Raw genomic sequence first — 115,343 nt, forward strand, 5'->3', positions numbered from 1 at the left:
TCCGCGCTTGGATGGCTCCTCAAGATCAACCCCACGAACAATTTGTATTCCCTGAGGAGGTATTACCACGTGGTAACGCTCTCTAATAGACCAAATATCTTAGGCGGCGCTGGACGCGACCAAGAATCCACTGGGTTTGCTTGGTGGTCTGGTAACGCACGTTTAATCAACTTATCTGGTAAACTGCTGGGTGCTCACGTTGCCCACGCTGGTTTGATTGTATTCTGGGCTGGAGCGATGACTTTGTTTGAAGTCGCTCACTTCATTCCTGAAAAGCCCATGTACGAGCAGGGCTTGATCTTGTTACCTCACCTCGCCACTCAGGGCTGGGGTGTTGGTGCTGGTGGTGAAGTCATCGATACCTTCCCCTACTTTGTTGTCGGTGTACTCCACCTAATTTCCTCAGCCGTCCTTGGCTTTGGCGGTATCTATCATGCCGTTCGTGGCCCAGAAACCTTAGAAGAATATTCTTCTTTCTTTGGTTACGACTGGAAAGACAAGAACAAGATGACCAACATCATCGGGTTCCATCTGATTATTTTGGGATTCGGTGCATTGCTGTTGGTAGCAAAGGCAATGTTCTTTGGTGGGTTGTATGACACCTGGGCACCAGGCGGTGGTGATGTTCGGATTATTACCAATCCGACATTAAATCCAGCAGTTATCTTCGGTTATGTAATCAAGTCTCCCTTCGGTGGCGAAGGTTGGATTGTCAGCGTCGATAACTTAGAAGATGTGGTCGGTGGTCACATCTGGATTGCCTTTATCTTAATTTCTGGCGGTATTTTCCACATTCTTACCAAGCCTTTTGCTTGGTCGCGTCGTGCATCCATCTGGTCAGGTGAGGCTTACCTTTCCTACAGCTTGGGCGCTCTCTCTCTGATGGGCTTCATTGCCTCAATCTTTGTTTGGTTTAACAACACGGTTTACCCCAGCGAATTCTTTGGCCCTACCGGTCCAGAAGCTTCTCAAGCTCAGGCTTTGACCTTCTTGATTCGTGACCAACGCTTGGGTGCTAACGTCGGTTCTGCCCAAGGCCCTACAGGTCTAGGTAAATACCTGATGCGCTCTCCAACTGGTGAAATCATCTTTGGTGGTGAAACCATGCGCTTCTGGGATTTCCGTGGCCCTTGGTTGGAGCCTCTACGTGGTCCCAATGGTCTTGACCTGGAAAAAATCAAGAATGATATTCAGCCTTGGCAAGCTCGTCGCGCTGCTGAATACATGACACACGCTCCTCTGGGTTCTTTGAACTCCGTGGGTGGTGTGGCTACCGAAATTAACTCTTTCAACTACGTATCTCCTCGCGCTTGGTTGTCGACTTCTCACTTCGTACTAGGATTCTTCTTCCTAGTTGGTCACTTGTGGCACGCTGGTCGCGCACGGGCTGCTGCTGGTGGTTTTGAGAAAGGAATTAACCGTGATACTGAGCCAGTGATGTTCATGGACGACCTTGACTAGGTTGTAAAGTTTATTTCATCACTGACAACTAAATAATTTAGAGGCTCTTGCATAAAAGCAAGGGCTTTTTTTATAGGAAAATTAGTAATCTATTAATTAAAGTGAGCGACTTGCCAAGGTAACTAATCTATGAACGACTCCAATTTTATTGATGCTTTGCGATGGACATCTGAAGCTAAGGAAAAGTTACAAAATATTCCCTTTTTTGTCCGCTCTCAAGCTAAAGCCAGAATTGAACAGCTAGCTCGTGAAGCAGGCCAAGAGGCTGTGACTGCTGATTTGGTAGAACAAGCTAGGCTTGAGTTTGGACAATAAATCAGGAGTCAGGAGTCAGAATCCAGAATTCAGAATTCAGAATTGGTAAATCCTCTACCAATTAAGGGATAGAGTTTTAAGGCGAGAATATTCCAGTCAATTTAATTCATAATTACGAATTAGTATCAACTTCCTCATACATTCATTGCTGCTAAAACAGCCTTCTGGCTTACATCTCTGTAAACGGTATTTAAATACTTCATTACCACATCACTCGAAGTTGAATTTACTGCATTTTCCTCTTCTTTCGCTAGGGGAATCGCTCCCAATACATCTAATATCGTCTCACTAGTAGATGGTGCAATCACTACCAATGATGACTCTAGTGGCTCATTGTATTGCCAGAAAGAATTAATTTTTACTGAGTATTTGTTATTAGGAATTGACTGTTGAACATCAGGCGTTTCTGTAGTACTGTATCCATTCTTGGTACTACGTAACTTACGCAAATCGCTGATAATTTGCTCTTTAGAACGTCCGCGCAATTGAAATAGTACAAAGGGGTCTTCACTGAAGCGATCGCCTAACTGATAGTATATCGCACCAATGTGTTTACAAGGATTTGCTTTATCAGGACAAGAGCATTTACTGTGAACATCACCAAGGGTAAATGGAAATATCGAAAGACCATTAGCCGTGAAGACTTCTTCTATATTTTGTGGCATTTCTCCTGCTAGTAGCTTGGCAGCAAAAATTGCTCTTTGGGACATGGTTTCAATTACATAACCCCACTGTTCATCGGTAAATGGTTCAAGGGAAAGGGAAACTTTATAGGGTTCCACTTCGCTACCTTGAACCCTAGCTAATACTTTTGCACCTTTAAATTCGATGCTGAGAACATTTCCTTGACGAGCATAGTTTCTCGCACGTTCTAAGCGTTTTTTAAAGCGATAGGAATCTAGCAAATCTAGCCATTGTTGTGACCACCATTCTCGACTTGCTTGTAATGTGTAATTAGTCATAAGTCACGTCGCTTCGCTCCGAATTCAAAATTCAAAATTTAAAATTATGGAATGGATGGGTTGATCTCGTTTTGTGACAGTTATCTCAGACTATAACGTTTATGGTTGAGAGCATATCAGTTTTGCAAATATACGCCTACAGATTGGAAGTTTGTGACAAGACAGGGACGTAAAACCTTGAATTAATTACGAATTACGAATTACGAATTATTCCATTCCCGCCTTGCGCCGCAATCGCTCAACTAATTGGCGCGAAAAATCCAAGTTTTGATCGCGTAGGCGCTCTTGGATTTCCAGGGCAGCCAGTGCCAAGGGTAGCGCCTCTGGGTAGCGCCCCTCCTTCTCCAAAACTCGCGCCAGCCCCGCTTGAGCATTAGCCACTAAGTCTTGCCGCCCCACTTCCTGCGCCAGGGCTAACTCACGCTTGTACCAGGGGCGGGCTTCTGAAGGGTGATTGCGGTTAAGGGCGAGAAGTCCCAAGCTGGCGCAATAAGTTGCTTGTCTTTCTTTATTTCCTAATTTTTCTTCTATCGCCAATGCTTGCTGATTATATGATTCGGCGCGATCGTATTGTCCCTGCAATAGCGCAACTGCTCCCAGATCGTTGAGGGCGATCGCCTCACGTTCTTCCTCTCCAAACTCTCGGTAAATTGCTAATCTCTCCTGGTACAGTCGCTCCGCCTCCGCCCATTCCCGGCGTTGGCTTGCAATGGTTCCTTGCAGACCGATTGCAACAGCCTTCTCCAGACGACTACCGCCCTGCTCCATTGCCTCCGCCATCTGAGCCGCCCAACTTGCTGCTCTATCAGTCTCCGCGCGATTATAGTAAATCCAGGCAACATTATAGGCACCCCAACCAGCATCGCTCCACTGACCGAGCGCCTTTCCCGCCTGATATACCCACTCACCCAAGCGCACCCGCTCATCCCAGTAGCCGCGAAAGAAGAGGAAGTTATACAAAGCGGTTTCCAAATCGATGAGCATCTGGGCAGCCTGTCGGTCTTTCAACGCACCGGGAATACCTGCCATCTCCCGCAGGGTTGTCGCCACGCCCTCTAGATTCTGCCACTCGGCTTCCAGCTTGTCATGTGTCTGATAGGCATCTTTGCCCTGACCCCCGTACTTCTGGGCAAAGTCCACCCAGTAGCGCAGAACTTTGCCTTGGGCAGCAGAGTCAAACCGAATTCCACTTAGGGGTGCAGTTACAACGGTATCCGTTCCGCCCACAACTGCCCGAATATATGTGCGGATGAGGGGGTGCAGGCCAAACCGTTCTTCATCCAAGTCATTTACCAAAGATAGAGTGACTAACCGCTCTAAAGAAACTTCGATCTCGGTAATGGCTAAATCCGTAGCATCTGCCAGTGCTGCGGTTTTTGCTGGTGTCAGGAATACAACTAGGGCAGACAACACTGTGCGGTCATTTTCAAAGAGAGTTTTGGCAGCATCGGCAAACAGAAACCCGTAGAGATCCTCAGATTTGGCGGCATTCCGCAATCGCTCTAGGGCAACACTGATAGAGTAACCTTTGTCTGCCACCTGTCCCAATGTCCAATCCAGCGCTAGGGGATTGCCACCAGAGGCTTCATATAAAGCGGTCAATATCTCTGGCTTCGTGGCGTTTAGTTCCTGGGCTAGACGGGGGTGCGATCTTCCCTTCTCTCTCATTAATTCCAAAGCTTCTGTCTCTAAGAGACGATCTAAGCGGATGGTGACGGCGCTTTCCCCAGTGCGGCGGCGGCTGGTGATGATGGCTTTGTTGGGGGTGGGCAGTTTCCGCACAAACTCGGCAATCATATCGCGTTCTTCTGCATTCAGCGTTTCCAAGTTATCCCAAATCAACAGGGTGCGCCGTCCCCGCAGGGCATCAAGAAGGGCGCGGCGGCGTTCTGTGGCATCAGTCATTTTCACAATATTTGTCTGTCCTAACCCCTTGGCAAATTCCCGGCAGAAGCTATCAAGAGAAGACAAGGCGAGGGTTTCTTCTCGCACTCCCTCAGCTGAGAGCCAGGTAGTCTTGGCAGAAACAAACAGATAGGCATCAAATAAGGCTTGCTCACGGGCAAGGTGTGCTACCTCCAGCGCTAACGCCGTTTTGCCCATACCACCAATACCATCGATCGCCACACCCCAACCGCGTTCCTCTGGTGAAAGTGCCTCCAAACAACGCGCAATTTCTTGTTTGCGTCCCACAAACACATCGTTATAGCGGGGCAGGTTATCGGGCAAACTTTCTGAGCGCTTTCCCTCTAACTGGCTTAATCGCACCTCTAAGCTAGTGACTTCTTTTTGTTTTTCCTCCAGATCGATCTGCAAATCCACTGGAACTCGAATCCCATAACCAGCTTTTTCCTCCTCTAATATCTGGAGGGCGCGACGAGCGCGGTTGAGAGTTCGCTGTAGTGCTTCTTGATTATCCATAGAATTTGATAAAAAGAAATCTCAGGATTTGCAGTTGAAAAAAGGCAAAGGGTAGGAGGAGCAACAAGATATCCACTTTTCCCGAATCATTGAGGGCGATCGCTTTTGGCAGACGCTCCGTACATTCGCTCTTAGCTTACTCATCTAAACTTTCTGCGATCGCTTTGAGCAGTGCCTCAAAATCTGATTGTATATGAATCTCTTCCGTCAGAGCATTCATATCCTTCAGCAGGTTTATAAGATTAGCAAACATATTACGAATTTCAGTATATAGGTCAATTTCTTCTCTAAATCCCTGTAAATTAGCGGCGCTAACTGTTTTCATAGCGTCATTTAAATCTTGAATTTGCTTTTCCCAATACTCAACATATTTAATTCTTTCAATAGGCTTATAAATTTGGGCATCTGCTAAAACTATGGGAAAAATTCGATGATAAAGTTTTCCATTTTTGGCAATTTCAACTAGTTCATACATGCAATTTTCAGACTTCAAATATTGGTCGCTGATTACCACAATCACACATTTGCCACGACTCAATCGCTGCATGAATTCTTGAAATCGTTCTTTGTAGCCAATTGCATTTTTATCCCGAATGATTGTAATACCTTTTGCCTGAAATACTTTCTCTAGTTGTTGTACAAATGTTTCGCTGTGATTATCTCGCCAGGTATAGGAGATAAAAACTTCCTTTTGGTTGCTTTTTGCCTCTACTTTATCGATGCTGTTTTGAAAATGACTCAATCGCGCCTCTAAGCTAGCTACTTCTTTTTCTTTTTCCTCCAGTTCGATTTGCAAATCTACTGGAACTCGAATTCCAAAACCAGCTTTTTGTTCTTCTAATATCTGGAGAGCACGGTGGGCGCGGTTGAGAGTTCTCTGTAATGCTTCTCGATCGTCCATAGAGTTATATCAAAATAAGATACTTTTCAATATAAACATTCAATAGACTCCTTGCAAAAGTCTCGATTTTTAACTATTTATTTGCGCGTTTACGTGAAGTCGAGAAGTATTTATGCAAGAAGCTAATGCATACGAACAAATATAATTTTGTAGAATTATACTACATGCAAAAAAGTTAAATTTACACCACAAACTTATTCTGCATCATCGTCAATTACTGCACTGCGGTCAAGTATTAATAAGTTACGAAGTTGGTCTGTATCCAGTTCAGTTAACCATTCTTCACCAGCACCTACAACTTGTTCAGCTAGTTGTTTTTTACTTTCAATCATGTCATGAATTTTTTCTTCTAAAGTGCCAGTACAAACAAATTTATGTACTTGCACATTCCGGGTTTGTCCAATGCGAAATACTCGGTCTGTGGCTTGATTTTCCACTGCTGGATTCCACCATCTATCAAAGTGGAATACATGATTTGCGCGTGTTAAATTCAGTCCGACACCACCCGCTTTTAGAGAAAGAATCATAATCGGGGGGCCTTGAGGATCGTGTTGGAAACGGTCGATCATTTCCTCGCGTTGTTTTTTGCTGGTGCTGCCATATAAAAAGAATATTTCTCGCCCTAACTGTTTTTCTAAATAGGGTTTAAGTAATTTACCCCACTCAGCAAACTGTGTAAAGATTAAAGCGCGATCGCTTTCTGCTAAAACTTCTTCTAACATTTCTTCTAGGCGCAGAAGTTTGGCTGAATTATGTTGCTCTAATGTCGCTTCTTTCAAATATTGGGCTGGGTGATTGCAGATTTGTTTGAGTTTGATTAGTAAAGCCAAAATCATCCCCCGACGTTGCAATCCTTCAGCAGATTCTATCTCGACTAAAGATTGTTCTACAATTTGTTGATAAAGTGCAGCTTGTTCACCAGTTAGACCGCAAAATACGGTCATTTCTTGCTTATCTGGCAAGTCTTGAATGATGTCGCGATCGCTTTTCAATCGCCGCAGTATAAATGGTTGTACTAATGAACGTAACTGAGTCAAAGAAGCCGTATCACCATACTTTTCTATTGGCATGGCAAACCGACGCTGGAAAAATTGTTTATTGCCTAAATATCCAGGATTCAGAAAATCCAAAATAGACCATAGTTCTTGCAATCTATTTTCTACTGGTGTCCCCGTCAACGCAATCCGAAATGTAGCTTCTAATTGGCGTACTGCTTTTGACTGCTTCGCCTCTGGATTTTTCACATTCTGGGCTTCATCTAAAACAATTATCTGCCAAGAGACACTTTGCAATGACTTGATATCTCGATGAAGCAGTGAGTAGCTGGTAACAATTAAATCGTGATTTTTCACGGCTTCTAAAAACGCTTTCCCTTTTGGGCGTTTGTCACCGTGATATTGCAAAATTTTCAGGCTTGGTGCAAATTTGTTGACTTCCCTTTCCCAGTTGCCTAAAACCGAAGTTGGACAAACTAGCAGTGTTGAATTTTCTAGCGCATCTTGTTCTTTTAAATGTAACAAAAAAGCAATGAACTGGATAGTTTTACCGAGTCCCATATCGTCGGCGAGACACGCGCCCAAACCCCAACGTTCCAGGAAGGATAACCAAGCAGCACCACGTTCTTGATAAGGTCGTAACTGTCCTTTAAAGCCTGCTGGTGTGGGTAAAGGTGCGATCGCTTGATTATTGGTTAACGCCCCAATCAACTCTTGCAATGCCCCAGATGCATCAAAGCTGACCACTGGTAACTTTTCAATTGCCTGAGTATCCCCAGTACTCAGACGCAAAGCATCTTCCAGGGAAAGCGCCATTTGGTCTTTGCGAGTGGTAAAAAAAGTTTGGGCTGTCTTGATATCTTGGGGTCGCAATTCTACCCACTCGCCGTTAATTTCCACTAGCGGACTATTTAAAGCCACAAGTTTATCAAACTCAGCTTTGGAAATAGTCTGTCCACCAATTGCCAATTGCCATTGGAAATTTAGTAGACTCTGCAACCCTAAACGTCCTTGCTTTCCTTTTGGGGTTTCGGCAGTAATTTTCAAACCCAAACGATTTGCCCATCCTTCACGGTTCGCTAAACTGGGAGGCAAAATTACTCCTAAACCACTGTCTTCCAACCTCCAGGCTACAGCTTTGATAAACTCATAAGCTTGAATGGGGGTGAGACGAGAAGATTGAGGATATTCGGTTTCTAAACTGGGTGCGTAGGCGCTTTGCGCCTTGTCGCCAGACATCGCTGGATATAATCGGGAAGCTACCCCTAAACCTCGCAAAAATGTTTCTTGTGGTTGCTCAATTGTCCGATTTTCATAAACCAATCGTTCAACTGGATTGTTCCAAATAGTTGCCGCATCCACCAAAAACTCAGGATCGTCAGCCGCTTGCAGGAAATACACCAATGTCCAATCTGTTTCGCCAGACTGTGGAGAACGCAGTTGAAAACAGGTACGAAATAGAGTTTTAAGAGTTAACTGGTATTGTAGCGGCATAGTCCAAGCCTTCAGTGCCGCTTCCAGTCGTTCCACTTCAATTGCATCTGCATTAACTGTACCAGATGCACTAGTTAAGGCTTGCAACCACTGTCGCACCCCAGCTGGTAAAGATGCGTAGGCGTTGCCCGTCGTAGACATCGCCTTAGCTTCAATTGGAGGTTGAGAACCTACCATTTCTCGCACTTGGGCATCTATCGTACTGTTGAGAAATCCCAAAAGTAATTCTTGAGGTTCTGTGGGAAAGTCTACATAAAGTAGGGATTGGGAAAAATCCTCCCCAGTCCCCAATACCTCCTGATAAGTACGACAAACCAACGGCATATTCGCAGAAAATTTTTCTAGGCGGGTTCCATCTACAGCACTGTCTAGAAGTACTTGCCATTTGGCAGCAAATGCACCATCTGATTCTCGGTCAATTGTTGGTAAAAACTTACAACGAGAGATTAAATCTAAACTCCATCGCGCAACCTGCGACCAAAAGCGTAAATCTCCACCCAAAAAAGCATCTTCCCCTTTCGCAGCATTTAGGGGAATAGCAGCGAGAAATTTTACTGCTTCGCTGGGGTTGAGACAAAAACCCTCAACTAGCCACGGTTGCAAATATTGTGGTGAATCTGTATTTTCCCCCAAGCTGGCAGAATGTACAGGAAAAATCGCTACTGTTCCTTGATCACTGCCTTCTGGGATATAAGTTGGTAAGGCTATGATTTGAGAGTGCGTTGGCAAACTGATCTCAGTGGCACTGGCGGCTTTGCGCGTTAGCGTAGCTCCTCCTTTGGAGGCTCGCCCAGTAGTTCCGATCGCTCCGCCCGCCGCAGGCATAGCAACTTGGGGTTTTTGGATGAAGTTGGTAATTGCCATATTTTGAGAACGCAACCACTCACTCAACTCAACTGATGTCATTGCCAATGGATGTAGTGCTATATCTCCAGATGCATTAGACTCAAAATTCACTCGTGGCGATCGCCAAGTTTCCCCCCAAATAAATAAACTACTATTTTGATTTTTTAGTAACCAATTACAGTGTAAAATCGCCATTTGCTAACTACTCAGATTTTCCCAAAACTCCAGAATTAAAATCGCAATTATTCTAATTTTTGCCTCTTCTCAAGAACATTTATTAACCAATTTCCTCATATAATTAATTATCTAATACCATTTATTTGTGAGGCGGCGCCAAACCCTTTTAACTTTTTCTTTCTTTGTGTCCTTTGCCTCCTTTGCGGTTCGTTTTTATTTCTCATTATTAAACATGGTTTAGCGCATCTTCATACAGAATTGGTATAAGTAATGATTCCACATAAACATTGTTAATAATGAATTTTCCCCTAATTAAAGTCTTAAAAAACGGCATATTAGTGGAACTGGATTATATGCATTCTCAAGAACAAGAGGTTGTAAGAGCATTACTCAATGTTGTAATTGTTGAAGGTAAAACCTATCCCCAAAAGCAACCTCTCTCTCCTACAGAATTTTCAGCTTACTGGTTAAGCAAGGATGCCTTTGTTGTCAGGACATCTGTTGTAGATCCTACACACAAGCCAAAAGAAATATTAGGGGCGTTTTATTTAAAGCCAAACTTTCCCGGTCGGTGTAGCCATATTTGCAACGCTGGTTTTATTGTACAACCTGGATTACGCGGTCAGGGTTTAGGACGGTTCATGGGAGAGGCTATGCTTTCGATAGCAGCAAACCTGGGCTACGAAGCAGTAATGTTTAATTTGGTCTTTGAGACTAATATACCTTCAATTACACTTTGGCAGTCGTTAGGATTTGAGATTATTGGGTGAATTCCAGGCGCGGCGAAGTTAGAGGATAGGCAGCTGGTAGACGCGCTAATCTTGTATCACACTTTGCGTTAAACGACTTGTCTATCTTTGTATGTACTAGAAGTCAGCCATAGGGCATAAATGTTAGGATTGCCACAGAAAGAGAATAGCGAAAGAGAAGGAAAAAAAACTGAATGGCAGAAGTTGATAAGTCAATATCCTTCGATGGAAGGGATATTCGACTGAAAGTAGGCCTATTAGCTCCCCAGGCAGGTGGGTCGGTTTTGATAGAATCAGGGGACACATCCGTTTTAGTGACGGCTACGCGATCGCAAGCCAGAGAAGGCATTGATTTTCTTCCCCTTACTGTAGATTATGAAGAAAGGCTATATGCCGCTGGTAGGATTCCCGGCGGGATCATGCGGCGCGAAGGTCGTCCACCAGAAAAAACAATTCTCACCAGCCGTCTTATAGACCGTCCCATGCGTCCTTTGTTCCCCTCATGGTTGCGGGATGACTTGCAAATTATTGCCTTAACGCTGTCGATGGACGAGTTAGTTCCACCCGATGTGTTAGCAGTTACGGGCGCTTCCATTGCTACCCTAATTGCCCAGATTCCTTTTAATGGGCCAATGGCAGCAGTGCGGGTTGGTTTAGTGGGAGATGATTTCATTATTAATCCCACATACGCAGAAACTGAAGCTGGAGATTTGGATCTGGTAGTAGCAGGTTCACCACATGGCGTGATCATGGTGGAAGCGGGAGCCAATCAGTTGCCAGAGCGAGATATTCTCGAGGCGATTGACTTTGGTTATGAAGCAGTGCGGGACTTAATCAAAGCGCAGCAAGATTTAATCGCCGAACTTGGTCTAGTAATAGTGCAAGAAGCACCACCAGAAGTAGACCAAACCCTAGAAAATTATATCCGCGATCGCGCCAACGGTCAGATTAAGAAAATCCTGTCTCAATTTAGTTTGACCAAACCCGAACGCGATGCAGCTTTAGATGTCGTCAAGGATGAAATTGCCGCGACGATTACCGAACTGCCAGAAGAAGACCCCATTCGAGTTGCGGCAACTGCAAATAAGAAGGCACTTGGTAACACTTTTAAAGATATTACCAAATACTTCATGCGGCGACAAATCATCGAAGATAACGTCCGCGTTGATGGTCGTAAACTCGATCAAGTGCGTCCGGTTTCTTGTTTAGTTGATGTCTTACCAAAGCGAGTCCACGGCAGCGGTTTATTTAACCGGGAACTAACTCAGGTATTATCCACTTGTACTCTGGGTACACCTGGGGATGCTCAAAACCTCAACGATGACATGCAGCTAGATCAGCACAAGCGTTATCTGCATCATTACAACTTCCCGCCGTTCTCAGTCGGTGAAACCAAGCCAATGCGGGCCCCAGGAAGGCGTGAAATTGGTCACGGGGCATTGGCAGAACGAGCGCTAATCCCTGTGCTACCGTCAAAAGAACAATTTCCCTACGTGATTCGCATCGTATCGGAAGTACTTTCCTCCAACGGTTCCACCTCAATGGGTTCAGTCTGCGGTTCCACCCTCGCCCTGATGGATGCTGGTGTACCAATTCTCAAACCCGTCAGTGGCGCGGCAATGGGTCTGATTAAGGAAGGGGACGAAGTGCGAGTCCTAACCGACATCCAAGGCATTGAAGACTTTTTGGGCGACATGGACTTCAAAGTTGCCGGGACGGATACCGGGATTACCGCCTTGCAAATGGATATGAAAATCTCCGGTTTGTCGTTGGAGGTTATTGCCCAAGCTGTCCACCAAGCGAAAGCAGCCCGGTTGCACATTCTGGAGAAAATGCTCGCCTGCATTGACACACCACGAACTGAAACCTCACCTTATGCTCCACGTCTGTTAACAATCAAGATTGATTCAGACATGATTGGTTTGGTCATCGGGCCTGGAGGTAAGACTATTAAGGGCATCACAGAGGAAACTGGTGCAAAAATTGACATCGAAGATGATGGCACCGTGACAATTTCCGCTGTGGATGAGAACAAGGCCAAGAGAGCCAGAAATATCATCCAAGGCATGACCCGCAAGCTGCATGAAGGGGATGTCTATGCAGGACGCATTACTCGGATTATACCGATAGGTGCATTTGTGGAATTCTTGCCAGGAAAAGAAGGCATGATTCACATTTCTCAACTAGCTGACTACCGCGTTGGTAAAGTTGAGGATGAAGTAGCGGTGGGCGATGAAGTGATTATCAAAGTGCGCGAAATTGATAACAAAGGTCGGATTAATCTCACCCGCTTGGGTATTCACCCAGATCAAGCAACAGCAGCAAGAGAAGCTGCGGCGGTGAATCGGTAACTCGATTTGGGATTTTAGATTAGATTAAATCTAAAATCCGCGATGCCTATCGTGAAGGCATCGCCGTATGCTTCTCTAATTTGACAAATTACGAATTACAAATTATTTTAACGACTTTTCTAGTGTTTTTGGCTCTGGTAAAGGTTGACCGTCTGCTAAAGATGATTCAATCAGCATTTCTAAAACTTCTTGAGCATTTTTGAAAGCTTCTTCGTAAGTATCTCCGTGAGTATGACAAAATCCCCATTCAGGAAGACTCACAACAAAACACTCATCTTCATCAGATCACTGAATAACGATTATATATTTCATTCTTCTGAAACATAATTACGAATTACGAATTACGAATTACGAATTTTTAATGACGAACTTCTGTGTTGTTCATATTTTTGAAACTCTTTTACTTCTCTAATTCTGCCAACTTCTGTTGAGCAAAGTTTCGCACCTGCTCATCTGGGTCATTCTCTGCCTTGTCGCGCAACAGTGGTAAAGTCTGGGGATGCTGAGGAAATTGCTTGATAATTATCTCCAGTACAACCCGTCGAGGGTTGTATTTATACGGAGGATTATGGCTACCCTCAAAGGAGTCATTGACAGCGCAGTTATAGTAAATTTCAAACAAATCAGGCCGATTTCTGAAGTGTTTGGCTAATACTTGGATGGCTGAATATCGTACATACTCATCATCATCAAAAGTAGCGCGGTCTTTGAGAATCGAGCAGGTGTCGGGGTCATCTTTGAAATTGCTGGCTAATGCTTCGATGGCTGAACGTCGCACATCCCATGCATTATCAGCAGTGGCCCGGTGTTTGAGAAACGAGCGGGTGTCCTGGTCATCTTTGAAATTACTGGCCAATGCTTTGATGGCTGCACCTCGCACATTCCTTGATTCATCAGCATTGGCGCGGTCTTTGAGAATTGAGTGAGTGTCAGGGTCATCTTTGAAATTGCTGGCTAATGCTTTGATGGCTGCACCTCGCACATCCTCTTGATCATCAGTAGTGGCGCGATGTTTGAGAATCGAAAGGGTGTCAGGGTCATCTTTGAAATTACTGGCTAATGCTTCAATGGCTGCACCTCGCACATACTTTTGATTATCAGCAGTGGCGCGGTGTTTGAGAATTGAGCGGGTGTCTGGGTGATCCTTGAAATTGCTTACTAATGCTTCAATGGCTGCACATCGTACATCCCTATCATTATCAACAGTGACGCGATGTTTGAGAATCGAAAGGGTGTCAGGGTCATCTTTGAAATTGCTGGCTAATGCTTCAATGGCTGCATTTCGCACATCCCATTGATTATCAGCAGTGGCGTGGTCTTTGAGAAACGAGCGGGTGTCGGGGTGATCTTTGAAATTGCTGGCTAATGCTTTGATGGCTGCACATCGCACATTTCTTGATTCATCAGCAGTGGCGCGGTGTTTGAGAATTGAGTGAGTGTCGGGGTGATCTTTGAAATTGCTGGCTAATGCTTTGATGGCTGAACGTCGCACATCGTCTTCACCATCAGCAGTGGCGCGGTGTTTGAGAATTGAGTGAGTGTCGGGGTGATCTTTGAAATTGCTGGCTAATGTTTCGATGGCTGCACGTCGCACAACCCATTGATTATCAGCAGTGGCGCGGTATTTGAGAAACGAGCGCGTGTTCGGGTCATCTTTAAAGTTGCTGGCTAATGCTTCGATAGCTATACGTCGCACATCGTCTTCACCATCAGCAGTGGCGCGGTGTTTGAGAAACGAGCAGGTGTCCGGGTGATCTTTGAAATTGCTGGCTAATGCTTCGATGGCTACACCTCGCACATTCCCTTGATTATCAGCAGTGGCGCGGTCTTTGAGAATCGAGCGTGTGTCGGGGTGATCTTTGAAATTGCTGGCTAATGCTTCGATGACTGCACCTCGCACATTCCCTTGATTATCAGCAGTGGCGCGGTCTTTAAGCCAGTGTAAGGTATTGCTGTTATCTTTCCAAATTGCGGCGATTGTTGCAACTGCTTGAGTGCGAACTTCCTGAACTAGCTTAGTTTCTTCGTTATCACGGAGGGAGTAATAGTACCATAGATCATATTTAGTTAAGTCTTGTAGCTCATTAAGCAATTTATTAGCCACTGACACAATCACCGAGCGATTTCTCACTTCTGCAAGACACTTAGCCGCTAAAAACAGGTTGATAAACTTTTCCTCTTCGCCATCTTGCACCATCAAGTATTCCAGAATTTCACCAACAAATTTCGCCTCAATCATTCCCGCAACTAACAGTAACACCTCATGCCAAGTTTCATCTTGCCAGTGTTTGCCAAAAACTTCAGTTTTGAGATACTCAATTGTAATACTTCGTTCCTTCTCAAACTGCCAGACAAACTCCCAAGCACAGAAATATTCTAAAAATGTCCGATGCACAAAGGCATAGTAATCTGCACCCAAGAAACATAAAATAAAATTGCGATCGCGCAGTTGTTTCATCAACCGTCTGGCTTTATCTCTAGCATCACTCACTGGTATGCTTTGCAGGTATTTAGTGAAGATTGCTTCTAAATCATCCGCATAGATAATGTTGCCAGCTAAACCTTTTTCACTGGTTTGCATTTGATAAGCAACTTGACGCAACATTGCCTGTTTATCTTTATAATCAATAATGTCTAGACGTTCATCCGGCTTTAAATTGCGTCCGTCGTCCCAATTATGCAGCAGAACCTCGGAAGCATCTTTATACAGTTCACTTCTATCTCTGGGTAATTCTCGCTTGAGATTGAGAATTGCCATCATCGTTAACAGCAGTGGATTTTGTGCAAGTTCTGCAATTGCTTTTGATTCATTAATTACTCTTTGTAGACGCTTTCGTTTGATATTTTTATCTCTTTCTTCGGCTTGAGTAAAAGTTTTATCATGCCAACGTTGAATAAAATCTTGAATCTGTGCTGGTTCTAAATCTTGTAACATGAAGTGGCGAAACTCTGCATCTCGCAACTGTTGCTGCTTATAGCCAATAATCCGAGAAGTAATAATAACCTGCACATCGGGATATTCATTAGTGAAGCGATGAATACAGGTAATTACTTCCTCCCGCTTCGCCGATTCAAAGATTTCATCCAAACCATCAAACATGACTAAAGCATTACCAGCCTTTAGCTGTTCATGCAATTTATGCTGATTGAGGTGATAAAAACAATTGGGACTATTATGGTAAAATTGGAGAAAATTATTACAACTACCCGCATCGCGATCGCGCATATAATTGCGTAATTCAATCAGCAAAGGAATTGGCAGATTAAAATCATTCTGCTCAAGAGTTTTTTCTACCCAATCCAACGCTAGATATTGCAACAATGTAGACTTGCCGGAACCAGGATCGCCTAAAATAACTAGATAATTTTTGCGTTGCTGATCTCGGACAACATCTAATACTGAACGGATTGGCTGCTCAAAATAATTGCGTTGATAACGTTCTGTTTCTTCTTTAAATTTTTCTATTTCAAATTCTGCATCTAATTGGTTACTTTCTTGTAGCCTACGGAGATGTTCTTTAGGCAGTTCTGGTAAAACCTGATAAACTTGCCGCACATTTTGCGGGATAAACATTTGCCATAAATTTACCGGATGTTCGCGGGCTGTAGTTTCTAAACTATCTAACTTCAGATTGCCGTAGCGTTCACGAATGGTTTCTAAATATTGCGGTAAATTAAAATCCTTGAGAATATCTGCGTTTTCTTTTAAAGTCTTATCAATACTAGATAATTTCTGAAGTTCCAAGATATAGCGTAACTCTTCTGAATCCGAAAGAATATCTTGGACTTGTATGAGATACTGCTCTGTAATTGTTTGCCAGTTAAATTTAGGTGGTAGAGGTTTGAGTTGAAGTCTTTTCCAACTATCTACTAGTGTTTTAAAATCTAGAGAATCACATTTAATATCAAAAGCCTGACCAAAAATTTCTTTAACCGACTTATCACGGATAAATTTATTGATATCTTCAGCGTAATTTTGAATTTCAGCTTCATCAAGTTTGCAACGAACCTTTAACTGCTGCTGCATCAGTTGCAAAAATTCTGTCAGCGCCATAACTACAACTTTCTGAAGCGGTTCTTGTTTAAAGGGCGCAATTACAGCATTATTAAAGATATGTTTGAAAAAATCTTTAGCGTAGTCCTTGACTAAATCTTTGAAAAATTCTTCGCTGATAATAGTTTTGACAAGAAATCCAACCGCTTTTTGACCTATCCAGAGAGTGAACCACTCAACTATCATACTCACGCCTGCTAAATACTTGACTACGAGTATATACACCTGTTAGAGAAATTTTTCCAGATTTCTGGGTTTTTAGCTTCAAAGCGATGCTAGCTGAAGATTTGTTAAAAATAACTAATAACTGTGCATTGATATTAGGAGTAGTTTTATGGTTCTACAAGTTAACCCCATCCAAAAAGAACCAATTGTTACTTGGGAAGCACTTCCAGCAGATTTCATTTTACCAGACGATCCAGTGGAAAATATTCAACAACCTGCGATCGCTGCTGCGCTTACCGATGCTTTGGGAAGCACAGGACGCATCCAACCCCAAATGCTGATTGGCTCTAATTTTGGACTTGTAGCCACAGTCAACAAAAAAATTGTTGTTAAAGCACCAGACTGGTTTTACGTTCCTCAAGTGCAGTCTGTGGGAAATGTAGTTCGTCGTAGCTACACCCCGAATTTAGAAGGCGCTACTGTGGCTGTAGTAATGGAATTTCTCTCAGACACAGAAGGTGGAGAACTATCAGTCCGTTCAACTCCACCCTACGGTAAACTCTATTATTACGAAAAGATTCTCCAAGTTCCAACCTACGTAACCTACGACCCTTACGAACCAAGCATAGAACTACGCTGCTTGCAAAATGGGCAATATACTTTGCAGCAAGCAGATGCTAATGGACGTTACTGGATTCCTGAGTTAGAGTTATTTCTCGGAATTTGGCAAGGTGAAAGATTATGTCAAACCATGAATTGGCTGCGCTGGTGGGATACAGAAAGAAATTTACTGTTGTGGAGCAGCGAACAAGCCCAACAAGAACGCCAGCGTGCTGAACAAGAACGCCAACGCGCTGAACAGGAATGCCAACGTGCTGAACAGGAACGCCAACGTGCTGAACAGGAACGCCAACGTGCTGATATATTAGCTGCTAAGTTACGTGAGCTAGGTATTGACCCTGATGCGTAGGCGTAGCCCGCACTTCTCTACGAGACGCTGCGCGTAGCTTGCTTCCACGTTCGCGGAGCGTGCCGTAGGCAAGTGGTACGACTTGGCTCAGTGACCGTCGTAGATATCGCATAACCTAAAGAGATGCTGGGAATAATAATTTTGAGACATCAGCAGCAAAATTCTATGAAACAGCAAAAAAATCAATTCAGTCATCTTACTGCGATCGAAAGAAGTTATCTATCATTTCCGGCACAGTTTTTATTAAATCAAAACCTTCTCCAAGGCAAAATACTAGACTTTGGTTGTGGCTTTGGTAATGATGTTAAAATCTTGCGCCAAAAAGGTTGTGATATTACAGGCTATGACCCATATTATTTTCCAGAATATCCTAATACTAAATTCGATACAATAATTTGCTTTTATGTTTTAAATGTTTTATTTACCGAAGAACAAACTAATGTCCTAATGGAAATATCACACTTATTAAAACCAGGAGGCAAAGCTTATTATGCTGTAAGAAGGGATATCAAAAAAGAAGGGTTTCGAGAACATTATGTTCACAAAAAACCTACCTATCAGTGTATTGCCAAACTTCCCTTTACTTCAATTTGCTTAGATGAATATCGGGAAGTATATAAGTATGTTCACTATAATCATCAGCGAAATTCATCTAATTATTGTATATTCTGTAATCCCCAAAAAAGTCTCAAACTATTAACTGAATCAGCAACTGCTTATGCTATTTTTGATGGCTATCCTATAAGTAAAGGACATGTTTTAATTATTCCCAAACGTCATGTTGGCAGTTATTTTGAACTACCATTTAAAGAACAATCTGCTTGCTGGTTTATGGTTAACAAAGTACAAAAAATTCTCAAAGCAGAATTTGAACCTGATGGCTTTAATATAGGAATGAACATCAATCGAGCCGCAGGTCAAAATATTATGCACGCCAGTATTCATGTCATCCCTCGTTACAAAGGTGACACTCTTGGTGCTAAAAGTGGAATCAGGAACGTTATTCCTAAAAAGCAATAGTTTTTTACTGACAGCTTCCAGTAGCAAAACTGGATTGATAGCAAATACATAAATCTGAAAAACCTGATTTTTCAGTTTTCTGAAAATATTGCAAAATATTTCAGTTAACCCAGATTATCTGGATCTATTCCCAGCGCTCTTAATTGTTCTGTCAATTGTTGCACCCGTTGTTCTGCTTGTTGAGCGCGTTGTGCTTCTTGTTGAGCGCGTAGTGTCTCTTGTTGAGCGCGTAGTGTCTCTTGTTGAGCGCGTAGTGTCTCTTGTTTTACTTGTTCTGCGGGCGTGAGATACCGTTGTCCTTGCTCATCATACCAATACATCCATTCCCGCGTTACACCGCAATAATTTCCCCTTTCGCAACCAATTCCTAATCCAATTTCTGGTAGCCAAACGGGGTTTCCCTCTTGCAATTCATACTTACCATTAACTAACTTATGTACTTCCAGATGCGGTTTGCGGCGGCGACGAGAGGAATAAATTACGTAATAAAGTACACCCAAAGCCTCATATTCATCCAACTTAGTAGTGTATTCCTTGCGATAATTTTGGGAAACTACTTCTAGCACGAAAATCGGTACAACATTTTCATCCCACAGCACATAACTGGGACGCAGTTCCTCATCATAAAACCGCTCTACCCCTAAGCTCAGAAACCCATCTGGCACAATTGGCGGTTTATCTGGGTGATAATAAATACCCATATCTATGCCAAACAACCAGTCCATGCGTTCTGACCAAAGTATCAGCAGGATAGCCTTCAGCAAGCCTGGTATTAATTCTTGCAGTTCATTATCCACAGGCGTTTCATCAGAGTCTGGTAGTTCCTCGGCTGAGGGCAAGTACCTTGGCAAGTTGTACTCTAACATGGCTGGTTTCCCCAAAACTCAAAGGATATTTGGCTCTATTTGGCTCACCAGAATTATAGCGATTTATCTGCTAGCAATGTCTTTGCAGGAATCAGTCGTTAGCGCATATTTTTGTTCTACCTAACTTACTCGCACACGATAAATAACCATCTTGACCTTTTTGGTTATTTTATTAAGATCGATTTGGATTCAAGTTGCGATCGCCCATTACCATGATGCACTAAGGCTGCCGTTCCATGTTCTGAAGCACGTAACTCCTTGTCAGAGATTTGTGGTTCTTTGCTATAGACCGAACTTAGTAAGATATTCAGAACTGGACGACCCAATGCTTGTTCAATCCGTGGACACGATGTGCCTTCACAACAGATTTTTTCGAGTTAACTACGAACGATCGCATCTGACCCGATGGCTTGTACCTCTTGTAGGGGAATCACTTTTGCATCTCGAAACAGTCCCTTTTCTGCAACTAGAAAACCCAAAAGTTGATTGCGTTCCCGATCAAAAATTAAATCTATAATTCGGACAATTTTCTTACCTCTGTCGTAGGTGACGACCACTTTATCGATAACATCACTACCTTTAAGCATTTATCTATCCCTAGTATCTTTATTGATTTGGTTTTTGAATCATTTGTTCGTTAGTCGCCTGAAACTTAAGCTGAAAATATCGTCCCTCTCGTCCAAAACCGGGAACGATATCAATCACACCAAAGTATTCAGAAAATGCCCCAAATATGGCGAGCAGAATGATTGAGCTGGTGATATTTGCTCCAGTATTAGAGCGTTATCCTACTAGTCTAGGCATTTTTTATTTTATTTATTGTTATTTTTTATGGCTAACCTTACTGGAAAGAGCATACAAGATTATTGACATATTTTTATCTGCAATCTGCCTTGATTAACTTTCATCTTTAGGAATCAATAAAATTAAAAAGACTATTTCAAAAGATAGATACGATCCTGTTTGCCTTCAATTTTTTGGAAGTAACTATTTTTATTTTTAGTTTCAATATTATTGAATGACTTAAAAGATGATTTTAGTTAATTGAGTTTCATACTATTATTTAAAGCTGATTTTGATAGTTCAATTTATCGGATACTTGAAGGTTCGTTTAAACATGATTTAAAAAAGCAGGATACATCTGAAAAGATAAACTAACTAAAAAGGTGTAAAAGTAGTGAAGAGATTGTGACTTAAGTAAAAGATTGCCGAATCCAGAAACAGAATAGGTTTATTCATCTTCAAGAGAACATCAAACTTCCCAGAAAGCTTTCACGACTTCCTTAGACTCTTAAACAAATTTTTTATGGTAGGATAGGGGTTTTATCAGAAAGCTGACTTTGGTAATATGCGATACGAACAAATCAAAAGCCGATCGGTTGGTGAATTTAAACGCCTGTTTGGGATAAAAGTTGCAATATTTTGCTTTGACTAAGGGATACCACAAGTGGTATCTAGAAACAGCCAAGATTTGACAGATATAATAGTTACTAGCTCATTTCCTGGTTGTGCATAGCATTGCCTCATCTAAAGTTGCAGCCCAGTCAAGAATACAGGCATTTTTACCCCACTCAGAAAGTTGCTTCAGCCGATAAAATTTTGGTAACTTTTAACTATTAATAAATATATCGGTGCTTAGTGCTATTCATGCTTTATATTTAGCGGCAGGGTGATGCAAATAGCCACTCACCTTCAAATACTTAGGAGGCAGTATCCACCGGAAGCAACTCATGCTTTGATACCATCACCAGATAGTGTAAGTTAAGGTTAAGTCGATATTCAAACGAATAATTTTTGCTGAATTGCGACAGATAAAGACTAAACTAAAAAGTCTTGTGCAGCAAAACCTGTAGCTTTAAATGAAGTAATCATGTCTAAGGTTCTTGTCTCTGATTCAATTGACCAAGCTGGAATTGACATTCTTTCGCAAGTTGCTACCGTTGATGTCAAACTAGGTCTAAAACCAGCGGAACTGATCGCAATTATTGGTGAGTATGACGCGCTGATGATTCGCTCTGGTACGCGCGTCACTCAAGAAATCATTGAAGCCGGCACCCAACTAAAAATCATCGGTCGTGCTGGTGTAGGTGTGGATAATGTGGATGTTCCCGCTGCCACCCGCCGGGGGATTGTGGTAGTCAATTCTCCAGAGGGAAATACAATTGCCGCCGCCGAACACGCGCTAGCGATGATTTTGGCTTTGTCTCGCCACATCCCCGATGCTAACGCTTCGGTGAAACGCGGTGCGTGGGATCGCAATAGTTTTGTTGGTGCGGAAGTCTACAAAAAAACTCTCGGCGTTGTCGGTTTGGGTAAAATTGGCTCCCATGTTGCCGCTGTAGCTAGGACAATGGGGATGAAACTCCTAGCTTATGACCCATTTATTTCTACAGAACGAGCCGAACAAATTGGCTGTCAGTTGGTGGAGCTAGATTTACTCTTCCAGCAAGCAGACTATATCACCCTACACATCCCGAAAACCCCAGAAACTACCCACTTAATCAATGCCACAACCTTGGCAAAAATGAAACCCACAGCCAGGATTATCAACTGCGCTCGTGGTGGGATCATTGATGAAGTAGCTTTAGCAGCAGCTCTGAAAGCAGGTAAAATCGGCGGTGCAGCCTTGGATGTGTTCGAGTCAGAACCATTGGGTGAATCAGAATTGCGATCGCTAGGTAAAGAAATCATCCTCACTCCCCACTTGGGAGCCTCTACCACGGAAGCTCAAGTGAATGTGGCCATTGATGTTGCCGAACAAATTCGGGATGTACTTTTAGGACTACCAGCACGTTCAGCCGTCAACATTCCCGGACTCGGCCCCGATGTGTTGGAAGAACTCAAACCCTATATGCAACTAGCAGAAACTCTCGGTAATCTAGTGGGACAACTAGCTGGCGGACGGGTGGAAATACTCAATATTCGACTGCAAGGGGAACTCGCAACCAACAAAAGTCAGCCTTTAATCGTCGCTGCCCTCAAAGGACTACTTTACCAAGCTTTGCGGGAACGAGTAAATTACGTAAATGCCAGCATAGAAGCCAAAGAACGCGGAATTCGGGTAATTGAAACCCGCGATGCTTCCATTCGAGATTATGCCGGCACACTGCATCTAGAAGCCACGGGTACTTTAGGTACTCATTCGGTCACAGGCGCTTTGCTAGGTGAGCGGGAAATCCACCTCACCGACGTTGACGGTTTCCCGATTAACGTCCCACCCAGCAAATATATGTTGTTTACCCTGCACCGCGATATGCCGGGGATTATCGGCAAACTTGGTTCCCTACTCGGCAGTTTTAATGTGAATATTGCCAGTATGCAAGTAGGTCGTAAAATCGTCCGTGGTGATGCCGTCATGGCTCTGAGTATAGATGACCCTTTACCAGAGGGCATTTTGGATGAAATTATAAAAGTCCCTGGTATTCGGGACGCGTATACAGTAACACTATGAGTGCTGAGTGAAGAAAAGTTAGGAGTGAATAGTTAGGAGTTAAAAGTTAAAAACTCCTAACTCCTAACTCCCTCAAACTCAGCACTCACCACGGGCTGAACGCCCCGCTAGCGCTAACAGCAATCAAAAATGGCAAACACCTGGTGGGAACTAAATATTTTATGTGAGCCAGACTTAGAAGATTCGATCTTTTGGCGACTGGAAGATTTTGGCTGTCGTGGTACAGCTAGTGAAAATAAAGGAAACTCATCTTTAGTAAGAGCTTATCTGCCAACAATTCAAACGCAGCTACTAGATTTGGCAGCGCTGTCGCTATGGCTGCGTCAAGATGCCCTCTGTGTAGGAATTTCATCTCCTTCTTTGCAATGGCAGTTAATTGATGAGGAAGATTGGGCGACTAGCTGGAAACAATATTGGCATCCACAAGAAATAGGCGATCGCTTCCTAATTAACCCCGCTTGGCTACCATTACCAGAAACAACGGAACGGTTAGTAATTCGCCTCGATCCTGGTGTAGCATTTGGTACGGGCAACCATGCCACAACTCAGCTATGTTTGGAATCCCTGGAAATGCGGCTAAGTGGAGTTCCTCAGTCGTTTGTGGGTAATAGTGGCAAACATGAGCATCTGGTAATTGCGGATATTGGCTGTGGTTCTGGTATCCTTTCCATTGGGGCGCTGCTATTGGGAGCCGAGAAAGTCTATGCAGTAGATACTGACCCTTTGGCGGTGCAATCAACTATCAGTAATGGTGCGCTGAATGAGATTAGCCCAGAACGTTTACTACCTGCACAGGGAAGTGTAGACGTTTTGACAAAACTAATTGCAAGCCCAGTGGATGGTATTGTCTGCAATATTTTGGCTCATGTGATTATTGAATTGATTCCAGAAATGAGTGCGATCGCTAAACCTGAAACTTGGGCGATCTTCAGTGGAATTTTACTAGAACAATCTAAAGCGGTCGCTGACGCTTTAGAAGAAAATGGCTGGGTTGTTGCTACCCTGTGGAAACGCAAAGAATGGTGTTGTTTAAATGTACGGCGTTCTTAATTCGGTAGAAATTATCGCAATCCTAAATCATTCCTAAACAATTTGATCCCCAACTTCTTAAATAAGCCGGGGATCTTTCAGTAAGTGACATAATATATAGATTACCCACTATTGACTTTTGAAACTAGCGATGAAAGAACGGCTACAAATCCACAAAAAAGCTGACTCATCCGCTTATTCGTCAGAGCAAAGTCAGTTGCAATCGCATTTATTAACTACTCACTCTCAACTTGTCTCCAACAAGCCTATAGTACAGGCAAAGGTAGAAAATCAGAAATTTCGACAATATCAGTTTGAGGCAACAAAACTCCAAATACAAGCCAAGCATGGCACGATCACGCCAGAGGGACAAGAGCGACTCACTGTATTGCAAACAAAGATGAATGAGTCTTTGCAGCAAGGGAAGGAACACTCTTCGCAATTTGGTCATCACCTGAGCAAAATGGCGATCAAACGTGCTGATAGTGTGTCAATAGGAGAAATACAGCCAAAACTGACTATTGGTCAATCAGGAGATCGATATGAGCAAGAGGCGGATAGTGTTGCTACTTCTGTAGTCAACCAAATTAATCGATCTACTCTGCAAAACCAGGATGCACAGCAGACGACTTTACCAGCGAATAAGAACGAACAAGCAAAGTCTAAAGAAATATTAGCAGTAAATAACTCAGCAGATAAAAAACAAAAATTTTTACAAGAATATTCGCTAGCCAAAACACTAGTAAATGGTATAGATGACACATTACCACAAGATAAAATCCTGGAACAACTTTTCAAAAACTTTGTAAATATCCAATTTCAATACACAATGGTGAGCAAGAGTCCAGAAACACTCTTAAAAGGCTCTCCAGAAGGAGATTGTCAGACATTAGCCCGTGCTTTTAAAAAAGTTGCAGAAGAATATTTTGGCATTGAAAAAATAACAATTGAAAGTATCGCTAAACCTTTTTTGAGTGAAGCTGGGGCTACCCCATACCAAGGGAAAAAGCCTAATTGTGATGACGGGAAACGATGGTTTTTCCAAAACCATTATTGGGCTAGCTGGAATGGAAAAATTTATGATGTTTTATTCCTCAGCAATAAACGAACCGAAGCTGATATGGCAAAACAGGTGCAACCACTCACATCAATGTTGATGCCTGAACAAGAATACTATCAAACAGAAAAAGGAAAAATTGTATATCCAATTGTCAATAAGTATTCCACTGTAGAGGTTGCGATATTTGAAAAACTGAAAAACTTTGTTAATAATCTTGGTCGGTTTTTCTCCAATAGTATGGGTGCGATCATCAATAAAATTCGGTCTTTATTTGCCCAAAGTGGAAACAATACCAGTGGTTTTGATTCTCTAATGAGAGAACTTGAACACGACAAAAATAATAGTGCGATCGCAAACAAATAAAGTCAATCATTTTAAGACCTTGGTGGTATCGTTAAGTTAGTGCGATCGCTATTTTCGGTTTTAGAAACAACGGTAGGAAATGATGAAGAATCAAGATATCCAGAATCAATCCTCCAGTGTCCCCATGACTACTATTAACGAACAGCTCCTTGCTGCGATCAAAACCGCTCCAGAATCGATTTTAGAGCAAACCCTCGACTATCTCGAATACCTCAAAATTAGAAAAAATGCTTCTGGTATTAAACTAGCAGATGCCTCTATCCAAGATGGGGAAGCAATGCAGCGCCGCTCCAAAGCTAAAGATTTGCTGAAATTTGCTAGCAACTGGCAAGGCGATGACTTTGAAAAATGTCTCCAGTTTGTTTGCAACACGCGTTCCGATGGTGAATTCTGATGTATCTGCTTGGCTTTCACCACTGCCCTGAATTATCTTCCTGTTGCAACCCAATTAACTGTCGCCGCTTCCAAGCATAGTGAAGAATATTAATCCCTAATTCCTGAGCTGTACGAATGGTCAATCTGGGTAAACTCAAATCTCTATCCAGTCCCCAAGCAGTTGCTAAATCTCCAATTGATAAAATAATTCCTCCACCGATTAACAGTTTTATCTGCTGTTGATTAACCATTGGCAAGGCAGCAAATAAGAAAGGTTTTGTCCTTAAAGGATGACTCCGTTGCAATTCTTCTAAAGGTCTTAAAGGACTCTCTAACTGTTGTGCCAAGGCTTGAGTACTCTCAATTAAAGGATTAGCATTTGTTGGCGCATCAACTAAAAGTACACCACCTAAATTTAAGTAATTTCTGAGGGATTCAAATTCGAGACTATTTAAAGAAATTGCTTGTCCACCTGTGAGATAAAGGATGTCATAGTCTTGGATATTTTCTGCTAAAGAAACCTGACCTGGTTCATCAGCTCCTCGCAAACTTGGGTATAGGGGTTCTACTGCTTGTAATAAATATGAAAGGCTGAAAAAATTACGCGCACATTCGGGATCGTTATGAGTCGCCTGTGCCATACATACAAGTGCTTGAGGACGCATTTGTGCCTGACGACGATAACGCAAATCAATATTATTATATCCAGGAAAGAAAGCATCCGCAGGTTGGGTAATGTCAGTATGTCCTGGTTGCAGAAGTATTCGACATATTTCTATTTCTGAACTAGCTGGTGTAGAGTTTATTTGGTCAATTCGATAAGTTTCTTGAACAACATCTCTTTGCTGTCCGCGCCGCAATTCATCAGGGTCTACATAGCTAACTACTAAGTAGATCATGAGCGGTTCAGAACTTACTACTTCTAGATCAATGGGAAAATCATAAGAAGTTGGTACAACAATTAGATTACCTGCTAAATCAATTGCAATACCAGGTTGAATTTGTACCCAACGTCCATCTCGATATCTAGCTTCTACTTGGCTTGGGGCAGTCACATCTCGCACACCTAAACCGCAGACAATTCCTGGTTGGTTTAAACTTTGATATTGAGCATTTTGCCGATTACGGTGATATTCATGGGCCGTGCGCCAACGTTCCGCATTAATTAGTAAGCCGTCTGCGGCTTGCAAGCGTTCAAAGGATTTAATTGGTGGTGGTGGGAAAGGATGGGACATAGGAATTTTAGATTTTGGATTTTAGATTTTGGATTAAAAGTCTGTTTAATTTTACTTAATTACGAATTATTTAATTAGTGGGATTCTCGATGGATAATTCGTATGTACAAAAAGCAGGTTTTTCTTGTTCTATTATTCTTTGAATAAGTTCTTCGTTGATAATGCCACTAGAAATATTTGAGCGCAAACGTACTATAAAATGATATGGTTGTCCACCTGCTAAAACTGCATTTCCAAGTTGTGCGTCTCCTATAATGAAACTTGGGCCAAAAGGTTCTGTAATACTAATATGTTTATCAGCTTCATTTGGTAAATGTTCGTCTAGCGGTAAACCAGTATAAAGATGTAAATAGAGACGTAATCCTTTACGAGTTCCTCGCCAGCGATAAAGTTCTACGGCTCGGCGAATTAAACGCCGCTGTTGCTGGAGATCCCAAACAGAATCTACTTGCCAAGCAACCCAATGAGCCATAAAGGGTAGTAATGCTTGCGGTGCTGTCAAGGGATCGAGATTTGCCCACATGACGTTATAACTATCAACTATTGGTTGAAAAGCTTGCTCAAATATCTTCATGAAGCGACCAATAAAGTCCACTTCTCGATACAAAATTGGCAAGAATTTCATGTAGGCAGTGTAGGGACGGATGTATAAATCGAAATACTCGCTTCTTTCGATTTGTTCGTTGTCCGTGCCTGGGTCTATATGTAGGGTAATTAGGCTGCGAAAATTGAGTGTTAGTTTGTCTTTTTTTCCAGGGGAAATTGCCTCTTGGTCTTCAAAAAATGTGTCAGGAATTGAGAAGTAGAGAACAGCATCCATTTGTCCGCGAGGTGGTATCTCACTGCCTTCTGTACCAATCTGACACCACTGAGATGGAAAGTTCCCTTCAACGCTTAAGCTTACTCGCAAAGGACGTTGTTCTAAGTTTTGCACTTGCACAATCATCTCGCTGAGATGTCCAGGATGCAAGAGCAAACTACGTCCAGCTACATCGATGTTTTCTGCATTTGCAAATGCTAAACCTGCCACAGGTAAAGCTTCGGGAATTTGCATTGGCGTTAATTGAATGCTTACAGCTGGACTAGAGCGACTTTGAACCATAGGATTGTTGATTGTAAGGAGAATAACTACTGACAAATGACAAATGACAAATGACAAATTACGAATTACGAATGATTTGGATGTCGTGATTTGAACGCAGATTTGTATCAGCCCAGGAACATATCAAACCTTCTGATCCCGGATCAATCAATTGTTCTGGGGATGGTTGTCGTCTCCAATTTTCTCCTTGCTTGCGGATGGGAAACAGCAGAACGGGGCCTAAATGACGCACGCCTGGGGTTTGTTGGAGTAAGGCTACAATATCTGATGTATAAACTGGTCGCCCAAATGGCCAACCTTTACCGTCCATTCCTCCAGTTAAGGGATTTAAATATTTATACAACGATCGCCTTAAATTCCGGCGAACTTCCTCGCTGGCAAAAGGGTTGTTGTATGCTGGCTCTAAAGCAATTTCTGTCTGTACCGAAACACCTACGTAATTTGGTTCTTGTAACTCTACTTGTACCCCTAATAACCGTCTTTCATCTAAATAACTCAAAATTTGCTCTTGCAGGGCATTACTGAGGGCAAATTGTTCTGGTGTCATGCCATTGCCTTGGGCGATCGCATCTGTATTTGCATAAGGAACTACCAGCAAACTAACTATACCAGCTTGTCTCCGAGAATTTGCTGGCAAACAACGGACGCGGGCGATCGCACCATTCCCCGCCTGTTGAGTTAAAACTTCAAAATCTTCAGCAGTGACGGCGCGATCGCGTGTGCGGAGGATGCGGGGAGCCTTCATCACAGCCTGTTCTAGCGATTCGGCATCTGCACCATTGATTGCTGGTACACGATTGACCACACTAGCAATGTATGGATATGCAGACTTCAAAAACTGAATTGCCCCAGCTTGAACATTGCCTTCTCTACCACCGCCTGTACGATAAGAAACCATCCTAATCTCTGCACCACGGGGAGGAATCGCCCCATATTGATGTTCCGACTGGTTATTTTCCAGAACTTGTACAGATGTGTCATCTAGTGATGGTTGCTGGATTCGCCCTCGCACCTGTGTTTGTTGTTTAAGTTGGCTAGGTTCCCGAATCAGCGGCCCAAATTGGACTGTACCAGCGATCGAATCGATAGTGTAATGAAAGTTATGCGGACCAGAATCAGCAAAATCTCTCACCTCAGTCCACTTTTGAGGCAAACCACCAGCAGGAGTAACTAAAATATACTCATTTTCTTGGCGTTCTAAAATTGGTGCTGTTTGTAACTGGAAACTTTGACCGGGTGTACCATCACTAATTCCCAATCGCTCATCTTGAATCAGCGTACTATGGCTAGCCCTAACAGTACCGCCAATTGAACGCACTGCTAAACCAGTAATTCGTGGTGGACGATTGTAACCAGATTCATTGGTTTGTGTAGAAATAAAGCTACAGCGCAACCAGCGACCTCGGTAAGAGGTAAAATTAGCCACAGGCCAAATTTGAGGTAAATGCAGACGTACCTCTGCACCTTGCGAGGGATTTTCACCCTCTTGGGCGATTTCATAAAAACTGAAACCGCGAGTCTTATCATCTAATTCCTGCAATAAAACTGGCTGCCAATTTTCCCCATCCCAGGCTTCCCACCTCCGGGGTGGTTGATTGGGGTTAATCCCAGCAGGGGTAGCCGCAGCCCCTTGGAAAATAATTTCTAAAACATTAGCGTCTAAAGGATCGTCAGAATTAATTGCTAAATAAAAGCAGTTACCAGACTGGGGTTCCTCTTCAAAAATCGGTTGTTCATTACCTGTCCAGTAACCGTTAGATTGACGAGTCCATGAAGTTGTGACTCTTTCGCGCAGAGATTGGGGAATATCTTCGGTGGTTTGGGCAGTTAAGAAGTGTTGGATGCGGGGGTTGCCGATAATTAGAGGAGAATCTGTGCTGAAGGTAATCGCTTCTGTAGTTTCAGTGCGGATAGTTGAGGCTTCTAATCCTGCGGGAATCGTGTAGGCTTCAGGTAGTGCAGCGCTTAAATAAAAAGTTAATTCCGTGCGGGCTGGGGCGGGAGGCTGGAGACGGATACCCAGTAATTCTAGGAAAGCAACATAATTTTTTCGGGGTACTTGGTTGAATCTGAGCAACATCTGGTCAGTTAACCAAGCAAATAACTCAATTAGCGTAATTCCTGGGTCGCTGAGATTGTGGTCAGTCCATTCTGGACAGTAGCGAGGAATACGCATAATACATTCTTCCACCAAATCATCGAAGGCGCGATCGTCTAAGTTGGAAGAAGGTAATTTCGGTAAAAAATCAAAGTTCATACCAATTTAAAAAAAGAATGTGACAGATACAAGCCTAGAAACCCAGATGAAATTTAGCTTTCTTAATTTTGAATTTTGAATTTTGAATTGGTATCACTATTCTTCTCCAGCTGATACCAAATAATAAGGATAAACAAAACTATAAATATCGGGGCCGTCTTTGAGCCGATAATTGATGATGATGTCTACTCTGCCACGCATAGGGTCAGGATCGGTGACAACTTCATCGATAGTAATGCGTGGTTCCCAAACTTCTAAAGCTTCCAAAACATAAAGACGGATTCGCAGTAGGGTATCGCTATTCAAAGGTGCAAACGCCAGTTCCGACAAGCGCGAACCAAACGTCGGTCGATAAACCCGCTCACCTACACCCGTGCGGAGGATAATCCAAATAGATTCTTTAACTTTTTGATCTTCACGGCTAAGTTGTATGCCACCTTGCACACTTAAATGCAGTGGATAAGCCCAACCTGTTCCCAAATAGGCTCGTTGACGACCGTAAACCATATCTGGCACTTAGATAGATGTTACATGGATATCTTCAAAGATATCGACAGACAAGGTTTAAGCCTATTCTCCAAAGGTCGAGGTTAAGGAGGCGGGGGCAGAGGGAAAGAGGCTTTTCCGATTTTTGTACAAATGCGGTAATCATAAGTGATTAGCCGGACTTGATATCACTCACCTGAATTACAGCCGGCAGAAAGGCTGTGGACTCTGGTAGACGAACCAATTGCTAATCAATCTTTTGAGACACTCCATGATTTAGAGAATGTTTTATTTTATCGGTGTCAATCTTTACTTCAACAGCCAGATTTAATCCGTGGCTTAACGGCTTTTCATTGGTGGCTTCAAACTGGCGCTTAATCGTAAGTCATTACCCGGACATGATATGATTCGCTTTTTCGTTCGTTTTATGTTGGTCGCAATTCATCTCCCGGTACAACGAAGTTTACCGGGAGTCCTCTTGCTCCATTTAAGATAGATGAATCCAGTTGCGAGGTGGATGAACGGAGTTCTGAAGTGGATTCATCCAGTTCAAAGGTGGATGAACGGAGTTCTGAGGTGGATTCATCCATCCAGTTCAAAGGTCAAAGGTGGATGAAAGAGATTCTAACTCTCCCTGCCCCCTGCCCCCTGCCCCCTGCCCCCTGCCTCTCCAATCAGCCGCCAATCAAAACAGTGGGATTACCTTTGATAATTTTATTCGGCGGCCCTAATGCTTCTAAAACAGTGTCGCCCATCCGAGAGGCAGGCAGATTGTTAATCAGTACTGTCTGGCTACCGTCAATCACAACCCCAGGCCCGTGCGGAGGTAAAGGTAAAGGTGTGGCGCAATTATGAATATCAGCACCAGCAGCAGCAGCAGCGATCGCATTACCCATAGTAGCTGATGCTGTTGCCTTTGTAGTTTGTTCGGCGGCTAAGGCAGCAGGTGCCCCTGGTGTACCAGCCGCCGCTAGGGTAGCAGCCTCAGCCGCTTTGATAGCTATATCAGAAGATGTTTTGGCGGACTGCAAACCTGGTACTGCGGCGGCAAGTACGCCCCGCCACGCAGGTAAAGACCCAATCAACACATTGGGACTACCCGGCCCCCCTGTTAAGACTGGGGGTAAGGGGTGCGCCACATTGTCGGTAATTCTTGCTGCTGGTCTACCCATCACAACCTCCTATTGTGTTTATTACGAATTACGAATTAATTAAGGCGAATCAATGCACCTTTGACTGTAATCGTACCGTTGGCTGAAATGTCGATATTGCCAGCAGCATCTAATGACATATTACCTGTTGATTTCACTGAAACAGATTTAGCCATATCGTCCATTTTGATTCTATGACCGCCTTTGGTTTCAATCTCTATGCACCTTTGACTGTCATTAAGATATATTTTGTGACCGTATTCAGTTTCTACGCGAATACCTTTTTTACTACTTCCTTTATCTTCTTCGACAAACTGTAGAGTATGACCTACACGAGTTTTAATGGTACGTAATCTTACACCACTTGTAACTGAATCCCTTACCTTTTCCGGTGGTGCATCCTTACCATTCCATACTCCGCCAATAACGTAGGGACGGTGGATATCGCCATGCTCAAAACCTACTAAAACTTCATCGTTTACTTCTGGTAAACAGTCAAAACCTCTATTTGGGCCTGCTCCCACAGCTACAACTCTCGCCCAGTCACTTGTATGTTCTTCTGTGAGAGTGGGAAACTTAACCTTGACTCTACCCCATGCCTCTGGGTCTTTGTTATCAGTCACAATTCCTACTAATAAAGTCTCAGATGGCTGTAGACGTTTTTCTGGAGATAGAGTTGTGAATAAGCTCCCAGAACGCAGTCCCCGCACGCTGAAATAAGTTTCATAAACGCGCTGACTGAAGAAATGGCGTGTTTCTGTAACATAATACTTACCACTATAGCGATCGCCCATACCCTCAAGATTAATAACCCGTCCAGGACGAATCTCAGGATTCCCTTCTGCTTTGGCATCTGCATAAACAAATTCTCCTCCTAGTTCATCACACAAAGCCTGAGCCATAGTCTCTGCTTGTTTTTTGCTGGCAACAGGTTTATCTACAACAATCATTTTGGGAGATTTAAGATTAGAAAATGCATTACTAGTACTACTTCCTAGCTTATTACCTGTCTCAGTTATTTGCTTCTCTTTCTTGGCTGTTCCACTAATCAATTTTTTCTGGGTATAGTCCCAGGCGCGTACTTCTACAGAACTTATCTGTTCAGCACTGGTAACGCGGGTACTAAATTTATTAATATCAACTAGCCATTTTAGTGATAGAGCTTCCTGACTTTTTGGTTTGCAAAAATTTAGTTTTTCCTCTGTAATAAATAACTCAAAACCAATGCGAGCAGCCCTTTCTCGCAAAAATTCCATATTAGTTTGGTTTTCTTGGAAGACATACTTATGAACTTCACCAGTTGGTTCTATATTGCCAGGTCTTATACCTACTTCTTGAACTATTTTCTTGACTATACTACTATCAGTTTCATTTAAAAAAGAACGATTATAACGACCTCTGTGCAGACGATGAGAAATATCATAACCACGAACAATGATATCAGCTTCAGATTTTTCATTGAAGTGAACTTCCATCGCTGTGATTTCGCCTTCAATGAGGAATTCTCCTACCTCCTCTTGAAAATTATTATCTAGAGTAGTACTCGAAGTAAAACCCAACTTCACTTTTTTCCCAATTTTAAATAAAGGCTCATGTCGCCAAGCTTTGTTTTCTGTCCGGTCAGATGCAGGAATATAGCTGTTATGGATTACTAGCGTAAACATTGCTGGTAAATGAAGGCTTTCTTCGATTGTGATTTGCAACAAATCCTTCATTAATTCAGGAGAAGCTTGTTTTCCATCTATCTGTATTTTAGGTTCGCTTAAATAAAGGCTTTTTTTAGGAGGCATAACTATTCTTTGATAACTTATGAAATGTTCAGAGCAGCCTTTAATGACAAAGTAAATACTAATTTATCACTTTATTTTTTTACTTAATCAGTGTTTTACCCTTTTGATCTGTCTCACGAGCATCGCCTTTAGAAGCAGATTCACGTCCTCCAGGAAGGTTATTCTTATCTACTTCTTGCAAGGCTATATCTACTAGTGCCCTGACTGGTGTACCATCACTCAAAAACATATTTAAAGTGTAGGTTAAACTCGTGATTACACAATAAAAATACTCATTCCCCCACGTGAATATATAAACAGGTGGTCGTTTATCAGTTGCTTTACTAATAGTTTCTACACCTAGCTTGATTGTATCTATATATTTTTTCATCACCGATTCTTTCGTTTCATAAGTATCATAAACTAATTGTTTGAGTGTGAATTTGTAAGGTTCAACGCCAGAAAAGTTTACTTTTGGAAGTAGATTCGTTCCTCTATTACCATCTTTACTTTCCCACTTAACAGTTCGAGCGAAACTAATATCTGTAGGATTAAACATTAATTCAATATCTGGCGCTTCACCGTTATAAGCTACAAGTTTGGCTTTCTCAAGTTGCGGTTGACGTTTTTGAATAACAATAATTGCTGGACTTGCCATTTGAATATTCTCCTAAAATTATTAAATGATAATTTACCAAGGTAATCGACCTGAGTAACCGCCATGCCGTTCTCGCTCAATTTCTATTCGTTGCCGTAATCTGCTATAAACTTCACGAGCTAGAGCTTCAATATCAGCCGTATCATCTTTATCATCTTCTTGAGAAAATGAGGATGCACTCTCTATCGTCTCAGTTAACGGTGCTATTTCTCTAGATATGTCGGGTGGAGTAACTTCTCCACCATTAACAAAGCCTCTAGGTGAAGGAAGGTATTTAGCAAAAATTTGTGGCGATTCTGAAACATGAGAAAATTCATAATTTTGGCTATTAGATTCTCCATCATTAAAATTAAAGCTAGTGAATTCACGATCGTTTCCATTTAGTAAATCTTCCACATTTGACCATTGAGAAGGTGTGTTTGACCATTGGGAAGGTGTATGAGTCGTGGAATTTGCTTTTCGGAAAATCAGGGGAGGCGATGAGTATTGGGGTGAGGATTCACCTACATCAATTGTTTCATTGTGAAGGGTATGAATCTCTGGAGAATTGAGTATCGAAAGTCTCTGTTTACTAATATTCAACCCCAAGGAAGAAGGAATTAAAGAATTGGATATCTCTGGTGAATCAGTCTCAGCGCTTTTTAGTTGTAATGAAGTGTCTGGAAAAGAATCGACTTTAGTCGGAGTCTCTGGAGAAATTGTTGCTTCTGGTTCTGTGGGATTGGGTGTCTGTAAACTTGGAAGAATAATATCTTGCGGTGTTCCACCCGTGTTGATGTGATGTAGTAGGGGTAGATTCTTCTGTGCATCCCTAGTATTAATCACAAACTCTCCAGGTGTAAGCATTGCAGGTACTGTATCTGAGGGTGCTATCTGCTGGCGATTTTCAACGTGGGAGTCTGTAACATGACCACCAGTAGCATAACCTTTAGGTGCTGGCAAATTTTCTGCGATCGCATTTTGCTCAACTTGAGGTGGTCTGCTTACCTCATTTTGTGGAGAGGTTAGATTATCTGAGGTATCAACAAAGGTTGATATTTCAGGATTTGTTACCGCAGAGGTAAATTCTGATTCTACTATTTGTTCATTGTCAATAATTTTCCTGAAAATACTCACAGTTTCACTAATTTCTGATGATGTGGCGGTAATTATTGGTGTTTCAACAATCTCGGATGATATGGCGGAAAGTGGTGCAATCGCAGTTTCACCAATTTCAGGCGATGTAGCACTAACTACTGGTGTTTCAACAATCTCAGGTGATGTGGCGGTAATTATTGGTGTTTCAACAATCTCAGGTGATGTGGCGAAAAGTGGTGCGTTGGCGTAGCCCGTCGTAGACATCGCAGTTTCACCAATCTCTAATGATGTAGCGGTAATTATTGGTGTTTCAACAATCTCAGGTGATGTGGTGAAAAGTGGTGCGATCCCAGTTTCACCAATTTCAGATGATATGGTGCTAACTACTGGTGTTTCAACAATCTCAGGTGATATGGCGGTAAATGGTGCGATCGCAGTTTCACTAATCTCTGATGATGTAGAGATAATTGTTGGTGCTTCAACAATCTCAGGTGATATGGCAAAAAGTGGTGCGATAGAAGTTTCACCAATTTCAGATGATATGGCGCTAACTACTGGTGTTTCAACAATCTCAGGTGATGTGGCGAAAAGTGGTGCGATCGCAGTTTCACCAATTTCTGATGATCTGGCGGTAATTGTTGGTGTTTCAACAATCTCAGGCGATGTGGCGAAAAGTGGTGCGATCCCAGTTTCATAAATCTCAGGTGATGTACTAATTGTTGGTGTTTCAACAATCTCTGATGATGTGGCGAAAAGTGGTGCGATCCCAGTTTCATAAATCTCAGGTGATGTACTAATTGTTGGTGTTTCAACAATTTCAGGTGATGTGGTGGTAAGTGGTGCGATCGCAGTTTCACCAATTTCTGATGATCTGGCGGTAATTATTGGTGTTTCAACAATCTCAGGTGATGTGGTGGTAAGTGGTGCGATCGCAGTTTCACCAATCTCTGATGATGTACTAATTATTGGTGAAACACCAATTTCAGGTGATGTGGCGAAAAGTGGTGCGATCGCAGTTTCACCAATTTCTGATGATCTGGCGGTAATTATTGGTGTTTCAACAATCTCAGGTGATGTGGTGGTAAGTGGTGCGATCGCAGTTTCACCAATTTCTGATGATCTGGCGGTAATTATTGGTGTTTCAACAATCTCAGGTGATGTGGTGGTAAGTGGTGCGATCGCAGTTTCACCAATCTCTGATGATGTGGCGGTAATTATTGGTGTTTCAACAATCTCAGGTGATACTAAAATGGGCTGACTTTCTGTAAACTTGCTATTAGTACTCTCAAGATAGCTGTCACGTTGCAGTGAAGTGAGATTTGCTGAGACATCTGAGACATTAACCACCATAGCAGACTGTAACTCTGAAATTACTAACGTTTCATTATTATCAGAGTTTCTGAATAAACTAGGTGTGTCTTCAATATCAGCTGAGGTAGGTGTTAACTGAACAGGTATACTTGCTGGAGATTCAGAGGAAACACTGGAATCAATTTCTTGCTGTATTGCAATAGGATTTTTTGCGCCTAAAGACTCAGAATTAGGTACAGCAATATGCGCCCCTACAGTATTTTCATCATTTGCCAAAGGATAAAGTAAAGTAGGTGCATCATCAAGATTGGGAGAGGTAAGCGCTGAGGGCAAAGCTAGATAATTATCAACGACAGTATTATCCAGTTGCAATGTGGGTATTTCCAAATTAGCCCCAACAGACAGAGGCTCATCTGATGCTAACAATCTATCTTCACGAGCGTTAATAGTAACATTGCTTTGAGCAATATTACTAGCCACAGATGATTTGACTGCTTTTTTAGATTTGGATTTGGATTTTTTTTCAAGTGGCTTTTGAGATTTATTTATTTTTTTTGATTTAGATTTACCTTTACCTTTATCTTTATCTTTATCTTTAATATTTAGTTGTTGCCAAGTATCATCACTCGTTTTTTTATCAATCCGATTTGGCAGTATCTCTGGAATACTGTCATTTCCTAGTTCACTATTATTAACATGACTATTTTCGGGTAGAGCTATTGAATCCAAATAATCAGATTCCAGTAATGCCAAATCACTATTTATATCTTGATTATCCCAACTATCCCAACCTATTAATGGTTGTATCGATGGTTCATGTTCACGAGATAAGAAAAATTTAGACGATGTAACTAATGGTACTTGAGTTTGTCTGGGACTAATAAAATTACTTCGTGAATGCAGAAAATGAGACTGTTTTCTCAATACCATTCTATCAGGAGTGGATAAAGATGATATTACCCCAAGTGGATGAATATTGTTTCCTAATGGAGATTGAATAATTTGCATAGTTATCGTTGAAAAATAGCCAATTAGCTAGAAACGAAATATCCGCTTTTTTGATTCCGTTGTACAGAAGTGCCTCCTCCTGTAGCTCTTGCAACTTGTAAACCTTCATAAGCTAAAGTTAATTCTTCAATGGCAACTGCCTTACCATCTGCTTGGAGTGCAGGTGTTTTCCAAGTTATAGGAATAGCACCAATCAAAGTCCAACTCATCATTGTCTCACCAGCTTGATTGAAAATCAAAATATTGACATTGCGTCGAGATGTTTTCTTTTGTTCATCAAAAACTGCATTCATCCAGTTCCAAAAACCTGGATGGTCGGTAACTCCACGTTTAAGAGTTATGTCTGCAAATTCTGTATGACCTAAATAAATTCTTTGTTGGTCGTTGACACCACCTTCCTGAAAAACATTTTTCTTAATTTGAATACTTAATCCTGTACATTCAGCGAAAGAGGCAGCAATAGAACTATCTATCTCTACGTAGAAACGATTAGTAGTAACATAATTTAATTCATGAGTAATGTTGCCGTTATTAGCGCCTGTAGCCATCACAACCACCTTTGGGAATTATAATTACCTAGCCTTTCTCGTTGCGATCGCATATCTTCTAGCAAAAGTTTATACACCTGCTCTGTGAGTTGGTTCAGCAGCAGTGAATCATTGAGGTATTTGCTTGCTGTTTTAGCCGCAATCCTAGCATCAGAAGTCACTGAAACCCCGGCGTAGCCAGGAGTACCGCCAACATCTCCATCGAACGTGAAAAAAGTTTTTTGCTGATTTGAGTTCATAAATAAAAAACCTCTCCTAGAATCCAGGCTAAAGGTACTGCATCAGAATCAAAAGTAGCCAAAAGTCGAACTTGCCCTTTACCTGGATTCAGACTTTTGAACAATTGTGTTGTGAGTGCGATCGCCCATACTATAAAATTGGGTTCTTGAAAATTTAGACTTTCGACAAATTGTGTTACGAGTGCGATCGCAGTATTCTAGATGTTAGTAACAGTAAAATATTTATCTAGCTACTGCTTGGGCATCTGGAGAAGAAAATGAGAGAACACGTCAGTCGGCAGAAAAAAACTACTACAGGCTTCTCAATCCCATCCTTGAAACACCCGACACGCGGCTTTGGTTTGGAGTCGTCGGCAATTTCACGCCAAGCGGTTCCTGAAATACAACCACTCCATAAGCCAGTTACTCACGATATCAGTCGCATACCACTGCGTATCCAAACAAAACTCTCAATTAGCCAGCCTGGGGACATTTACGAACAGGAAGCTGATAGCGTCGCACAGCAGGTAATGCAAAGAATGGCGCAACCTGTAAATAGCCAGTCTATCCAACGAGAAGCATTGCCAGAGGATGAGGAAGAATTGCAAATGAAACCTCTGGACATTAGCACATTGCAACGAGAAGCATTGCCAGAGGATGAGGAAGAATTGCAAATGAAACCTCTGGACATTAGCACATTGCAACGAGAAGCATTGCCAGAGGATGAGGAAGAATTGCAAATGAAACCTCTGGACATTAGCACATTGCAACGAGAAGCATTGCCAGAGGATGAGGAAGAATTGCAAATGAAATCTCTCGACATTAGTACACTGCAACGAGAAGCATTGCCAGAGGATGAGGAAGAGTTGCAGATGAAATCTCTCGACATTAGCACACTGCAACGAGAAGAAGTGCCAGAGGATGAGGAAGAGTTGCAGATGAAGCCGATGGTGCAGCGTCAGGGTGAGGCTGGGATGGCTGCTGTACCTGACCTGGAAGTGTCCATTAACCAAGCAAGAGGTGGTGGACAGGCGATCGCAAACAATATCCGAGAACCGATGGAACAGGCGTTTGGCGCAGATTTCAGTGGGGTGAAGGTTCACACGGATCGTCAATCTGACCAGTTGAATCGCTCAATTCAGGCGCGTGCTTTCACGACGGGACAAGATGTTTTCTTTCGGCAGGGAGAATATAATCCTGGGAGTCGGGGTGGACAGGAGTTGTTGGCGCATGAGTTGACCCATGTTGTGCAGCAGAATGGGGGAGCGGTGTTGCGTGCACAACCCACTAAACAGCCCCCAGTAAGTAACGCACGTGAACTTGCCCCTAAGTCCATCTTGAACTCGACTACATCGCTTATGCAACCTGCAATCCAGCGACTCGATGCGGAGACGGGAAGACGGCAGTACACATTTAGTGCTAGGGCAACAGCACACGGCTATACACAAGACCAACTGAGGACTATCTGTGAACACCGCCTCAATGAGATTCAACTGGGGCAAGGCCAGAGTATTTTATTAGGGCAAGGGTTTGAGCAAAGTAATCAGCTTTATGGTCAACTGAAGTATAACTGTGAGCTTCAGAATGAAACATATCATATTCATATATTTCACGCCCACGGTGCTGAGAGCCAGCCGCAAAGAATGGGTTAGTGCAATCGCCCGATCTTGTAGCGACAGTCTTAAAAGTCAAGTGATCGCCCGATCTTGTAGGGTGCGTTAGCGGTAGTGCAATGCCTGCGGCGGGCGTAGCCATCGCGTTCTTGTCGCTTGGGTTGAGGAACGAAACCTAACAAATCACCGTTATAATATTGCAAAGATTGATCGCTCAACCTATGCAATACGAAGCCCTTTATGAAAATGGTCAAATAACGTGGTTAACCGAAAAACCCCCTCTTAAGTCCGCTCGAATTATGATCTCAATTCTAGAAGAGATCCCACCCCAACCCCAAAAACGCCGTCAACCTTCACCCTTAATTGCTGGTAAGGGAAAAACATTAGGAGACTTGGTAAATCCCCTTGTTAATGACCAAGATTGGGAATGTCTGAAATAATTATTCTAGATACTCATATCTGGATTTGGTATATTAATCGAGAATTAGATCAATTTCCTTGTTCTTGGTTAGAAATAATAGCAACAGCCAATCAGGTTGGAATTTCGCCAGTATCCTGTTATGAAGTAGCTTTAGCCCAACAAAGAGGACGTTTATTATTACCAAGTCCGGTGAATCAATGGTTTCAGGAAGCCTTATCACCTTCAGGAATATCGCTTTTACCCTTGACTCCGGCGATCGCGTCAAGTGCTGTTAATTTATCACCCATTCATCGAGATCCTTTTGACAGAATTATTATCGCCACAGCCATTGAATATCAAGCGAAATTAGCCAGCATTGATGGGTTTTTCCGTCAATACCCAGAATTAGCAACTTTGTTAATGATTTAGGATGGGTAGTGTGATCTCTAAGAGATCCGCAAAGTGCGATCGCCCGATACTATAGAATCGGGTTCCTGAAAATTTAGACTTTCGATAAATTGTGTTGGAAATGCGATCGCTGTATCCTAATTAATGTGAATCTATCTCTAATTCGATGAAAGAATTGGCAAGTTTTGCTTATCTTTTAGTGACGAGCAATATTTTTGCTGCGATTCCAATGAGAGTTTCTGAATTATAAAGCCTCAGATTCTGATTTTATTAACATTTGCTGTTTAGGGACTTCCAGCGAAAAAAACATCCTATCGTAGGGGTTTACATTTGTGCATTGGTGTCAACTTAAGGACAAATGTACAAATAATTTGGGATAATTTATTTTTTGGAATCCCCTTATATTCTTGCTGGTACTCCGATTAATGATGTTCACGAAGCCGATCGCTGCTGGTCAATTTGCAATGGAATATTTTCTAGCACGAGTTGCCAAAAATGTTTGATGGGGGGAATTTGCAGACGGTCTTGAGTTGTTACCATAACTACCCGCCGAGTTAAACTGGAACCATCTGCTAAACCACTTGTATTATTACTGGCTAAAGAACGAATCGCCAGGGTAGGGTCAAGACGAGCTTCCAGTAATGCTGATTGAGGTAGCAAAGCTATCAATTTCCCTTGGCGCACGACTCCCCGGAAGGCATCTAAGGTATTTACCTCTAAAGCCGACTGGAGTGTAGTTTCCATCCGCTCAAATCTATCTTGTATTAAGCGTTGCATCCCATAACCATCTTTAAAAACCACTTGGGGATAACGAATTAGCTCCGACCAAGGGACGAATTCATATTGTGCCAGTGGATGATTGACTGCGGTTAAAACTTCTATAGGTTCTTCATAAAGTACTTCTACCACCATTTCTCTACTAGTGGTTAAAAAGCGATTATTCATCACAATTGCTAAATCTACCAATCCATCTTTGAGGACTTTCAGGGCGCGATCGCTTCCCAATGAAGTCACCCGCAATTGCACATCTGGATAATCATGACAAAATTTTTCCAACACTGGTGGTAAGTAAGATCCACATAGGGAGTGAATCACGGCAATGCAAAGTTCTGGTTGCTTTCCGGCGATTAAATCGGCTAATTCTTCTGTAGCAGTCTGCCACTCTTGACAAATTTTGCGGACGCGGGGTAACAAACGTTCACCTGCTAGCGTCAGTTTGGCATGAGTGCATCTGTGAAACAGTTCTATCCCCAAATCTGCTTCTAATGCTTGGATTTGGCGACTAATCGTCGATTGGGTAACACCAGATGTTCGCGCTGCTTGTTGAAAGCTGCCGGTTTGGGCGATCGCTAGAAAGGCTTGCAACTGCTCTAGGCGCATTTTTATGTAGCCTGAATTACATTTATCAGTTTTATAAAGTTAACGGATTTTTATCCACAATTTAGTAGAGTTTGTTACAGGTTTTTTCTCTGATTTACATTTAAGTAAATCAGATTTTACCGCCTTTGTCGTCAATGATGCGCTTTGCACCGATTTTTTCGGTAAATTTCGCCAAAAAAATAATTGACTATTTTCTGCTGAAATATATGAATTTTTAGATAATATTTTTAACGGTATCGCTCTGAGGCGCTTTCCTATGATTACAGAAACTGATAGTTCAGCCTTAGCGAACTATCAGTGTTTCACTTCATCATTATGCGACAGATTATATAGCGGTTTCTAATCGACATGAAGTAATCATTTGAACCTCGTATCATACTAGGAATATATTTACCAGAGAAAGTGCGGCTGATGGTAACGTTTACAAGCTTTCCAGCAATATCTTGAGACTTGTGAAACTTCACCTATCCTAGTTTTGAAAGCTTTAAACGATTCTCAATTACCTGAATATTACCGTTGGTCAGGTTGGTTTTGTACAACTTACGGATACAGCTGCGATCGCGTCAGATTTGCAAAAGACATAAAGGGCACAAACTACATCTGTGCCCTCCTAGAGTGTGGTGAATACTATTTTCTGGAGCGAGAACCTGCTACTTCATCAGGATCGCTATAAGCGCGGACTTTTTCGCGATTACGTAGTCCTGCTAAACCAGCTAGACCAAGCAAACCTAGCCAACCCCAATCGAAACCGCGATCGCTAGTTCTTTCGGAAGTTGTGACGCCTGTATTTCTGTTAGTACCTGTGGCATCAGTGCCTGTGCCTGTGGAATCAGTGCCTGTTGTGCCAGTGCCTGTTGTTCCAGTACCTGTTGTGGAATCAGTACCTGTTGTGCCAGTGCCTGTTGTTCCAGTACCTGTTGTGGAATCAGTGCCTGTTGTACCACCACCGCCTGTGGTTCCAGTACCTGTTGTGGAATCAGTACCTGTTGTACCACCACCGCCTGTGGTTCCAGTACCTGTTGTGCCAGTGCCCATTGTTCCAGTACCTGTTGTGCCAGTGCCCGTTGTTCCAGTACCTGTTGTTCCAGTACCTGTTGTTCCAGTGCCCGTTGTTCCAGTGCCCGTTGTTCCAGTACCTGTTGTTCCAGTGCCCGTTGTTCCAGTGCTTGTTGTTCCAGTGCCCGTTGTGCCAGTACCTGTTGTGCCAGCGCCCATTGTTCCAGTTCCAGTGCCCGTTGTGCCTGTAGCTCCAGCACCTGTACCTGAGCCAGTGCTACCACTAGAGCTTCCGCTGCCGGAGCTTCCGCTACCCGATCCTCCACTTTGGGCGGAAACTGAAGGAGGTAAAGATAGAGAAGCGAAACTGATGGCAAATACAGTAGCTAAAACGGCTTTAGATAAATCGAAAGGCTTCATACTTATGGTTCCTTTTATTTTCTAGATTTGTATGGTTGATTGATTTACAAAAGCAATATTGTCTCTTCAATCCACTGGTAAATTAGGTAAATTATGACAAGACAGATTGAAGAGTGTTTTACTTAGCTTCTTCTGGAAAAGTTGAAAGTATTTGAAAATACCACAACAACTTACTATTCGTCACATTAAGCAAAATAACTCATAATCAGTAATTACTACTTCAGGATTAGGAACTCACGAACCAAGTCGCTTGTTCAATATAGAAACTAAATATTATTACATTTATTTCTATCCATCCTATTTTTATTTAATTACTTATTGTGAATCATTTTGTTACTGCTAGATAGCATAATTGTTAGTTTTTCGTCAGACTTCTACCATAAGAGTAAAACCACTTATATCGCAGGAATTAATTTGGCATTGAAGTTAGGTTAGTCTATAAGTGTGAGAAAATTCAACGTTCTAGAATTTGTAATTAGATAAACCGACTTATCTAAGAAGCACAAGCGATCGCTAAGTTAAGCAGGATTTTCACTTGAATGAATATAATTACTTTATTGACATCAGCTTTTAGTTTATTTGGGTAAAAATGAACTAAAAACTCTAAACACCCAGATGCTGCTAGCGGTTTAAACTGTATTAAGAATACTTCACAATATTATTTCACCTGAGAACTTATAACTTCATACTCCAGGTGTGTCTTACTTTAGACTTAAGGAATACTTTTGTGGCTTCGCTCGGCACAAGTCGCTCAGTATAAGTCAGGGCAAGTCGCTCAGTACAAGAAGCTCTGTTACCACGCTAACGAGACGCTACGCGATTAAAAGTTGACACTGAAATTTACCATTCGGCTAAAGCGATCGCTATTCCTTGTTTTAAATCTGGTGTGATTGCATCATTATTTGCTAACTGCTGCAATTGTTGATGTGTGGCTTCCTCATTCAGATTTTTCAGTGCTGCGATCACATGTAGTCTCACCGATGCATTAGAATCGCCTAACAGCGAAATCAATGGTTCAATTGCCTGCATTTCGCCTAACTGTCCTAAAGATAAGGCGATCGCACTTTTGATGCTGACAATTTCTGTGGCTGGATGTTGCGTTAGCGTTCGCGGAGCGTCTTGTGGAAAAGCTCGCCGTTCGCGTAGCGTTCCGCAGGAAAGGCATCGCAGTATTTGCAGTAAGATTTCTGCCGCTGGTTTAGTTAACTGGGGTTTTTGCACTCTTCCCAAAACTGTGATAATTTCTTGCCACACTGTTTCTGATGTACTTTGATTCAGTGCTGTTTGCAAATATTCCAAACTAGATAACGTCTCTACCCAACTTAAAGCGCGGATGGTTTCTAATTGCAGCGTTGTTGGTGTCTGCGGTGAAATCAGCAAATCAAATAAGTATTTGGCAGCGTCATCACTACCAATCCGAGAAAGGGTAACTGCGGCTGCACAACAAACATCAAGGTTAAAGTCGTAAAGTTTAGGTTGCAGTCTCGTTATTAAATCTAATGCTTGGTGTAAGTCGGGGCGAAAACCTAAACCAAGCACTGCTGCACGCCTCACAGTGGCGGCTGTATCATCCAAAGCTTTTAACAATACTGGCGGTACACGTTCATCATGAAAACTGCTGAGAGCTTCAATTGCGGCGGCGCGGATTGCTGCTTGTGGATCTTGCACTACACTTAACAGCGGCGTGATGGTTTCTGGTTGCCGAATACAACAAAGCGATCGCACTGCTAACAATCGTGTATTTTCATCTAATAGAAGTTCAGTTAGTGAAGCAATAGCAACAGTACCCATTTGTCCCAGTGCTGTAGCTGCGATCGCTTTGAGTTCTTCATCCTCATCATTTTTCAATAATTCAACTATTGACGCGATCGCTTCTGGGTGTTGAAATTCGCCCAAAGTCCTTGCTGCATACCAGCGCAATTCTTCTTCTGCATCTTCATCTTCTAATATTTCAATTAGAGGTGGGATGGCAATATTTCCCAAGTGAGTCAACACTTTGGTAATTTCCCAGCGTTGTTGAAAATCCCCCGTCTCTAACATGGAAAGTGTTAATTTCAGAAGATATTCTCGATTTTTAACTATCTCTGGATCTTCCGAGTCTGTCCCTAAAATTAACTGTTGCAAATATTGAATTAGTGATGACCAATCAGCTGCATAATATGCTGCCTCGGCTTGCACCAAAAGCTGTTTGATGTTACTCACAATATCTTGCTTTAATTATCATTTTCTACCTTCTGCCCCCTGCCCCCTGCCTCCACTAAGTTGGTTTGACTACAACCGAATTACCCTCAATCTTGGCGGCGTAAGTTTTCAGGGGGTTTGTCGCTGGGCCTTTTTGCACTTTACCATCGGCCCCATATTCTGAACCATGACAGGGACAAGCGAATTTTTTTGCATCAGCTTTCCATTCTACAGTGCAACCTGCATGAGTACACGTAGGGTCAACAGCAGTTAGATTTCCGGCTTTAGATGTGCCGACTACCAACACAGTTCCAGCTGGTGAGTTTTTTGCCAGCAATTGACCTGTTTTATCTAAATCTGCTGATGTACCTACTGTTTGCCAATCTTTAGATGCTGGAGTTGTTTGAGAAGAACAAGCTGCGATCGCTACAGGTAGAGAAGTCGCAATCCAGCCCAAACCTACCCAATTAATAAAATCACGACGTTTCATAGCTACTGAAATAATATCTAAGTTTTAGCTAACATCTGCCATTCAATTTTGGATTTTAGATTAATAGACCTTTTGCATCAATCACAAATAAGAACCCCACCTCGCCAAAGCTATGCTTTGTCTGCCCTCCCCTTACTAAGGGGATTAAGGGGTGGGGTGTTAGGGAGTTTTGCAAGATATCTAATCTATGGCGATCCAAAATTGCTTCAGTCATCTCAAATACCGTTGATTAAGGGTTCTACATCGTTCATTGGTGACTTTAATGTAAAAAATGCATAATATTCATGCGTTTTTGGCTAATTTTCCCAAAAAACGTAACAATTTATACGATTTTAACAAAAATCTCGCCTTAAGTTATGAGTATCGAAATTGTTACATGAACATTATCTAAACCTGCTTGACAAATTCCCAAGATGTAAATGGCAACAAATTCTCCTTAACTAACCACAGATTTGAAGTTTCGCGTTGGAATGTTCTTGAGTAAAAATAATCAGCCGTAATTAAATATTAAGTTTTTATTCCCTAACCCTCGTAGATACAGCACCTGATGTAACTACGGATTGATTGGTATTGGGAAATTACGACCACAGTTCCCGATCATATCAGTAATTTGCAACGAGATTCAGCCTCATGACAGACACAGCAACTACCACTAGCCTTAATAAGTTCGAGAAATTAAAAGCAGAAAAAGATGGACTTGCCATCAAGAGTGAGATAGAGAAATTTGCCGCCCTGGGTTGGGAGGCGATGAACGAAACAGATCGCGATCATCGACTCAAATGGGTAGGCGTGTTTTTTCGCCCAGTTACCCCAGGCAAGTTTATGATGCGGTTGCGGATGCCTAATGGTATCCTTAGCAGCAGCCAGATGCGTGTTTTGGCCCAAGTAGTGCAGCGTTACGGTGATGATGGTTGCGCTGATATTACTACCAGACAGAATATTCAATTACGGGGGATTAGGATTGAAGATTTACCAGATATCTTTAATAGATTTCACGCAGTTGGTTTAACCACTGTGCAGTCAGGGATGGATAACGTCCGCAATATTACAGGCGATCCTGTGGCGGGGTTAGATGCAGATGAGTTGTACGACACGCGAGAGTTGGTACAGCAAATTCAAGATATGCTCACCAATAAAGGGGAAGGAAACCCAGAATTTAGCAACTTACCACGGAAGTTTAATATTGCGATCGCAGGTGGAAGAGACAATTCAGTTCACGCTGAAATTAACGATTTGGCTTTTGTACCAGCGTTTCAAGAAGCAGGGGAGCAGGGGAGCAGGGGAGCAGAGGAGCAAAATTTCCCCTCTACCCATTCCCAACACAAAATTTTCGGGTTTAATGTTTTAGTCGGTGGCTTTTTCTCAGCTAAACGCTGTGAGGCGGCGATTCCTCTGAATGCTTGGGTACTTCCCGAAGATGTAGTAGCTGTATGTAGAGCGGTTTTGGAAGTATTTCGTGATCATGGGCCACGTGCTAATCGGCAAAAATCGCGCTTGATGTGGCTAATCGATGAATGGGGTTTAGATAAGTTTCGAGCAGAAGTAGAAAACCGTTTGGGTAAATCATTATTACCCGCAGCAGCAAAAGACGAAATCGACTGGGAAAAACGCGACCACATTGGGGTATATAAACAAAAACAAGCAGGATTAAATTACGCAGGTTTAAACATTCCTGTCGGTCGGTTGTATGCCGAAGATATGTTTGAAATCGCTCGTATAGCAGAAGTTTACGGCACTGGCGAAATCCGTTTCACAGTTGAGCAAAACATTGTTATACCCAATATTGCTGACTCACGTTTAGCAACATTTTTAACAGAGTCTTTGCTGGAAAGATTTTCTATTGATCCAGGTTTGCTGACGCGATCGCTAGTATCTTGCACAGGCGCACAATTTTGCAACTTTGCCCTCATCGAAACCAAAAACCGCGCCCTGGCAATGATTAAAGTCTTAGAAGAAGAGTTAACCTTCACCAAACCAGTGCGAATTCACTGGACAGGTTGTCCCAACTCCTGCGGACAGCCTCAAGTTGCAGACATCGGCTTGATGGGAACTAAAACTCGCAAAAATGGCAAAACCTTGGAAGGTGTTGACATATATATGGGCGGCAAAGTTGGCAAAGATGCTCATTTGGGTACTTGCGTCATCAAAGGCATACCATGCGAAGACTTGCAACCAATATTACAAGACTTACTCATCAAAAACTTTGGGGCAAAACTCAACAAAGAAGCCTTAGTAGTTAGCAATTGCTAGTGCTTATCTGGGGAATTGGGCATGGGGCATTGGGGATGGGGCATGGGGCATGGGGCATGGGGCATGGGGCAAAACTCATACTTCAACCTTAAAGGCTCAATGTTCAGTCTCAAAGGTGCAACTTCCGAGGTAAAAGGTGCAACTTTCGAGTTGAAAGGTTCAATCTCCGAGTTGAAAGACTCATCTTCCGAGCTGAAAGGTTCAATCTCCGAGTTAAAAGGCTCATCTTCCGAGTTAAAAGGCTCATCTTCCGAGTTAAAAGGCTCATCTTCCGAGTTAAAAGGCTCATCTTCTCCGTGTTTTATTCAATTAGAAAGATTGGAATGCTTAAAAAATTATTTTCATTCAGCGATCGCTACCGCATCTTACATCAGACTTGGTTTGCTTTCTTTCTCACCTTTGTCTGTTGGTTTAACTTTGCCCCCTTCGCTACAACCATTGGCAGAGAACTACATCTAGCACCAGAACAAATCAAAACTTTAGGCATCTGTAACCTCGCCCTCACAATTCCCGCACGACTAATTATTGGGATGCTTCTGGATCGTTTTGGCCCCAGAATCACCTACTCAATCCTGCTGATGTTTGCGGTAGTTCCTTGTTTAGCGACGGCGCTAGCGCAAGATTTTAATCAACTAGTCATCAGTCGTTTGCTGATGGGGATTGTTGGATCTGGGTTTGTTGTGGGTATCCGTATGGTAGCCGAATGGTTCGAGCCGAAGGAGATGGGAATTGCTCAAGGTATTTATGGCGGTTGGGGCAACTTTGGAGCTTTTGGCGCAGAGTTTGCCTTGCCGATACTTGCAGTTTCTACGAGCGTTTTTGCTGGTGGTGCTTCTAACTGGCGGTTTGCGATCGCATTTACAGGGATTATTGCAGCTATCTACGGCGTAATTTATTACAACAATGTCCAAGATACACCCACAGGCAAAGTTTACAAAAAACCTAAGAAAAATGGTTCTCTAGAAGTGACCAGTATTAAAAGCTTTTGGGCGATGATTCTCTCAAATTTTGGTTTAATTTTCGCCTTGGGTTTATTGGCTTGGCGTTTGGAACAAAAGAATATTCACTTCCTAACTTTGAGCCAAATGTATCTGACTTGGTTACTATTAGCAGGATTATTTGCTTACCAAAGTTACAAAGCTTGGGAAGTCAACCGAGAACTTTTAATTGGCAAGAAAAGTTATGCTCCATCTGAACGCTTCCAATTTGGTCAAGTAGCTTTACTAGAATTCACTTATATAACTAGTTTTGGTAGCGAACTGGCAGCTGTTTCTATGCTCCCAGCATTTTTTGAAAAAACCTTTGCTTTAGAACATGTTATCGCTGGGATGATTGCCGCTACCTATCCATTTTTAAATTTGATTTCTCGTCCCAGTGGTGGCTTAATTTCTGATAAATTTAACTCCCGGAAGTGGACAATGACAATTATCAGTGCTGGCATTGGTGTTAGTTATTTGATGGCACATTTTATTAGTAGTAGCTGGCCGATTCCGGTAGCGATCGCAGTTACAATGTTTGCCGCCTACTTTGCCCAAGCTGGCTGCGGTGCAACTTACAGCATCGTCCCCCTAATTAAGAAAGAAGCTACTGGACAAATTGCTGGTAATGTAGGAGCTTACGGTAATTTTGGTGGCGTAGTTTACCTGACAATTTTCAGCTTAACCGATGCTCCAACACTATTTTCCACAATGGGTTTAGCTGCCCTAGTCTGTGCTTTTATGTGTGCCTTCTTCCTCAAAGAACCAAAAGGTTCCTTTGCCGCTGCATCTGAAGGTGAATTACCAGAAACCGCAACTACTATCTTCTTAACCGAAGAATAATCAATTGAAGGTGAAGTAGTGAAATTAACTATAAAATCTCAATTAGTTAACTTTACACTTCATCCTTATATAACATTCTCTCTGTACTGATGTAAAAACCCTTTATAACTCTCTTAACTTTGCGTTCTTTGCGCCCTTTGCGGTTCGTTTACTCATTCTCTTATTCCTATCTTCAGACAGAATAATAGTAAATTTAAAAATTTAGAATGCTCTCTCTGCGGTTCGTAAAAAAATAATTTCCACAAACCACATCGGCAGAACTTACGCAAATTTATGAAAAAACGAATCGCAAAGGACACAAAGAAATAAGAGTTTCAAAGAGTTTTTGCGTAACACACAAATTTCTCAAACTGTTGCTACATCTGAGGTTGCACAATCAAAATAACAAAATGCTACAACTGCCATGAGTGAATTTACCAAAACTCTCTGTCCCTACTGTGGTGTTGGCTGCGGTTTAGAAGTTTCACCTCCAGCCCAACTAGGCAAAGCAACTAATCGAGATAGCCAAGGAAATCCAACTTGGCGGGTGCGGGGTGACAAAGCCCATCCGTCGAGTCAGGGAATGGTTTGCGTCAAAGGCGCAACGATCGCAGAATCTTTAGATAAAAATAGATTACATTACCCAATGGTGCGAGACTCATTAGATCAAGAGTTTCGGCGGGTTAGTTGGGATGAAACTTTTGATCTGATCGCCAAACGCATTCAAACCGTGTTATTCACCCAAGGGACAGAAGCCTTATGTATGTACGGTTCCGGTCAGTTTCAAACTGAGGATTACTACATAGCCCAGAAACTCATGAAAGGCTGTCTGGGTACTAATAATTTTGATGCCAACTCTCGCTTATGTATGTCTAGTGCTGTGGCTGGCTACATTCAAAGCTTTGGCTCAGATGGGCCACCATGCTGTTACGATGACTTGGAGTTAACTGACTGTGCATTTCTAATTGGTACTAATACAGCCGAATGTCACCCCATCGTTTTTAACCGACTAGAGAAATATCACAAAAAGAACCGCAAAGTCAAAATGATTGTGGTTGATCCCCGTCGCACACCAACCGCAGAAGCCGCTGATTTGCATTTAGCCATTCGTCCCGGTACAGATATCGACTTGTTAAACGGCATCGCCCATTTGTTGATGCGCTGGAATTACATTGATACGATGTTCATGGACGACTGCACCAGCAACTTTCCCGCTTATGCTGAAGTAATTCGCCACTATCCACCAGAAGTAGTGGCTCGTCAATGTGGAATCAGTATTGAAGATTTAGAAACAGCAGCTCGCTACTGGGGTAAATCTGAGCGAGTACTGTCTTTGTGGTCAATGGGTGTGAATCAATCGTCAGAAGGGACGGCTAAGGTAAGAACGATTATTAACTTGCACCTGATGACTGGACAGATTGGCAAATCTGGGGCTGGCCCTTTTTCCCTCACTGGTCAGCCGAACGCGATGGGAGGACGGGAAGCCGGAGGTTTGGCGCATTTATTACCAGGTTATCGGACGGTGAAAGATCCTCACCACCGTACAGAAGTTGAGGAGTTTTGGGGACTCAAGCCAGGACAAATTTCGCCCAATCCTGGTTTGACTGCTTGGGACATGATTACTGGGTTGGAAAATGATGCTGTAGGGTTACTGTGGATTGCAGCTACCAACCCAGCTGTGAGTATGCCAGATTTAGAGCGGACTAAGAAGGCATTGTTGCGATCGCCTTTCACTATTTACCAAGACGCTTATTATCCCACAGAAACCTCTGCCTACGCTCACATTCTACTACCAGCAGCCCAGTGGGGTGAAAAAACTGGTGTGATGACAAATTCCGAACGGGTAGTAACTCTGTGTTCAGCATTTCGCCAACCGCCAAGAGAAGCTAAAGCCGATTGGGAAATTTTTGCCGAAGTTGGACGTAGATTAGGTTTTGAGAGAGAATTTGCCTTTGCTAACTCTGCTGAAGTTTACGCTGAGTTTGTCAAACTAACCAAAAACCGCCCCTGCGACATGACAGGTATCAGTCACGCGCAATTACAGACACAAGGCCCGACTCAATGGCCTCACCCTGAAGAGAGCAGGGGGAGCAGAGGAGCAGGGGAAGCAGGGGGAGAAGCATCTGCCAATTGCTCTGGGAAAAGACTATACACTAACTTGCGCTTCCACACCCCTGATGGACGCGCTCGATTTGGTGCATATTACTCCAAGGGATTGGCAGAACCGCCAGACCCAGATTATCCGTTTGTGCTAACTAATGGACGACTTTACGGACACTGGCATACGCAGACACGCACCGGTCGAATTGAAAAAATTTGCAAAATGCATCCCGAACCGTTTATCGAAATTCATCCCCGTGATGCTGCTCGGTTAGGTATTGTCGATAGTATGCATGTAGAAGTGCGATCGCGTCGGGGTAAAGCGAAGTTTCCTGCTAAAGTCACAAAAGCGATCGCGCCTGGTACAGTTTTTGTCCCTATGCACTGGGGTTCGCTGTGGGCAGATAATGCCGAAGCTAACGCCCTCACCCATCCAGAATCGTGCCCCGATTCACTGCAACCAGAATTAAAAGCCTGTGCTGTGCAGTTAATACCAATTTCGGTGGAAGTTCCCATCAAAGATTATCAACTCCAGTCCTCACAATGGTAAGCTGCAAAGTGTAGCTCGAAGGTGGTAATTTATAACCAGCAATAGGTAATTTCGTCAATAATCAATAGTCAATAGTTATTATCATTTTTTATAACTCTCTAATTTTGACTGTTACCAATTACTATATCTAAAGAGGTAAAATTCTAGCAATAAGAGGTTTTACTAGAGTTAGTTTTATCTATGGATAAAGAATAAAAAAGCATAGAAACTTACAAAACATTATCAGACATCTTTTTTTAATAAATTCTGGCAGTTTCAGTCCACAGAGCTAGGTCATCAGTAAGTTTTTTGCCAGGTCAAAGAGTTGTAGAACTTAATTACGAATTACGAATTACGAATTATTTTTAATCCTCTAGATTTATCTATGGGATTTTCTTTTATTTAAAAATCGGGTGCAGCAGATGAAAAAGTTACTGAGGAAAATTCTAGGGGCTACCAAAGATGAGAATTTAATGCACATCATTGAAAACATAGAAGTGCTAGTTTCTAAAGTTCTATCTATTTTTATGGTGGTCGTAATTTTGGTAGCGATCGGAGATTTAGGACTATTTATTTTTAAAGAGTTATTTACAACCCCTTACGCAAAGTTTAATACAACATTATATAAAATATTTGGGCTGTTTTTGAATATTTTAATCGCTTTAGAAATTTTAGAAAATATTACAGCATATTTACGAAGACACGTTTTTCAAGTTGAATTAGTTATTGTTACTTCTTTAATTGCTGTTGCGAGGAAAATTATTATTCTTGATTTAGAAAAAATTGAAGGTATTGATATAATTGGTCTAGGTATAGCTATTCTTGCCTTATCAATTAGTTATTTGATAATTCGTCTCAGTAATTCCAAAAATGCAAGTTAATTGAAGGAGGCAGTGTTTCGATTACGCTCAAGAACCAGGCAGAAGGCAACAGTATAAAGAGCTAATTTTAAATACTTTCTTATGACAGATTTCTTTGAATTTGAAGCAGACTTTGTTGATTCCCTGCGCTGCATTCCCATGCAAGTGCGTTGCAAACTAGATACCTGTGGCATCAAGCTAAAATTGCCTGATTGGAATCAAATGACGACAGATGAGCGTCAAGCTTTAGTCAAATTACCTTGCACTACAAAAACGGAAATTCAGTCTTACCGCGAGTATATCGAGCAATTAATCATACAACGCACAGGTATACCAACTACAAAATTGCCCATTGAGCCTCATCCTGCATGGCTAGACTCTGCCACTGTACCAGCTAGCCTTCAGGAAAAAGCTCAAGAAATAGGTGTAACCCTAACACAGCAAAATTGGGCAGCTTTAACGCCCTTACAGCGTTTTGCTTTGATTAAACTCAGTCAGCCAGGACATGAAAACAAAAATTTTAAGAGAGCGATCGCAGAATTTCATCTGTTTTAATTAGACAATAGTCGTGAAAATAAAAAATCTACAGAGCGATGCCTGCGCCTGCGGCAGGCATCGCAAAATTTTTTGGTCTACTGTATCTACCAACTCCCTTAGTGAAAAAAATTTGAGAATTGTTTCCAATTGCTGAATCATTTCCTGTAATGTTTATTCTCAAGTAGCTGACTGCCAATCTCAGTAAATAACAGCTATTTGCTGCTTTTTTGAGAGTAGTGGTAAGTGGATAGTAGGTGTTGGGGTACTACATAGTGTTAAAACAGACATTGAAGATTGTTTTGGTGACAAGCTCTATTTGCTTCTAGATTGCAAGAAGTATAACTGCTGCTGAAACGAACAAACAAGCACAGGATAAATCTGTTGCATCGGTATTACGCAATTCTAGAACGATTAGAGAGATTCCAAGACTCAATAAAATAGAACCGACTAACACTAGCGCTCAAGAACTAGTACAGTCACCAGCACCACAAACAATACCTACCTCAGAAATTGTGCCAGTGACGGCAGTAAAAGCTAATCCCACCTCTAAAGGTTTGGAGGTGATTTTACAGACTCGCAAGCAGGGTGGTTTCATACAAACAGAGAAAAATAATAATGATTTATAGGGGGTAATGAAACATTTACAACAGGCGAAGTATGAATCTGATCGAGCAGTTGCAACAAGTTCCAGACTATCGGCATATCCGAGGACGAAGACACGAACTATGGTTAGTTTTGTTACTGATATTACTAGGAGCAATGACGAGGTACTGGGGTTATCGACCACTGGAGGACTTTACTAACGTACATCGGCAAAGCTTGATTCAAATGTTAGAACTGACACCTGATATCAAGTTTCCTTCATACTCGACATTCCGACGGGTACTAAAAACCATCGATTTTCAGCCATTAACAGACTTAATTTTTTACTTGGGCATTGGCGATCGCCTCACCAAAACCAGAGGAACGATTGGCAGTTGATGCTAAGAGCATTCGTTGCACACTGACAGATTATAGTCAGTCATATCAGAACTTTATCTCGGTTGTGTCAGTATTTAGTCACCAACGTGGTGTTGTTGTCCAGATGCAAATTTGCTAATAAACAAGTCAGCGAAGTCGCAGTTGTGCAACAGTTAATATCTGAGTTTACAGGTCAAAGCGTCATGTTTACCCTTGATGCTCTGCACTGTCAAAAAAAACAGTATCATTGATTATCAATGCTGATAATGATTATTTGATTGGATTGAAGGAAAACCAGCCTAAACTCTACAAAATGGCTCAAACTCAATTCCTTCAATCATCTCCACTCAGTTGTGCCACAGCTATTGATTCGCGGCATTCAAGAATCGTCAAACGCACTTGCCAAGTATTTGCAGTTCCAGAATCACTTCAAAATCAATGGGCTGGACTCAAAACATTTGTTGTTGTCGAGCGTCAGGGTGAACGCGATCGCCAACCATTTCACGAATGTCAGTTTTACATTTGTAGTCAACATCTCGAAGCTCAACAATTGCTTGCTGATACTCAAGGACACTGGGGAATTGAAAATCGGCTACACTGGGTCAAAGATGTTACATTTTCCGAAGATTTTCCACTACGTCGTGGTGGCAATGCTCCTGTCAATTGGGCAATTTTGCACACCTTTTTGATTACGAGCGCCAGATTTTTTGGTTTCCGAACTATCCCTCAAGCACAACGTGCCTTATCCAACCAACTCCAAAAGGTTTTTTCTCTGTTTGTATGAAACCACCCTGCTCTCCATGAATTGCCAGAGGGGTTTCAATATTTACTTGACGTCACGTACCTGGCAACCGCTATAAACAACTATTGACAAAAGATGAGGTAACAAAATATGGCTGCAAAGAAACTTTTGATGCTTGTTGGTGACTATGTAGAAGACTATGAAGTGATGGTTCCTTTCCAGGCATTGCAAATGGTAGGACACACTGTCCACGCAGTTTGCCCCGACAAAAAAACTGGCGACAAGGTGCGGACAGCAGTTCATGACTTTGAAGGAGACCAGACTTATAGCGAAAAACCCGGACACAATTTTACTTTAAATGCTACCTTCGCAGAAGTAGAAGCCACAAACTACCATGCCTTAGTCATTCCTGGAGGACGGGCACCAGAATATATCCGCCTCAATCAGCAGGTACTAGAAATCACCCGTCACTTTGCCCAAACGAATAAACCGATTGCTGCCATCTGCCACGGCTTGCAGTTATTAGCGGCTGCTGATGTACTGCAAGGCAAGAGATGTAGTGGCTACCCTGCTTGTAGCCCAGATATCAAGAGTGCTGGAGGGATCTATGTTAATATCCCTGTCGATCGGGCAATAGTTGATGGTAACTTGGTGACAGCACCAGCTTGGCCTGCTCACCCACATTGGCTAGCAGAATTCCTCACAATACTTGGAACTAAGATTGAACATCCAGAATTGACTACAGTTGTTTGAGACAAGATACTAGAAATCTTTTGGTTCAATCTTCATAACAGTTTTTTCCCTACTCCCTACTCCAAAAGAGCTTTGGCAAAAACAACTGACAACAGACGACTGAAAATTATATATTTTTGAAATGGAACTAAATGCAGTAAAAAATACTATTTTTTAATAAATTGCGGTGCGTTTAATTTGCCGCTACGATGTCAAAAGTACAGCATCGAGACAATCTGATTTATCCCCCTAACAAGCCTGTTTTAGGACAAACTATCAGCAGATGGAATACTTCTTTACATGAGGTGAAACAATTTGAAATTTTGCACCAATAATTTTAAATTTCTTAGCAGTAAGTGAAGCTATAGTGGATTTAGCAATGCTGCTGCTAATGTGGCTAAGGTTAGTCCTGCTGCCAAATTATGTGAAGAATTAGTTTAGAAACGCACTCTAACTCGATGACAGGCAAAAACGCAAGACATAATGCATTTCTGCGGCTAGTGTCTGGTAATGGGGCAGCTTTGGGAGCAGAATCTCGCTACTCGCTGCCCCCCAGTAAAGAGATGGTAATTGGACGCGACCCCAGCTGCCAAGTTGTCTTGGATGCCATGATGTACCGAATGGTATCTCGTCGTCATGCAGTGGTTCGTCCCCTCTCTCTATCCCCAGATAGCAAATTTAGTTGGGTGCTTTGTGACTTGAATAGTGCTAATGGCACTTACTTAAATGGACAACGCTTGTATGAATGTCAGGAATTGCACCCAGGCGATCGCATTTCTCTAGGTGCTGATGGGCCGCAATACATTTTTGAATACGAGTATACCTCACTGACTCCGGCGACGACAGTGAACCAAGTTACACCACTGCCTTCGGCGACGAACTACCACAACCACACGCAATTAAAGCAGCCAGATTCTGTTAGCTTCACCCAGCTTTTTCCGATTATTTCCACTGGTAAAGATTTAACTAGTAAAGCTTACCTCGTACCGGGAATACTGACCGTAATTTTTGTGGTGCTGATGTTCGCTACAGTCGGTCGGCCCCAAGCTAATCAAGTGATCGTAGCAAGTTACATCGCCTTCGCTGCCTACTATTTTGTTTACCAACTTTGCGGTAAACAAAAGCCTTGGTGGGTGCTAATGGCTACGTCATTGGGTACAATCCTGATTTTGCTCAGTCCGCTGTTGGATCTATTTATTTTCGTATTTCGCGGCATTCTGCCTGGAAGCTTGCCCACACCCCAAGAATCTATCACCTTCACAGAGTTACTGGTGCGGATGTTTTTTGGCGCTGGGTTGATGGAGGAATTACTCAAGGCATTACCTGTACTAGGGGCTTTTGCCATCGGTAGAATGTTGTCTTCACCTTGGCGAGAACGCATCGGCATCTGGGAACCTCTAGATGGTATTCTCCTGGGAACGGCTTCTGCCGTTGGCTTCACTCTCTTGGAAACCCTCGGTCAGTATGTGCCTGATATCACTCAAAATGTCACGCAACAGGTGGGTATAGGAGCTGCTGGTCAACTGGCAGGTTTACAACTGTTAATTCCGCGAATTTTAGGCTCTGTAGCCGGACACATGGCTTATAGTGGCTACCTGGGTTATTTTATCGGGTTGGCTGTCCTCAAACCTAGTAGAAGTTGGCAAATTCTGTCTATTGGTTATCTGAGTGCCTCTGCGCTCCACGCTCTCTGGAATGCTACAGGGTCAATCAATGCCTTGCTGTTGGTAATTGTTGGAGTGTTATCTTACGCCTTTTTGATGGCGGCAATTCTCAAGGCACGGGCGCTGTCACCGACGCGATCGCAAAATTTTGCTACCCGATTTCTTGGGCCAAAATAGGGGAGTAGGGGGAGAACAAGCAATGCTTGAGTATTTACCTCTTGGGATAGATGGCCTAATTTGAAAATCAGCGTACTGTTAATTTATTATGGGGTAAATATACTTACAAAAATAAAAATCATTAAACTTCTTCTTGTAAAAGTCTTGATTTTCGACTCTATATCTTTGCGTAAGGGAAACCAACATCTTTGCAAAAAACACCTCTGAATAAAGTGAACGCAAAGCACGGGTTACACGAACACAACGCATAATCAAAACTTTTCCTACTCCCTACTCCCCATTCCCCATTCATAGTTCCGGCTGAGACTTGTTAAGTTCAGTAAAAGCATAAGAAGCGATCGCTAAACTAACCTTTGCTTTCTCGACTTCTGATAAAGCTGTCCACTCGCTATTTTGAAGATTACTGAGTGCAGATACCGCGTTTTGCGATTCGCTACTTCGCATAGCGTAAGCAAAAGGACGAGCCAAAACGATCAGATCCTCTGTTCCCCAAGTTGGTAGTACTGTCTGAACGCACTCAACCAGTTGCTCGCTGATTAATTGGCGAGCCGCAAATATCTCAGCAGCTTTGGTAGCGATGGTGTTGAGCAATATTTGGGGGACACAGGCAGAAAAATTCGTACGTAATGTTTCTTGAAGGTTAAGTACTACTGCCTGTTGGAGGTTATCATTATGGTCAGGTGTAGGAGTAATACTAGACCAAAGTGCATCTAGATGTCCGTAAAAATCTTGCGAGCGCCTCATTAGTTCAACGCCCTGCAAATCTTCCATTCCGAACTGTTGTTCTAGTTCCTGAAAATAAGCTTCTGATTCCTCATCACCTGGATTCCAGGGATAGTTAGCATCCTCTGGTTCTAGTAACGCTTCTAATAACTCTAAATCTACTTGAGATGGCAAAGAAGAGAAAGTGTCTGAGCCGTTAATTTTGTGAGCCATATTTATCTTACCTGATGATTATTTGGTTGTATTGACAGCTACAAGTTCTAAGAGGAGATTTCCGCAAAAACTGTTGATTTTTTCTCCAAAAAAAACAGATTTTAAATGATGCTAAAGACTCAAATTGATTTACGCAATAGCTGTGCTAGGAGTCTTCAATAACAAACTCCCAGGTTTCACCTCTAGCACTTCCAAACTTTAACTGCATTCCCGATTTCAAAGGGACTTCCTCTCGGAGGATTTGTTGCCAACCATTAGGGCCTAAAAACCAGGTTGTCCCGTAGGTGGAAAAATCTTGCAAGTAATAAGTTCGCATTAGTGTAGCATCAGTAAGAGTGTTGCGGCAGAAGATTTCGGCGTGGCGTTTGGATACAGATGGTTCGGGGATGACGATATCATTGTCTCTCGTGCGGCCGATGCGGGTAACTCCATTACGCAGTAACCAGGTTTTACCTTTTGGAGTGAGCGATCGTAAACTTGCAGTCGGAAGCGAGGAACCTACATCAGGAATAGCTGTATCTGGTAGTTCCGTAATACCTTCATCTAGATTCTTAATGAGTTCGCCATTAAAATCTGGATGCAGGTAGAGAACAGGCAAAGTCCAAGCAGGTTGATTAAATTTATACAGTGTTAACAATTCTTGCCTAGCCTGGGCTACGGCTTCATCAATTGGCTTGTGCGATCGCAAAGCTTCGGTAAAGGCTTGAATAAAACTGTGGCTTTCATGGTCAGCAATTTCATCGCGCATCCCTAAAACCGCAGGCACACCATGACGAATCAATACTTCTGCTAAACTACTGGCAGGGATAGCTTGATGATTGATCGCAGCTGGTTGTGCGCCCCAACAGGCGTTGAAAACCGCTAGTTTCACACCTGTACGGGTCAATACTTGCGCCAATTCTATCCCATTGAGGGGCATATCTGGTCGCAAAAACAGTAACCCTCCGTCTGGGTCTGGCAAACCATGTCCAGCGTAAAAGAAAATATTGTATTCTTTGGTTTCTAATTCATCAATCAACTGTTGTGGAGTTGGTTGGATGAGTTGATTTACTACACAAGGTGCATATCTTTGGGAGTTACCAGGCATATCTACAAGAGCTTGCTGTAAGATAGCGGCTTCTTGTTCTAGTTGCAGTTTGTCATCATGACCTAAAACTAGCAGAATACTTAAAGCTTGGTCAGTTCGCAAATACGGTAAAGCGTCAACTTCAGTGGTGGTGCGACTAAATAGCAAATCTTGTGAGAGAGACATCGCCGATTGACCAGGCTCACGCTGCATAATTTCCCAAGGGAAAGCGATCAGATCCGGGTCGCGAATTTCTAGTCGAAAGCGCAAACGTGTATGCTGACCCATAGCAATACCGCGACTGCGTTCTAGACTACCAAGAATTTGCCCGTCGAATACCCAGCGCCATAAATTCATTCCCAAGTATTGCATCAGACGACTGCTGTAGGGGCCAGTCGTTTGACCTGAAGGGGGTGAAATCCAATCGATGGGGAATGGGTTGGCCTTTTGAGATGTTGAGTTTGGGGAAATATCTAGGCGACCATGACCAGCAAACATCTGCTGCCATTCTTGCCAGACTTGGGTCAGCTCAACAGGCCATACACAGTCACGTAAAACGTAGCCACTGGGATACGGAGCCTTGACCACCCAAATGGCGAAGTTGTCAGTGCCAGTATTTACGAGACGGGCGATCGCCAAATTCAGGGATGGCATGGATTCATTAAACTAAAAGCTAAAAAAAATAATTTCAAATAACAATTCTCCAAGGTGAAAATTTTCTACTTTTTTGACCTTGTAAGTTTTTTACTCTGATTGTTACCTGTTATTATTCCAGGTTTTTACTAGTTTATCGAGTATTTGATTAAGTTGGACTGGTGTTAGATGGTTCGGTAACTGGCGGTTGCGTGACAGTTCTACATGGATTTGGTGCGTCTGATTGTAAAACAACGCCAAAACGGTTGACTTGGGAGGAGTTTAGCAATACTGTTGCTGGTAAAGGTTTTGAATTTGGTGGAACTGAGGTAGTTACAGCTGGGTTATTAGGATTAGCTGGAGTTTGTGTACTTTTATTATTGGCACAGACTCGCATAGACACCAAAAAACTCCCAGAAGCAGGATTTGGATTTGATTTTTTCTCAATAACTTCTAAAAAAGTCCCACGGGGAAGTAATTGGTTGTTTCCCAAGGAGATGTCATTATTGGTTTTAATTACCCAACCAAGAGAAAGATTAGCCAGCGATCGCGGTGTCGGTGTTGCTTCGATGGTAGGATTTTGAGTTTGTAATGGATTGGAAAAAATTGGAGAGGCCCCTGATGGCGATCGCAGTTGCTTGACGAACAATCCTAAAAAACCTGCTGCTAGGACAAATATTAATGGAACTATCCACTGTAGGGGGAATTGACGAGTTCTAGCAGGCTCAGTGTCTGGAATCACCTGAGTCTTGTGGTTTGGGCTGCCTAAAACTGTCGCATCTGTCGCCCTAGATGCTAAATCAACAGTTTTGGCAGAATAACTCTGGGGAATCACTGCTTGGATGGTGATTTCTGGTTCCCAATATTGGACTTGATAGTGAACTAAAGCAACGGTGACATTATCGTGTCCATTTTTAGTATTAGCAATTTCGACTAATCTATCGGCAACAGTTGCTATATTTGCTTCCCCAACTAAAATCGGCAAGATTTCTGTTTCCCAGTACTCCTCCACCCGATCGAAGTCACTCAAACCATCGGATGTGAGCAGAAAAACAGCATCTTCATCGAGCATAAACCGTCCCGATGTGGGATGCAATGAAGTGCTAGACCCCATCCCCAAAGCTTGGACGAGAGAGCCAGCGGCACTCTGTTGTACTGCATCGCGGTAAATGGCATAACCTAGTCGCACTTCGCGGGAGGCGACATCATCATCAAGGGTAACTTGATAACAGCCGTGGCGTGTAATCCAGTAGGCACGACTATCGCCGACGTGGGTAATGTACATTTCATGAGCAACAGGTAATGCCATGACTAAAGTCGTGCCCATGCGTTGACGCCCTTGGCGATTTTCACCGTCATTGCGCTGGCTGATTTTGTCATTGGCCATTGCCACTGCCTTATCTAGGTCATTCAGCAGCAGTGAGGGGTCTATGTGGTCGTAAGGAACCTTTGTTAGTTGTTGTACCTGCTGCTGGATCGTTTCAATGGCTAAATTTGAGGCCACATTGCCGCCCTCGTGTCCACCGATACCATCACAGACAATTGCTAAGGCTGTTGGCTGGGGTGGTTTGCTCACCAGAGTTCCACTGGGAGGGCTACAGGCATCTTCATTACGTTGGCGACTTGGCCCGGTGTCGGTTTTGGTGATAATTTGGATCGTGGGTGTTTGCGATCGCCCTAACCCAGCCAGTCCCCGATCTAAAACTCCGACTAATTGATCGGTTGAATTAATCTCTCCCTGAATTAAAGCAAGGCTAACGCGATCAACAAATTCCGCGATCGCTGGTTTGGCAGTGCTGACCAACTGCTGCCAAAATTCACCTAATTGCGGCAATTCTGGTGATGTGGCGCTGTCAAAACGCAATTCTAACAAACGTACTAACGATCCTTCTACCCGTAATACATAAGAGTCAAGTAAGCTAGAAGCGACACCTTCACTCACCAGAGGTTGCCACAGATGAGCTATTTGCCATAACCAATTTAGTTGGCGCATTGATGTTGCATCACGCCAAGCGGTGGTTAACTCGCTACCCAAATGTACTTGTTGGATAGTGTCATCTACTAATAGTGGCGGTTTTTCTAAGAGTAATATTTCTCGGTGGGAAGACCCGTCAGCAACAAAAAGCACTCCATATACCTGCGGTACGTGTAAACGGTAGGGAATCAGTCTCAGGTAGGCTTTTAGAGGCTGCAAATTATCTAACTCAGGCGTTAGCGCTAATAAACCAGGCTTCGTATCTAAAAGAACAAATTTATCAAGGATTAAATAGCGATCGGCTAATATTTCTCCAGGGCTACCCACACTTGGGCTATCTACCACAGCCCAGAGATAATTTTTGGGTAGGGGCGTGGAACATCGCTGGCAAAACTTGTGAGTCAGGGGATTGGCAGCCTGACAATTTTCGTTTGGACAGTAGAGCGTTGCCGCGTCATTTTCCATAGTTTTCGCACCGATCAGCGATTGGCAATTTCTTTAATAGCATTAGTAGGGACAATCTAGACCGCTCATCTTTCTTAAACTTGACATACCCAGACTTTAGATGATGATTTTAGCTGGCGGATATCGGCAGGTGCTAATACAAAACTTATCCAAAAAATACGCTCCTAAGTCAACCCTACAGCCTAATCATAGCTTTTATTGCCCTATGACTCTCCATCGCCAAAGCAACTAACTCCAACCCTGTCACCACAGCATAACCCAAGCATAACTGCGCGATTTGCTTTTGGTAAATCACCCCATCATCAACAGGCAGATAATGTTGGTATTTATTTAGTTTATAAGTAGGATAGCAAGAATTAACTTTAATTAAGAATAGCAAATATTAATTTTGGCAAAAGTACCTGATAAATGCAGTGACTCTAAAAATCTCTTTCGGACTGCTGTTGGTGGTAGAGGGGGTTAGCCAGTGCTGAGTTAAGAAGTACAAATAATCGTAGGGGCACAAAATGTTGTGCCCCTACCCGTGTACTTCATTTACCTGAAATACGCTGGATGAATTTTTCCACTTTCAACCGAGACACTTTTAACTCAGCACTCTTTGTACAGAAGTGTTCAGGTAGCCCGCTACTAACTCATTGGCTTATTGTTTGTCGTCAATGGCAACTTGAGGGACTCCCATGCTGTAGTTAGTAACACGGGCAGAAAGATTGTAGCTGACTTCGCCGAGTTGCAGAAGCGATCGCAGATAATGCTCTAAGTCTGACCCTACACGGCGCAAGTTATAGTCTGTAAGGTCTGCGCCACTAGATGCTTCTACTAGTTCATCAAATTTTCGATAAATTTTTTGCAGTGCATCTTCATTCCAATTAAATTCGTTATCTGGGTCAACATCTAAGGTTAAGACTTGTTGACTAGGAACTAGATCGCCATCCCGGTCAATTTCACCTGCAAAAATGCGGATATGCCGGGTTGTGGACTTGAGCAGCATCGGGTTATCCATAAAAAGGTGTAAGATTTGCGTGGATTACACTGAAATTATTGTAGACGTTATATCCGAGCTTGAATGCTCTCAATTTAAAAGCTTTGAATGCTGTTTTAAAAGGGTACATTGAATGGTCATAAGTAAAAATATCACCTTTACTGATGAGTTTGCTACTACTGTTATGAGTTGAAGATATATTTAACTGCTAGTACTGACAGTAGTCGAATTATTTTTCTGTAAAAATTAATTGATAGAATATTTTCATTTAGTCTACAAATCTGACTTACTGCTAAGATTTTTGGACTCAATCAATCCCAAATGGCAGTAAAACAAGGTACTCAGCAGCAAGAATCTAATCTGTGTACTTTTTTTATGGAGAACAAAAGTTTTGAAATTAATAATTATGCCGAGCAATTTATCCTGAATTTTCTATTGCAAAAAACGTACATCAAGTAATTTCACTGAATAGCGCTACATCGACCGCTGGCTTTAATAAACCCCAAAAAATTCAGCGGTTTTACTTACGTATAAACACTAAAATTAAAGTAACAAGTCAAACTGTTATTGACGTTCACATAAAGTTGATGTAAAAACCTTTAAAAAGGTTGAACAACTTCTTACAGAAACTTTATTGTGTAGAATCTTAAAAACTGAATAATAGTTATGGCTTACCATAAGCTACATCTGGCACAGAAACCTCAAAATCTAGACACTGAAAATCTAGCTTGAAAATACACCACAGGGGAGTGAAATGGAATACAAAGGTGATTGATGAAGAAAAATTCTTAATTCAAGCACTTTGGATTCAAAAGAGATATAAAGAATTTTTGCTGGACATCTACCTCCTTGCCCTCATGACAACCAAGTAAAGGAATCTCAATAGCTATGAACTCCAAAGCATTACCACGCCAGATAAATAATCTCGAAGTAGGTGTTTATGAGTGTGAAATACATCTCAAATTCCGGTTGATTGAGGAAAAGAGTCTATTGAGCGATCGCGAGCAACTCTTACAGGTGCTACTTGATGCTTTAACCGAAGGTTCTGATGACTTTCTAGAAACGCTACAAGCGTCTGTTAAAGCCCAGGAAGTGTCTGAGTTTAAAGCCTCGCCTCAAATGCGGCGTCAGTTAATGCGCTTGCGTAATGTCGCGGAAAATTCTCCAACCTAAAAGTGTAATTTAAGTAGTGAAAAACGTGAATTGGGCATCAAATTAAATGTTGATCCCATACCCCTGTTGCCATAAAAACTAAGCAGTCAGTAGATTTCATAAAATATTTTGATTTCTACTTTGTGAAAGTCTTATTTAGCAGCACAAAGTCCCAGGAGCAGTTTCCGCTATTAAAAACTTTGTAGCAAAGGGTACTGGTAGAATCTGAAAGCAAATTCAGCCGGGTGCATTTTACCGAGTTTTTATCAAAACATTGCAGAATAATAAAACCCTGTGTCTTTACAGATCGGGAATTGGACAACAAGCGCAAATCAAATGAAAACCTAAAAGATCAAAGTAAAAATAAATAACCTTTCTTTTAGCTTTTTGCTTAAGCTAAGTGCCTGATTTGCTGAAATACTTATGTTTTATCTATTACTGGTAATAGGTCATGGTTTAGCAGCCAGTTACCTATTACCGATTACCCAGGACTAGGAGATAAGGGAGCAGGGGAGCAGGGGAGCAGGAGAGATGGAGAATAGACCTCTTGCAAAAGTCCCTAACACCCCACCCCCAACCCCTCCCCTTAGCAAGGGGAGGGGAGACAAAGCGTAGCTTTGGCAGGGTGGGGTTCTTATTTTTGATTTATGCAAGAGGTCTAATAACTACTAATCAATGCCCAATGTCCAATGCCCAATGCCCAATTCCCAATAATGCCTATTTAGCAAGACCGTGTTCCAGAGCAAAACGAACTAACTCCGTACGGCTATTGGTGCCGGTTTTACTAAACAAACGGCTGACGTATTTTTCTACATTGCGGACGCTGGTTTCTAAGCGACGGGCGATTTCTTTGTTCATCAACCCTTCTGCGACCAAATTTAAAACACTTTGTTCTCTGGGAGTCAAATCAATTTTAAAAGGGGCTGGCGATTGGGAAATAGCATTTCTTTGAGTTAACAATGCTTTAATTTGGGCAATCTGATTGGCTAGTTCAACAAGATCCGGGGTTTCAGCGTCATCTCCCGTACTCGCAGCCTTAGCGGCGCGACGAGCTAGCAAATTTTCGACTATAGCCACTAACTCGTCTGGATCAAAGGGTTTGGGTAGATAAGCATCAACACCAGCGTGATAGCCTTGAATGCGATCGCCTGTCATACCCTTAGCAGTTAAAAATACTACCGGGAGTGCTTGGAAACGGGGGTCTTCCCGTAGTTGCTTCAGGAACTGATAGCCATCCACTTGAGGCATCATCACATCGGAAATCACTAAGTCAGGTGTATTCAGCTGCATCCATTCCCAACCTTCAAGGGCGTTACTGGCGACTTGAACGCTGAAACCGCTCTCTTGCAAATAGTCTTTCACGGCTTCCCGTATCCCTGGTTCATCATCCACCAGTAACAATTGTGCTGACATTTAAAATTCCCTTGAGTTTTCCTTTTTCCAATTTAGCGAAAGTTGGTAGGTATTGAGCAACTTGAATTCACCTCTACCGCCTCTAAAGCTTTTAAAGTTCACATCTGTGCCTCCATCAACCCTGTTGCTGCATTAACGATCATGCCTTTATAGGGACGGGCTGGGCGCAAAGTTGTCCAACATTCCCCTGTAGCAAGATCCCAACAGTTCATGGCTTCATCTTGGCTACTGCTGAGGAGAGTTTGCTCCTCTTGACTCTAACTAAGCGACCATCTAGTAAGGCAGTCTCCAGTAGCTATGATTCATGATTGCTATGAGAATAAAAAGAGCGTGATTATCAATTACGAATTTTTTTAAATAACCCTTACCATTGAGGATTTTCCATAATTAATGCCTCTGCTGCCGAGCTATTTAACGGAACTGAGAAAAAATGTCCCTGGCCATATTGACAGTTTAACTTTCTTAGAAGTAATAGTTGCTCTTTTGTCTCTACCCCTTCAGCGAGCACATCCACACCTAGTTTGTGTGCCAAGGTGACAATTATCTCAATAATTTCTAAATTCTTACTATTAGTGCCCATCAGGCTGATAAAAGAACGGTCAATTTTCAACACACTAATCGGAAAGTTATAAAGACCGCCTAATGAGGAGTAGCCTGTACCAAAGTCATCAATTGATAACTCAATGCCCATCTCTCGAAGTTGTAAGATTGCGGCAGTTACCTTATCGCCATTTTCCACAATTGCGTTTTCAGTAATCTCTAGAATTAGAGTGCCAGCATCAAGGCCAGTTGAGTGCAAAATTTGCTCAATCTGCTCTATCAAATCCGGCTGAGAAAATTGCTTTACGGAGAGATTAACACTAATTTTCTCTAGTAACTTAGAACGATGACATACCCGCCAAACTTGCATCTGGCGGCAGGCTTCATGCAAAGCCCATTTGCCAATGGAGAAAATTAGTCCAGTTTCCTCTGCTAGGGGAATAAAATCTGCTGGATTAAGCAGACCACGCTCTGGATGCTGCCAGCGCAATAGAGCCTCAAAACCTATAATAGAGCCACTAGTGAGTGAAACAATCGGTTGGTAATAAACCCGAAATTCTTTGCGTTCAATTGCTCGGCGCAAATCAGTTTCTAACTGTAATCTCGCTAGAGCATCAGCATACATATCTGAGTTGAATAACTCATAACACGCTCTGCCTAGCACCTTGGCTCGGTACATTGCTGTATCTGCATCCCTCAACAGTTCTTCTGGGTGTTGATAGTCTACTGTCGAACTCAACGCGATGCCAATACTTGCCGTGATGAAGACTTCTTGTCCGTCAAGCTTAAAGGGTAATGCCAGTTCCTTCTGAATCCGTTCAGCAACTTTGATGGCGTCTGATACATCCTGGATTCCCTCAAGCAGGATTGTAAATTCGTCTCCCCCAAGCCGTGCCGCTGTATCTATGGAGCGTACACATATTTCTAGTCTACTTGCAATAGCAAGCAGTAATTGGTCTCCATTTAGGTGTCCAAGACTATCATTGATCACCTTAAACCGATCTAGGTCGATGAATAGCACAGCATATAGATAATCTGAATGCCGTTTTGAATAATTTATCGCATGTTTTAGGCGGTTCATAAATGCAACGCGGTTTGCCAGACCCGTCAGTGCATCGTGAAAAGCAAGGTGCAGTAGTTGTGACTCGACTCTTTTACGTTCTGTAATTTCATTTAGCAATTTCTGATTTGCTTTTACCAGTTCCGCTGTCCGTTCCGCCACCCGTATTTCTAACTCACTGTAAGCTCGGTACAACATTTCTTCAGCCTGTTTGCGTTCACTGATGTTGCACAGCAGCCAACGCCAGCCAAGGCGCTTCTCCTCAAGGTCGTGTACTACAGACGCTTTCACATTAGCAGGGAAAGGCGTTCCTCTCTGTGGCTGTATGTGAATTTCCCAGTTCAGTATCTCCTGCAAATTGTTGATTTGAGAGCTAAAGGACTGGTGGTCTTGTTGAGCAATAAAAAGAATTAATGGTTTACCTACTAAATATTTTTGTTGGACACCGAGCAAAGTTGCTGCTACATGGTTAGCCTCTTGGATTGTCCCGTTGGTATCAGTTACCAAGTAACCATCTCGAGCAAACTCGAACAAGTCTTGGTAACGCTGGCGCTCTTTCTCTACTGCCGCTCGTGTTACCTTTAACTCCTCGGAAGCTGTCAATAGTTCTTCCATTGCGGTGTTAAGTTTCTCGAAAGCTTCTGTGATCATCTCCTGTTGTGAGTTCAGCTTAGTTCCATAGTATTTTAATAGTCCTTGTATCTGTGAGCACAATTTATCTATCTGTTGATTAAATCCATCTACTTTCATGTTGCTCAACTCACAAAACTATGAAGCGTAACTGTGAATGAAGAGAGCAGGGGAAGCAAACCCCATGCTTTCTTCAAGACTTCAGACGCTATTGAGCAGGCAAGGAGAGAAGGTTACTTGAAAGAGCGGACACTCTATAAATAAATATGACAGAACTTGGTTTTTTGATTTACTAACTTATCTCTCAATAATGAGGAAGCAATCAAAGTTATGCAGCCTCAATCAACTTTTCGCCCTATTCAGTGCCACAAACTTGTCTAATAACGACTAAAGTGCTAAGTGGCAACAAGCCCTACCTACTGAAATTTTTATTTTATTAAATACAAGGTACTAAAGTTAAAAGATTAATAACAGCATATTTGCTTTACCTATTTTTGAAAATACTTCTTAAGATACATTCGCTTTTGTGAGCTAAGGAAAGAATAAGGGTCTCAGTCAATGCTTCTGGACTGACAAGAACGTTTTTGCTTAGGCGTTACTGAATTCAGGTATGAAAATGATTTTGCGTAATTTCAAAACCTTTGTAGAGACTAGCAATTGCAACGTCTCTATACCAAGATTTACACATCTAAATCAGCAACGCTCTTTTTCTTCATTACAGTCGAGCAATTATCTTGGCATTCTCTGGTAGCTTGGCGTCTCTTTGTCCAGCAGTACGCGCCCTAGCTGTGAATAAACCAATGGGAGTATTTAATAAATCTACAAGGGTGGCTTGACCAGCAATCGCCTTTTTAATATCTCTTGGTATTTCCTTCAATAACCAACGTGCCAAACGATAGCCATATTCTTTGGGTGTCATCTCTCGCATTAAATCTACACCGTACAGTTCGTGCAGATAGCGATTTGAACGTCCATAACGCCGCCATTGACTTTGCAGTTCTTGAAGTGTAGCGCGGTGGCGGTGCTGAACGATCGCATTTGGGGCAAATTCCAAACGCCCGATGTTTTCCCCCAAAATCCGCCAACAAATATCAGCATCACCACCAGTAGTCAGATAGGGACGAAATAAACCCACTTTTTCTAAGGCAATGGGTCGAATCGCCAAATTAGCTGTTTGACCATAGGGGCGAAAGGAATGGTTAAGGGTATGCTTTTGCGATAAAGTTTCTTGACGGTCTGCGTGTTGTTCTAGCAGAGTTGTGCCTAGTAGTGCCAAAATTTCACCAGCAACAATTACCACTTCTGCGTTGACAAAAGGCTGAATTAGTGAATCTAACCATTGCGGTTGTGGGCGACAATCTGCATCGGTAAAAACGATAATTTCACCCGTAGCGGCGCGAATCCCAGTATTACGAGCAGCGTAAGAGCTTTGAATTTGGGCTTCGCTCAAGGGGCGAATTGTAATTGGGCAATTTTCGGCAGATGTTTTCAGGATGGTGAGAGTGCGATCGCTACTGTTATTGTCCACCAACAAGTATTCTACCCGGTCTTTTGGGTAAGTTTGAGATAATAGACAATTGATTAATTCTGGTAAATCCGCCTCACCGTTATAAATAGGAACAACCACCGACACCATTGGTAAAAAGCTGGTGGCAGTGGTTGCATCAAATCGCTGATGATTCATAAATCTGAGATTTTGGAGATGGGATTACTAGCTAGTATTCCCAAATCAAAATCCTGGAACGGCATATCAAGCAGTTTTCATAACTCCAAAAATCTGGATTTGGGAATACTACTATATAAACACCTGGTAACAAATCATTCGCGTCAATCTAAAATTTCAGGTTATCGGCGCGGCTCATAGGTCGAGTCGGTTGATTTGCTGGCGGCTGGGCAAAGTTGTTATTTGATAGAATTGCGATCGCGCGAGCATATTGGGGATCGCTCTTAGTTCCGATTAAATTTGGATTAGAAGCCAATTGACGCTCTTGTGCCTCTGTCAAGTCTAGCTTGATATCTGGTGTAATTCCTTTGTGGTTAATATCCGTTCCCGCCGGGGTGTAGTAATGGGCAATGGTGACAGCCAAGCCAGAACCATCTGCTAGTTCATGAACTGACTGCACTAGGGCTTTGCCAAAGGTTTGACCACCTACGACTACCGCCCGCTTATTATCCTTGAGCGCCCCTGTAAGGATTTCGCTAGCGCTAGCTGAATTACCATCCACTAACACTGCCAAAGGACGATTTGTTAGAGAAGTGCGATTGGCTTTAGTTTCCTCACTGCTGCCCACACGGTCTATTGTCTTGACAATTCCGCCATTATCATACCACATCCGAGCAATTTCAATGCTCGCCTGCAACAAACCGCCAGGATTTCCCCGCAAATCCAACACATAAGAATCAACTTTCTTAGTGTTCAAATCGCGGATGGCTCTTTGCATTTGGTCTGCGGCGTGGGCGCTAAATTCCCGCAAACGGATATAGCCAACGCGGCGGTTCCCTTCTTGTCTGAGGGTATAGCGTACTGTTGGGACTTCAATACTTGCCCTTGTCAGCTTCAAATCAAAGGCATTTTGGCCTGCGCGTCCCAGCCGTAGCTTGATGGGAGTACCCGCTTTGCCACGTATTAGTTTAGAAGCATCATCCACTTTCATTTTGAGAGTAGATTTGCCGTCAATTGCCAAAATTTCATCGCCTGCTTTGATCCCAGCTTTCAGTGCTGGAGAATTTTCTATGGCTTCGACAACGGTGAGCCGCTGAGTTTTTTCGTTCACTTCCATCCGAACGCCGATACCAGAGACTTCCCCAGATGTTTGGCTAGTGAGAGCTTCAAACTGTTGGGGGTCCATGAACCGAGTGTAAGGATCTCCCAACTTTTGTAAAGCTTCGCGGATGGCAGCATAAGCTTCTTCGCGAGAAGAGTAGTCTTTGCTCAACAGGCTTTGTCTGGTTGCTTGCCAATCTTGTTGATTAAATTTACCATCAACATATTCATGATTTACCAGTTGCCAAACTTGGTCAACTATCACTTTTGGGCTGTCTTGTAGGGCTAGAGCAGCACGGACACCACGAGTCCAAGCGGGGCCGAACACGGATATGGTAGCAGTTGTGGCGATCGCTCCACCAATCAAGGCTACTTGGAGCGGTGAGTAACTTTTCGCAGATTGGTTCATGTATACTTAGCTGGAATAATTGTGTTGTTGACAGTTTAGCAATCAGGCTTTCCAGAAATTTTTAAGTTTTTATACCCCAGAATCAACTATGCTTATTCATCATTTTTATCCTTAATAATGATGCCAAAAATGCCGCATTAGTTATTAACAATCATTTCTCACTTTGTTAGTCTTCTCCGGAAGGCTATACTGAGCGTGTGACACTTTAATTAGCGTCATGTTTGCATTCTAGATTACTTTTATAAGATAGCACTTTGCTCATTCAATTGCAGTATTGTTAGACAGCAGTAAAATCAGTTTTTCTTACTTAAGTCATGAAACGCAAATTTACCATCAAATCATTAATTTCTATTAAAAAAAAATCTGCTAATCTGTGGCAATTGTTACAAAAACTCAGTGGTGGATTGTACGTTCTCCTGGGTGTTTGGCTGATTTTTACTACTATAACCTTAGTTTTTGCTTCTTCGCAGCCAATAGATGCCTTCTTTGTGCTGGGTGGCAGTATTCGGCGAGAAACTTATGTTGCCCAACAGGCAAAACAATACCCACAAACCCCAATTTTAATTTCTCATGGTTCCCCAGATCCCTGTATACGGTTAATTTTTCAGGCGGAATTAGCAGAGTTACAAAACGTTTGGTTAGAAAACTGTGCGAATTCTACTTTTGAAAATTTTTATTATAGTATTCCAATTCTGCGCCGTTGGGGAGTGCATAAAGTCATGTTGATTACTTCGCCAAGTCATTTACCCAGAGCTAAATGGATGGCACAGATTCTTTTGGGTGCTCATGGTATTTGGGTAGAGCCAGAAATTGTTCAAGAATTGGGTATTCCTGGTAATCATGAATCTTGGACTAAAACTGGATTAGATATAACACGCAGCTTATTTTGGGCGATTTTAAGTCAAATTATTCAACCGCAATGCTCAAATGTGACAAAACTTACTGATGTAGATATGCAAGCTTGGGAGCATCGAGGTTTTCATTGTGAACACCAAGGGGGATTGAGGAAATAAGGAAGATGAGGATCTAGCAGAGGATTATAATGCTACTGTGCTTTTTTGGTAGCATGATGACACGGTTATCATGCTAATTATAATACTATCATTTAAGGATCAAGGAACTGAAGAGATTTTTGATGGCAATGACTCAAAGGAAGCTCGAAAGCAATGTCCTATATACTGTTGGGAAGTTGCCCGTAGAAAATTAGATCAACTTAATGCAGCGTTATCTCTAGATGACATTAAAGTTCCACCAGGTAACAGGTTAGAAGTACTAAAAGGCACTCGTAAAGGTCAGCATAGCATTCGGATTAATGACCAATATCGAATTTGCTTTATATGGACACTCCAGGGTGCATCAGAAGTTGAAATAGTCGATTACCATTAGGAAATAACAACAGATGAGAGTTCCAAAGTATAGACCCCCATCACATCCAGGTGAAATCTTACTTAAAGATTTTCTAGACCCAATGGGAATAACCCAAAGAGAACTTGCAGATGCACTTCATGTTCCTTATCAGCGAATAAATGAGCTTGTAAATCAAAAGCGAGGTATTACACCTAGTACGGCAATAAGGTTATCAAAATTTTTTGGAAATAGTTCAGAGTTTTGGTTAAACCTCCAACAGAATTGGGAACTTTACCACGTTCTCAAGGAAGAACAAGAGGAACTAAAAAGTATTTTGCAATTTAGAACCACGAAGTAGCGATCGCCTGAAAAATTAAGCAGTATATTTGCATCAAATAATTGCAATTGGGCGGAGGTTAAGAAAATCTTACTCTCCACCTCCGGGCTTGTTGTTAAACATCGCTTATGCTAATTGCATCCAAATGAGAATCAATGCAAAAGTTCCCAATCTTGCAGCATGAAAATAGCATCTCTATACAAAGACAAATCCGCCTGGTTAACTTCTATTCCCTCTCCAATTCCTTGTAGAAGGGTAATTGTTAATTGTCCTCCCAAATGTTCGCGGAACTCCGTAAGCCCCCTAAATATACAATGCGGATGGTCTAGTCGATCCAATTGCTCTGTCAGTGCCGATACGTACAAAGTAAAGCCTAATTTTTTGAGTGTAGTTAGAACCCTTTGCCACTCTGATTGCAAGAGTTGACCTGTTAAATATGAATAGGTTGTATCTAAAGCGATGCCGATCGCTACAGCTTCACCATGACGTAGGCTGTAATTAGTTAAATGCTCCAGTTTGTGAGCAGCCCAGTGTCCAAAGTCTAAAGGACGCGATGAACCCATTTCAAAGGGATCGCCACTACCAGCAATATGCTGTAAGTGCAACTGAGAACAACGATAGATCAGTCTTTCCATTATGTCCATGTCTCGATTAGCTAATTTATCGGCATTAGTCATAATGAAATCGAAGAAATTTGCATCTTTAATCAGCGCTACTTTCACCGCTTCTGCAATACCCGATCGCCAATCTCGATCGTCGAGGCTAGTAAGAAAATCAAAGTCATTCAAGACAGCATAAGGTGGCATGAATGTACCCAAAAAGTTTTTCTTACCGAAGGCGTTGATTCCGTTCTTTACTCCTACACCCGAATCATTTTGCCCTAATACTGTTGTTGGTACTCGTAGCAGCCGAATTCCTCGGTGAGCCGTTGTTGCTGCATATCCTGCCATGTCTAGGACAGCTCCACCTCCAATTGCTAAAACGTAGGAGTGACGGCATAATCCAGCTGCATTGATCCGCTGATGAATTTGCTCTATAAATCTAGAATCATTTTTGACTGTTTCTCCACCGGCAACTATTATCGGTTCACCGCTCAGTGTTAGTACATTTTCATAATATTGGGCATAGGCTGATAATTTTTTTAACAGCCCATCTTGATAGTGTAAAAATCCTCCATCTACCACCGCTAGCACTTGTTTTGGGGTTGTCTCCCCATCTGCGGCGATCGCTTGTGCAAGTAAAGGATTATCTAACTGAAACAGACCTCTAGTGAAGTGAACATCATAATTGAAAGTAACACGAACACATTGGTTAATTGGTTGTAGATTAAGAGCGCTTTTTTGTTGAATAGCCATTTGAATATTATTACTTTTTAAGTAGCCGTAACTAGATACATTATTGCAATTACAAGTAACAGCAACATTGACATAACAAATCCATTAAGTAATTCAATATTTGAATGAGCTACTAAATAAATTTATTTAATAAATTAATCATATTTTTGAAGTATCTTCGCCTAAAAGATAACGGTCAAATTAACATGAATTTACAATTGATATTGATGTCTATGCTTTATATCTGAGGTTAGTAATGGAGATCATTATTACATAAAATTCTAATTTTTTTCGTAAGATAATTTGAGGATTTATCTAATCAAAATGGTATCTTTACAGTATCTTATTTAAAGTCAGGAGATTTTTATAGATTCAGTGAAGTTATGATTCCAGTAGGATATTATCTAACTGCTTTAAACCCAAAATATCAGGTTTAGTGCTATATTTTATACTTGGTTGTCACAAAAAAAGTTGGGCAACTTATCCTGAATTTATCATGAGTAAAGTAAACAAATTACTGCATCACTGGCTGTTAAAGTCTGTTTCAGAGAAAGCTTTTACTTGGTTGGAACAGAAGCAGGCACAGATTGCTAGCGGCGCTGCTGAACGAGTCTTTTTTACGGCTTTTAGTGCTGTGCCGCGTTATCTAGGTAAACAGGATTTGCAGCTAACATTCCAGCACTTGGAAGCAGCAGAGGATCTGATTCCCGGCTGGTATCCTGGTAATTGGAGTGTAGATCAGGCAGGTCGCACACTCTTGCTTTTAGCTTTGCCCTACGATGATCCCCAGGGCTATGTGCGATCGCTCGATCGAGTCTTCTCCACTGCCGATATGGGGGAGTTAGTTGTCCTTTATCAAAGTTTGCCGGTATTACCACATCCAGAGTTACATCGCCATCGTACTGCTGAGGGAATTCGCAGCAATATGAGTAATGTATTTCAAGCCATAGCATTACGTAACCCTTATCCAGCGAATTACTTAGATAATGCTGCTTGGAATCAGATGGTGCTGAAGGCTGTGTTTGTCGGCAGTCCGTTACATCTAATTTGGGGTCTAGATCGGCGTGCTAACCCAGAATTGGCGAGGATGTTGGCAGACTATGCCCATGAACGTTGGGCAGCTAAACGCTCAGTTACGCCAGAACTTTGGCGGCCTGTAGGGCGGTTTGCCGATAGCACCATCATCACAGATTTGGAAAAAGTGCTAGCTAATGGAGATATACACGAGCAAGAAGCAGCAGCATTAGCTTGTGCTGAGTCTCCTTTACCCCAAGCGCAAGCATTACTTTCTCATTACCCAGATTTACAATCATCCATTCAACAAGGTAATCTGACTTGGAGCAGTTTTAGCCGCGATCGCTTGTCAGTTTACAAATGAAAGGGACTGGGGACTAGGGATGAGGAAGACAAGTAGAATAACCCATCCCCAATGCCCAATTCCCAATGCCCAATGCCCAATAATTAAAACTATGATGTTCATCGATCCTCACATTCACATGTGTTCCCGCACTACTTACGATTACTTAGTAATGCGGGAATATGGTATTGTCGCCGTTATTGAACCAGCCTTTTGGTTAGGACAACCCCGAACCAACGCTGGTTCATTTAAAGACTACTTCAGTAGTCTTGTGGGCTGGGAACGGTTTCGTGCTAGTCAATTTGGCATCCAACACTACTGCACAATCGGACTAAATCCGAAAGAAGCTAATAATGAAGCGCTAGCCGCTGAAGTTATGGAACTGCTACCACTTTATGCGTGTAAAGAGGGAGTTGTTGCTATTGGTGAAATTGGCTATGACGACATGACAGAAGCAGAAGATAAGTACTTTTGTCAACAGTTAGAATTAGCCAAAGAACTCGATACGTTGGTACTAATTCATACTCCTCATCGCAATAAAAAGGCGGGTGCTAGTAGGAGTATGGATCGTTGTATTGAATATGGTTTAGATCCTTCACAAGTAGTTATCGATCACAACAACGAAGAAACCGTTGAAGAAGTATTAGGACGGGGTTTTTGGGCAGCTTTCACGATTTACCCACAAACGAAGATGGGTAACGCCAGGATGGTAGAAGTTGTCCGCAAGTATGGATGCGATCGCATCATTGTAGATAGTAGTGCTGATTGGGGTATTAGCGATCCTTTGGCAGTCCCAAAAACGGCTCAGTTGATGTTAGATAGGGGTATTCCTGAAGAACATGTGCGAGCAGTTTGTTATGAAAACGCCCTAACTGCTTACAGTCAAACTGGGCAGATGAAAGCTTCTGATTGGCTCAATCCCCAATCTGTCGATCAGCGTCAGTTGTTCAGTGGTAATTCTGTGTTGCGGGGACAAGAACCAGGAATCAAATCAGTTTCAGATTTTGTGTTGATTGAGTAGAAAATTGAAAGGGGGCATTGGGCATTGGGAATTGAGCATTGGGCATTGCAAGAGATATTTTCATCTTTGCATTGTCAATGTAACTCATGGAGTCTATTGGAGAAATATTTTGGTGTTGCTGATATTCTTGTAGAGTAGGTATCCCTGACCGCCCGAAAATACTAGGGATGGGCAAGATGGCCACGCTACAAAATCAGCAAAATTATCCTGCAAATATGTAATACCAATATTTATTATTTCATGCACAAAAAGAGTCAGAGGAGAAGATTTCATGAATTGTTTTTAACATCTATAGAGATATATTTGATTCATTTGTAATATGCATTTTTTTTTGAAAAATTACTAGGTATGGAGGCAGAGAAGTGAATGTTGCAAGCTTAAATTTTCAAGGCTGGCGGGGTTATCTGGAATTAATGCGTCCTGCGAATATTGTTACTGCTTGGGCGGATATTCTTGTTGGTTTTGCTGCTTCTGGCTCTGGAATTATTTTTACTCAATTAATTAATGGCGAAGCAAATTTTGCCATATTAATTCCATTAGCTTGGTTGTTATTAGCTACAACTGGTTTATACGGCGGTGGTATCGTTTTTAATGATGTTTTTGATGCTGAATTAGATGCAAAAGAGCGACCAAATAGAGCAATCCCCAGTGGTCGTGTATCTCGTCAAAATGCTGCCTTATTGGGGAGTATACTATTTGCGATCGGTATTATAGCTGCTTTTCAAGTATCTTGGTTGAGTGCTGCGATCGCTATTTTTATCACTATTTCATGTCTCCTCTATAACTCACTCGCCAAACATCATCCTTTTTTCGGCCCTTTAAATATGGGTTTGTGCCGTGGCAGTAACTTATTATTAGGTGTAAGTGCTGTACCAGAAATCATCGGAGAACGTTGGTATTTAGCCCTGATCCCTGTTCTTTATATTGCTGCTATTACCGCAATTAGTCAGGGTGAAGTTCACGGAGGTAAGAAGATTACGGGAGTGCTAGCACTACTGCTAATTGCAACAGTTTTGACGGCAGTTTTAGCTTTAGGATTGTTAGAAGAGTATAGAGCGATCGCAGCACTACCATTCGCTATTTTATTAGCTATCAGAGTCTTGCCTAACTTTATCAAAGCTGCGCAAGAACCGATAGCCGAAAATATCCGTAATGCTGTGAAAATAGGTGTTTTATCTCTAATAGTCTTAGATGCAACGGTTGCATCTGGTTTTGCTGGGTTGTATTACGGTTTATTAGTTCTAATCTTGCTACCAATTTCGATGAAGTTAGCGCAACTATTTGCTGTTACTTAAATTTCAATGTGTACATCCAGTAATACCATTAATCGGCTGTAGGGGCGCATAAATGTGCATTGGTATCAACTTAAGCTGAAATCTACTGACTGCATGAGTTTTGCCCTCACCCCCAGCCCCTCTCCCAAATTGGGAGAGGGGAGCATAATTCTCCAATTCCCCTTCTCCCATGTTGGGAGAAGGGGTTAGGAGATGAGGGCAACTCTAGACGCTTTCTCTTACCTAACTTTTACCTGAAGTTGACACCAATGATAGATGTGCGCCCCTACCCATGAATATGTAGCAAGTATTTTGTGGAATAGTATAAGCCAAAGAAAACAGATTACAGATACAAGGGATAGGGCTAGAAAATGAAAATTACAAAAAACAATAATTTTCACTTAACTTATTGCAGCAATATTCATCCTGGTGAAAGTTGGCTAGAGGTTTTCGCCAATCTAGAAAAGTATATTCCCGAACTCAAATCACGTTTATCGCCTACAGAACCTTTTGGTATTGGCTTGAGGTTAGCAAATGTTGCCGCAAAACAACTTTTAGAAAGTAATAACTTAGCTCAATTGCAAGCTTGGCTGACTCAACAAGATTTATATGTTTTCACCTTAAACGGATTCCCTTATGGCGGATTTCATCGACAGGTGGTAAAAGACCAAGTTTATGCGCCAGATTGGTCTACACAAGAACGGGCTGATTATACATTAAACTTGGCACATATTTTAGCTAGTCTATTACCCCAAGGACTTGATGGTGGAATTTCTACACTACCATTATCCTATAAACCTTGGTGGGTAAAAGACCAAGGAACTTTCGAGACTGTTCTGAAAAAGAGTTGTTTTAACATAGCATTAGTTGTTGTAGAAATGATTCGCATCCGTGAAGAAACAGGCAAGATACTTCATATTGATCTAGAACCTGAGCCTGATGGTTTAATTGAAAATACTTCAGAAGTAATTGATTTCTATCAAAATTGGTTATTGCCAATTGGCGGTAATTACTTATCAGAAAAGTTAAATATTGACCAGAGTCTAGCAGAGACTAAATTGCTAGAACACGTTCGTATTTGCTATGATACCTGCCATTTTTCAGTTGAATATGAGCAGCCAAAGTCTGTATTTACACGTTTGCAATCAGCAGGAATTAAGATTGGCAAAATTCAAATCAGCGCTGCAATTAAAGTAAAAATACCTGCTGAGGTTGAGAAGCGTAGTTTGATAGTTGAGCGTTTACGTCCTTTTGCTGAATCTACCTATCTTCACCAGGTAATAGAACGTCATAGCGATGGTACATTCCATCACTATCCTGATTTAATAAATGCATTACCACATTTAGAGCAATCTCTAGCTGAAGAATGGCGCACTCACTTTCATGTCCCAATTTTTATTCATGATTATCAAATTTTGCAATCTACGCAAGATGACATTGCTACTGTTTTGCATCTACTTCAAACAAACAATGCTTGCTCACATTTAGAAATTGAGACTTACACTTGGGATGTATTGCCATCAGAAATAAAGATAGATTTACTGACTTCTATTCAGCGAGAATATGAGTGGGTATTAAAAGAATTCGCCTCAAATTAAGAAGGAACTAAGTTGATGCAGAAAACAGTTATTCTAAATGTCGTGGGGTTAACGCCCAGCTTACTAGGAGAAAATACGCCGTTTTTATCTTCTTGGGCGGCTATTGGGCAAGTGGTTCCTATCAAAAAAGTGCTACCTGCTGTAACTTGTTCGGTTCAGGCTACTTATTTAACAGGAAAATTGCCTGATGAACATGGAATTGTTGCTAATGGTTGGTACTTCCGCGATGAATGTGAAGTGAAGTTTTGGCGACAATCTAATAAACTAGTGCAAGCTCCCAAAGTTTGGGAAATAGCTAAATCAATCGATCCAAGCTTCACTTGTGCCAACCTTTTTTGGTGGTACAACATGTATTCTTCAGTAGATTATGCCATTACGCCGCGCCCGATGTATCCCGCAGATGGGAGAAAATTACCTGATATTTATACCCATCCTAGTGATGTGCGATCGCAAATTCAATCTGATTTAGGAAACTTCCCTCTGTTTGATTTCTGGGGGCCAAAAACTTCCATTAGTTCTAGTCAATGGATTGCCAATTCTGCAAAATGGATTGAGGAACGTTACAGCCCGACACTATCACTAGTTTATCTACCACATTTAGATTACTGTCTGCAAAAATTTGGTAACAATCAAACACAGATTCAAGCAGATTTGCGAGAAATTGATGCTGTTTGTGGCGATTTAATTGAATATTATCAAGCACGAAATACTCAAGTAATTATTCTTTCTGAGTATGGCATTACGCCAGTTTCTAAAGCTGTGGATTTAAACCGTGTATTACGAGAAAATGGTTTAATTGTTGTGCGAGAAGAATTAGAGCGAGAAATGCTCGATTTTGGTGCTAGTATTGCCTTTGCCGTTGCCGATCACCAAATTGCTCATGTCTATGTGAACGATCCTGCGTACATCCCAAAAGTGCGATCGCTTTTAGAAGCGACTGAAGGTGTAGCGCAGGTATTGGATGAAGAAGGTAAACAAGCCTACCATCTCGATCATCCTAGATCGGGGGAATTAGTTGCGATCGCTCAATCTGACGCTTGGTTTACCTATTATTATTGGCTCAATGATGCAAAAGCGCCTGATTTTGCTAGAACTGTAGATATCCACCGCAAACCTGGTTACGATCCTGTAGAACTTTTCCTCGATCCGCAAATAAAATTTCCTCAAGGAAAAATTGCTCTTAAGTTACTTAAGAAACAACTAGGTTTTCGCTACCTCATGGACGTGATTCCTCTGGATGCTTCCCTGGTGCGTGGCTCTCACGGTAATATCACCACTTCTCCAGATGAAGGGCCTCTATTTATCACCCATCAAACTCACCTAGTTAATGAACATCAAATTGAGGCGACAGATATTTGCTCGTTGATTCTCAAACATTTAAATACCTGAAAGGCAGTATAGATGCGATATATCGGCTCTACATCTTAACCAAAATACAAAAAAATTCCTTGTAATTCATAATCATATCGAGTATGCTTTATATATAAACTCGTTATGACTATGAATTAGATTGTTCTATCAGTAGGCATCCGTCTATCTACTGACTAAAATGTACTGTGGGCAATCTGAGTAACTTACATGGAGAGCTTCTTTAACCATGACTGAACCCCAAAACTTGACAACTGCTGACGGTATTCCTATTGCCGATAACCAGAACTCACTCACGGCTGGATCGCGCGGGCCTGTATTAATACAAGATTTTCATCTTTTAGAAAAGCTGGCTCATTTCAACAGAGAACGTATTCCTGAAAGAGTTGTCCACGCTAAAGGTGCTGCTGCTCACGGCACTTTGACTATTACCAATGACATTACCCGCTACAGTAAAGCCAAACTTTTTTCTGAAATTGGCAAGAAAACGGAACTTCTCTTGCGGTTTTCTACAGTTGGAGGAGAAAAGGGTTCAGCAGATGCCGAGCGTGACCCTAGAGGCTTTGCCATCAAGTTCTACACCGAAGAAGGCAACTGGGATCTTACAGGAAACAATACTCCGATTTTCTTCATCCGTGACCCACTGAAGTTTCCTGATTTTATCCATACCCAAAAGCGCAATCCCCAAACTAATTGCAAAGACCATAATGCAAGATGGGATTTTTGGTCACTCAGTCCAGAATCGCTTCACCAGGTGACAATCCTGTTTTCAGATCGGGGAATTCCGAAAAACCATCGACACATGGACGGCTTTGGTAGCCATACCTTCAGTTTAATTAATGCTGAGGGCGATCGCGTTTGGTGTAAATTTCACTTTAAGAATCTGCAAGGGCATCAAACCTTGACGGAGGAAGAATCGGCTAAGATTAAGGGCGAAGATCCAGATCATGCGACTCACGATTTGTTTGAAGCGATCGCTCAAGGAGACTATCCTAAGTGGCGGATGTCTATTCAGGTAATGACTGAGGAGCAAGCAGCCAAACATCCAGATAATCCCTTTGACTTAACCAAAGTTTGGAAGCACTCAGATTATCCTTTAATCGAAGTCGGGATATTAGAGCTAAATCGTAACCCAGAGAATTATTTCGCCGAAGTAGAGCAAGCCGCTTTTAGCCCTAGTGCAGTGGTTCCTGGCATTAGTTTCTCTCCAGACAAAATGCTGCAAGCTCGGATATTTTCTTACCCAGATGCTCAACGGTATCGCTTGGGTGGTAACTATCAGCAACTACCCGTTAACCAGCCCAAATGTCCAGTGATGCATTATCAGCGAGATGGCTTTATGGCGCCGGGGAACAACCACGGTAGCGCTCCTAACTATGAACCGAATAGTACTGAGGGTACGCCCAAAGAAAATCCAGCTTATGCAGAACCACCTAGTCATTTGGGTGATGTCACAGTTGATCGTTACAGTCATCGTGAAGGAAACGACGATTACACCCAAGCAGGTAATCTGTATCGGTTACTAACTCCTGAACAGCAAGAGCGTCTTGCTCATAATATTGTTGGCAGTCTCTCTCAAGCGAGACAGGACATCCAAATGCGCCAACTTTGCCACTTCTTCCGGGCAGATGTTTCTTATGGTCGTCGTGTAGCTGAGGGATTGGGCATTTCAATTGATCCCTCAATGTTTTCTGCGATCGCTCAACCTGTAGGTAGCTGGTAGTCTCGTAGTTTCGTAAGGTGTGTTATGCCGTAGGCTAACGCACCGAAAACTTGGATGGTGCGTTACGTACTAAGCTAAATTTAAATCTCCGACTTCTTGAAGAAGTCGGGGATCTGATAAATTAAAACAGGCTCATTAATGGAGTTCAAAGGCTCATTAATGAAGCTCAAAGACTCATTAATGCAGTTTAAAGACTCATTAACGGAGTTCAGAGGCTCATTAATGCAGTTCAAAGACTCATTAACGAAGTTCAGAGGCTCATTAATGCACTTTAAAGACTCATTAATGGAGTTCAGAGGCTCATTAAGTAGATAAACAAAAAAATTTACAGTTATTGCGATCGCTCCCTTCGCAGAGCATATTGTAGAGAAGTAGTTGTAGGCGTTGCGATCACATTATTTTGCTTCACTGCATTTGCGATCGCATTGTGTAATTAATTATCTTGCCTACTTATTAGACTAGGATTTGAATTCCAGGCGGGTAATGCAGTCGGTACAGATTACCTAAATTACTCAAACCAACGCCAGACAAAAGCAACCATTCTCCTGAATCAAGGCTGACGATTCCGCCGCAAGTCTTCCAGATTTTCACGAATGGTTATTGTATTGGGATGATTTGCTCCCAACCGTTGTTCAGCGATCTTCAAAGCTTCGATGTACAAAGGTTCGGCATCGTTGTACCTTCCCTGTGAATGGTAAAGTCCTGCCAAATTGTTCAGGCAAGTTGCCACGTTGGGGTGTTCATCCCCGAATAGGCGTTTGTCCATCTCCAAAGCTTGCATATACAAAGGTTCAGCATCACTGTACCTTCCCTGTGATTTGTAGAGTAATGCCAAATTGTTCAGGCAAGTTGCCACGTTGGGGTGTTCATCCCCGAATAGGCGTTTGTCCATCTCCAAAGCTTGCATATACAAAGGTTCGGCATCACTGTACCTTCCCTGTGATTTGTAGAGTGCTGCCAAATTGTTCAGACTAGTTGCCACAGAGGGGTGTTCATCCCGCAGCAGGCGTTTTTTCATCGTCAAAGCTTGAATGTACAAAGGTTCGGCATCGTTGTACCTTCCCTGTGAATCGTAGAGTAATGCTAAATTGTTCAGGATAGTTGCCACGTTGGGGTGTTCATCCCCGAATAGGCGTTTTGTCATCTCCAGAGCTTGGATGTACAAAGGTTCGGCATCGCTGTACCTTTCCTGTAAACGGTAGAGTTCTGCCAAATTGTTCAGGCAAGTTGCCACAGAGGGGTGTTCATCTCCCAAAAAGCGTTTTCTCATCGTCAAAGCTTGAATGTACAAAGGTTCGGCATCGTTGTACCTTCTCTGTGAATCGTAGAGTGCTGCCAAATTGTTTAGGCTAATTGCAACGTTGGGGTGTTCATCCCCGAATAGGCGTTTTGTCATCTCCAGAGTTTGAATGTACAAAGGTTCGGCATCGCTGTACCTTTCCTGTGAATAGTAGAGTGCTGCCAAATTATTTAGGCTAATTGCAACGTTGGGGTGTTCATCCCCCAATAGGCGTTTTGTCATCTCCAAAGCTTGGATGTACAAAGGTTCAGCATCGTTGTACCTTCCCTGTGAACGGTAGAGTTCTGCCAAATTGTTCAGGCAAGTTGCCACAGAGGGGTGTTCATCTCCCAGCAGGCGTTTTGTCATCTCCAAAGCCTGGATGTACAAAGGTTCGGCATCGCTGTACCTTCCCTGTGAATCGTAGAGGAATGCCAAATTGTTCAGGCTAGTTGCCACATCGGGGTGTTCATCCCCAAAACGTTTTCTAGCACCTGATAAACTTTGTTCGTACCAAGGTAAGGCTTGTGCGTAGCCTCCTTGACCTTGGTAAAATCTACCCAAGCCCAAAAAAGGAGAGATAAAATCATCATTGCTTAACCAACCTTGGTAAACAGTGGCAGCTTCCTCAAGGTGAGGGATAGCCAAGGTTGCTTCAGCAAATTCTATCAATGTAGGTGTCTGAGGAATACTTCGCGCTACGGCTACCATTGCTTGACAATAGCTGCGCTTGAGTTCATCAACTTCCGATAACTCTTCTAACTTCTGCTGCAATAATTCCCGAATGCGTTCGTGAACTTGGTAGGTGTCTTCTGCCAATTCTTGCAGCAAATAACGCTCAACTAAAACAATGCAGTTAGCTTTAAAGTCAAATTCCAAATCGCTAGAATTTGCTGCTGATTCTACTAAAGACCAAGGGATAGGAGCCAAGGCAAACAAACTCAACAGACAAGCCAATTTTTGCGCCTCTGGTTCCAAGCTTTGCCAATTCAACTCAAAAGCTGCTGCTACACCAGACTCACCTGCTGATGCTTGCTTTTGTAGCTGTGCGAGAATGTCTGCTAGCATAATACTCTCCCTGGCTTACGACTATACGCAGCTATCTGGTAAAGTCCAATGGGTATATAACCCATTAATTCGCAAAGTTTTTTTGCTGTTTCCATCTCCTGTTGAACATATTCATCCCCCAATAGCTTTGCTAATAATTCTAAGGCTGCATCTGGTGACAATTCACCTAACGGCAGTGATGGATATGTTAACCCTGTGTTTTGACGAGTGGTAATTAACACCTTAAACCGAGAACCTTTAGGTGGTAGATAGGGTTGAATTTGCATCCAGTCTTTGACATCATCAAATATTAATAAAACTTTGCCTGGTTGCCAATTCTTCCAGCAATATAAAACTTTACCTCTTGCATCTAATTGCTCAAGAGGATTGAAGTTAGAGAAATGAACCATGCCAAAGTTGATTAACTGGGTTCCTAAATCAGTTCCTTGGGGATTTAACCAACAACATCCGCCAGAATAATCTTCCAAATATTGCCATGAGTATTGAATAGCTAACTCTGTTTTACCCACGCCACCTTGTCCAGTCACATCGGTAATAGCCACCACATCATTTACTTGCAATAGCTGACGCAATTGTTCTATTTGCTCATCCCTCCCAACAAACTTACGAGCTTGACTCTGTTGGATATTATGCGGAATATCAAACGGGTTGAAATGAGATTTTTCAATATCTCCATCCCAACTACGGGAATAAAAATAAGTTGGCAGTTGTTTTTTATCTAAACTATTAAATCGCTGCTTAACTCCCTCAGTAACTTCCCTCATATCCGGCGGAAAAGTCCCATTAGCTGCGGCTAAAGCCTCCCGCACAGCTTGAGAAAAGTATCCTGTTTTATTTTCAGAATTTACCTTAGCTTTTTCTCCTTCACGCGTCGCCAGTAACACAAATTGTTGACTATCTTGCTTTGGCTGTCCACTCAAAAAAGCTTTGCCACCTAAATTAGTTGGTCTTCCCTTCGACTCTAAAACATAATTGGCACAGGCATCAATAATACAAATATGATTGCAAATTTTAAATTTATCGGAACCCAACAAAACTAATAAAGAATTCAAATCTAAATTCTGCCAATTCTGTTTATTTGCATCAGCACAAAGCAACCGACGCTCTCGTTCTGAGGTAATCAAACCATGTCCCGCCCAAAAAATGTAGAGTAAATCCCCCGACTTTGGGGATAAAAAGTTAGTCACAATGTCGGAGATATTTTGCTCTGTTGCCTTCTCTACAATTAACCCATATTCCCCAATTAACTGATGATTTTCTTCCAGTGCTGATAAACATAACCGGATATTCTCTCTCGGTACACCGCGCCGATACAGCCAATGAGCAAATTTCAGCGCATCATCGGCTGGCCCCCCACCCGTCACGTTCCAAGCAGTTTCGTGGTACTTTTCAATACCCACAATTAACCCAAAAGTCCGCTCAGGTTTAGCCATCAACTGCATGATGATTTAGTTTCTCACCTCCTATGGAAAATGACCTAACGCCCCTAATCCCCTAACCCCCTTCCCTAGCAGGGAATCTACGGTATAGACACTTGAATTACCCCCCTTAATCCCCCCTTGGAAAGGGGGGAAAAAAGAAATCTAGTTCCCTCCCCTTTATAAGGGGAGGGTTAGGGTGGGGTAAACCATTATGGCAACCTCGAAATAATCGCCTCCCAGGTTTTGGCATTTGTCCAATAAGCTCCGTGGGAACGGGGAAATGGTTGTCTGCTATCCACTCGCACATCCTGCACTCGCTCAGGAAAAATTCTATTACCCACGTAACTAAGAAAATCCCGTAAATCATAGATATTCAACCATTCCGGGAAATGCTCTGGCAATAACTGCCCATATTCTAAGCTGTAGAGGGCGTTAATCTCATATAAAAATGGTGCTTGGGAACCAACTGTTACCAATAATTCCACCTGAGACAACTGTTGCTGCACTAGCAAATCTACACAAGCGATACCTCCCAAACTATGGGCGATTAAAACCACTGGCGGTTCTGCTTGGACAATTTGTTCCTGGATAAATGCCCTGATTTTTTCACCCCGCGTCTGATACAACAAAATATCACCAGGCATAGGCGAGACTTTATCAGTTAACTCAAGGCGGTTTCCTCTGACATAATTTGTTCCGATTGGCAACGCTAGTCCAATAAGTGGCTTTAATAACCAGCCACCCAATCCTAACTCCGCCTCTGTCAAAGCCAGAGTCAGCAATTCCACAACTTTATCCCGCAATTGGGCATCGGTGAGTATGGGGGGAAATTTTTCTTGCTGTTCGCTAATAAACATTGCTTGAGCGACAATTGCTCTAGCTATTGGTGCATAATATTCACTCAAATCAGATTCGGAAACTGTAAGCAATGCCCGTTCATACGGTTCACTGTGGATAACCGCCTCTCGTGCTGGCTCAAATACCTCTGCAATTCCCGCCTCTTGCAACTTAGCTTGCAGTTGAGATCCCGGAGTGAGACTCGCTACACGAGATTGTAAAACATCCCCTGGTTCTTCCCCAAAGGGATTTCCTGCCTCAATCGGTTTCAAAGACAACAGCCGTAATTCATACAGAGGATCGCGGTATAATTGCCCCCACAACACAATATCTGCGTCTTCTTCTCCTTGAGATAAAGCCAGTGTCGCATCTTCCAAGGGTACTGATGCCCGATTATCATTGAACTTTGCACCTAATCCACCCCAAAGACAAGGAGCAACTTTGATATCAGGACGTTGGGCGTGAATCTTTTGCTCAATTATCTGAAAGGTTTCGTTGTATTCTCGTTCCCTAATACCTGTGCCATGTACAAATATTACAGTGGTCATTGTGATATGGGTGGCTACGCCTACGCAAAGCTTTCCTCTGTATTATTCCTTACTACTTTCTCTGACACAAGTTGATTTCATTCACTTGGTTTATTAAAAACTTCTAAAATCTGTCGGCAAATCTGTTTGAGCTTCTCCTCGATTTCACTAGAAGGCGAAGATGCGCCGACAACACTCCAGTTTTCTACCGTAGAAAGTCGCCACGCTTCGCCGCGATGATCGAATCCAGCCACCTCCACGCCGATCGCCCGGCGGGAATTATTGATGGGATCTTGATAAAATCGGATTTGAATTAAAATACTACGACTTCGCCAAGATTTGCTAATCCCAGGAAAGTGAAAACCAATATCTATAGAATCTGGATCAACTAACTCCCTAGTTTCCGGGTCATTTTTCCAGGGTTTGAGATCGGATTTGGCATCAGGAAACTCGAATTTGAACAAATTAACCACTGTAGCAATGTTGCTGGCGAGTTCAAGGTTCGTTGCCTGTTCAGCTGCGTTCACTAAAAAACACTCCTATATTGCGTCGGCATCTTCGGGGATGTGAAGACAGAAAAACCGCCAGAAGGCTTATATGATTGGTGTTTCAGCTTATCAAGACCTTTAAGATTTAGCAACTCTAAATCATACTTCCCTAACAATTTTCGCTACTAACTAGAAGCCAAAAATCGCTTCTTGTTGGGACTGCCTAACACCTATTAAGTAATTGTACTTAAAAATTACTCAAAAGCAGACGGAACTCTGCTCTTTGGAGAAAATATCAAGATTTTCTGCAAAATCCTTGGCTGACAAGAACGATTGACTGCGCTAGCGATCTAAAATGACACTGTTAATCGGTAAACAAAAAGCAATTAAGTTCAATATATGGTGCGTCAACGCTCGATTTTTTCATTTTTCCTAGTACTATTGGCCACATTCCTGATTAGTTGTGGTGGCCCTGGTGTTGCGGTGGCACCTCCGACTTACACAGCAGTACAACTTGAAAAAATTCAGGCTTATGTTCCTGAAATTCAGGCTGTGCGCGATCGCTCAGAAGAATTGACAACTCTGATTAAAAAAGGTGATTGGATCAATGTGCGTAACTTTATACATGGCCCGATAACAGAAGCAAAGCTGAATCTGACTTATGTCACTCCCAACCTTCTACCCAAAGACCAACCCACAGCACGTCAAATAACGCGAGATTTTTTTAAAGACCTGGTTAAACTCGATAAAGCTACTAGTGCTGGCAATCCTCTAATTGCCTTGAATCAATCCCAAGCTGCTTTCGCAGAGATTGACAAATTCCTCCAACTGCTTCCGAAAACAGAAGAGAGTTAAGAGTTAGGAGTTAGGAGTTAGGAGTTAGGAATTTTTAACTTCTAACTTCTCACTCCTCACTTTAAGTACAAGTCATGAATGTAGTTATTATCGGTTGTGGTGTCGTTGGGGCTGTGATCGCTTACGAACTGAGTCAAGTTAAAGGGTTGAAAATCACAGTTTGCGATCGGCAAGCACCAGCACAAGCTTCCACGGGCGCTGCACTTGGCGTTTTAATGGGCGTAATCAGCCAAAAAATCAAGGGCAAAGCTTGGCAGATGCGACAAACTAGCATCCAACGCTATGAGACTTTGATTCCTGAACTAGAAGCTTTAACAGGTCGCAAAATTCCTTTTAATCGTCAGGGAATTCTCATGCTTTTGTCTGATTCCTCCCTAGAGGAGATGTCAGCATGGGAAAAGTTAGTAGAAATTCGCCACTCTCAAGGCTGGAATTTAGAAATTTGGGACACGGCTAAACTCGAGAATATCTGTCCTCAAGTCGATTTCTACGACGGGCTGCGCCTACGCGAAAAAGTTACTGGCGCTGTCTATTCTCCGCAAGATCGCCAGATCGATCCAACTGCCCTCACCTTAGCTTTAGTTGAGGCTGCCCAGCAAAATGGTGTAACTTTCAAATTTGGCGTGACTGTTTTGGATGCCCCAACCTCAACACCTGAATTTTGCAATCAACTTGAGACTACAGAAGGAAAAATAGCCGCTGATTGGTTTGTAATTGCAGCAGGATTAGGTTCAACACCCCTAACGGCAAAATTAAATCAGATAATTGATATCCGCCCCGTACTTGGGCAAGCCTTGCAAATGCGTGTGGGACATCGATTAGGCAATCCCGACTTCCAGCCAGCGATAACGGGTAACGATGTCCATATTGTTCCTGTGGGCGATGGAGATTATTGGGTAGGCGCAACAGTGGAATTTCCTAGCAAGGGCGATGAGATACCGCCAAATCAAGAACTATTGGAATCTATTAGAGAACAAGCGATCGCATTTTGTCCAGAATTAGCCACAGCAACTATTCTCCGCACCTGGTCGGGGTTACGTCCCCGCCCTGAAGGACGCCCGGCCCCAGTTATTGGTAAGTTGCCAGGGTTTAGTAACGTCCTCCTAGCTACCGGACACTATCGTAACGGCGTTTTACTAGCACCCGCTACAGCTTATGCGATTCGTGAGATGATTATTTCTCAGGGAGCAGGGGGATGAGGGGGAGCAGGGGAGGCAGAGGAGCAGAGGAGCAGAGGAGTAGCAGAAGAATAACAAACAATACTCAATGCCCAATTCCCTATGCCCCATGCCCCATGCCCAATTCCCAATGCCCAATATAGGAAAATAACGTGTCAATAAAAGAACATAAAATCAATGTAGATTCACTGGAATGGTTTTATCGGGAATCTTTACCAATCGGTAGAAGTGACTTAGCACCTGTGGTGTTGCTACACGGCTTAGTTTCACAAAGTTACAGTTGGCGTCATATTATACCTGCTTTGGCGAATCAGGGGACAAGAGCGATCGCTCCAGATTGGATTGGTTACGGCTTTTCTGCCAAACCAGAAAAACGAGATTTTGCTTACACTCCCGATGCTTTTATCACAGCTTTAGAAGGATTTATTAAATCCCTAGAACTTGAACATTTTTCTTTAGTTGTCCAAGGCTTTTTAGGTTCTGTAGGACTACAATATGCTTTGCGTCATCCAGAACAAATTGCTAATTTAGCTATTTTAAATACACCAATTTCAACTGCTGCTAAATTACCCTGGAAAATTAAACAAATGGGTTTACCTTTAGCAGGTGAAGTCATGACCCAAGACCCCTTGTTAGTCGATCGGACACTAGAAGGTGGAAGCCGTTATCGCATAGGAGATAAGGATTTAGATATTTATCGAAAACCATTTTTAACCGCTTCTTCATCTGGTCGAAGTCTCTTAGCAAGTATTCGCAATTTACAGCTTGATTCAGCCATGACAGAAATACAAACTGGCTTTAAAGAATGGCAACAACCAATTCTGATTCAATGGGGTATGATTGACCCTTGGCTACCTGTAGACATTGCTGAAAACTTTGCCAATTCCGTACCAAATACCGAATTAATAAAACTTAATAACGTCGGACATTATCCTCAAGAACACTACCACGAGGCGATTTTGGAAGATCTTTTACCCTTTGTGCGTCGTAAAGATGCTCATTGACAATATAGCTCTGGCAAAAATCGATATTATAAAAATGAATGTCAGAATTCCGGAGTCAGAATTCAGAATTCAGGAATCAGAATCAATTAGTGGAGGATGCAAAATTATCACTGTAGTCCACTAAATGGAAGATTGAGTGGCAGAATTCAAATGTTATTTCTTGTTAAAACTCCATCCTTTAACGGGTGGAATATTCTAAATTCTGAATTCTGGCTCCTGACTACTTTTTATTACCATTAAAAATGGATCGCAACCACAAGTAAAGGAGATTATGATTCATGGCTTATTCATGGTTTAAAGCCTTTCATATTGTCGGATTTGTAGTTTGGTTCGCTGGTTTATTCTACCTAGTACGTCTTTTTATCTATCACGTTGAAGCGAACCTTGAACCTGAACCAGCACAAACGATACTGAAAAATCAGTATCAAATTATGGAAAAGCGCCTTTACTATATCATCACTAACCCAGGAATGTTTGTGACGATCGCAATGGCCATCGGTTTAGTAAGCACTGAACCGGATATTTTAAAAGAGGGTTGGTTGCATATCAAACTGCTGTTTGTGGTTATTTTAATTGGCTATCATCATTACTGCGCTCGGCTGATGAAGAAATTAGCAGTAAATGAATGTCGCTGGAATAGTCAGCAATTACGTGCTTTAAATGAAGCGCCTACAGTTATGTTAGTAGCGATCGTTTTGCTGGCTGTGTTTAAGAATAATCTACCTACAGATATTGCTGCCTGGGCTATTTTCGCCATGATTATTTTGATGGCAGTCACTATTCAACTTTACGCCAAAAAACGCAGACAGGATAAAGAGAAACTGACGGCACAGATAGGGCAACCACAAGAACAAAGTTAGACAAAGTAAGGTAGCACAGCTGGGCTACCTTACTAAATCTTGCATCACAACAATAAATGCTACCAATTAACCATTACCTTATCCTGGAAATGTTTACAGTAAATCATCCCCAGGAATCACGGTAGTGTAAAAAGTATATTTGCGATTAGCCACATAACGGCGGTCTTGTTTAATAATCGCCATAAACTCTCTATGTCCCTCACGGCTACGTCCCACTAAACAACCTGCACTGGCAAGACGAATATCATTCTGGGGAAAATCAAAGCCGTAGTGTTGATTCACATAAAAATTATCACCTGTATCAAGCTTGTCGCCAGTTCGTTTAAAATCTTGGTTGAAATCTCTACAAACTGTTATATCTCCAACTTGCACTAACGCTTCATGAGGCTCTGCTGTGCCGTGAGTACCCACAGCCCAAGCTTTGTATTGTCCAAACTGAATCCTAGCTGCTCCTTTGGGATTCATCGGATTATAAGTGTAGTACCTCCCTGGTTCTGTAGTCGCTTCCCAGTGATCTACGATTTTGGGAACACCATTTACTACTTCAATCACAATCCGCCGATCATTGAATTGATTGGGTGTATCACTATTGAGAGTCCAGTCTCTATTGATACCCTCTACATAAACAATGTTGTATTCTTTGGGATTGGTAAATACCTGATAACCTTTGGATAGCATATATTTCACAATCTTACTAGCGATGTCATTGCCTAGTTTTAAAGGGGGTTTAGGAAGATCATCTATTTTGGTTTCAATTAGTTTCTTGGCTGTGACTGCTCCTAAAAAGCCACTCTCTTCAGTCTTTATTAATTCTTGAAACTTTTTGAGCGATATCACAGATACAGGGCCAAATTTACCATCGGCTGGAGGTTCCAGCAAACCTAAGCCGATTAACAATATCTGAATCTGACGAGCCAAGTCTGCATCTTCTGCGATCGCATCAAACGACCATTTCTCATCTTTTCCCAAGAAATCTTGTAGTTTCATTATGCACCTGCTTTCATTTACTGAGTTCTAAGTATAAACATCATTTTAAAAACTGATGTCGTCTCAAACTATACTCTAACCTGAAATATGATGTCATCTGGAGTCTGCGATCGCACGCACATTGCCTGAATGCAATCCTTGATACAGGCTACATTATTAATTAACTTAATTTCTCTGCTGCGCGTCCAAGCAGCAAATCGTCGTCAGACATCGCCTCTGTAAAACCCCAAATGACTAACGAAGAACTGCTGGAAATTATTGAAAAAGCTGCCAAAGACAAGGTAACAGAATTAGACTTTTCTGGCAAAGGCTTAACAACGCTGCCACCGGAATTTGGACAACTCACCAACCTGCGATCGCTCAACCTCTACAACAATCAACTGAGCAGTCTGTCACCGGAAATTGGACAACTTACTAACCTGCAATCGCTCAACTTCAACCACAATCAACTGAGCAGTCTGCCACCAAAAATTGGACAACTCACTAACCTGCGATTGCTCGACCTCAACAACAATCGACTGAGCAGTCTGCCACCAGAATTTGGACAACTCACCAACCTGCAATCCCTCTACCTCAGCAGTAATCAACTGAGCAGTCTGCCACCGGAAATTGGCCAACTCACCAACCTGCAAACCCTCCACCTCTTCAGAAATCAACTGAGCAGTCTGCCACCGGAAATTGGCCAACTCACCAACCTGCAATCTCTCGATCTCCGCAGAAATCAACTGAGCAGTCTGCCACCGAAATTTGGACAACTCACCAACCTGCAATCTCTCTACCTCGAAAACAATCAACTGAGCAGTCTGCCACCGAGATTTGGACAACTCACCAACCTGCAAACCCTCTACCTCAGCAGAAATCAACTGAGCAATCTGCCACCAGAATTTGGACAACTCACCAACCTGCAATTTCTCTACCTCGAAAACAATCAATTGAGCAGTCTGCCACTGGAAATCAGGCAAATGTCAAACCTGAAAAAGCTGGATCTTCGTAAAAATCCACTCCCCATTCCGCCAGAGATTTTGGGGCCGAAGGATTTATCCGAAAATCCGGGTGATGTGAGTGAAATTCTCGATTTCTATTTTCGGGTGCAAGACCCAACCGAAACCGAACCTTTCTACGAAGCAAAATTCTTGATTATTGGCGAAGGAGGAGCCGGTAAAACTTCTTTAGCCAAGAAAATTGCAGATGAAAACTACAAACTCCAGCTAGAAGAGAAATCAACCGCAGGAATTGACGTGATCCAGTGGCACTTTACACAACCCAATGGTAAAGATTTTCGCGTCAACATCTGGGATTTTGGCGGTCAGGAAATCTACCATCAAACCCATCAGTTTTTCCTCAGCAAGCGATCGCTCTATGCCTTAGTTGCTGACACTCGCAAAGAAAACACTGACTTTTACTGGTGGCTAAAGGTTGTCGAACTCTTGAGCGACAAAAGTCCAGTTTTTATCATCAAAAACGAAAAACAAGACCGTCAGTGCGAAGTCAATGGGGGTCAGTTACGAGGAGAATTCAGCAATCTGGAGAAAATACTGGCAACCAATTTAGATACTAATCGCGGTTTAGCAGAGATTAAAGATGCTATTCAGCTATACATCAGCAGGCTTGACCATGTTGGTACACCTCTACCAAAACTCTGGGTAAGAGTCAGAGCCGCTCTAGAGAACGATTCCCGAAATTACATCAGCTTTGAAGAATACTGTAACCTTTGCCAAGTCAATAATTTAACTGACCGTAAAGACATGAAACGCTTGAGTAGCTATTTACATGACCTCGGCGTTTGCCTCCACTTTCAAGACGATTCTACACTCAAACACCACGTCATCCTCAAACCGGAATGGGGTACAACTGCCGTCTACAAAGTTTTGGACAGTTATACTGTCAAGCAAAAGCTAGGTTGTTTTACCAAGGAAAACCTCAAAGATATTTGGAAAAGCGGCGAATATGCAGATATGCGAGATGAACTCCTGCAATTAATGATGCGGTTCAAGCTTTGCTACGAAATTCCTGGCCGCCGTGACACTTATATTGCCCCGCAATTGCTTTCTATTGAAAAAGCTGATTATACCTGGGACGATCGCAACAACCTGATCCTGCGCTACACCTATACATTCATGCCCAAAGGCATCCTCACCCGCTTTATTGTCGAGACGCACCCTTGGATTGAACAGCAAAAACTCGTTTGGAAAAACGGTGTTGTTCTCAACAAAGACCAAACTCGTGCAGAAGTCATTGAAAACTATAATCAACGGGAAATTAAAATCCGTGTAGCTGGAAACCGCAAAAAAGAATTGATGGCTGTTGTCACCCATGAACTCGAAAAAATCCACAACTCTTACGAACGTTTGCAATATCAAACTTTAGTTCCTTGTAACTGCGAAACTTGTAAAAATCTGCCCACCCCTTATTCCTACTCTCTGGAAAAACTCAACAAACGTTTGAACGCTGGTCGTTACCAAATTGAGTGCGAAAACAGCTATGAAATGGTAGATGTCCGCAGATTAATTGATGATGTCATGTTCCAAAGCTTTAGAGCAGAGAGAGAACTCAACCCACAGTTTGCACAGTTGCAAAGCGAACTGGAGCAAGAGAGAAACGAATTGTTGACGCATCAGTTACAAGATAGCAAGCAGCAAGAAAAACGCATCATGAATAGTCAATCTGCAATGGAATTCGAGAAAGAAATTTTTATCTCTTATGCTTGGGGTGGAGAGAGTGAGCAATTTGTCAATCAACTGGATGAGACTTTACAGGCAAAAGGAATCAAAATCATCCGGGACAAACGCGATTTGGGCTACAAAGGACTAATTAAAGCCTTCATGGAACGGATTGGACGCGGTAAATGTGCGATCGCAGTTATTAGTGACAAGTATTTAAAGTCTCCCAATTGTATGTTTGAGCTAGTGCAAATTGCTAAAAATGGAGAATTTTATGATCGAATTTTCCCTATTGTGTTATCAGATGCCCAAATTTATAAACCGATTGCAAGACTTAAATATATTAAGCATTGGGAAGAAGAAATTAAAGAATTAGACGAAGCTATGAAAGAAGTTGGTGCAGCTAATTTACAAGGATTTCGTGAAGAAATTGACCAATACACTGAGATTCGCAACACGATCGCGGAACTGACTAACCTGCTAAAAGATATGAACACGCTCACCCCTGATATTCACAGCGAATCAGACTTTGAGTCATTGCTGAATGCGATCGCACGCCGTTTAGATGAGTAAAAATAACCCATTGGTTGAGCTTAGAGGTTGAGCAATGTCTCCGATGAGCTAGACCTACGCCCTTTTAGCTCGACAATTTGTATTCTGAGGTGCAAGCTTTAAGTTCAGAATTAGAATGATGAGGGTTAAAGGCGCAACTTTGAGGATAAAAAGCGCAACTTCGAGGGTTAAAGGTGCAACTTCGAGGATTAAAGGCTCAACTTCGAGGGTTAAAAGTGCAATTTCGAGGATAAAAAGCGCAGTTTCGAGGATTAAAGGTGCAACTTCGAGGGTTAAAGGTCAAGCGATCGCCTTTTTAACTGGACAATTGGTGTTCAAAGGTGCAACTTACGAGTTCTGAGGCGCAATGATGAAGCTTTGAAGGCGATCGCTCGCCTTTTTAACTGGACAATTGGTGTTCAAAGGTGCAACTTCCGAGTTCAAAGGCGCAATGATGAAGCTTTGAGGTGCAGCGATCGCATCATTAACAACAGGCGATCGCACATCGTTGAGATGAATAAGACTGAGAATATTTTACCCACCAAATAAACGTTTCCAGATTCCCACTCCCAGTTTTGCAATCCCTTGCTTTAGCTTCCCTTGAGTCAACAGCCCAATCCCCAGGTTATAGTGAGCGGATGCATAGTTTGGGTCGATTTGCAGAGCTTGTTGGTAGGCGGCAATCGCTTCTTCCAACTTCCCTTGATGGTACAGCGCTATCCCCAAGTTATTGTAAGCGTTTGCCAAGTTTGGGTCGATTTGCAGAGCTGTTTGGTAGGCGGTGATCGCTTCAGAGAACTTCCCTTGATTTTTCAGCGCTATCCCCAGGTTATAGTGAGCAATTGCAAAGTTTGGGTCGATTTGCAAAGCTCTTTGGTAGGCGGTGATCGCTTCAGAGAACTTCCCTTGACCATACAGCGCTAACCCCAAGTTATTATGAGCGTTTGCCAAGTTTGGGTCGATTTGCAGGGCTTTTTGGTAGGCGGCAATCGCTTCTTTGAGCTTCCGTTGATCGTACAGCGCAATCCCCAGGTTATGGTAAGCGTCTACATAGTTTGGGTCGATTTGCAGGGCTTGGCGATACGCGGTGATCGCTTCCTCTTGCTTTCCTTGACCGTACAGCATAATCCCCAGGAAATAGTGAGCGTCTGCATAGTTTGGGTCGATTTGCAGGGCTTTTTGGAAGGCGGCGATCGCTTTTTTGTGCTTACCTTGTAGACTCAGCACTAACCCCAGGTTAAAGTGAGCTATTGCATCGTTTGGGTCGAGGTGCAAGGCTTTTTGGAAAGCGGCGATTGCTTCTTCATACTTGCCTTGTAGAGCTAGCGCTGACCCCAGGTTATAGTGAGCGTTTACACAGTTTGAGTCGAGGTGCAGGGCTTGGCGATACATGGCGATTGCTTCCTCTTGCTTGCCTTGGTCTTTCAAGGCAATCCCCAGATTATTGTGAGCTCTTGCATAGTTTGGGTCGATTTGCAGGGCTTTTTGGTAGGCGGCAATCGCTTCAGAGAACTTCCCTTGATCGGACAGCGTAATCCCCAGTGCATTATGAGCATATACAGAGTTTGGGTGAAGGCTTAGGGCTTCTTTGTATTTGAGGGCTGCTTCCTCTAAGTTTTTAGCTTCGCGCAAATGATCGGCTTCGTTGATCAGGCTTGTGACTCGATATTGAGATTCTTCCAGTTCTTGGGTTGTTTGCTTGGGGGGTGAGGAATTGGAGTTTGCAATTAATCGTACTGCCTCCCTAATTCCCTTAACAACTTCTAAGAATGCCTCGTCTCGATCATTCCAGCTTTTTATCGGTTTGCGATTACTAGGCAGTGGAGACAGTTCATTAATGGGAGGAGTTTCCCAATCCGCATAGCGTAGCAACACTGGGATAACACGAGCCTTGTTAGTTGCATTCTGTTCTAACGCTCGTGTAACTTCAACTGTCCAGTGATAATCAGAATTCATGAAATCAGAACTGATTAGTAGTAGGATAAGTCCAGCCTGGTTTAAATGCTCATCTATTTCGCCTTTGATTTCTTGCCCAGCGACGATTTTGCGATCGTTCCAACTTGTAATAATGTTTTCCCGACGCAAAGACGCTAAATGCTTCTCTAACTCTTGGCGCAGTTCTTCATCTTTTTGGTGGTAAGAAATAAAAACTTCAATAGACTTGATTGAGGGCATGGCGATACTGTCGCTGTTTTAAAATATAACTACAAAAGTTTTTGCTCGGATTCCTCAAGCTGCTGCTCTAATCTATTTTGTTCTGTTTGGGCTTCCTGAATTTGCACTTCTAGTTTCCACTTTATAGATACATCAGTTTCAATGGCGTATGCTTGGCGCAGCCGACCTAATTTTGTGCTAGCCAGGTCATACTGTTGTTGTAGTGAATCCCGTTCTTGCTCTAATCGGCGGCGCTGGCGTTCAGTTAAACCCCCACTCGTTGTAGGAGGGTTAGAAGTCGCAGGTGTAGTAGTTCCAGAAGCAGTTGAGGAGGGTTTAGATTTAGCAATATCTTCCACTACTCTACGAATCCCTTGAGCGACATTTAAAAAAGCCTCATCTTGGTCTTGCCAGGTTGTAATCGGTTTAGCATTTTTGGGAAGTGCTTGTAGTTTACCAAAAGGCGCATCATTCCAGTCTGAGGGCTTGAGAATAATGGGAATTACACGAGCTTCCTGCGTTTCATGTCGTTCCATTGCTTGTGTCATTTCTATGTCGTAACAATAATCTGAAGCCAGAAAGTCAGCACTCACTAGCAGCAGAATGATATCTGCAACTTCAAGATTTTCATCGATGGCATTTGCCCATTCACTGCCGGGACTGATTTCGCGATCGTGCCAAGCTTCAATAACTCCTTGACGTTTCATCATGCTCAGATGAGTTGCTAATTTGTCACGCAAAACTTCATCTTCGTGGGCATAGGAAAAAAATACTTTAACTGCATTAGACATATTTTTGAATCTACTTGATTAAATAGCTGTATAAGAGTATGTAAGTTAATTTTCCCAAAATAAAAGCCCAAACGGAGAATATTTATTTAACGTGAGTCTCCAACGGCTTATATTATGTCTGTCTAATACTATTTCTTTGTGAGGCTGCGCCAAACCCTCTTAACTTCTTCTTTCTTTCTTTCTTTCTTTGTGTCCTTTGTGTCCTTTGCGTCCTTTGCGGTTCGTTTTTTTTTCTTGTATTTAAGTATGGTTTAGCGCATCTTCATACAGAATTGGTATAATCAGCCTAATAAAAAGACCTCTCCCTGGTTTTACTAAGCAAAATCTGTCCCTCCGATGCGGAGAGGGACAGACTTGAACAAAAATTCAAGGTATGAAGAGGTTTGATAACTAATTATTTGATTTGGGAATGTGCATCTTGTCCATCCCAACAGACTAAGGTAGGTGTTGCTATGCTTTTAGTCTGGTAGGCGTTTTTGACACCAACCCAGTTACTAGCAATTGGCATTCGCCAACCGGTTCCAAAGGCGCGATCGGTGATTTTCAAGCCGGGGGGTGCTTGTCGCCGCTTAAATTCAGCCCGCGCCACCATTTGAATTACTCTGTCTACAATCACCGCATCGTGACCGGCTGCAACAATTTGCGCTGCTGATTGGTGATTGTGAATCAGGCGTTGCAAAATATCGTCCAAAATTTCGTAAGGCGGTAGAGAGTCTTGATCTACTTGGCCTGGTTTGAGTTCGGCGCTGGGTGCTTTAGTCAAAACGTTTTGCGGGATGATTTCATTATTGCGATTTAACCATTGGCAAAGTGAATACACACGGGTTTTAGGAACATCTGCAATCACTGCTAACCCGCCATTCATATCGCCGTAGAGTGTACAGTAACCAACTGCCATTTCTGACTTGTTACCAGTAGATAAAAGCAGATAGCCAAATTTATTAGCGATCGCCATTAATAAATTACCGCGAATCCGAGACTGTATATTCTCTTCAGCCAGTCCAAACTCAGTACCCGCAAACAAATCATCTAATGTTTGATCGAAGCCTTGCATTAACTCGCCAATTGGTAAAAGATTAGTCTTAATCCCCAAATTTTCGGCTAACGCCACAGCATCACTGATGGAATGCTCGGAACTGTAAGGGGAAGGCATGAGAACACCAAGGACATTTTCTTTACCAAGTGCAGCGGTTGCGATCGCAGCTACTATTGCAGAGTCAATCCCGCCACTTAAACCCAACACTACTTTAGAAAAGCGACACTTGCGGGCGTAATCTCGCACTCCCAAAACCAACGCTTGCCAAATTTCTTCATCTTCCGATTCATACATCGGTGCTATAGAACCCAACTGCAAATCACGTTGCGCCTCGTCAAATTCTACTATTAATAAATCAGTATCAAAACCACGGGCGCGACACATAATTTCACCTTGACGATTCAAGGCAAAACTACGCCCATCAAAAATTAGATCGTCATTTCCCCCAACCTGATTAGCGTAAATCATCGGTTGTTGAAAACGCACTGCACTATGCCTGAGCATGATTTCGCGGAACTGTTGCTTACCAGCTGTGTAGGGCGAAGCAGACAAATTTACAGTCAAATCTACACCCAAAATTGCTAAGTCAGCAATCGGATTCACTGTATAACTACGTTTGCCCCAAAATTCCTCATCGTTCCATAAATCTTCGCAAATGGTTACGCCAATATGGATATCATCGAGAGTGAAATAATTAGCTTGCAAGCCTTCTTCAAAATAGCGACGTTCGTCAAAGACATCGTAAGTAGGCAAAAGTCGCTTGTGAAAAACTTGCTTAACCTTGCCATTCTCTAACAAAGCTATGCTGTTAAATAATGTTTTACCGCCACTAATATGTGCTTTGAGGTTCGGTTCAACAGTTCCTACCAACACAGCTAAATTTGGTGGTAAATCCTGAGCCAAGCTTTGTAAAGTGATGCCCATCGCTTCCACAAAACTAGGATTTAGTAATAAATCTCTTGGTGGATAGCCACACAAAGAAAGTTCTGGTGTCAACAACAAACGCGCACCGCTAGATGCTGCTCGTTGTGCCGCTTCCAGGATTTTTTGGGCATTTAAAAGCAAATCACCGATAGTAGGATTAATTTGAGCGATCGCAATTTTCATTTTTGGTTAGTTAGGAGTTAGGAGCTAGGAGTTAGGAGTTAAGAGTAAAAACTAATTGTTTTGACTTTTAACTTTCAACTCTATGTAGCAGTTCATTAAATAAACACTAAAGGTTTATCCTTTAAGGGAGCAAAAGCTTCGGCGTCAAACTTATACAAACTAGCTGGACGACCAGCACCCCGTGATACCTTAATTCCGGTATCGCATAAAAAACCTAACTTGAGTAGACGCGCTCGAAAATTAGAATAATCGGAAAAGTTATCACCTAAAACTGTGGCGTATAACTGATATAAATCATTCAAGGTGAACATTTCTGGCAAGACTTCAAAAGCCACTGGGCTATACTCTAATTTATTTCGTAACCGCCTATGTCCATAAGCCAGAATTTCGTTATGGTCAAAAGCTAATTGCGGCACTTGTTTGACTGGATACCAAGCTATGCCAGTCATGCGATCGGCAATCAATTCGGCCTCTTCAAATCGCACTAGGGCAAAGTAACTAACTGATAGATAACGCACACCATAACTATCGGTTGCTTCCCGTGGATCGCGATTCGGCCCGCCAAATGTATACAGTTGTTCTAAATAGAGATTGTTGACCTTAATTTTCTCCGCCATAATGCGATAGGCGGCATCTTCTAAAGACTCTCCTGGACGTACCAAAGTACCGGGAAGACTCCAATGATTTAAAAATGGTTCTTGCTGTCGCATTACTAGTAGAACTAACAGCCGATTTTGTACAGTATCTACAGAAAAAATTACATTATCAACACCAACCTTGAAATCGGCCAAAGGTTGTTGGTTTAACGGAGTTGGTATCTTTTTTTGTGAACGTCCTGGCATTCGTACAAATGCTCTCGATTAATATAGGCAACTACAGGGGCTGTGAGGGCTTGGGGATCTCCATGTTCGCGGTACGCTGTTGAGGAAACATCTAGACCGGTCAGACTAGCGATCGCAATTTTCCCTCCCAGCTTTTGCACTACCTCTGAACTAGACTCATCTATTGCATATCCCGGTCGCGGTACAATCAGTAGTTGCACTTCCTGTAACAAATCTTCAATGCGATACCAACGTGGTAGCTGACTGAGTAAATCTGAACCAATAATCAACGTCAATTCAGTGTCTTCACCCCAAATAAGCTTTGCTTTTTCCACTGTTTCCAGTGTTCTGAAGCTGCTTAATTCTTGTTCCAAAGCAATATTGTGCCGTGGCGCGTCTATATCCGCAATTAACAGTCGCAACATTGCCGCCCGATGTTCTAAAAGTGTTTGATGAGACTTAAATGGATTATCCGCAGCCCAAACCGCTACCCAATCATAACGCTCAGACAACCAACTCAGAATTTTTTGATGTCCCGCAGTTGGTGGATCGGCACTAGTACCAAACAAAGCAATTCTCATCATCTTACTTTGCGTCCTTCTCTACGAGACGCTCCGCGAACGCGTCCTTTGCGATAGCCTGCGGCAAGCCGCTGGCGCGTCTACGTTTCTTGGTTTCCTCTGTCAACTGTTGCAGTGCGGCAGAAATTTCCACCTGCACCCCCACAGGATGATCCAAACGCCGTGTTTCTTGTGGCAAACTAGCAACTGAGACAGCAGTACGCTGACGAATTGTTGCCAACGACTCCAACGGCTGCACCCGTTCACCTTCTTGCACTACCAACTGCAATAAAGGTTCTTCTTCCAGAAGAATTTCACCTAAGAGTCCCAATCTGTCTGCTTTAACCTTACCTCCCGTAAACGAGCGAAAAATCTGCTTGCGTCCTGGATAAGTAACTTTACCACTAGACTGCTTCATTACTGGGATGCCATCAATGTCTACAAGTTTATAAACTCCATTGACAGGCGAACCTGTAACTAGTCGCGTTCCCAGTCCGTAACCATCAATCTCAGCCCCAGCAGCTTTTAATCTGGCAATTTCCCACTCGTCCAAGTCGCCACTGGCAAAAATTGGCACACTGGGAAGGAGCGATCGCACCTGTTTTGATAAGGTAACTAAATCTCCTGAGTCCAATCTCACTCCTGTTAATTGCATTTCCCCAGAATTTACTTTTTCGGCCAAGCGCTGGGCAGCAGCAATGGTATCGTAAGTATCAATCAGCAACGGCGCACCCGGAAAATATCGATGAAATGCACTAAAAGCTTGCTCTTCAGTGCCTTCTATTGCTGACAACGCCATCACCAAGGCGTGTGCCATCGTACCACTTGGCTTTTGTCCCAGTTGTAGCGCTGCTAACACATTGGAAGTGGAATCTAACCCACCCGCCAACGCCGCCCGTGCCGCCCACAAAGACCCTTGGGGGCTAAATGCTCGTCTGGTGCCAAATTCTAAAAGTGTTGCTGATTCCCCCGCTACATCCCGCAACCTTGCTGCTTTTGTGGCAATCAAAGTCTGGTAATTAATCGTATTCAGGAGATAAGTTTCTACTAGTTGCGCTTGCCAAAGGGGTGCTTCCACTCGCAACAGTGGTTGATTGGCAAACACAGCTGTCCCTTCTGGTACTGCCCAAACATCACCCGTAAACTTTCCCTCAGCTAAAAGTGACCAAAAGCGATCGCCTGCGTGAGCAAAAATTCCCGTTGCCTGTAATGCCGCAATTTGCGCGGAACTAAAGCGGATTTTGGCTAAATATTCCAATGCCTGCGTCAGCCCCATTGCAATCAAATAACCAAAACCCTCTGGCAATCGTCTGACAGACAATTCAAAGCTTGCCCGTCGTTGTTCTATACCTTCGCCTGTGTAACAAGCTGCCATTGTCAACTGGTAAAGGTCGGTCAGCAAGCTGTAGTCATCGGCAGAAAGGTTCAGTTCCTGGTTCTGCTGGCTTTGCTGTTTATGTACATAGTCCAAATCTGGCAAAGTTGTCATGCAAGAGCTTCCTTACAAGATGCTTCTTTTATTTATGGTAATATTTACCATAAATAATGTCAACTCCCGGCAAGTATATTTTCTGAGATTGCCATAGAACAGTAGATTATCGGCAAATTCATACTAACTTCATAGAATACTTAATGTTTTTTAATAGTAAAAGCTAGCAATAATGTTAATCGGATCGAGCGGCTAACGAAAAAAACAAGATCCTGTCAGAGAAAGTTTGTTTTGCTTCGCTCTTTCCCCGACTAGGGTTGAAGAAATAACTATGTTACAATTAGAATCGAAGAGAAAAGTTTGATTTTTTCACAAGTTAAAGTATTGCAAACTTATCTGAATAAACATTGCATATATTCTCAATATATTGAGAATATGAGCTAGCTAAGAATAGTGGCGTTAGAGTAGAAATGTCACAATTAAAGTGACTCGAAAATAAGGAGTCCAATATTATGGCTATTTCCAAAATCATTGCTAACATAACCCAGTATATTTCTGAAGCTGCAATGCGGATTTTCGGCCCTACGGATGATGCTTATCCTGCTACTGGGGTACAACCTTTTACAGGTGAGCCTTACGATAAGCGTAAAGATGATAATTCGTAGGTGCTGATATAGCATTTAAAAAATTATTTATGAACAAAAAGATACCCGACTTCTTGAAGAAGTTGGGTATCTGATTCTCTGGATGGAGAGCCAATCAAATAGGATTGCTATAGTTGCGTTGCGATTAGAATCAACTACTTGGCAACAGATTAGACCTCTTGCAAAAATCCCTAACACCCCACACGCCAGATGCTCCACTTGGGGAAACCCCAAGACCGCACTGGCTCCCCTTTGTCACCGTTGGCTGTTTGGGTTTGCCAATATATTCTCTGCCTCCAATACCTAAATAATCAACAATCCAATATTCAGGAATTCCTAACAGGGCGTAGTCTTCGGTTTTGCGGGCGTAATCGTTTTGCCAGTTTGTGCTAACAATTTCAGCAATCAGTTTGATTTAGTTTCCTGATGTAATTCCAGGCTCTTGTTGCCACAATGGTTCATTAATTAATTGAGTTTGGTCTAACACAATTACATCGGGACGAAAAGCTGTTTCTGTTCCTAAGAGTTTGATTAGACAGCGATGGGGAATAAAGTAGCTTAAATCTTGACGATCAATTTCTACATTCAGTTTTCGCCCAACGAATCCAGATACTTGCTCGTGTGGCCCGGTTGGTTCTATCTCAACTAATTCACCATCAATTAGTTTATAGCGATCGCACTCACCGTAATGGCTAATAAATTCATCAACGGTTAGAAGTTTTGAGGCTGATTGAACCATTGTGATTATTCCTCATGATTTGGTACGAACCAGTAAGGTAAAGCGTTATAGCGATGAATTATGCTCAATATAAGAGCGGAGAGCGGAGTTAATTAGAGATTTGTAGCCTTTTCCTTTACTTTTAAACCAATCTAGAATATCTTGATCTAGTTGAATTAATGTGGCTTCTTGGCTAACAGATTTTAGCATTTTAGCTGTTTCCCAGAATTGCTGATCTAATTCAGGAATATCTGAAGTATCAATCGCTGTATCAGGGATATTTTCGAGTTCTTTAAGTCGATTGGGCGAGATATTCATAATATAGTCAAGTGTAATAAATCAGATAAAGGCGCGAGGAAAAACTCACGCCTTTTTATTTAAACTTTTTTATCACCGATTGCTAAGAGTTCCAGAATCGCTCCATTTGTCCAGCCGAAACCAACTTCGTTAGAGCTATATCCAAAGCAGATTTCGTCGGAAACATTGGCAGAACAGCGTTCAACATCATATTTCTCAACTAGGGTATTGTGACGCTCGAATTCTTTAACTGCCATAGCGAGAAATTTGTTGGCAATGCGATCGCCTTCTGTATGATACCCATAACGGTGAAGTCCCAGGACGGCAACTAATGTTAATGGTGCCCAGCCAAAGGGAGCATCCCACTGGTTCCCAGTGACACGAGTACTGGTAAAAATTCCGCCTGGGGCTTCAAACAAAGAAAGATTTTTGACGACGCGTTGGGCTTGAGTTGGAGAAGCAATTCCGAGCCATAAAGGATAGAACGTGGTAGCAAATTCGTAGGGACGGCGTTTTCCACTCTGGAAGTGGTAGTCGAAATATAATCCTTGTTCTTCATCCCAAAGAAATTGATCGATCCGATCGCGGCGGATATCTGCACGATCGCTCCATTGTTGTTTTAGTTCTTTGTTCCCGAGAATATCGTTAATTTTCGCTAAATCTTGTTCCACCTGATACAGGAAACTATTGAGGCACACAGGAGCGTAGTGGAGGATATCAGCACTGAAAGGGCCAAATCGGTTGGTGATATCAAAACCAGACTCGCGCATGGTGCGATCGCCCTTGTAAAATAGGTGGGTCAGTTCGTCATTTTCGCGATCGTAGTAAAGATTGACATCGTAATCCTCAACCTCAAAGGTTTGGTAATATTCCTTGACGCGATCATAGTGGCTTTTTCCCTGCTCATCTCGCTCGGAAAACAAAACTTCTGGCGCCGGGCCTTCCCCAAAGGCATAAAATCTGGATAAGCGGGTTGCAGCATTCAGGTGGGGTGGTACTACCCAGTAATAATAAAATTGCTCTAATAGCGGTACGGTTGCCTTCAACCACTCTTCATCTTGGGTGTGCTGGAATAACGCCAAAACCATCATACTGAGGACAGGGGGCTGCGATCGCGACAGCATATAAGTCCGGTTGGCGTTGAGGATGGTGCCGTAATGTTGTACTTGGTACAGCAATTGCTCAACTTGGCTTTGTGCTAGCTCCAGTTCTCCATCGTGCAAAAGTCCTAATAATATAAAGTAGCTGTCCCAGCCATACATTTCGTTGAAGCGACCACCTGGTACGACATAAGGCCCTGGTAGGTATAGTAACCCATGCTGTTTAATCGCTTCTACTTCTGATGGCAAAGTGCGAATTTCTAGCTGTTGCATATCTTTTGAAGATAGTGATCGCTCTAACACAGTCTGAATATTGGGACAATCTTCTGAGGGGGAAATGTAGACGATCCAAGGAGTGTCTTTTTTGTGGGCTAGCTTGGTATCCTTTGCAGATTGTAATAAGTGTTCGTGTGATCGCGTTAAGGTTTTCCACGTTTTTTTGATGTGGAGGCGCACAGCTTCAATCTGTGCGGTGGTCAGTGCTGGGGGAGTGGTCATAATTACAGAATTGTTTTTTTAACGCAAAGGAACGCCAAGGGAAGCGCAGAGGAACGCTGAGGTTTTACAGGGTTCTCTCTGCGTGGGACGAGATTTTTGTTTTTACTCGGCAGTGCTAATTAAGAGGGCAACTGGGAAATGGGTGAGGGCTGTTGCGATAGATAGGGTTTCTATTGCTTGTAAGGGTTGCTGAGTTAGGACGTTTTTCCAGGTGGGGGAAGTTCCAGGGGGTAGTTGCAGGTGCGTATCTTGCCAAACTGACTCGCCCAAGGGATTATCTTCTGGCTGGATGAGGCTGGTTAAAAAGCGGGGCGCGATCGCGATCGCTGTTTGATTTCCCTCCCGCCGTGCAAAGGCGATAATATGATTGGCGTAGGTTCCCTGAACTTCTAATGGCAGATAGTCGCCATCCTGGAATAATGAGACATAGTTTGTTCTGGCTTGGAGTAATTGAGCCGTTAAAAACAGTTTAATTCTACCGTCTGTTTTGTCGTTTAGTAACTCCTGAATTAATCCGAGAATGTCTGTTTTTACCTGTTCGCGGATGGCGCTTAAGTAAGTACGTCGCTGTTCAAAATCCACGGGACGGCGATTGTCTGGATCGACTAAACTCAGTTCCCAAAGTTCCGTTCCCTGGTATAAATCAGGTACGCCGGGTGCGGTAATCTTCAGTAGAGTTTGGGAGAGGGAATTGAAGATACCATACTCTGCAATTCGCTGTTGAAATGGACGAAAGGCTTGTAGAAATTCCCCGGAAATAGCAGGATCGAGTACTTTCTCAATAAAGGAGGTACAAGCTTCTTCATACTCGCTATCAGGTCGTAACCAGGCTGTATGCACCTTCGCTTCTCGGATTGCCTTTATTATATAATCCTTCACTCGTTCCACGAAGGATGCATGTTCGTGTTCGGCAAAAGGAAACGCCCCTACCAGGGTTTGATAAAGAAAATACTCGTCATTGCGATCAGGTATAGCGAAGCCGTGGCGATCGCCACGATGTCCTCGATTAATGGCGCTCCAAGTATTTACCTGCTGATCCCACTCATCGGGGATTTCTGAGAGGACATTCAACCTGGCCCGCACATCTTCGCCGCGTTTGGTATCGTGGGTGGCGGTGGTGTTCATCGTGTGAGGCCAGGTTGCTTGGTGCTGTTGGTTAAAGGCATGAAATTTGGTTACTGGAATCCCAAAATGACCGGGATTACCCCCAACTTCATTCAACGACAGCAAGCGATTGTATACATATAATGTCGTGTCTTCTACACCTTTCGCCATTAGCGGGCCACTGTATTGCTGCATTCGCAAGACAAAATATATCCACTGTTCGCGTTCTGTTTGAGTCAGAGAATTATCAAACTCTAGCAGCATTAACTTTTCAATAAAGGTTAGTTCGTGCTGCAACAGGGGCGTTTGTTCTTTGGCTTGGTAAATTACTTTCTCAATGGTAGCGCGATCGCTATCTCCAATTCCATCGGGTGTAATGTAGGTACGGTAAATCGGAAACAGTGTCAAAACTTCAGCGATCGCTCTTTTTAATCCATTCAGCGTAAAATCATTGCCATAGCGATATTTGCTGGAGATATTTTTTAATAAAAGAGCCAAACTGTCAATATCACCTGCTAAATTCTTTTCTAGGATCAGGTGTTTTTTATCCTTGACTACTGATGCATAATCTACTCTGGAACCGATAAAGTTATGGTATATTTTATCGAACTGTGATTGATTTTCGTATTGACAAAATACGCCATTTACATAGTTGAGAAAGTCATATCCAGATGTTCCTTCAATTCCCCAATTTTCTGGTAGTTCTTCGGTAAGTTCTAGAATCTTTTCAACAGTGATATAAACATCACCCATTTTTTCCCGCAGCCTTTCGAGATACTGGATTGGGTTATAAAGTCCATCAATATGATCGATGCGTAAACCTGTAAACTTGCCCTCCTCAACCAGCTTTTGAATTAGGCTATGAGTATTATTAAAAACCCGCACTTCTTCAACTTTAACGGAAATCAGTTCGTTGACAGTAAAGAAACGGCGGTAGTTCATTTCCTCCGCGCCAACCTTCCAGAAAGCAAGACGGTAAAACTGGTCTTTTAGTAATTCATCTAGGAGGTTAAAGCTTTCAGAATTACCGGGTTCTCCGTTGAAAGTTTCGATATTTTCGTCAATGAACTCACGGATGGCATCGTTTGTGGTGTAGAGTTCCCAAACTAATCCTTTAATAAATGCAATCTGGTCTTGTCGCTGTTTACCCGCCACTTCTGAAGGCACATTTTTGAGAATGTAGAGAATCCCCAAAAGCTTAATAAAATCGGGGTGATTGCGTCCCAGTGTACGGGTGAGTTTCCCTAAATTATAGGTGATAAATTTTGTGTAAGATTCTAAGCGGAGTGGCAATTTCAAGCTGTAATAGTTGACAGTTAAACCGTTCTGTTCGTATTGCAGTTGAATGTGTCCGTTTTCTAGGGATGTACCATAGAAATCTCCCAGTAGTGGCGCGAGAATTCGCTCTTGGCGATCGCCGAAGGGTGCATTCCAAGAAAGGTCGAAGTAGTCGGTATAGCTGGAATCTGGGCCGTGTTCCAATATGTCCATCAAGTAATCGTTTTCGCTACTATAGGCCATGTGGTTAGGCACAATATCTTGTAACCAGCCCATACCAAGCGATTGGATTTCATCAACTAATGCATCAAAGGACTCATTAGTTCCCAGTTCTGGATTGAGTTGAGTGGCATCTACTATATCGTAGCCGTGTGTACTCCCGGATCGCGCCTTGAAAATGGGGGAGGCATATAAATCAGAGATACCCAAATCTGCTAAATAAGCTGCGATCGCTTTAGCGTTGTCAAAGCCAAACTGAGGTGTAAACTGAATTCGATAAGTGGCGGTGGGAATTCGCATATTTTTTTTGAGTGGGGAGTGGGAAGAGACGCGATTAATCGCGTCTGTACTGGGGAGTGAGGAGGATGAGGGAGATGAGCCAATACGGTTCGGTTAACATATTTGTCTCTCGAAGATCCCCCCAACCCCCCTTAAAAAGGGGGGCTTTTTCTCCTCTTTACCCCCTTTTTAAGGGGGTCGCCGCAGGCGGGGGGATCTTATCCGAACCGTATTGGGAGATGAGGGACGCTGAACCTCTAAGCTTGGACGTTGAACCTCTGAGCTTGAACGTTGAACCTCTGAGCTTGAACGCTGAACCTCTGAGCTTGAAAGCTGAACCTCTGAGCTTGAACGTTGAACCTCTGAGCTTGAACGCTGAACCTCTGAGCTTGAAAGCTGAACCTCTGAGCTTGAACGTTGAACCTCTGAGCTTGAACGCTGAACCTCTGAGCTTGAAACTTTAAATTCTAACTCTCCCCCTTATCTTCTTTATTTTTGAATTTTGAACTGTTAACACCAATTTGAGAAAGGAATGCGACAGATATACACGCCTAAATCCTTGTAATATCTGGCTTTCTTAATTTTGAATTTTGAATTTTGAATTTTGAATTGGTATAACTCCCTCATCCCGCTTCATACAGGACTAGACTGGAAGCTTTTACTGTCAGTTCTTGTCCCGCAGATAGATGTTCAGCAGCTTTAGAACCAGGCCCAGACCATGAGGTATCAGCTGAGTCTAATATTTTATGGACATCGTGTTGACTTGGCAAAGTTACTGTCACCGAAGACGAATTGAAATTCATCACAAATATTATTTCACTCGATTCGCACCAACGCCGCACAATGACCACTTCTTTCTCTTCATCGCTAGTCGCTTCAATGAAATTGCGGTCTTGGTTGAGAAGGGCTGGATGTGTCTTCCGTAAATTAATTAACTGACGATACCAATCCCACAGAACTTTGTGTTTTCCTTCTTTGCGTAATTCCCAATTAAGTTTAGACTTTAGGAAAGTTTCTGCTGATTCCGGGTCTGGGGGATCATCTGCATAGTGAAATGCTTCAAATTCTTGTTTGCGTCCGGCTCGAACTAATTGAATTAAATCTGGATCGGAGTGACTGACAAAGTAAATGAAGGGTGCTGTTTCGCCGTATTCTTCTCCCATGAATAACAGGGGTAAGTTGGGTGACAGCAACACAGCGCCAGCAGCTAACTTTAATCCTTCAAAAGAGATTCGCTGACTGAGGCGTTCTCCTTTCATTTGATTGCCGATTTGATCGTGATTCTGAATGCAGACTGTAAACTGTGACAAAGGGCGATCGCGGCAAGATACACCATGAAATCGTTTACGGTGTGGAGCATACTTCCAATCGTAGATAAAAGTATCGCTATAAGCTTTTGCTAAATCAGTACATTTCCCAAAATCTTCATAATATCCTTGGCGATCGCCTGTCAACAGTGTGTGCAATGCGTGGTGAAAATCATCACTCCACTGAGCATCAAGACCATATCCACCCAATTCTGCCGGACGAATTATTTGCGGATTATTCATATCGCTTTCGGCAATTAGATGGCGTTTCCATTTTTGCCCTTGTTGTGAGAAATGATGAACTGCTTCCGCTAATTCCCACAAAAAATGCTTCGCTCCCAAGTCATAAATTGCTTGAATCGCATCCAGCCGCAATGCATCTATATGGAATTCGCCCAACCAGTAAAGTGCATTTTGGATAAAATAATTTCGCACACCCTGACTATGGGCGTCATCGAAATTCATTGCTTCGCCCCACGGCGTTTTGTAGGTTTTAGTAAAGTAGGGTGCGAACTGACTCATATAGTTGCCTTCCGGCCCAAAGTGGTTATACACCACATCCAGCACAACAGCGATATTGTGCTGATGGCAAGCATTTACCAATTGCTTGAGTTCGGCTGGACTCCCGTAGGAATTTTGGACAGCATAAGGATAAACGCCATCATAGCCCCAGTTGCGATATGCAAGAGTTGCTTGAATATGAGTGTCTCCCGGAACCTGAGAGATGGGCATGATTTCAATGGCGTTAATTCCCAGTTCCCTCAGTTCTGGTAAACGGGGAATGATCGCGGTGAAAGTTCCTTCCGGCGTGTATGTCCCGACGTGAACTTCATAGAAAATCATCGACTCCACAGGAATACCCGCCCATCCTTCATCAGTCCACTCAAAGTGATGATCGACAATTTGCGACGGCCCATGTACCCCTTCCGGTTGATACTGCGATGCCGGATCGGCAAAGGTGTCTTGGCCATTCAAGACATATCGATAAAGCGTACCCGGATACACATCGTTGATTTTCGTGTGCCAGTATCCCTCAGACTGAGGCTTGAGGGGAATTAACTGCTGTTCTGGCGTCAAAATTTGTACCGTGACGCTATCTAATAGCGGAGACCAAACTGTAAATTCACACTCTCCGTTCCCCAAGTATTGAGCACCAATTTTCACGCAGTATCCTCCCGTCAGATTCTTTGTTGTGCCGAATTGTGGCGCGATGGCGTACCCGCCCGCAGTAGGCGATCGCAAATGTCATTGATTGCACAATGTTTACAAACACGCCAGATAGCATAATGGTTGGTATAGCAGACTTTTTGCTAGCATCTGGAGGCGGATTTTTGACTAAAATAAACTCTGTCTAATGACAAATAAAAAGACAGGGGAGTACAGTTCGGTTAAGGTTTTTTGATGAAAATTCTAGATCGCAAAACTGATTATTGTAGAGACGGCGATTCATCGCGTCTCTTGCCTTAACCAACAGTATTGAGAGGCAAGAGGCAGGAATTTTGAAACCCACGGAGGTAGGTAAAGCCTCATGTAGCTAAGGTTTCTAACTACCTATTTAACTTAAGTTGACTTGCAGCTACCATCCACACAGTACGATGATTGATATGTATGAGAACGCTTACCAAAGAGTGCGTAGCGGTTATCGCGGATTTGTTCGTAAAAGCGATCGCCTGCCCATTTCATCCCCGGTAAGGCTCGATAAGCGTCTACAAATATACTTCCTGCTGGCAATAACCGCCCAATTTCTTCTGCTGCATTACTACCTTGCCAACGTCTCTCAGGTACATTGCCATCAATTAAAATCACCCCCTGTTCGCAATC

The 115,343-nt window shown here is 42.6% G+C and carries 87 protein-coding genes and 6 pseudogenes (1 of these 93 running past the window's edge); 42 read left to right on the forward strand and 51 right to left on the reverse strand.

The annotated features are described in order from the left end of the window. The 3 genes and pseudogenes from HWQ40_RS35615 to HWQ40_RS10775 form a co-directional block, all read left to right on the forward strand. Positions 1-86, forward strand: a pseudogene (locus HWQ40_RS35615) (photosystem II protein D2); the annotation flags it as partial. Beyond that, a complete protein-coding gene (gene psbC / locus HWQ40_RS10770; RefSeq protein WP_292777554.1) occupies positions 70-1,461 on the forward strand; it encodes a photosystem II reaction center protein CP43 in 1,392 nt (463 codons plus the stop codon). The pseudogene HWQ40_RS35615 and the gene psbC, both read left to right, overlap by 17 nt. A 129-nt stretch (positions 1,462-1,590) precedes the next feature. Then, positions 1,591-1,776, forward strand: a complete 186-nt coding sequence (locus HWQ40_RS10775) for a PCP reductase family protein (protein ID WP_292777556.1) — start codon at positions 1,591-1,593, stop codon at positions 1,774-1,776. 134 nt (positions 1,777-1,910) lie between these two features. Here HWQ40_RS10775 and HWQ40_RS10780 read toward each other — a convergent pair whose 3' ends face one another. The 4 genes from HWQ40_RS10780 to HWQ40_RS10795 all read right to left on the reverse strand — a co-directional run bounded on the left by HWQ40_RS10780 (position 1,911) and on the right by HWQ40_RS10795 (position 9,590). Beyond that, positions 1,911-2,738, reverse strand: a complete 828-nt coding sequence (locus tag HWQ40_RS10780; RefSeq protein WP_292777559.1) for an SWIM zinc finger family protein — start codon at positions 2,736-2,738, stop codon at positions 1,911-1,913. Positions 2,739-2,945: 207 nt separating this feature from the next. Next, positions 2,946-5,159: a tetratricopeptide repeat protein gene (locus tag HWQ40_RS10785; protein WP_292777561.1), complete on the reverse strand. Its 2,214-nt coding sequence runs from the start codon at positions 5,157-5,159 to the stop codon at positions 2,946-2,948. Between the two features lie 136 nt (positions 5,160-5,295). Further along, on the reverse strand, positions 5,296-6,060 hold the full coding sequence (locus HWQ40_RS10790) for a toll/interleukin-1 receptor domain-containing protein (protein ID WP_292777563.1): 765 nt from the start codon (positions 6,058-6,060) through the stop codon (positions 5,296-5,298). Between the two features lie 194 nt (positions 6,061-6,254). Next, a complete protein-coding gene (locus HWQ40_RS10795) occupies positions 6,255-9,590 on the reverse strand; it encodes a DEAD/DEAH box helicase (RefSeq protein WP_292777565.1) in 3,336 nt (1,111 codons plus the stop codon). Between the two features lie 278 nt (positions 9,591-9,868). Here HWQ40_RS10795 and HWQ40_RS10800 point away from each other — a divergent pair. Next, positions 9,869-10,414, forward strand: a pseudogene (locus HWQ40_RS10800) (N-acetyltransferase). Between the two features lie 101 nt (positions 10,415-10,515). Then, a complete protein-coding gene (locus tag HWQ40_RS10805) occupies positions 10,516-12,672 on the forward strand; it encodes a polyribonucleotide nucleotidyltransferase (RefSeq protein ID WP_292777567.1) in 2,157 nt (718 codons plus the stop codon). Positions 12,673-12,774: 102 nt separating this feature from the next. Here HWQ40_RS10805 and HWQ40_RS10810 read toward each other — a convergent pair. Then, a pseudogene (locus tag HWQ40_RS10810) lies at positions 12,775-12,984 on the reverse strand (type II toxin-antitoxin system HicB family antitoxin). An 88-nt stretch (positions 12,985-13,072) separates the two neighbouring features. Next, positions 13,073-16,912 (reverse strand): HEAT repeat domain-containing protein, encoded by a 3,840-nt coding sequence (locus HWQ40_RS10815; protein WP_292777569.1) that lies wholly within the window; start codon positions 16,910-16,912, stop codon positions 13,073-13,075. A 148-nt stretch (positions 16,913-17,060) separates the two neighbouring features. Between HWQ40_RS10815 and HWQ40_RS10820 the strand changes: the two genes are divergently transcribed. Both HWQ40_RS10820 and HWQ40_RS10825 read left to right on the forward strand, forming a co-directional pair. Continuing rightward, positions 17,061-17,861: a Uma2 family endonuclease gene (locus tag HWQ40_RS10820; RefSeq protein ID WP_292777571.1), complete on the forward strand. Its 801-nt coding sequence runs from the start codon at positions 17,061-17,063 to the stop codon at positions 17,859-17,861. Positions 17,862-18,026: 165 nt separating this feature from the next. Beyond that, complete coding sequence (locus HWQ40_RS10825) at positions 18,027-18,881, forward strand: HIT family protein (protein WP_292777573.1); 855 nt, start codon at positions 18,027-18,029, stop codon at positions 18,879-18,881. A 104-nt stretch (positions 18,882-18,985) separates the two neighbouring features. Here HWQ40_RS10825 and HWQ40_RS10830 read toward each other — a convergent pair whose 3' ends face one another. Both HWQ40_RS10830 and HWQ40_RS10835 read right to left on the reverse strand, forming a co-directional pair. Beyond that, positions 18,986-19,747: a Uma2 family endonuclease gene (locus tag HWQ40_RS10830; protein ID WP_292777575.1), complete on the reverse strand. Its 762-nt coding sequence runs from the start codon at positions 19,745-19,747 to the stop codon at positions 18,986-18,988. A 377-nt stretch (positions 19,748-20,124) separates the two neighbouring features. Then, a complete protein-coding gene (locus tag HWQ40_RS10835) occupies positions 20,125-20,334 on the reverse strand; it encodes a PRC-barrel domain-containing protein (protein ID WP_292777577.1) in 210 nt (69 codons plus the stop codon). Between the two features lie 1,283 nt (positions 20,335-21,617). Between HWQ40_RS10835 and serA the strand changes: the two genes are divergently transcribed. The 4 genes from serA to HWQ40_RS10855 all read left to right on the forward strand — a co-directional run bounded on the left by serA (position 21,618) and on the right by HWQ40_RS10855 (position 26,044). Beyond that, entirely contained in the window at positions 21,618-23,198 is a 1,581-nt protein-coding gene (gene serA / locus HWQ40_RS10840; RefSeq protein ID WP_292777580.1) for a phosphoglycerate dehydrogenase, read from the forward strand. Between the two features lie 129 nt (positions 23,199-23,327). Further along, complete coding sequence (gene prmA, locus HWQ40_RS10845) at positions 23,328-24,248, forward strand: 50S ribosomal protein L11 methyltransferase (protein WP_292777582.1); 921 nt, start codon at positions 23,328-23,330, stop codon at positions 24,246-24,248. Positions 24,249-24,378: 130 nt separating this feature from the next. Next, positions 24,379-25,650 carry a hypothetical protein gene (locus HWQ40_RS10850; protein ID WP_292777584.1) on the forward strand — a complete coding sequence of 424 codons (1,272 nt, stop codon included), beginning with the start codon at positions 24,379-24,381 and terminating at the stop codon, positions 25,648-25,650. A gap of 79 nt (positions 25,651-25,729) precedes the next feature. Beyond that, complete coding sequence (locus HWQ40_RS10855; RefSeq protein ID WP_366933954.1) at positions 25,730-26,044, forward strand: hypothetical protein; 315 nt, start codon at positions 25,730-25,732, stop codon at positions 26,042-26,044. Between the two features lie 16 nt (positions 26,045-26,060). On the opposite strand, the gene HWQ40_RS10860 is transcribed toward HWQ40_RS10855, so the two are convergent. The 4 genes from HWQ40_RS10860 to HWQ40_RS10875 form a co-directional block, all read right to left on the reverse strand. Further along, the gene (locus HWQ40_RS10860; RefSeq protein WP_292777587.1) at positions 26,061-27,260 is read right to left on the reverse strand and encodes a DUF4159 domain-containing protein; all 1,200 of its coding nucleotides are present in this window, start codon (positions 27,258-27,260) and stop codon (positions 26,061-26,063) included. A 70-nt stretch (positions 27,261-27,330) separates the two neighbouring features. Next, positions 27,331-28,362 (reverse strand): phage tail protein, encoded by a 1,032-nt coding sequence (locus tag HWQ40_RS10865; protein ID WP_292777589.1) that lies wholly within the window; start codon positions 28,360-28,362, stop codon positions 27,331-27,333. 58 nt (positions 28,363-28,420) lie between these two features. Beyond that, positions 28,421-30,619: a putative baseplate assembly protein gene (locus HWQ40_RS10870; RefSeq protein ID WP_292777592.1), complete on the reverse strand. Its 2,199-nt coding sequence runs from the start codon at positions 30,617-30,619 to the stop codon at positions 28,421-28,423. Positions 30,620-30,715: 96 nt separating this feature from the next. Continuing rightward, positions 30,716-31,126, reverse strand: coding sequence for a GPW/gp25 family protein (locus tag HWQ40_RS10875; protein WP_292777594.1), 411 nt, complete (start codon positions 31,124-31,126; stop codon positions 30,716-30,718). Positions 31,127-31,294: 168 nt separating this feature from the next. Between HWQ40_RS10875 and HWQ40_RS10880 the strand changes: the two are divergent. After that, positions 31,295-31,483 (forward strand): annotated as a pseudogene (locus HWQ40_RS10880) (IS630 family transposase); the annotation flags it as partial. 47 nt (positions 31,484-31,530) lie between these two features. Here the strand turns inward: HWQ40_RS10880 and HWQ40_RS10885 are convergent. The 7 genes from HWQ40_RS10885 to HWQ40_RS10915 all read right to left on the reverse strand — a co-directional run bounded on the left by HWQ40_RS10885 (position 31,531) and on the right by HWQ40_RS10915 (position 38,866). Then, positions 31,531-31,695 (reverse strand): hypothetical protein, encoded by a 165-nt coding sequence (locus HWQ40_RS10885; protein ID WP_292777596.1) that lies wholly within the window; start codon positions 31,693-31,695, stop codon positions 31,531-31,533. Between the two features lie 84 nt (positions 31,696-31,779). Beyond that, a complete protein-coding gene (locus HWQ40_RS10890) occupies positions 31,780-32,277 on the reverse strand; it encodes a PAAR domain-containing protein (RefSeq protein WP_292777598.1) in 498 nt (165 codons plus the stop codon). Between the two features lie 35 nt (positions 32,278-32,312). After that, positions 32,313-34,046, reverse strand: coding sequence for a VgrG-related protein (locus HWQ40_RS10895; RefSeq protein ID WP_292777601.1), 1,734 nt, complete (start codon positions 34,044-34,046; stop codon positions 32,313-32,315). 79 nt (positions 34,047-34,125) lie between these two features. Further along, positions 34,126-34,683 (reverse strand): hypothetical protein, encoded by a 558-nt coding sequence (locus tag HWQ40_RS10900; RefSeq protein ID WP_292777603.1) that lies wholly within the window; start codon positions 34,681-34,683, stop codon positions 34,126-34,128. 33 nt (positions 34,684-34,716) lie between these two features. Continuing rightward, positions 34,717-38,079, reverse strand: a complete 3,363-nt coding sequence (locus HWQ40_RS10905) for a hypothetical protein (protein ID WP_292777605.1) — start codon at positions 38,077-38,079, stop codon at positions 34,717-34,719. A 23-nt stretch (positions 38,080-38,102) separates the two neighbouring features. Then, complete coding sequence (locus tag HWQ40_RS10910; protein ID WP_292777608.1) at positions 38,103-38,627, reverse strand: phage tail protein; 525 nt, start codon at positions 38,625-38,627, stop codon at positions 38,103-38,105. Further along, complete coding sequence (locus tag HWQ40_RS10915; RefSeq protein WP_292777609.1) at positions 38,627-38,866, reverse strand: hypothetical protein; 240 nt, start codon at positions 38,864-38,866, stop codon at positions 38,627-38,629. The genes HWQ40_RS10910 and HWQ40_RS10915 overlap by 1 nt, the downstream gene beginning before the upstream one ends. A gap of 257 nt (positions 38,867-39,123) precedes the next feature. On the opposite strand from HWQ40_RS10915, the gene HWQ40_RS10920 reads away from it, so the two are divergent. The 3 genes from HWQ40_RS10920 (at position 39,124) to HWQ40_RS10930 (ending at position 41,287) form a co-directional block, all read left to right on the forward strand. Then, positions 39,124-40,497 carry a DUF4157 domain-containing protein gene (locus tag HWQ40_RS10920; protein ID WP_292777611.1) on the forward strand — a complete coding sequence of 458 codons (1,374 nt, stop codon included), beginning with the start codon at positions 39,124-39,126 and terminating at the stop codon, positions 40,495-40,497. Between the two features lie 260 nt (positions 40,498-40,757). Further along, the gene (locus tag HWQ40_RS10925; protein WP_292777613.1) at positions 40,758-40,898 is read left to right on the forward strand and encodes a hypothetical protein; all 141 of its coding nucleotides are present in this window, start codon (positions 40,758-40,760) and stop codon (positions 40,896-40,898) included. Then, the gene (locus tag HWQ40_RS10930) at positions 40,886-41,287 is read left to right on the forward strand and encodes a PIN domain-containing protein (protein WP_292777615.1); all 402 of its coding nucleotides are present in this window, start codon (positions 40,886-40,888) and stop codon (positions 41,285-41,287) included. Before HWQ40_RS10925 ends, HWQ40_RS10930 begins: the two co-directional genes overlap by 13 nt. Positions 41,288-41,698: 411 nt before the next feature. On the opposite strand, the gene HWQ40_RS10935 is transcribed toward HWQ40_RS10930, so the two are convergent. From HWQ40_RS10935 to HWQ40_RS10950, 4 genes and pseudogenes are all read right to left on the reverse strand, one after another. Next, positions 41,699-42,646, reverse strand: coding sequence for a LysR family transcriptional regulator (locus tag HWQ40_RS10935; protein WP_292777617.1), 948 nt, complete (start codon positions 42,644-42,646; stop codon positions 41,699-41,701). A gap of 627 nt (positions 42,647-43,273) precedes the next feature. Continuing rightward, positions 43,274-43,402: pseudogene (locus HWQ40_RS10940) on the reverse strand (WGxxGxxG family protein); the annotation flags it as partial. A 1,500-nt stretch (positions 43,403-44,902) separates the two neighbouring features. Further along, a complete protein-coding gene (locus HWQ40_RS10945) occupies positions 44,903-46,267 on the reverse strand; it encodes a HEAT repeat domain-containing protein (protein WP_292778016.1) in 1,365 nt (454 codons plus the stop codon). A gap of 52 nt (positions 46,268-46,319) precedes the next feature. Beyond that, positions 46,320-46,733 carry a ubiquinol-cytochrome c reductase iron-sulfur subunit gene (locus HWQ40_RS10950; protein ID WP_292777619.1) on the reverse strand — a complete coding sequence of 138 codons (414 nt, stop codon included), beginning with the start codon at positions 46,731-46,733 and terminating at the stop codon, positions 46,320-46,322. Positions 46,734-47,363: 630 nt separating this feature from the next. Between HWQ40_RS10950 and HWQ40_RS10955 the strand changes: the two genes are divergently transcribed. From HWQ40_RS10955 to HWQ40_RS10980, 6 genes are all read left to right on the forward strand, one after another. After that, the gene (locus HWQ40_RS10955) at positions 47,364-48,983 is read left to right on the forward strand and encodes a ferredoxin--nitrite reductase (protein WP_292777621.1); all 1,620 of its coding nucleotides are present in this window, start codon (positions 47,364-47,366) and stop codon (positions 48,981-48,983) included. A gap of 21 nt (positions 48,984-49,004) precedes the next feature. Further along, positions 49,005-49,442, forward strand: a complete 438-nt coding sequence (locus tag HWQ40_RS10960) for a hypothetical protein (protein WP_292777623.1) — start codon at positions 49,005-49,007, stop codon at positions 49,440-49,442. After that, entirely contained in the window at positions 49,346-50,803 is a 1,458-nt protein-coding gene (locus HWQ40_RS10965; protein WP_292778018.1) for a NarK family nitrate/nitrite MFS transporter, read from the forward strand. The genes HWQ40_RS10960 and HWQ40_RS10965 overlap by 97 nt, the downstream gene beginning before the upstream one ends. A gap of 403 nt (positions 50,804-51,206) precedes the next feature. Beyond that, positions 51,207-53,432, forward strand: a complete 2,226-nt coding sequence (locus tag HWQ40_RS10970; RefSeq protein ID WP_292777625.1) for a molybdopterin oxidoreductase family protein — start codon at positions 51,207-51,209, stop codon at positions 53,430-53,432. Between the two features lie 401 nt (positions 53,433-53,833). Next, positions 53,834-54,292, forward strand: coding sequence for a phosphate-starvation-inducible PsiE family protein (locus tag HWQ40_RS10975; protein WP_292777627.1), 459 nt, complete (start codon positions 53,834-53,836; stop codon positions 54,290-54,292). Between the two features lie 81 nt (positions 54,293-54,373). Continuing rightward, positions 54,374-54,826 carry a nitrate reductase associated protein gene (locus tag HWQ40_RS10980; RefSeq protein ID WP_292777629.1) on the forward strand — a complete coding sequence of 151 codons (453 nt, stop codon included), beginning with the start codon at positions 54,374-54,376 and terminating at the stop codon, positions 54,824-54,826. A 442-nt stretch (positions 54,827-55,268) separates the two neighbouring features. Here the strand turns inward: HWQ40_RS10980 and HWQ40_RS10985 are convergent, their stop codons facing one another. Next, the gene (locus HWQ40_RS10985) at positions 55,269-55,403 is read right to left on the reverse strand and encodes a hypothetical protein (protein ID WP_292777630.1); all 135 of its coding nucleotides are present in this window, start codon (positions 55,401-55,403) and stop codon (positions 55,269-55,271) included. 62 nt (positions 55,404-55,465) lie between these two features. On the opposite strand from HWQ40_RS10985, the gene HWQ40_RS10990 reads away from it, so the two are divergent. The 4 genes from HWQ40_RS10990 to HWQ40_RS11005 all read left to right on the forward strand — a co-directional run bounded on the left by HWQ40_RS10990 (position 55,466) and on the right by HWQ40_RS11005 (position 59,083). Next, on the forward strand, positions 55,466-55,789 hold the full coding sequence (locus tag HWQ40_RS10990) for a transposase family protein (protein ID WP_292777633.1): 324 nt from the start codon (positions 55,466-55,468) through the stop codon (positions 55,787-55,789). Between the two features lie 205 nt (positions 55,790-55,994). Continuing rightward, positions 55,995-56,552, forward strand: a complete 558-nt coding sequence (locus tag HWQ40_RS10995) for an ISAs1 family transposase (RefSeq protein ID WP_292778020.1) — start codon at positions 55,995-55,997, stop codon at positions 56,550-56,552. A 108-nt stretch (positions 56,553-56,660) separates the two neighbouring features. After that, positions 56,661-57,263: a DJ-1/PfpI family protein gene (locus tag HWQ40_RS11000; RefSeq protein WP_292777635.1), complete on the forward strand. Its 603-nt coding sequence runs from the start codon at positions 56,661-56,663 to the stop codon at positions 57,261-57,263. Between the two features lie 437 nt (positions 57,264-57,700). Further along, positions 57,701-59,083 carry a PrsW family glutamic-type intramembrane protease gene (locus tag HWQ40_RS11005; protein WP_292777636.1) on the forward strand — a complete coding sequence of 461 codons (1,383 nt, stop codon included), beginning with the start codon at positions 57,701-57,703 and terminating at the stop codon, positions 59,081-59,083. A 288-nt stretch (positions 59,084-59,371) separates the two neighbouring features. Here the strand turns inward: HWQ40_RS11005 and HWQ40_RS11010 are convergent, their stop codons facing one another. The 4 genes from HWQ40_RS11010 to HWQ40_RS11025 form a co-directional block, all read right to left on the reverse strand. Next, the gene (locus HWQ40_RS11010; RefSeq protein ID WP_292777637.1) at positions 59,372-60,019 is read right to left on the reverse strand and encodes a hypothetical protein; all 648 of its coding nucleotides are present in this window, start codon (positions 60,017-60,019) and stop codon (positions 59,372-59,374) included. Between the two features lie 145 nt (positions 60,020-60,164). Beyond that, complete coding sequence (locus HWQ40_RS11015; protein ID WP_292777639.1) at positions 60,165-61,739, reverse strand: CHAT domain-containing protein; 1,575 nt, start codon at positions 61,737-61,739, stop codon at positions 60,165-60,167. 148 nt (positions 61,740-61,887) lie between these two features. After that, on the reverse strand, positions 61,888-64,158 hold the full coding sequence (locus HWQ40_RS11020) for a protein phosphatase 2C domain-containing protein (protein ID WP_292777641.1): 2,271 nt from the start codon (positions 64,156-64,158) through the stop codon (positions 61,888-61,890). Positions 64,159-64,798: 640 nt separating this feature from the next. Further along, positions 64,799-65,158 carry an NAD(P)H-quinone oxidoreductase subunit M gene (locus HWQ40_RS11025; protein WP_094350943.1) on the reverse strand — a complete coding sequence of 120 codons (360 nt, stop codon included), beginning with the start codon at positions 65,156-65,158 and terminating at the stop codon, positions 64,799-64,801. A gap of 867 nt (positions 65,159-66,025) precedes the next feature. Between HWQ40_RS11025 and HWQ40_RS11030 the strand changes: the two genes are divergently transcribed. Beyond that, positions 66,026-66,310, forward strand: coding sequence for an Npun_R1517 family heterocyst differentiation transcriptional regulator (locus HWQ40_RS11030; RefSeq protein ID WP_094350942.1), 285 nt, complete (start codon positions 66,026-66,028; stop codon positions 66,308-66,310). 696 nt (positions 66,311-67,006) lie between these two features. On the opposite strand, the gene HWQ40_RS11035 is transcribed toward HWQ40_RS11030, so the two are convergent. The 4 genes from HWQ40_RS11035 to ctpB all read right to left on the reverse strand — a co-directional run bounded on the left by HWQ40_RS11035 (position 67,007) and on the right by ctpB (position 73,105). Further along, complete coding sequence (locus HWQ40_RS11035; protein ID WP_292777644.1) at positions 67,007-67,702, reverse strand: response regulator transcription factor; 696 nt, start codon at positions 67,700-67,702, stop codon at positions 67,007-67,009. Positions 67,703-68,066: 364 nt separating this feature from the next. Then, complete coding sequence (locus HWQ40_RS11040) at positions 68,067-70,052, reverse strand: EAL domain-containing protein (protein WP_292777646.1); 1,986 nt, start codon at positions 70,050-70,052, stop codon at positions 68,067-68,069. A 595-nt stretch (positions 70,053-70,647) separates the two neighbouring features. Next, a complete protein-coding gene (locus HWQ40_RS11045) occupies positions 70,648-71,616 on the reverse strand; it encodes a glycosyltransferase (protein WP_292777648.1) in 969 nt (322 codons plus the stop codon). Positions 71,617-71,764: 148 nt separating this feature from the next. Then, positions 71,765-73,105 (reverse strand): carboxyl-terminal processing protease CtpB, encoded by a 1,341-nt coding sequence (gene ctpB, locus HWQ40_RS11050; RefSeq protein ID WP_292777650.1) that lies wholly within the window; start codon positions 73,103-73,105, stop codon positions 71,765-71,767. 314 nt (positions 73,106-73,419) lie between these two features. On the opposite strand from ctpB, the gene HWQ40_RS11055 reads away from it, so the two are divergent. The 3 genes from HWQ40_RS11055 to HWQ40_RS11065 all read left to right on the forward strand — a co-directional run bounded on the left by HWQ40_RS11055 (position 73,420) and on the right by HWQ40_RS11065 (position 74,810). Beyond that, the gene (locus HWQ40_RS11055; protein WP_292777652.1) at positions 73,420-74,118 is read left to right on the forward strand and encodes a YdcF family protein; all 699 of its coding nucleotides are present in this window, start codon (positions 73,420-73,422) and stop codon (positions 74,116-74,118) included. 70 nt (positions 74,119-74,188) lie between these two features. Beyond that, positions 74,189-74,491, forward strand: a complete 303-nt coding sequence (locus HWQ40_RS11060; protein WP_292777654.1) for a type II toxin-antitoxin system RelE/ParE family toxin — start codon at positions 74,189-74,191, stop codon at positions 74,489-74,491. A gap of 13 nt (positions 74,492-74,504) precedes the next feature. Continuing rightward, entirely contained in the window at positions 74,505-74,810 is a 306-nt protein-coding gene (locus tag HWQ40_RS11065) for a HigA family addiction module antitoxin (RefSeq protein WP_292777656.1), read from the forward strand. Positions 74,811-74,941: 131 nt separating this feature from the next. Here HWQ40_RS11065 and HWQ40_RS11070 read toward each other — a convergent pair whose 3' ends face one another. Beyond that, positions 74,942-76,144 (reverse strand): 3-dehydroquinate synthase, encoded by a 1,203-nt coding sequence (locus HWQ40_RS11070; RefSeq protein ID WP_292777658.1) that lies wholly within the window; start codon positions 76,142-76,144, stop codon positions 74,942-74,944. A gap of 475 nt (positions 76,145-76,619) precedes the next feature. Here HWQ40_RS11070 and HWQ40_RS11075 point away from each other — a divergent pair, with 475 nt between their 5' ends. The 6 genes from HWQ40_RS11075 (at position 76,620) to HWQ40_RS11100 (ending at position 84,464) form a co-directional block, all read left to right on the forward strand. Beyond that, positions 76,620-77,501, forward strand: coding sequence for an EboA family metabolite traffic protein (locus HWQ40_RS11075; protein ID WP_292777659.1), 882 nt, complete (start codon positions 76,620-76,622; stop codon positions 77,499-77,501). 19 nt (positions 77,502-77,520) lie between these two features. After that, positions 77,521-78,501 carry a TatD family hydrolase gene (locus HWQ40_RS11080; RefSeq protein WP_292777660.1) on the forward strand — a complete coding sequence of 327 codons (981 nt, stop codon included), beginning with the start codon at positions 77,521-77,523 and terminating at the stop codon, positions 78,499-78,501. 413 nt (positions 78,502-78,914) lie between these two features. Next, complete coding sequence (gene eboC, locus HWQ40_RS11085; RefSeq protein ID WP_292778021.1) at positions 78,915-79,796, forward strand: UbiA-like protein EboC; 882 nt, start codon at positions 78,915-78,917, stop codon at positions 79,794-79,796. A 350-nt stretch (positions 79,797-80,146) separates the two neighbouring features. Beyond that, positions 80,147-81,373, forward strand: coding sequence for a metabolite traffic protein EboE (eboE, locus tag HWQ40_RS11090; protein WP_292777662.1), 1,227 nt, complete (start codon positions 80,147-80,149; stop codon positions 81,371-81,373). A 15-nt stretch (positions 81,374-81,388) separates the two neighbouring features. Beyond that, entirely contained in the window at positions 81,389-82,762 is a 1,374-nt protein-coding gene (locus HWQ40_RS11095) for an alkaline phosphatase family protein (protein ID WP_292777663.1), read from the forward strand. A gap of 208 nt (positions 82,763-82,970) precedes the next feature. Next, positions 82,971-84,464 (forward strand): catalase, encoded by a 1,494-nt coding sequence (locus HWQ40_RS11100; protein WP_292777665.1) that lies wholly within the window; start codon positions 82,971-82,973, stop codon positions 84,462-84,464. A 550-nt stretch (positions 84,465-85,014) separates the two neighbouring features. On the opposite strand, the gene HWQ40_RS11105 is transcribed toward HWQ40_RS11100, so the two are convergent. From HWQ40_RS11105 to HWQ40_RS11120, 4 genes are all read right to left on the reverse strand, one after another. Beyond that, the gene (locus tag HWQ40_RS11105) at positions 85,015-86,811 is read right to left on the reverse strand and encodes a tetratricopeptide repeat protein (protein WP_334981281.1); all 1,797 of its coding nucleotides are present in this window, start codon (positions 86,809-86,811) and stop codon (positions 85,015-85,017) included. Beyond that, positions 86,805-88,244: an NB-ARC domain-containing protein gene (locus HWQ40_RS35620; RefSeq protein ID WP_334981283.1), complete on the reverse strand. Its 1,440-nt coding sequence runs from the start codon at positions 88,242-88,244 to the stop codon at positions 86,805-86,807. Before HWQ40_RS35620 ends, HWQ40_RS11105 begins: the two co-directional genes overlap by 7 nt. A gap of 197 nt (positions 88,245-88,441) precedes the next feature. Continuing rightward, on the reverse strand, positions 88,442-89,617 hold the full coding sequence (locus HWQ40_RS11115; RefSeq protein WP_292777666.1) for a hypothetical protein: 1,176 nt from the start codon (positions 89,615-89,617) through the stop codon (positions 88,442-88,444). Positions 89,618-89,694: 77 nt separating this feature from the next. Beyond that, complete coding sequence (locus HWQ40_RS11120) at positions 89,695-90,123, reverse strand: hypothetical protein (protein WP_292777668.1); 429 nt, start codon at positions 90,121-90,123, stop codon at positions 89,695-89,697. Positions 90,124-90,483: 360 nt separating this feature from the next. Here HWQ40_RS11120 and psbQ point away from each other — a divergent pair, with 360 nt between their 5' ends. The 4 genes from psbQ (at position 90,484) to hemJ (ending at position 93,981) form a co-directional block, all read left to right on the forward strand. Further along, complete coding sequence (gene psbQ, locus HWQ40_RS11125; RefSeq protein WP_292777669.1) at positions 90,484-90,939, forward strand: photosystem II protein PsbQ; 456 nt, start codon at positions 90,484-90,486, stop codon at positions 90,937-90,939. 74 nt (positions 90,940-91,013) lie between these two features. Next, entirely contained in the window at positions 91,014-92,138 is a 1,125-nt protein-coding gene (locus HWQ40_RS11130; protein ID WP_292777670.1) for an FAD-dependent oxidoreductase, read from the forward strand. A gap of 131 nt (positions 92,139-92,269) precedes the next feature. Next, positions 92,270-93,121 carry an alpha/beta fold hydrolase gene (locus HWQ40_RS11135; RefSeq protein ID WP_292777671.1) on the forward strand — a complete coding sequence of 284 codons (852 nt, stop codon included), beginning with the start codon at positions 92,270-92,272 and terminating at the stop codon, positions 93,119-93,121. A 278-nt stretch (positions 93,122-93,399) separates the two neighbouring features. Then, positions 93,400-93,981, forward strand: coding sequence for a protoporphyrinogen oxidase HemJ (gene hemJ / locus HWQ40_RS11140; protein WP_292777673.1), 582 nt, complete (start codon positions 93,400-93,402; stop codon positions 93,979-93,981). A 93-nt stretch (positions 93,982-94,074) separates the two neighbouring features. Here the strand turns inward: hemJ and HWQ40_RS11145 are convergent, their stop codons facing one another. Continuing rightward, positions 94,075-94,968, reverse strand: coding sequence for a peptidoglycan-binding protein (locus HWQ40_RS11145; protein ID WP_292777674.1), 894 nt, complete (start codon positions 94,966-94,968; stop codon positions 94,075-94,077). Positions 94,969-95,198: 230 nt separating this feature from the next. Here HWQ40_RS11145 and HWQ40_RS11150 point away from each other — a divergent pair, with 230 nt between their 5' ends. Continuing rightward, positions 95,199-98,201: a COR domain-containing protein gene (locus HWQ40_RS11150; RefSeq protein ID WP_292777675.1), complete on the forward strand. Its 3,003-nt coding sequence runs from the start codon at positions 95,199-95,201 to the stop codon at positions 98,199-98,201. Between the two features lie 327 nt (positions 98,202-98,528). On the opposite strand, the gene HWQ40_RS11155 is transcribed toward HWQ40_RS11150, so the two are convergent. From HWQ40_RS11155 to HWQ40_RS11185, 7 genes are all read right to left on the reverse strand, one after another. Continuing rightward, positions 98,529-98,684, reverse strand: a complete 156-nt coding sequence (locus HWQ40_RS11155; RefSeq protein WP_292777678.1) for a hypothetical protein — start codon at positions 98,682-98,684, stop codon at positions 98,529-98,531. A gap of 30 nt (positions 98,685-98,714) precedes the next feature. Next, complete coding sequence (locus HWQ40_RS11160; protein ID WP_292777680.1) at positions 98,715-100,355, reverse strand: toll/interleukin-1 receptor domain-containing protein; 1,641 nt, start codon at positions 100,353-100,355, stop codon at positions 98,715-98,717. 29 nt (positions 100,356-100,384) lie between these two features. Further along, on the reverse strand, positions 100,385-101,125 hold the full coding sequence (locus HWQ40_RS11165) for a toll/interleukin-1 receptor domain-containing protein (RefSeq protein ID WP_292777682.1): 741 nt from the start codon (positions 101,123-101,125) through the stop codon (positions 100,385-100,387). 394 nt (positions 101,126-101,519) lie between these two features. Next, positions 101,520-103,268 carry an NAD+ synthase gene (locus HWQ40_RS11170; RefSeq protein WP_292777683.1) on the reverse strand — a complete coding sequence of 583 codons (1,749 nt, stop codon included), beginning with the start codon at positions 103,266-103,268 and terminating at the stop codon, positions 101,520-101,522. A gap of 95 nt (positions 103,269-103,363) precedes the next feature. Beyond that, positions 103,364-104,110, reverse strand: coding sequence for an NUDIX domain-containing protein (locus HWQ40_RS11175; RefSeq protein WP_012411955.1), 747 nt, complete (start codon positions 104,108-104,110; stop codon positions 103,364-103,366). Beyond that, positions 104,071-104,670, reverse strand: a complete 600-nt coding sequence (locus HWQ40_RS11180; protein ID WP_292778022.1) for a nicotinate-nucleotide adenylyltransferase — start codon at positions 104,668-104,670, stop codon at positions 104,071-104,073. Before HWQ40_RS11180 ends, HWQ40_RS11175 begins: the two co-directional genes overlap by 40 nt. Positions 104,671-104,674: 4 nt before the next feature. Next, on the reverse strand, positions 104,675-106,138 hold the full coding sequence (locus tag HWQ40_RS11185) for a nicotinate phosphoribosyltransferase (protein ID WP_292777684.1): 1,464 nt from the start codon (positions 106,136-106,138) through the stop codon (positions 104,675-104,677). A 452-nt stretch (positions 106,139-106,590) separates the two neighbouring features. Here HWQ40_RS11185 and HWQ40_RS11190 point away from each other — a divergent pair, with 452 nt between their 5' ends. Next, the gene (locus HWQ40_RS11190; protein WP_292777685.1) at positions 106,591-106,743 is read left to right on the forward strand and encodes a hypothetical protein; all 153 of its coding nucleotides are present in this window, start codon (positions 106,591-106,593) and stop codon (positions 106,741-106,743) included. Between the two features lie 232 nt (positions 106,744-106,975). Here the strand turns inward: HWQ40_RS11190 and HWQ40_RS11195 are convergent. The 4 genes and pseudogenes from HWQ40_RS11195 to treY all read right to left on the reverse strand — a co-directional run. Then, positions 106,976-107,461 (reverse strand): annotated as a pseudogene (locus tag HWQ40_RS11195) (Uma2 family endonuclease); the annotation flags it as partial. Positions 107,462-107,506: 45 nt separating this feature from the next. Continuing rightward, the gene (locus tag HWQ40_RS11200; protein WP_292777687.1) at positions 107,507-107,758 is read right to left on the reverse strand and encodes a BrnA antitoxin family protein; all 252 of its coding nucleotides are present in this window, start codon (positions 107,756-107,758) and stop codon (positions 107,507-107,509) included. 59 nt (positions 107,759-107,817) lie between these two features. Then, entirely contained in the window at positions 107,818-109,335 is a 1,518-nt protein-coding gene (locus tag HWQ40_RS11205) for a trehalase family glycosidase (RefSeq protein ID WP_292777688.1), read from the reverse strand. Between the two features lie 102 nt (positions 109,336-109,437). Then, positions 109,438-112,236, reverse strand: a complete 2,799-nt coding sequence (gene treY / locus HWQ40_RS11210) for a malto-oligosyltrehalose synthase (RefSeq protein ID WP_292777690.1) — start codon at positions 112,234-112,236, stop codon at positions 109,438-109,440. A 218-nt stretch (positions 112,237-112,454) separates the two neighbouring features. Here treY and HWQ40_RS11215 point away from each other — a divergent pair, with 218 nt between their 5' ends. After that, positions 112,455-112,679, forward strand: coding sequence for a hypothetical protein (locus HWQ40_RS11215; protein ID WP_292777693.1), 225 nt, complete (start codon positions 112,455-112,457; stop codon positions 112,677-112,679). 159 nt (positions 112,680-112,838) lie between these two features. Here HWQ40_RS11215 and treZ read toward each other — a convergent pair whose 3' ends face one another. Then, positions 112,839-114,686 carry a malto-oligosyltrehalose trehalohydrolase gene (gene treZ / locus HWQ40_RS11220; protein WP_292777695.1) on the reverse strand — a complete coding sequence of 616 codons (1,848 nt, stop codon included), beginning with the start codon at positions 114,684-114,686 and terminating at the stop codon, positions 112,839-112,841. A gap of 396 nt (positions 114,687-115,082) precedes the next feature. After that, positions 115,083-115,343, reverse strand: the 3' portion of a protein-coding gene (locus tag HWQ40_RS11225; protein ID WP_292777697.1) for a thiol-disulfide oxidoreductase DCC family protein. Its footprint extends 147 nt past the window's final position; only the last 261 of its 408 coding nucleotides appear in the window; the start codon falls outside the window, past its right edge — the gene reads right to left on this strand; it ends in the stop codon at positions 115,083-115,085.

It is taken from the genome of Nostoc sp. NMS9, from assembly GCF_017114995.1.
GTDB lineage: Bacteria > Cyanobacteriota > Cyanobacteriia > Cyanobacteriales > Nostocaceae > Nostoc.

Coding starts and splice junctions, on each gene's coding strand:
- HWQ40_RS10870 (WP_292777592.1), bottom strand. CDS start 30,619: ATGAACTTTGATTTTTTACCGAAATTACCTTCTTCCAACTTAGACGAT.
- HWQ40_RS11075 (WP_292777659.1), top strand. CDS start 76,620: ATGAGTAAAGTAAACAAATTACTGCATCACTGGCTGTTAAAGTCTGTT.
- ctpB (WP_292777650.1), bottom strand. CDS start 73,105: ATGAACCAATCTGCGAAAAGTTACTCACCGCTCCAAGTAGCCTTGATT.
- HWQ40_RS10950 (WP_292777619.1), bottom strand. CDS start 46,733: ATGAAACGTCGTGATTTTATTAATTGGGTAGGTTTGGGCTGGATTGCG.
- HWQ40_RS10920 (WP_292777611.1), top strand. CDS start 39,124: ATGAGAGAACACGTCAGTCGGCAGAAAAAAACTACTACAGGCTTCTCA.
- HWQ40_RS11040 (WP_292777646.1), bottom strand. CDS start 70,052: ATGAAAGTAGATGGATTTAATCAACAGATAGATAAATTGTGCTCACAG.
- HWQ40_RS11030 (WP_094350942.1), top strand. CDS start 66,026: ATGAACTCCAAAGCATTACCACGCCAGATAAATAATCTCGAAGTAGGT.
- HWQ40_RS11190 (WP_292777685.1), top strand. CDS start 106,591: ATGGCTATTTCCAAAATCATTGCTAACATAACCCAGTATATTTCTGAA.
- treY (WP_292777690.1), bottom strand. CDS start 112,236: ATGCGAATTCCCACCGCCACTTATCGAATTCAGTTTACACCTCAGTTT.
- HWQ40_RS11115 (WP_292777666.1), bottom strand. CDS start 89,617: ATGACCACTGTAATATTTGTACATGGCACAGGTATTAGGGAACGAGAA.
- HWQ40_RS10795 (WP_292777565.1), bottom strand. CDS start 9,590: ATGGCGATTTTACACTGTAATTGGTTACTAAAAAATCAAAATAGTAGT.
- HWQ40_RS11035 (WP_292777644.1), bottom strand. CDS start 67,702: ATGTCAGCACAATTGTTACTGGTGGATGATGAACCAGGGATACGGGAA.
- HWQ40_RS11010 (WP_292777637.1), bottom strand. CDS start 60,019: ATGGCTCACAAAATTAACGGCTCAGACACTTTCTCTTCTTTGCCATCT.
- HWQ40_RS10890 (WP_292777598.1), bottom strand. CDS start 32,277: ATGGGTAGACCAGCAGCAAGAATTACCGACAATGTGGCGCACCCCTTA.
- HWQ40_RS11145 (WP_292777674.1), bottom strand. CDS start 94,968: ATGAAACTACAAGATTTCTTGGGAAAAGATGAGAAATGGTCGTTTGAT.
- HWQ40_RS10985 (WP_292777630.1), bottom strand. CDS start 55,403: ATGAAACCACCCTGCTTGCGAGTCTGTAAAATCACCTCCAAACCTTTA.
- HWQ40_RS10960 (WP_292777623.1), top strand. CDS start 49,005: ATGGGGCATTGGGGATGGGGCATGGGGCATGGGGCATGGGGCATGGGG.
- HWQ40_RS10785 (WP_292777561.1), bottom strand. CDS start 5,159: ATGGATAATCAAGAAGCACTACAGCGAACTCTCAACCGCGCTCGTCGC.
- HWQ40_RS10895 (WP_292777601.1), bottom strand. CDS start 34,046: ATGCCTCCTAAAAAAAGCCTTTATTTAAGCGAACCTAAAATACAGATA.
- HWQ40_RS11215 (WP_292777693.1), top strand. CDS start 112,455: ATGAGGGACGCTGAACCTCTAAGCTTGGACGTTGAACCTCTGAGCTTG.
- HWQ40_RS11025 (WP_094350943.1), bottom strand. CDS start 65,158: ATGGATAACCCGATGCTGCTCAAGTCCACAACCCGGCATATCCGCATT.
- HWQ40_RS10775 (WP_292777556.1), top strand. CDS start 1,591: ATGAACGACTCCAATTTTATTGATGCTTTGCGATGGACATCTGAAGCT.
- HWQ40_RS10790 (WP_292777563.1), bottom strand. CDS start 6,060: ATGGACGATCGAGAAGCATTACAGAGAACTCTCAACCGCGCCCACCGT.
- HWQ40_RS11180 (WP_292778022.1), bottom strand. CDS start 104,670: ATGAGAATTGCTTTGTTTGGTACTAGTGCCGATCCACCAACTGCGGGA.
- HWQ40_RS11060 (WP_292777654.1), top strand. CDS start 74,189: ATGCTAATTATAATACTATCATTTAAGGATCAAGGAACTGAAGAGATT.
- HWQ40_RS11205 (WP_292777688.1), bottom strand. CDS start 109,335: ATGACCACTCCCCCAGCACTGACCACCGCACAGATTGAAGCTGTGCGC.
- HWQ40_RS10875 (WP_292777594.1), bottom strand. CDS start 31,126: ATGGTTTACGGTCGTCAACGAGCCTATTTGGGAACAGGTTGGGCTTAT.
- HWQ40_RS10815 (WP_292777569.1), bottom strand. CDS start 16,912: ATGATAGTTGAGTGGTTCACTCTCTGGATAGGTCAAAAAGCGGTTGGA.
- HWQ40_RS10955 (WP_292777621.1), top strand. CDS start 47,364: ATGACAGACACAGCAACTACCACTAGCCTTAATAAGTTCGAGAAATTA.
- HWQ40_RS11045 (WP_292777648.1), bottom strand. CDS start 71,616: ATGAATCATCAGCGATTTGATGCAACCACTGCCACCAGCTTTTTACCA.
- HWQ40_RS10970 (WP_292777625.1), top strand. CDS start 51,207: ATGAGTGAATTTACCAAAACTCTCTGTCCCTACTGTGGTGTTGGCTGC.
- HWQ40_RS11170 (WP_292777683.1), bottom strand. CDS start 103,268: ATGAAAATTGCGATCGCTCAAATTAATCCTACTATCGGTGATTTGCTT.
- HWQ40_RS11080 (WP_292777660.1), top strand. CDS start 77,521: ATGAGGAAGACAAGTAGAATAACCCATCCCCAATGCCCAATTCCCAAT.
- HWQ40_RS11200 (WP_292777687.1), bottom strand. CDS start 107,758: ATGAATATCTCGCCCAATCGACTTAAAGAACTCGAAAATATCCCTGAT.
- HWQ40_RS10820 (WP_292777571.1), top strand. CDS start 17,061: ATGGTTCTACAAGTTAACCCCATCCAAAAAGAACCAATTGTTACTTGG.
- HWQ40_RS10835 (WP_292777577.1), bottom strand. CDS start 20,334: ATGCTTAAAGGTAGTGATGTTATCGATAAAGTGGTCGTCACCTACGAC.
- prmA (WP_292777582.1), top strand. CDS start 23,328: ATGGCAAACACCTGGTGGGAACTAAATATTTTATGTGAGCCAGACTTA.
- serA (WP_292777580.1), top strand. CDS start 21,618: ATGTCTAAGGTTCTTGTCTCTGATTCAATTGACCAAGCTGGAATTGAC.
- psbQ (WP_292777669.1), top strand. CDS start 90,484: ATGGTGCGTCAACGCTCGATTTTTTCATTTTTCCTAGTACTATTGGCC.
- HWQ40_RS11130 (WP_292777670.1), top strand. CDS start 91,014: ATGAATGTAGTTATTATCGGTTGTGGTGTCGTTGGGGCTGTGATCGCT.
- eboE (WP_292777662.1), top strand. CDS start 80,147: ATGAAAATTACAAAAAACAATAATTTTCACTTAACTTATTGCAGCAAT.
- HWQ40_RS10850 (WP_292777584.1), top strand. CDS start 24,379: ATGAAAGAACGGCTACAAATCCACAAAAAAGCTGACTCATCCGCTTAT.
- HWQ40_RS10990 (WP_292777633.1), top strand. CDS start 55,466: ATGAATCTGATCGAGCAGTTGCAACAAGTTCCAGACTATCGGCATATC.
- HWQ40_RS10980 (WP_292777629.1), top strand. CDS start 54,374: ATGACAGATTTCTTTGAATTTGAAGCAGACTTTGTTGATTCCCTGCGC.
- HWQ40_RS10935 (WP_292777617.1), bottom strand. CDS start 42,646: ATGCGCCTAGAGCAGTTGCAAGCCTTTCTAGCGATCGCCCAAACCGGC.
- HWQ40_RS10900 (WP_292777603.1), bottom strand. CDS start 34,683: ATGGCAAGTCCAGCAATTATTGTTATTCAAAAACGTCAACCGCAACTT.
- HWQ40_RS10930 (WP_292777615.1), top strand. CDS start 40,886: ATGTCTGAAATAATTATTCTAGATACTCATATCTGGATTTGGTATATT.
- eboC (WP_292778021.1), top strand. CDS start 78,915: ATGCGTCCTGCGAATATTGTTACTGCTTGGGCGGATATTCTTGTTGGT.
- HWQ40_RS11175 (WP_012411955.1), bottom strand. CDS start 104,110: ATGCCAGGACGTTCACAAAAAAAGATACCAACTCCGTTAAACCAACAA.
- HWQ40_RS11055 (WP_292777652.1), top strand. CDS start 73,420: ATGAAACGCAAATTTACCATCAAATCATTAATTTCTATTAAAAAAAAA.
- HWQ40_RS11070 (WP_292777658.1), bottom strand. CDS start 76,144: ATGGCTATTCAACAAAAAAGCGCTCTTAATCTACAACCAATTAACCAA.
- HWQ40_RS11150 (WP_292777675.1), top strand. CDS start 95,199: ATGACTAACGAAGAACTGCTGGAAATTATTGAAAAAGCTGCCAAAGAC.
- HWQ40_RS10805 (WP_292777567.1), top strand. CDS start 10,516: ATGGCAGAAGTTGATAAGTCAATATCCTTCGATGGAAGGGATATTCGA.
- HWQ40_RS10830 (WP_292777575.1), bottom strand. CDS start 19,747: ATGTTAGAGTACAACTTGCCAAGGTACTTGCCCTCAGCCGAGGAACTA.
- HWQ40_RS10860 (WP_292777587.1), bottom strand. CDS start 27,260: ATGTCCCATCCTTTCCCACCACCACCAATTAAATCCTTTGAACGCTTG.
- HWQ40_RS10855 (WP_366933954.1), top strand. CDS start 25,730: ATGATGAAGAATCAAGATATCCAGAATCAATCCTCCAGTGTCCCCATG.
- HWQ40_RS10905 (WP_292777605.1), bottom strand. CDS start 38,079: ATGCAAATTATTCAATCTCCATTAGGAAACAATATTCATCCACTTGGG.
- HWQ40_RS11000 (WP_292777635.1), top strand. CDS start 56,661: ATGGCTGCAAAGAAACTTTTGATGCTTGTTGGTGACTATGTAGAAGAC.
- HWQ40_RS11160 (WP_292777680.1), bottom strand. CDS start 100,355: ATGCCCTCAATCAAGTCTATTGAAGTTTTTATTTCTTACCACCAAAAA.
- HWQ40_RS10885 (WP_292777596.1), bottom strand. CDS start 31,695: ATGGATGAATCCACCTCAGAACTCCGTTCATCCACCTTTGAACTGGAT.
- HWQ40_RS11165 (WP_292777682.1), bottom strand. CDS start 101,125: ATGTCTAATGCAGTTAAAGTATTTTTTTCCTATGCCCACGAAGATGAA.
- HWQ40_RS10975 (WP_292777627.1), top strand. CDS start 53,834: ATGAAAAAGTTACTGAGGAAAATTCTAGGGGCTACCAAAGATGAGAAT.
- HWQ40_RS11095 (WP_292777663.1), top strand. CDS start 81,389: ATGCAGAAAACAGTTATTCTAAATGTCGTGGGGTTAACGCCCAGCTTA.
- HWQ40_RS35620 (WP_334981283.1), bottom strand. CDS start 88,244: ATGGCTAAACCTGAGCGGACTTTTGGGTTAATTGTGGGTATTGAAAAG.
- HWQ40_RS10915 (WP_292777609.1), bottom strand. CDS start 38,866: ATGAACTCAAATCAGCAAAAAACTTTTTTCACGTTCGATGGAGATGTT.
- HWQ40_RS10925 (WP_292777613.1), top strand. CDS start 40,758: ATGATCTCAATTCTAGAAGAGATCCCACCCCAACCCCAAAAACGCCGT.
- HWQ40_RS10825 (WP_292777573.1), top strand. CDS start 18,027: ATGAAACAGCAAAAAAATCAATTCAGTCATCTTACTGCGATCGAAAGA.
- HWQ40_RS11100 (WP_292777665.1), top strand. CDS start 82,971: ATGACTGAACCCCAAAACTTGACAACTGCTGACGGTATTCCTATTGCC.
- HWQ40_RS11005 (WP_292777636.1), top strand. CDS start 57,701: ATGACAGGCAAAAACGCAAGACATAATGCATTTCTGCGGCTAGTGTCT.
- HWQ40_RS11065 (WP_292777656.1), top strand. CDS start 74,505: ATGAGAGTTCCAAAGTATAGACCCCCATCACATCCAGGTGAAATCTTA.
- HWQ40_RS11020 (WP_292777641.1), bottom strand. CDS start 64,158: ATGGAAAATGACGCGGCAACGCTCTACTGTCCAAACGAAAATTGTCAG.
- HWQ40_RS11105 (WP_334981281.1), bottom strand. CDS start 86,811: ATGCTAGCAGACATTCTCGCACAGCTACAAAAGCAAGCATCAGCAGGT.
- HWQ40_RS10780 (WP_292777559.1), bottom strand. CDS start 2,738: ATGACTAATTACACATTACAAGCAAGTCGAGAATGGTGGTCACAACAA.
- hemJ (WP_292777673.1), top strand. CDS start 93,400: ATGGCTTATTCATGGTTTAAAGCCTTTCATATTGTCGGATTTGTAGTT.
- HWQ40_RS11185 (WP_292777684.1), bottom strand. CDS start 106,138: ATGACAACTTTGCCAGATTTGGACTATGTACATAAACAGCAAAGCCAG.
- HWQ40_RS11015 (WP_292777639.1), bottom strand. CDS start 61,739: ATGCCATCCCTGAATTTGGCGATCGCCCGTCTCGTAAATACTGGCACT.
- HWQ40_RS10865 (WP_292777589.1), bottom strand. CDS start 28,362: ATGGTTCAAAGTCGCTCTAGTCCAGCTGTAAGCATTCAATTAACGCCA.
- HWQ40_RS10910 (WP_292777608.1), bottom strand. CDS start 38,627: ATGGCTACAGGCGCTAATAACGGCAACATTACTCATGAATTAAATTAT.